This window comes from Burkholderiaceae bacterium (assembly GCA_024235995.1).
Taxonomy (GTDB): Bacteria; Pseudomonadota; Gammaproteobacteria; order Burkholderiales; family Burkholderiaceae_C; genus Ottowia.
In genome coordinates this window covers 722,624-836,050 of the sequence record JACKLI010000001.1, presented here as the reverse complement: position 1 = coordinate 836,050, position 113,427 = coordinate 722,624, and the positions used below count along the sequence as shown (strand labels likewise).

100 protein-coding genes, 1 pseudogene and 2 CRISPR repeat arrays (2 of these 103 only partly in view) are annotated in these 113,427 nt (G+C 69.4%); of the genes and pseudogenes, 39 read left to right on the top strand and 62 right to left on the bottom strand.

Annotated features, from left to right (window positions below; genetic code table 11):
- Positions 1-945, top strand: partial view of a type I glyceraldehyde-3-phosphate dehydrogenase gene (gene gap, locus H6927_04175; GenBank protein ID MCP5217287.1) — the 3' portion only. The gene continues 57 nt to the left of window position 1, outside the view; the window shows 945 of its 1,002 coding nt (coding positions 58-1,002); its start codon lies off the left edge, out of view; its stop codon occupies positions 943-945.
- A 66-nt stretch (positions 946-1,011) separates the two neighbouring features.
- On the opposite strand, the gene H6927_04170 is transcribed toward gap, so the two are convergent.
- The 5 genes from H6927_04170 to H6927_04150 all read right to left on the bottom strand — a co-directional run bounded on the left by H6927_04170 (position 1,012) and on the right by H6927_04150 (position 6,291).
- Positions 1,012-1,998, bottom strand: a complete 987-nt coding sequence (locus tag H6927_04170) for a tripartite tricarboxylate transporter substrate binding protein (GenBank protein MCP5217286.1) — start codon at positions 1,996-1,998, stop codon at positions 1,012-1,014.
- A 144-nt stretch (positions 1,999-2,142) separates the two neighbouring features.
- On the bottom strand, positions 2,143-2,322 hold the full coding sequence (locus tag H6927_04165) for a hypothetical protein (GenBank protein ID MCP5217285.1): 180 nt from the start codon (positions 2,320-2,322) through the stop codon (positions 2,143-2,145).
- A gap of 40 nt (positions 2,323-2,362) precedes the next feature.
- A complete protein-coding gene (locus tag H6927_04160; GenBank protein ID MCP5217284.1) occupies positions 2,363-3,583 on the bottom strand; it encodes an acyl-CoA dehydrogenase family protein in 1,221 nt (406 codons plus the stop codon).
- 10 nt (positions 3,584-3,593) lie between these two features.
- Positions 3,594-5,123: an AMP-binding protein gene (locus tag H6927_04155; protein MCP5217283.1), complete on the bottom strand. Its 1,530-nt coding sequence runs from the start codon at positions 5,121-5,123 to the stop codon at positions 3,594-3,596.
- A gap of 187 nt (positions 5,124-5,310) precedes the next feature.
- Positions 5,311-6,291: a LysR family transcriptional regulator gene (locus H6927_04150; GenBank protein MCP5217282.1), complete on the bottom strand. Its 981-nt coding sequence runs from the start codon at positions 6,289-6,291 to the stop codon at positions 5,311-5,313.
- Positions 6,292-6,336: 45 nt separating this feature from the next.
- Between H6927_04150 and H6927_04145 the strand changes: the two genes are divergently transcribed.
- From H6927_04145 to H6927_04130, 4 genes are all read left to right on the top strand, one after another.
- Positions 6,337-6,789, top strand: coding sequence for a DUF3717 domain-containing protein (locus H6927_04145; GenBank protein MCP5217281.1), 453 nt, complete (start codon positions 6,337-6,339; stop codon positions 6,787-6,789).
- Between the two features lie 45 nt (positions 6,790-6,834).
- A complete protein-coding gene (locus tag H6927_04140; protein MCP5217280.1) occupies positions 6,835-7,596 on the top strand; it encodes a hypothetical protein in 762 nt (253 codons plus the stop codon).
- A 356-nt stretch (positions 7,597-7,952) separates the two neighbouring features.
- On the top strand, positions 7,953-8,651 hold the full coding sequence (locus H6927_04135; GenBank protein ID MCP5217279.1) for a TerC family protein: 699 nt from the start codon (positions 7,953-7,955) through the stop codon (positions 8,649-8,651).
- 32 nt (positions 8,652-8,683) lie between these two features.
- Positions 8,684-9,025, top strand: coding sequence for a phage holin family protein (locus tag H6927_04130; protein ID MCP5217278.1), 342 nt, complete (start codon positions 8,684-8,686; stop codon positions 9,023-9,025).
- Between the two features lie 8 nt (positions 9,026-9,033).
- Here the strand turns inward: H6927_04130 and H6927_04125 are convergent, their stop codons facing one another.
- Positions 9,034-10,734 carry a M48 family metalloprotease gene (locus H6927_04125; protein MCP5217277.1) on the bottom strand — a complete coding sequence of 567 codons (1,701 nt, stop codon included), beginning with the start codon at positions 10,732-10,734 and terminating at the stop codon, positions 9,034-9,036.
- A 77-nt stretch (positions 10,735-10,811) separates the two neighbouring features.
- Between H6927_04125 and moaC the strand changes: the two genes are divergently transcribed.
- Positions 10,812-11,324 carry a cyclic pyranopterin monophosphate synthase MoaC gene (gene moaC, locus H6927_04120; GenBank protein MCP5217276.1) on the top strand — a complete coding sequence of 171 codons (513 nt, stop codon included), beginning with the start codon at positions 10,812-10,814 and terminating at the stop codon, positions 11,322-11,324.
- Positions 11,325-11,327: 3 nt separating this feature from the next.
- Here moaC and H6927_04115 read toward each other — a convergent pair whose 3' ends face one another.
- From H6927_04115 to sucC, 7 genes are all read right to left on the bottom strand, one after another.
- Positions 11,328-12,848, bottom strand: coding sequence for an O-antigen ligase C-terminal domain-containing protein (locus tag H6927_04115; GenBank protein MCP5217275.1), 1,521 nt, complete (start codon positions 12,846-12,848; stop codon positions 11,328-11,330).
- 56 nt (positions 12,849-12,904) lie between these two features.
- A complete protein-coding gene (locus H6927_04110; GenBank protein ID MCP5217274.1) occupies positions 12,905-14,872 on the bottom strand; it encodes an adenylate/guanylate cyclase domain-containing protein in 1,968 nt (655 codons plus the stop codon).
- A complete protein-coding gene (locus tag H6927_04105) occupies positions 14,873-15,502 on the bottom strand; it encodes an FHA domain-containing protein (protein ID MCP5217273.1) in 630 nt (209 codons plus the stop codon).
- Between the two features lie 197 nt (positions 15,503-15,699).
- Complete coding sequence (locus H6927_04100) at positions 15,700-16,509, bottom strand: Stp1/IreP family PP2C-type Ser/Thr phosphatase (GenBank protein ID MCP5217272.1); 810 nt, start codon at positions 16,507-16,509, stop codon at positions 15,700-15,702.
- A 21-nt stretch (positions 16,510-16,530) separates the two neighbouring features.
- Entirely contained in the window at positions 16,531-17,217 is a 687-nt protein-coding gene (locus H6927_04095; protein ID MCP5217271.1) for a TerC family protein, read from the bottom strand.
- Positions 17,218-17,375: 158 nt separating this feature from the next.
- The gene (gene sucD / locus H6927_04090; GenBank protein ID MCP5217270.1) at positions 17,376-18,269 is read right to left on the bottom strand and encodes a succinate--CoA ligase subunit alpha; all 894 of its coding nucleotides are present in this window, start codon (positions 18,267-18,269) and stop codon (positions 17,376-17,378) included.
- A 17-nt stretch (positions 18,270-18,286) separates the two neighbouring features.
- Positions 18,287-19,447 (bottom strand): ADP-forming succinate--CoA ligase subunit beta, encoded by a 1,161-nt coding sequence (gene sucC, locus H6927_04085; protein MCP5217269.1) that lies wholly within the window; start codon positions 19,445-19,447, stop codon positions 18,287-18,289.
- 185 nt (positions 19,448-19,632) lie between these two features.
- On the opposite strand from sucC, the gene argC reads away from it, so the two are divergent.
- Entirely contained in the window at positions 19,633-20,547 is a 915-nt protein-coding gene (gene argC / locus H6927_04080) for an N-acetyl-gamma-glutamyl-phosphate reductase (GenBank protein MCP5217268.1), read from the top strand.
- A 19-nt stretch (positions 20,548-20,566) separates the two neighbouring features.
- Here argC and H6927_04075 read toward each other — a convergent pair whose 3' ends face one another.
- From H6927_04075 to recA, 3 genes are all read right to left on the bottom strand, one after another.
- Entirely contained in the window at positions 20,567-21,142 is a 576-nt protein-coding gene (locus tag H6927_04075; protein MCP5217267.1) for a hypothetical protein, read from the bottom strand.
- A 152-nt stretch (positions 21,143-21,294) separates the two neighbouring features.
- The gene (recX, locus tag H6927_04070; protein ID MCP5217266.1) at positions 21,295-21,798 is read right to left on the bottom strand and encodes a recombination regulator RecX; all 504 of its coding nucleotides are present in this window, start codon (positions 21,796-21,798) and stop codon (positions 21,295-21,297) included.
- Entirely contained in the window at positions 21,779-22,843 is a 1,065-nt protein-coding gene (gene recA, locus H6927_04065) for a recombinase RecA (protein ID MCP5217265.1), read from the bottom strand. Before recA ends, recX begins: the two co-directional genes overlap by 20 nt.
- Before the next feature lie 141 nt (positions 22,844-22,984).
- On the opposite strand from recA, the gene H6927_04060 reads away from it, so the two are divergent.
- The 3 genes from H6927_04060 to H6927_04050 all read left to right on the top strand — a co-directional run bounded on the left by H6927_04060 (position 22,985) and on the right by H6927_04050 (position 25,719).
- Positions 22,985-23,464: a winged helix DNA-binding protein gene (locus tag H6927_04060; protein MCP5217264.1), complete on the top strand. Its 480-nt coding sequence runs from the start codon at positions 22,985-22,987 to the stop codon at positions 23,462-23,464.
- A 65-nt stretch (positions 23,465-23,529) separates the two neighbouring features.
- Positions 23,530-24,204, top strand: a complete 675-nt coding sequence (locus tag H6927_04055; GenBank protein MCP5217263.1) for a response regulator transcription factor — start codon at positions 23,530-23,532, stop codon at positions 24,202-24,204.
- 57 nt (positions 24,205-24,261) lie between these two features.
- A complete protein-coding gene (locus H6927_04050) occupies positions 24,262-25,719 on the top strand; it encodes a sensor histidine kinase N-terminal domain-containing protein (protein MCP5217262.1) in 1,458 nt (485 codons plus the stop codon).
- Here H6927_04050 and H6927_04045 read toward each other — a convergent pair.
- The 4 genes from H6927_04045 to H6927_04030 all read right to left on the bottom strand — a co-directional run bounded on the left by H6927_04045 (position 25,694) and on the right by H6927_04030 (position 28,473).
- Positions 25,694-26,356, bottom strand: a complete 663-nt coding sequence (locus tag H6927_04045; GenBank protein ID MCP5217261.1) for a glutathione S-transferase N-terminal domain-containing protein — start codon at positions 26,354-26,356, stop codon at positions 25,694-25,696. The two genes, H6927_04050 and H6927_04045, sit on opposite strands and share 26 nt — an antisense overlap.
- A gap of 67 nt (positions 26,357-26,423) precedes the next feature.
- Positions 26,424-27,122 (bottom strand): SPOR domain-containing protein, encoded by a 699-nt coding sequence (locus tag H6927_04040; protein MCP5217260.1) that lies wholly within the window; start codon positions 27,120-27,122, stop codon positions 26,424-26,426.
- Complete coding sequence (locus tag H6927_04035; GenBank protein ID MCP5217259.1) at positions 27,122-27,922, bottom strand: biotin--[acetyl-CoA-carboxylase] ligase; 801 nt, start codon at positions 27,920-27,922, stop codon at positions 27,122-27,124. Before H6927_04035 ends, H6927_04040 begins: the two co-directional genes overlap by 1 nt.
- Positions 27,919-28,473: an SET domain-containing protein-lysine N-methyltransferase gene (locus tag H6927_04030; protein ID MCP5217258.1), complete on the bottom strand. Its 555-nt coding sequence runs from the start codon at positions 28,471-28,473 to the stop codon at positions 27,919-27,921. Before H6927_04030 ends, H6927_04035 begins: the two co-directional genes overlap by 4 nt.
- A gap of 77 nt (positions 28,474-28,550) precedes the next feature.
- Here H6927_04030 and H6927_04025 point away from each other — a divergent pair, with 77 nt between their 5' ends.
- From H6927_04025 to H6927_04010, 4 genes are all read left to right on the top strand, one after another.
- Positions 28,551-31,478 (top strand): DNA topoisomerase III, encoded by a 2,928-nt coding sequence (locus H6927_04025; GenBank protein MCP5217257.1) that lies wholly within the window; start codon positions 28,551-28,553, stop codon positions 31,476-31,478.
- An 87-nt stretch (positions 31,479-31,565) separates the two neighbouring features.
- A complete protein-coding gene (locus H6927_04020) occupies positions 31,566-31,778 on the top strand; it encodes an addiction module protein (GenBank protein ID MCP5217256.1) in 213 nt (70 codons plus the stop codon).
- Entirely contained in the window at positions 31,775-32,074 is a 300-nt protein-coding gene (locus H6927_04015; protein ID MCP5217255.1) for a type II toxin-antitoxin system RelE/ParE family toxin, read from the top strand. Before H6927_04020 ends, H6927_04015 begins: the two co-directional genes overlap by 4 nt.
- 14 nt (positions 32,075-32,088) lie before the next feature.
- Positions 32,089-33,060 carry a patatin-like phospholipase family protein gene (locus tag H6927_04010; protein MCP5217254.1) on the top strand — a complete coding sequence of 324 codons (972 nt, stop codon included), beginning with the start codon at positions 32,089-32,091 and terminating at the stop codon, positions 33,058-33,060.
- Here the strand turns inward: H6927_04010 and H6927_04005 are convergent.
- The 6 genes from H6927_04005 to H6927_03980 all read right to left on the bottom strand — a co-directional run bounded on the left by H6927_04005 (position 33,052) and on the right by H6927_03980 (position 38,625).
- Positions 33,052-34,572, bottom strand: a complete 1,521-nt coding sequence (locus tag H6927_04005) for an MFS transporter (GenBank protein MCP5217253.1) — start codon at positions 34,570-34,572, stop codon at positions 33,052-33,054. The two genes, H6927_04010 and H6927_04005, sit on opposite strands and share 9 nt — an antisense overlap.
- Positions 34,569-35,420, bottom strand: a complete 852-nt coding sequence (locus H6927_04000; protein MCP5217252.1) for a uracil-DNA glycosylase — start codon at positions 35,418-35,420, stop codon at positions 34,569-34,571. The genes H6927_04005 and H6927_04000 overlap by 4 nt, the downstream gene beginning before the upstream one ends.
- A 14-nt stretch (positions 35,421-35,434) precedes the next feature.
- Positions 35,435-35,950, bottom strand: a complete 516-nt coding sequence (rimI, locus tag H6927_03995) for a ribosomal protein S18-alanine N-acetyltransferase (protein ID MCP5217251.1) — start codon at positions 35,948-35,950, stop codon at positions 35,435-35,437.
- A 15-nt stretch (positions 35,951-35,965) separates the two neighbouring features.
- Entirely contained in the window at positions 35,966-36,667 is a 702-nt protein-coding gene (tsaB, locus tag H6927_03990) for a tRNA (adenosine(37)-N6)-threonylcarbamoyltransferase complex dimerization subunit type 1 TsaB (protein ID MCP5217250.1), read from the bottom strand.
- Between the two features lie 282 nt (positions 36,668-36,949).
- Positions 36,950-37,411, bottom strand: a complete 462-nt coding sequence (locus H6927_03985; protein MCP5217249.1) for a hypothetical protein — start codon at positions 37,409-37,411, stop codon at positions 36,950-36,952.
- Positions 37,408-38,625: an MltA domain-containing protein gene (locus H6927_03980; GenBank protein MCP5217248.1), complete on the bottom strand. Its 1,218-nt coding sequence runs from the start codon at positions 38,623-38,625 to the stop codon at positions 37,408-37,410. The genes H6927_03985 and H6927_03980 overlap by 4 nt, the downstream gene beginning before the upstream one ends.
- Here H6927_03980 and H6927_03975 point away from each other — a divergent pair.
- The 5 genes from H6927_03975 (at position 38,558) to cobA (ending at position 43,615) form a co-directional block, all read left to right on the top strand.
- The gene (locus H6927_03975; protein ID MCP5217247.1) at positions 38,558-38,701 is read left to right on the top strand and encodes a hypothetical protein; all 144 of its coding nucleotides are present in this window, start codon (positions 38,558-38,560) and stop codon (positions 38,699-38,701) included. The two genes, H6927_03980 and H6927_03975, sit on opposite strands and share 68 nt — an antisense overlap.
- 320 nt (positions 38,702-39,021) lie before the next feature.
- A complete protein-coding gene (locus tag H6927_03970) occupies positions 39,022-41,499 on the top strand; it encodes an NAD(P)/FAD-dependent oxidoreductase (protein MCP5217246.1) in 2,478 nt (825 codons plus the stop codon).
- A gap of 59 nt (positions 41,500-41,558) precedes the next feature.
- Positions 41,559-41,945, top strand: a complete 387-nt coding sequence (gene nirD / locus H6927_03965) for a nitrite reductase small subunit NirD (protein MCP5217245.1) — start codon at positions 41,559-41,561, stop codon at positions 41,943-41,945.
- A gap of 40 nt (positions 41,946-41,985) precedes the next feature.
- A complete protein-coding gene (locus tag H6927_03960) occupies positions 41,986-42,798 on the top strand; it encodes a formate/nitrite transporter family protein (protein MCP5217244.1) in 813 nt (270 codons plus the stop codon).
- A gap of 13 nt (positions 42,799-42,811) precedes the next feature.
- Positions 42,812-43,615, top strand: a complete 804-nt coding sequence (gene cobA, locus H6927_03955) for a uroporphyrinogen-III C-methyltransferase (protein MCP5217243.1) — start codon at positions 42,812-42,814, stop codon at positions 43,613-43,615.
- Here cobA and H6927_03950 read toward each other — a convergent pair.
- The 5 genes from H6927_03950 to purE all read right to left on the bottom strand — a co-directional run bounded on the left by H6927_03950 (position 43,591) and on the right by purE (position 48,332).
- On the bottom strand, positions 43,591-44,661 hold the full coding sequence (locus H6927_03950) for a tartrate dehydrogenase (GenBank protein ID MCP5217242.1): 1,071 nt from the start codon (positions 44,659-44,661) through the stop codon (positions 43,591-43,593). The two genes, cobA and H6927_03950, sit on opposite strands and share 25 nt — an antisense overlap.
- Positions 44,662-44,668: 7 nt before the next feature.
- Positions 44,669-45,580 (bottom strand): GDSL family lipase, encoded by a 912-nt coding sequence (locus H6927_03945; protein ID MCP5217241.1) that lies wholly within the window; start codon positions 45,578-45,580, stop codon positions 44,669-44,671.
- Between the two features lie 69 nt (positions 45,581-45,649).
- Positions 45,650-46,642: a threonylcarbamoyl-AMP synthase gene (locus tag H6927_03940; GenBank protein MCP5217240.1), complete on the bottom strand. Its 993-nt coding sequence runs from the start codon at positions 46,640-46,642 to the stop codon at positions 45,650-45,652.
- Positions 46,642-47,835 carry a 5-(carboxyamino)imidazole ribonucleotide synthase gene (locus H6927_03935; GenBank protein ID MCP5217239.1) on the bottom strand — a complete coding sequence of 398 codons (1,194 nt, stop codon included), beginning with the start codon at positions 47,833-47,835 and terminating at the stop codon, positions 46,642-46,644. The genes H6927_03940 and H6927_03935 overlap by 1 nt, the downstream gene beginning before the upstream one ends.
- Positions 47,832-48,332: a 5-(carboxyamino)imidazole ribonucleotide mutase gene (gene purE / locus H6927_03930; protein ID MCP5217238.1), complete on the bottom strand. Its 501-nt coding sequence runs from the start codon at positions 48,330-48,332 to the stop codon at positions 47,832-47,834. The genes H6927_03935 and purE overlap by 4 nt, the downstream gene beginning before the upstream one ends.
- Positions 48,333-48,387: 55 nt before the next feature.
- On the opposite strand from purE, the gene trxA reads away from it, so the two are divergent.
- On the top strand, positions 48,388-49,344 hold the full coding sequence (trxA, locus tag H6927_03925) for a thioredoxin (GenBank protein MCP5217237.1): 957 nt from the start codon (positions 48,388-48,390) through the stop codon (positions 49,342-49,344).
- On the opposite strand, the gene rsmA is transcribed toward trxA, so the two are convergent.
- Genes rsmA through H6927_03910 form a run of 3 tightly spaced genes read right to left on the bottom strand, consistent with a single transcriptional unit; the run spans position 49,345 to position 53,925 of the window.
- Positions 49,345-50,106: a 16S rRNA (adenine(1518)-N(6)/adenine(1519)-N(6))-dimethyltransferase RsmA gene (gene rsmA / locus H6927_03920; protein MCP5217236.1), complete on the bottom strand. Its 762-nt coding sequence runs from the start codon at positions 50,104-50,106 to the stop codon at positions 49,345-49,347. It lies immediately after the preceding gene.
- On the bottom strand, positions 50,103-51,584 hold the full coding sequence (locus H6927_03915; protein ID MCP5217235.1) for a peptidylprolyl isomerase: 1,482 nt from the start codon (positions 51,582-51,584) through the stop codon (positions 50,103-50,105). The genes rsmA and H6927_03915 overlap by 4 nt, the downstream gene beginning before the upstream one ends.
- Positions 51,585-51,591: 7 nt before the next feature.
- Positions 51,592-53,925 (bottom strand): LPS-assembly protein LptD, encoded by a 2,334-nt coding sequence (locus tag H6927_03910; GenBank protein MCP5217234.1) that lies wholly within the window; start codon positions 53,923-53,925, stop codon positions 51,592-51,594.
- A 109-nt stretch (positions 53,926-54,034) separates the two neighbouring features.
- On the opposite strand from H6927_03910, the gene H6927_03905 reads away from it, so the two are divergent.
- Positions 54,035-55,126 carry a phosphotransferase gene (locus H6927_03905; GenBank protein MCP5217233.1) on the top strand — a complete coding sequence of 364 codons (1,092 nt, stop codon included), beginning with the start codon at positions 54,035-54,037 and terminating at the stop codon, positions 55,124-55,126.
- Between the two features lie 76 nt (positions 55,127-55,202).
- Here the strand turns inward: H6927_03905 and H6927_03900 are convergent, their stop codons facing one another.
- Positions 55,203-57,323 carry a cation-translocating P-type ATPase gene (locus H6927_03900; protein MCP5217232.1) on the bottom strand — a complete coding sequence of 707 codons (2,121 nt, stop codon included), beginning with the start codon at positions 57,321-57,323 and terminating at the stop codon, positions 55,203-55,205.
- Positions 57,324-57,425: 102 nt separating this feature from the next.
- Between H6927_03900 and cadR the strand changes: the two genes are divergently transcribed.
- Positions 57,426-57,881 carry a Cd(II)/Pb(II)-responsive transcriptional regulator gene (gene cadR, locus H6927_03895; GenBank protein MCP5217231.1) on the top strand — a complete coding sequence of 152 codons (456 nt, stop codon included), beginning with the start codon at positions 57,426-57,428 and terminating at the stop codon, positions 57,879-57,881.
- 80 nt (positions 57,882-57,961) lie between these two features.
- Positions 57,962-59,257, top strand: a complete 1,296-nt coding sequence (locus tag H6927_03890; GenBank protein MCP5217230.1) for a pyrimidine utilization transport protein G — start codon at positions 57,962-57,964, stop codon at positions 59,255-59,257.
- A gap of 58 nt (positions 59,258-59,315) precedes the next feature.
- Here the strand turns inward: H6927_03890 and H6927_03885 are convergent, their stop codons facing one another.
- The 6 genes from H6927_03885 to aroE form a co-directional block, all read right to left on the bottom strand.
- Positions 59,316-59,645, bottom strand: a complete 330-nt coding sequence (locus tag H6927_03885) for a DUF1850 domain-containing protein (GenBank protein ID MCP5217229.1) — start codon at positions 59,643-59,645, stop codon at positions 59,316-59,318.
- Positions 59,646-59,782: 137 nt separating this feature from the next.
- Positions 59,783-61,855, bottom strand: coding sequence for a TRAP transporter permease (locus H6927_03880; protein ID MCP5217228.1), 2,073 nt, complete (start codon positions 61,853-61,855; stop codon positions 59,783-59,785).
- Between the two features lie 108 nt (positions 61,856-61,963).
- The gene (locus tag H6927_03875) at positions 61,964-62,923 is read right to left on the bottom strand and encodes a TAXI family TRAP transporter solute-binding subunit (protein ID MCP5217227.1); all 960 of its coding nucleotides are present in this window, start codon (positions 62,921-62,923) and stop codon (positions 61,964-61,966) included.
- Between the two features lie 92 nt (positions 62,924-63,015).
- Positions 63,016-63,597, bottom strand: coding sequence for a cob(I)yrinic acid a,c-diamide adenosyltransferase (locus H6927_03870; protein MCP5217226.1), 582 nt, complete (start codon positions 63,595-63,597; stop codon positions 63,016-63,018).
- Between the two features lie 7 nt (positions 63,598-63,604).
- Complete coding sequence (gene aroQ / locus H6927_03865) at positions 63,605-64,054, bottom strand: type II 3-dehydroquinate dehydratase (protein ID MCP5217225.1); 450 nt, start codon at positions 64,052-64,054, stop codon at positions 63,605-63,607.
- A gap of 45 nt (positions 64,055-64,099) precedes the next feature.
- On the bottom strand, positions 64,100-64,933 hold the full coding sequence (gene aroE / locus H6927_03860) for a shikimate dehydrogenase (GenBank protein ID MCP5217224.1): 834 nt from the start codon (positions 64,931-64,933) through the stop codon (positions 64,100-64,102).
- 152 nt (positions 64,934-65,085) lie between these two features.
- Here aroE and H6927_03855 point away from each other — a divergent pair, with 152 nt between their 5' ends.
- From H6927_03855 to cas3f, 3 genes are all read left to right on the top strand, one after another.
- Positions 65,086-66,510 (top strand): FAD-binding protein, encoded by a 1,425-nt coding sequence (locus tag H6927_03855; GenBank protein MCP5217223.1) that lies wholly within the window; start codon positions 65,086-65,088, stop codon positions 66,508-66,510.
- A 62-nt stretch (positions 66,511-66,572) separates the two neighbouring features.
- On the top strand, positions 66,573-67,574 hold the full coding sequence (cas1f, locus tag H6927_03850) for a type I-F CRISPR-associated endonuclease Cas1 (protein MCP5217222.1): 1,002 nt from the start codon (positions 66,573-66,575) through the stop codon (positions 67,572-67,574).
- Positions 67,571-71,140 (top strand): type I-F CRISPR-associated helicase Cas3, encoded by a 3,570-nt coding sequence (gene cas3f, locus H6927_03845; GenBank protein ID MCP5217221.1) that lies wholly within the window; start codon positions 67,571-67,573, stop codon positions 71,138-71,140. Before cas1f ends, cas3f begins: the two co-directional genes overlap by 4 nt.
- Before the next feature lie 89 nt (positions 71,141-71,229).
- Here cas3f and H6927_03840 read toward each other — a convergent pair whose 3' ends face one another.
- Positions 71,230-71,514 carry a hypothetical protein gene (locus H6927_03840; protein ID MCP5217220.1) on the bottom strand — a complete coding sequence of 95 codons (285 nt, stop codon included), beginning with the start codon at positions 71,512-71,514 and terminating at the stop codon, positions 71,230-71,232.
- Here H6927_03840 and csy1 point away from each other — a divergent pair.
- From csy1 to H6927_03815, 5 genes are all read left to right on the top strand, one after another.
- Positions 71,513-72,919: a type I-F CRISPR-associated protein Csy1 gene (gene csy1 / locus H6927_03835; protein ID MCP5217219.1), complete on the top strand. Its 1,407-nt coding sequence runs from the start codon at positions 71,513-71,515 to the stop codon at positions 72,917-72,919. The two genes, H6927_03840 and csy1, sit on opposite strands and share 2 nt — an antisense overlap.
- The gene (gene csy2, locus H6927_03830; protein ID MCP5217218.1) at positions 72,916-74,004 is read left to right on the top strand and encodes a type I-F CRISPR-associated protein Csy2; all 1,089 of its coding nucleotides are present in this window, start codon (positions 72,916-72,918) and stop codon (positions 74,002-74,004) included. The genes csy1 and csy2 overlap by 4 nt, the downstream gene beginning before the upstream one ends.
- 56 nt (positions 74,005-74,060) lie before the next feature.
- Positions 74,061-75,086 carry a type I-F CRISPR-associated protein Csy3 gene (csy3, locus tag H6927_03825; protein MCP5217217.1) on the top strand — a complete coding sequence of 342 codons (1,026 nt, stop codon included), beginning with the start codon at positions 74,061-74,063 and terminating at the stop codon, positions 75,084-75,086.
- 5 nt (positions 75,087-75,091) lie between these two features.
- Entirely contained in the window at positions 75,092-75,667 is a 576-nt protein-coding gene (gene cas6f / locus H6927_03820) for a type I-F CRISPR-associated endoribonuclease Cas6/Csy4 (GenBank protein MCP5217216.1), read from the top strand.
- A 129-nt stretch (positions 75,668-75,796) separates the two neighbouring features.
- A CRISPR array of direct repeats spans positions 75,797-76,605; the repeat unit is 28 nt; unit sequence GTTCACTGCCGTGTAGGCAGCTCAGAAA.
- Positions 76,606-76,667: 62 nt separating this feature from the next.
- A protein-coding gene (locus tag H6927_03815) for an IS3 family transposase (protein MCP5217215.1) occupies positions 76,668-77,890 on the top strand; the annotation gives its coding sequence in 2 pieces (ribosomal slippage) (positions 76,668-76,935 and positions 76,935-77,890; 1,224 coding nt in all).
- A 69-nt stretch (positions 77,891-77,959) separates the two neighbouring features.
- Positions 77,960-84,416: a CRISPR direct-repeat array (repeat unit 28 nt; unit sequence GTTCACTGCCGTGTAGGCAGCTCAGAAA).
- Positions 84,417-84,468: 52 nt separating this feature from the next.
- Here H6927_03815 and H6927_03810 read toward each other — a convergent pair.
- From H6927_03810 to mnmG, 11 genes and pseudogenes are all read right to left on the bottom strand, one after another.
- Positions 84,469-84,915, bottom strand: a pseudogene (locus H6927_03810) (BON domain-containing protein).
- Positions 84,916-84,979: 64 nt separating this feature from the next.
- Positions 84,980-86,119, bottom strand: a complete 1,140-nt coding sequence (locus H6927_03805) for a peptidoglycan-binding protein (protein MCP5217214.1) — start codon at positions 86,117-86,119, stop codon at positions 84,980-84,982.
- A gap of 49 nt (positions 86,120-86,168) precedes the next feature.
- Positions 86,169-86,873, bottom strand: a complete 705-nt coding sequence (locus tag H6927_03800; protein ID MCP5217213.1) for a methyltransferase domain-containing protein — start codon at positions 86,871-86,873, stop codon at positions 86,169-86,171.
- Positions 86,874-86,983: 110 nt separating this feature from the next.
- Positions 86,984-87,814 (bottom strand): sterol desaturase family protein, encoded by an 831-nt coding sequence (locus H6927_03795; GenBank protein ID MCP5217212.1) that lies wholly within the window; start codon positions 87,812-87,814, stop codon positions 86,984-86,986.
- A gap of 40 nt (positions 87,815-87,854) precedes the next feature.
- A complete protein-coding gene (locus tag H6927_03790; protein ID MCP5217211.1) occupies positions 87,855-88,394 on the bottom strand; it encodes a midcut-by-XrtH protein in 540 nt (179 codons plus the stop codon).
- A gap of 152 nt (positions 88,395-88,546) precedes the next feature.
- Positions 88,547-89,584 carry a ParB/RepB/Spo0J family partition protein gene (locus tag H6927_03785; protein ID MCP5217210.1) on the bottom strand — a complete coding sequence of 346 codons (1,038 nt, stop codon included), beginning with the start codon at positions 89,582-89,584 and terminating at the stop codon, positions 88,547-88,549.
- A 27-nt stretch (positions 89,585-89,611) separates the two neighbouring features.
- The gene (locus H6927_03780; GenBank protein ID MCP5217209.1) at positions 89,612-90,175 is read right to left on the bottom strand and encodes a serine hydrolase family protein; all 564 of its coding nucleotides are present in this window, start codon (positions 90,173-90,175) and stop codon (positions 89,612-89,614) included.
- A 55-nt stretch (positions 90,176-90,230) separates the two neighbouring features.
- Entirely contained in the window at positions 90,231-91,016 is a 786-nt protein-coding gene (locus tag H6927_03775) for a ParA family protein (protein MCP5217208.1), read from the bottom strand.
- A gap of 7 nt (positions 91,017-91,023) precedes the next feature.
- Entirely contained in the window at positions 91,024-91,641 is a 618-nt protein-coding gene (locus H6927_03770) for a LysE family transporter (GenBank protein MCP5217207.1), read from the bottom strand.
- Between the two features lie 78 nt (positions 91,642-91,719).
- Positions 91,720-92,376, bottom strand: coding sequence for a 16S rRNA (guanine(527)-N(7))-methyltransferase RsmG (gene rsmG / locus H6927_03765; GenBank protein ID MCP5217206.1), 657 nt, complete (start codon positions 92,374-92,376; stop codon positions 91,720-91,722).
- A complete protein-coding gene (gene mnmG, locus H6927_03760; GenBank protein MCP5217205.1) occupies positions 92,373-94,340 on the bottom strand; it encodes a tRNA uridine-5-carboxymethylaminomethyl(34) synthesis enzyme MnmG in 1,968 nt (655 codons plus the stop codon). The genes rsmG and mnmG overlap by 4 nt, the downstream gene beginning before the upstream one ends.
- 245 nt (positions 94,341-94,585) lie before the next feature.
- On the opposite strand from mnmG, the gene H6927_03755 reads away from it, so the two are divergent.
- Both H6927_03755 and gstA read left to right on the top strand, forming a co-directional pair.
- Positions 94,586-95,899, top strand: a complete 1,314-nt coding sequence (locus H6927_03755) for a Glu/Leu/Phe/Val dehydrogenase (protein ID MCP5217204.1) — start codon at positions 94,586-94,588, stop codon at positions 95,897-95,899.
- 111 nt (positions 95,900-96,010) lie between these two features.
- Positions 96,011-96,616, top strand: coding sequence for a glutathione transferase GstA (gene gstA, locus H6927_03750; protein ID MCP5217203.1), 606 nt, complete (start codon positions 96,011-96,013; stop codon positions 96,614-96,616).
- 25 nt (positions 96,617-96,641) lie between these two features.
- On the opposite strand, the gene H6927_03745 is transcribed toward gstA, so the two are convergent.
- The 5 genes from H6927_03745 to H6927_03725 are packed head-to-tail and all read right to left on the bottom strand — an operon-like array spanning position 96,642 to position 102,594.
- Positions 96,642-97,781 (bottom strand): CoA transferase, encoded by a 1,140-nt coding sequence (locus tag H6927_03745; GenBank protein ID MCP5217202.1) that lies wholly within the window; start codon positions 97,779-97,781, stop codon positions 96,642-96,644.
- Positions 97,782-97,801: 20 nt separating this feature from the next.
- Entirely contained in the window at positions 97,802-98,938 is a 1,137-nt protein-coding gene (locus H6927_03740) for an acyl-CoA dehydrogenase family protein (GenBank protein MCP5217201.1), read from the bottom strand.
- A gap of 15 nt (positions 98,939-98,953) precedes the next feature.
- Positions 98,954-100,132 (bottom strand): acetyl-CoA C-acyltransferase, encoded by a 1,179-nt coding sequence (locus tag H6927_03735; protein ID MCP5217200.1) that lies wholly within the window; start codon positions 100,130-100,132, stop codon positions 98,954-98,956.
- A gap of 13 nt (positions 100,133-100,145) precedes the next feature.
- Positions 100,146-100,913 carry a 3-hydroxyacyl-CoA dehydrogenase gene (locus tag H6927_03730; GenBank protein ID MCP5217199.1) on the bottom strand — a complete coding sequence of 256 codons (768 nt, stop codon included), beginning with the start codon at positions 100,911-100,913 and terminating at the stop codon, positions 100,146-100,148.
- Positions 100,914-100,926: 13 nt separating this feature from the next.
- Positions 100,927-102,594 carry an AMP-binding protein gene (locus H6927_03725; GenBank protein MCP5217198.1) on the bottom strand — a complete coding sequence of 556 codons (1,668 nt, stop codon included), beginning with the start codon at positions 102,592-102,594 and terminating at the stop codon, positions 100,927-100,929.
- 130 nt (positions 102,595-102,724) lie between these two features.
- On the opposite strand from H6927_03725, the gene H6927_03720 reads away from it, so the two are divergent.
- Complete coding sequence (locus tag H6927_03720) at positions 102,725-103,768, top strand: AraC family transcriptional regulator (GenBank protein MCP5217197.1); 1,044 nt, start codon at positions 102,725-102,727, stop codon at positions 103,766-103,768.
- Here the strand turns inward: H6927_03720 and H6927_03715 are convergent.
- The gene (locus H6927_03715; GenBank protein MCP5217196.1) at positions 103,765-104,979 is read right to left on the bottom strand and encodes a YbfB/YjiJ family MFS transporter; all 1,215 of its coding nucleotides are present in this window, start codon (positions 104,977-104,979) and stop codon (positions 103,765-103,767) included. The genes H6927_03720 and H6927_03715 overlap by 4 nt on opposite strands.
- Positions 104,980-105,076: 97 nt before the next feature.
- On the opposite strand from H6927_03715, the gene H6927_03710 reads away from it, so the two are divergent.
- A complete protein-coding gene (locus H6927_03710) occupies positions 105,077-106,204 on the top strand; it encodes an alkene reductase (GenBank protein ID MCP5217195.1) in 1,128 nt (375 codons plus the stop codon).
- Between the two features lie 6 nt (positions 106,205-106,210).
- On the opposite strand, the gene H6927_03705 is transcribed toward H6927_03710, so the two are convergent.
- From H6927_03705 to H6927_03695, 3 genes are read right to left on the bottom strand one after another with little or no spacing between them, the layout of a single operon-like run.
- Positions 106,211-107,527, bottom strand: coding sequence for a cytochrome c (locus H6927_03705; protein ID MCP5217194.1), 1,317 nt, complete (start codon positions 107,525-107,527; stop codon positions 106,211-106,213).
- Between the two features lie 16 nt (positions 107,528-107,543).
- Entirely contained in the window at positions 107,544-109,310 is a 1,767-nt protein-coding gene (locus H6927_03700; protein ID MCP5217193.1) for a GMC family oxidoreductase, read from the bottom strand.
- Between the two features lie 2 nt (positions 109,311-109,312).
- A complete protein-coding gene (locus H6927_03695; protein ID MCP5217192.1) occupies positions 109,313-109,972 on the bottom strand; it encodes a gluconate 2-dehydrogenase subunit 3 family protein in 660 nt (219 codons plus the stop codon).
- Between the two features lie 500 nt (positions 109,973-110,472).
- On the opposite strand from H6927_03695, the gene H6927_03690 reads away from it, so the two are divergent.
- The 4 genes in view from H6927_03690 to H6927_03675 are tightly spaced (at most 28 nt apart) and all read left to right on the top strand, a layout consistent with a single transcriptional unit that may run on beyond the window.
- A complete protein-coding gene (locus tag H6927_03690; GenBank protein ID MCP5217191.1) occupies positions 110,473-111,021 on the top strand; it encodes a spore coat protein U domain-containing protein in 549 nt (182 codons plus the stop codon).
- A gap of 22 nt (positions 111,022-111,043) precedes the next feature.
- Positions 111,044-111,397: a hypothetical protein gene (locus tag H6927_03685; protein ID MCP5217190.1), complete on the top strand. Its 354-nt coding sequence runs from the start codon at positions 111,044-111,046 to the stop codon at positions 111,395-111,397.
- A 28-nt stretch (positions 111,398-111,425) separates the two neighbouring features.
- Positions 111,426-112,154, top strand: coding sequence for a molecular chaperone (locus H6927_03680; protein MCP5217189.1), 729 nt, complete (start codon positions 111,426-111,428; stop codon positions 112,152-112,154).
- A protein-coding gene (locus H6927_03675) for a fimbrial biogenesis outer membrane usher protein (GenBank protein MCP5217188.1) crosses the window boundary here: on the top strand, positions 112,108-113,427 show its 5' portion. Its footprint extends 1,062 nt past the window's final position; the window shows 1,320 of its 2,382 coding nt (coding positions 1-1,320); its start codon is at positions 112,108-112,110; the stop codon falls past the right edge of the window. The genes H6927_03680 and H6927_03675 overlap by 47 nt, the downstream gene beginning before the upstream one ends.

The window sequence follows — 113,427 nt, the reverse complement described above, 5'->3', positions numbered from 1 at the left end:
GCCGCGGTGGCGCACCACAAGGACATCCAGGTCGTCGCCATCAACGACCTGCTGGAGCCCGACTACCTGGCCTACATGCTCAAGTACGACAGCGTGCACGGCCGGTTCGACGGCGAGGTCAAGGTCGAAGGCAACACCCTGGTGGTCAACGGCCAGAAGATCCGCCTGACGGCCGAGAAGGACCCCGCCAACCTGAAGTGGGGCGAGGTGGGCGCCGACGTGGTGATCGAATCCACCGGCCTGTTCCTGACCCAGGAAGCCGCCGAGAAGCACCTGGCCGCCGGCGCCAAGAAGGTGATGATGAGCGCGCCCAGCAAGGACGACACGCCCATGTTCGTGTTCGGCGTCAACGACGAGACCTACGCCGGCCAGGCCATCATCAGCAACGCCAGCTGCACCACCAACTGCCTGGCCCCGGTGGCCAAGGTGCTGGACGACAAGTGGGGCATCAAGCGCGGCCTGATGACCACCGTGCACGCCGCCACCGCCACGCAGAAGACCGTGGACGGCCCCAGCAACAAGGACTGGCGCGGCGGCCGCGGCATCCTGGAAAACATCATCCCCAGCAGCACCGGCGCCGCCAAGGCGGTGGGCAAGGTGCTGCCGCAGCTCAACGGCAAGCTGACGGGCATGTCCTTCCGCGTGCCGACCTCCGACGTGTCGGTGGTGGACCTGACGGTGGAGCTGAACAAGCCCGCCAGCTACGCCGAGATCTGCGCCGAGATGAAGGCGCAAAGCGAAGGCAGGCTCAAGGGCATCCTGGGCTACACCGAGGACAAGGTGGTGGCCACCGACTTCCGCCACGACCCGCGCAGCTCCATCTTCGACGCCGAGGCCGGCATCGCCATGGACAGCACCTTCGTCAAGCTGGTGAGCTGGTACGACAACGAGTGGGGCTACTCCAACCGCTGCCTGGACATGGTGCGGGTGATGGCGGGCAAGTAAACCGCTGGCTCCCTGCACGAACAAGCGCGCCCCGGGGCGCGCTTTTTTCGTTCAATCGGGCGGCGCTCAGAGCGGCTCCAGCCCCACGCGCTTCATCATCGCCTCGGTGGTCTTCATTTCCTGCTCGATGCTGGCCACGAAGCCGGCGGTGTCCATCACCTGAACCTGGCCGCCCTGCTGCTCCAGCCGGGTGACCAGTTGCGGGTTTTTCAGCGCCTGCACGAACGCATCGCCCATGCGCTGCACCACCGCGTCGGGCGTGCCGGCCGGCACCGACACCCCGCCCCAGGACGTCAGCTCGATGCCCTTGACACCCAGCTCGGCCAGCGTAGGCACCTGGGACAGGGCGGGGTTGCGCGCGTGGCCACTGACGGCCAGCGCACGCAGCTTGCCACCTTGCACAAAGGGATAGGCCACCGAGAAGATCGGCATGCCGAACGTCACCTGCTTGCCCAGCACGGCGTTGACGATCTCGGACGCGCCCTTGTAGGGCACGTTCAGCGCCTGCATGCCGGTGGCGGCCAACAATTGCTCCATGCCCAGGTGCGAGGGCGTGCCGATGCCGCCCGAGGCGTAGTCCACCTTGCCCGGCCTGGCCTTCAGGCGCGCCAGCAGATCATCCAGCGTCCTGATGTCCGAGTCGGCCGCCACCACCAGCGCCACTTCCGACTTGGTCACGCGGATCACGTGGCGAAAGTCCTTGAGCGCGTCGTAGCCGGGGTTCCTGAAGATGCGCATGTTGGACGCCATGGGCACCGCCGCGTAGAGCCAGGTGTAGCCATCGGCGGGCGCCTTGGCCACCAGGCGCGTGCCGATGTTGCCGCCCGCGCCGGGGCGGTTTTCGATCACGATGGGCTGGCCCAGGATGGGCTCGACCGCCTCGGCCAGGATGCGCGCGCTGGTGTCGGGCGCGGTGGCGGCCAGGTAGGGCACCAGCCACTTGATGGGCCGGTTGGGATAGGGTGCCTGCGCCCAGGCGGCGGGGGCAGCCAGCGGCAGGGTGGCGGCGGCCAGCGAGCGGCGCAGGAGTTGGCGGCGAGTCAGTTGGATCATGGGAAGTCTCCGGTGAAATCGTGGATCAAGGCACGGCTGCGGCCAGCCCAGCATGAAGACGGTCGGGTGCGGCAAGAACTTCAAATTTGATAGCTAATATGGCTTTGTTCATGCCGGCCAGAGGCAAAAATAACCAAAATCCCCTCACGGCCCGGCGGTGCCGACACGAACCGCCACGGCACGCGCCAGCGCCACCAGGCCACTGGCTTCGCGCAGCTCGCTGACGGGTGCCGCGCCCGGCGATGGTTCGACCACCTGGGCGCAGGCGCCCGTCGCCACGACTGCCAAGGCGGCGACGGTCCGTGCAAGCATGGAAGGGTTCATGGATAGGCTCCTGGACACCGGTGGTGGGCCTGCGCGCGGCTCACGGCCCGCCGCCCAGCAATTCCTTGGCGATGGTGTTGCGCTGGATCTCGCTGGTGCCGGTGAGCACGCGGTACATGCGCAGCACGCGGAACAGAAACTCCACGCGCCGGCCCTGCACGATGCCTTCGCCGCCGTGGATCTGCACCGCGCGGTCGGCCACGCGAAAGGCGGTCTCGGAGCAGAACAGCTTGGCCATCGAGCTCTCGGCGCGGCCGTCGGCGCCGGCGTCCAGCAGCCGGGCGGTGTGGATCATCAGCGCGCGCGCCGCCGCCAGCTCGGTGGCCATGTCGGCCAGCATGTGCTGGATGGCCTGGAACTGGCCGATGGCGCGGCCGAACTGGCGGCGCGTGAGGGCGTAGTCGCGCGCGTCGCGCAGCGCCACCTGTGCCAGGCCCACCATGGCCGGGCAGTGCAGCAGGCGGTTGACGGTGATGCGCCCCAGCGCCAGCGCCAGGCCGCGGCCGCGCTCGCCGATCAGGTTGGCGGCGGGCACGCGCGCACCCTCCAGGACGATGTCGCCGGTGGTCGTCTGGCCGGCCATGGTCTTGTAGCCGAACTCGCGCCGCACGCCGGGCGCGTTCAGGTCGACGAAAAAGGCCGAAATCTCGCGCGACCCGGGGTCGGCCGTGGGCTGCTCGGCGGTCGAGGCCATCAGCACCGCGCAGTCGGCGAAGGGCGAGCCGGAGATGAAGCGCTTGCGGCCGGTGAGCACCCAGTCGTCGCCGTCTTGCACCGCCCGGGTTTCGAGCGCGCCGGCGTCCGAGCCCGCGCCGGCCTCGGTCAGCGCAAAGCAGATCGCCTGGTCGGCCCGCGCCACCGGCAGAATGAAGTGCTGCAGCTGATGCGGCGTGGCAAAGCGCGCTAGCGCACCCACGCGCGGCGGGCCGCTCAGCTCGCCCAGCACGTGCGGGGCAAAGGGCGAGCCGGTGGCGTAGATCGCCTCCTTGACGAGTGCGTGGTCCAGCACCGACAGGCCCAGGCCGCCCAGCTTCTCGGGCAGCGTCATGCCGTAGAAGCCCCTTGCGTGCGAGCGCTTCCACACCTGCTGCAAGAGCTCGCGCGGGGCGCTTTTTTCCTGCCCGATGTCGTGCGCGCGCGCCAGCTCGGCCAGCTCGCCATGCAAAAACTCCTGCACGCGGCGCGCGATGTCGGCGGCGCGCTCAGAACCCTCGAACGGGCCCTTGAAAACCGGCGCCAAGGCCTGCGATTCTTGCGTCATCGTGGTCATGTCAATTCACCTTGCGATCGCGGCCAGCCCAGTACGGCGCCTGCACCGCCTTGCGCATGACCTTGCCGTTGGGGTTCTTGGGCAGTTCGCGCACGAACTCGATGTGGCGCGGGCGCTTGAAGCCGGCCAGGCGCTCGCCGCAGAAGGCGTCGAGCACGGCGGCATCCACGCCTTGCCCGGCCTTCAGCACCACCTGGGCGGCCACCGCCTCGCCCCACTTGTCGTCCGGCATGGCAAACACGCAGGCCTCCTGCACGGCAGCGTGCTGATACAGCACCGCCTCCACCTCGGAGGGATAGACGTTGAAGCCGCCGCTGATCACCATGTCCTTCTTGCGATCGACGATGTAGACGTAGCCCTCCTCGTCCATGCGCGCCAGATCGCCCGTGTGGTAGCGGCCGTCTTTCAGCACCTCGGCACTCAGCTCGGGCGCGCGCCAGTAGCCGGCAAACACGTCCTCGCCGCCCACCACGATCTCGCCGATCTCGCCGGTGACCACGGGCTGGCCGTCGTCGTCCAGGATCTGCACGTCGCATTCCAGCAGCGGCTGCCCGCACGAGGCCAGGCGCTCGGGGCATGCGGCGCGGGCATAGAGGTGGTCCTGGATGGTCAGCGCGCACACGCCCGAGGTCGTCTCGCCCGCGCCATAGCCTTGCGCCAGCACAGGGCCGAACACGTCCATGGCTTTCAGGATGCGCGCCGGCGCCATGGGCGCGGCGCCATAGCCCAGGCGGCGCAGGTCGGGCAGCGGGCGGTACTGGCCCTCCAGCTCGCCCAGCAGCATGTTGATCATGGTGGGCACCATGAAGGTGTGCGTCACGCGATCGGCCCGCATGTCGGCCAGAAAGCGCTGCGGCTCGAAGCGGTCGAACAGCCGGATCGTCATGCCGCTGCACAGCGCCGGCACCATCTGCATGCCCGAGGCGTGCGTGATGGGACCCACCAGGCCCAGGATGCCGCCCTCGCCCGTGGCGTCCGAGCGCAGCAGGAACTTGCGCAGCTGCGCCAGGCGGTTGCCAAAGGTCTGCATCGCTGCCTTGAGCACGCCCGAGGAGCCCGAGGTGTAGTGCAGCACCGCCAGCTCGCCGGCCGTCACCCTCACCGGCGTGAAGGCATCGCTGGCACGCGCCAGCGCGTCTTCGTAGCCTTGCTCGCCCGTGCCGTCGAGCAGCAGCAGGCGCGGCATCGGCCCCTCGATGTGCGGGCGGAAGGCCTCGGCGCGCGCCGCAGTGGTGACGATCACCGCGGCCTCGCTGTTGGCGGCAACGGCGCCCACCTCGGCGGACGACAGGCGCGCGTTGAACGGCGCCTTGACCAGGCCGGCCTTGTAGCAGGCCAGCTCGATCTCGACGATTTCCACGCAGTTGGGCAGGTAGACGCCCACGCGCTCGCCGCGTTCGAGGCCCAGGCCGAGCAGGGCATGGGCCAGGCGGTTGGAGCGCTGCTCCAGTTCGGCGTAGGTGACGCTGCGCGCGGGGCTCTTGACGGCAATGCGCCGGCGGTAGGCGCGGGCGGCCTTGGCCACCAGCATGCCGACGTTGGCCACCGGACGCGCGCCGCTGGCCGGGGGAATGGCTGGGGGGTTGATGGCGGTCTCCTGGTCGTGTTGGCGCGCCCCAGGGACGCATGCCGTCACTGTTCCAGAAAACCCGGCTCAGCAGGAAATACCGATTGTTGATTCAAGGCCATCAAAAACAATGATGGCCTGGCCAGTCTCGTCAGGTGTTGCCGCCCAGCCAGCGCGCATCCCAGGTGCCTTGCCTGATCAACGCCCGCGCCTCACCCGCCAGCGCCTCGAGCACCACCTGCGCCACCGTGCCCGGCGGCTTGTCGGCGGGCGTGGCCAGGAAATAGGTGCGCGCGAGCTCGGGGCGCACCACGCGCGCGGCCACCCAACCCGGCTTGCGCATGGGCGCATCGGGCAACGAGCAGGCCGGCGTGAAGGTGAAGCCCGCGCCGCTCAGATACAGCGAGCGCAACACGCGGGTGGAGTCTTGCTCGTGCACCACGTTGGGCACCACATCCAGCGCGGCCGCCGTTTCCTCCACCTGCCGGCGGATGGCCGAGCGGCGCGATTGCAGCACCAGCGGCAGGCCGATGGCCGAGGCAAAGGCAATGGTGGGGCGCGCCACAGTCCCGGCGCGCGCACGGGAGAGCTTGAGCAGCGGCGCCACGGCGCCATCCATGTCGTGGCCGCAAAAATACATGGCCTCGCGCACCAGCGGCCGGCAGCGCAGGCCGTCCACCGCGGGCGCATCCACCAGCACGCCGATGTCGGCGCGGCGCACCTGCATGGCCTGGCGCACTTGCAGGCTGAGATCGTCCAGCACGAACACGCGAATGCGCGGGTGCGTGTGCTTCAGGCGCATCAACAGCGGCCCGGTGAGCAGCGAGGCCAGCAGGAACGGCAGCGCCAGCGTGACCGAGCCCTCCGGTCCGGTGGGCAGGCGCCGCATGCGCTCGCGCAGCGCGTCGGCATCGCTCAGCAGGCGGCGCGCGTCCTCGTACAACTGCAGGCCGGCGGGCGTGGGCGTGACGCCGGCGTACGAGCGCTCGAACAGCTGCGCGCCCAGTTCGTCCTCCAGCTTCTTGATCTGCGCCGTCAGCGCCGGCTGGGCGATGAACAAGGAGCCCGCCGCGCGCGAGAGGCTGCCGGCCTCCAGCACGGCCGAGAAGTAGCGCAGGGTTCGCAGCTCCATGGGGCGATGGTACGTGCAGCGCGGCGGTTCGCCATACTCGGGGCCATGGACATGCTGCACATTGCCGACCTCGAGGCGGCCATCAACCACTGGCGCGAGCACGCGCCCGCGGGCGTCGATGCCGCGCTGGCGCCCGAGCTGGCGGCGCTGGCCGAGGTGTACGCGCGCATGGTCATCGAGCACCGCGACGAGCAGGACGCGGCGCACCTGCCCGCTGCCGCGCGCCGGGCCTGGCTCGACTGGTACGCCCGCACGCCCGACGCGCCCTGCATCGCCGTGTGCTCCACCGCCCAGGGCGACGCGGTGTGCAAGGGCTGCGGGCGCACCGAGGACGAGGTGCGCGACTGGCCGGCGCTGAGCCCCTGGGCCAAGCGCGCGGTGTGGCGGCGCATCACGCGCGAGGGCACGGCGCTGCGCTATACCCGTTACGTCGAACGCGCGCAGCAGCATGGGCATTCATTTCAAGGCCGTCCCGCAGACAAGCATCCGATGGGATAATTCCCTTCCAAAATCAATGCATTGAAACCATCGGTGGAGGTTTTCATGATGTCGCACGACCCCGCGCCCCAAGCCGTTTTCATTCGCCGCCGCACCGCCTTGGGCTTGGCGGCATCGGGCGTCACCGGGTTGGCCGCTCCGGCCTGGGGCCAACAGGTATCCGCCGACGGCATCCTCAGCGAGGGTTGCGCCATGCATTGGCGCGCGCGTGCGCGCATCAACTCCAGCCTGCCCGACAACTCGTTGAACGAATTCATGATTACGGTGCGCCCCACCAACAATCAACCCGGGATCATGGAGGTCCAGCACTGGTCGAGCGGCTCGACGCTGAACTGGCGCATTCCGATCGGGACCAGCTTTGCCGTGAAGAACGCGGTGGCCACCCTCACGCTGCCCACAGTGCCTGCGGGCACCACCATGGCCTTCGTGTCGGACAGCGCCCTGACCAGCTGGATCGTCAACCCACCCAGCCGCTTTTCCTGGGGCACGCTGTTCACCTGGGGCACGGTGGCGGCATCGGATGTGCATGACAACGGCAATGGCACCTGGACCATCGACCTGGGTGATCTGCCGGCCGGCGCGGGCCGCCTTTTCCAGCTGGTCATGACCATGCCCGTGGGCACCTCGACCGCGCAGGACTTCGACCTCGACATCGACGTGAAAGGCACGTATGGCTACGGCAGCCCCTCCAGCTGCCAACCCGCGCCGGTTCCCGCCAACCACCCCATGGCCCTGCTGGGACTGGGCGCGCTGTCGGCGCTCGCGGCCGGCTGGCATTTGCGCGGCAAGCGCTCGCAGGGCCGTTGAGGCCAGGCGTCGGATGCAAGCCGCCGCCTTGCCTGCATGACGCCGCCATGTTCTAATTGAGGTTGTTGAAGGGGAGTAGCTCCCCGCTTGCGGTTTTCAACCGCGACATCGCCGGCTCGTCAATACGAAGCCCGAGGCCTGTGGGCCTCGGCGTCTTCCGGGCTCGCGGGCCCATGGCACGCACCTCGGCGTGCGCCCCTGGGCCGAGCAAGACCTTCGACCCACACCCCCCTGCCGGGGCCGTGTTCGGTCGAAAGCGCGGCGGTCTTGCCTGGTTTCAAGCATCCACCTGTCTGCCTTGCGCCACCACGCTCCGGTTGGGCTGCCCGCCCCTTTTGCAACCGGAGTTTCTTGCCATGGAATTCATGTCCGCCCCCTGGTGGTCCGCCCTGCTGGCCATCGTCCTGATCGACCTGGTGCTGGCCGGCGACAACGCCATCGTCATCGCCCTGGCCGCGCGCAGCCTGCCCAAGTCCGTGCAAACCAAGGCCATCGTGTGGGGCACCGTGGGCGCCATCGGCGTGCGCACGCTGATGACGCTGGTCGTGGTGTGGCTGCTGAAGATTCCGGGCCTGATGCTGGTCGGCGGCCTGGGCCTGCTGTGGATCGCCTACAAGCTGGTGGCCGACACGGGCGCGGAGAGCGAGGAGCACGGCCCGGCCGCCAGCACCTTCTGGGGCGCGATGAAGACCATCGTCATCGCCGACGCGCTGATGGGCATCGACAACGTGCTGGGCGTGGCCGGCGCGGCGCACGGCGCGATGGATCTGGTGGTCATCGGCCTGCTCATCAGCGTGCCGATCGTGGTGTTCGGCTCCACCCTGGTGCTCAAGCTGGTCGAGCGCTTCCCGATCATCATCCAGCTCGGCGCGGCCGTGCTGGCCTACACTGCCGCCTCGATGATCACCGGCGAGCCACTGCTGGCCGACTGGTTCGGCACCCGCGAAGCGCCCGAGCAGGCGCTGCGCTGGGCCGTGGCGGCGCTGGCCATCGTGGGCGTGCTGGGCGCCGCGCGCTGGGCCACGCGTCGCCCGCGCGAGGACGGCGCGGCTTGATCCGGCTGCGCCCACTGCGTTAAGCTGGGCGCATGATCCTGATCCTGAAATGGCTGCTGTCGGCCTGCGCGCTGCTGCTGATCGCCTACCTCTATGGCGGCGTGCAGGTGGCCAGCTTCGGCTCGGCGCTGCTGGCGGCGCTGGTGATCGGCCTGCTCAACGCCGTGCTGCGGCCGGTGCTGGTGGTGCTGACCATTCCGGTCACGCTGCTTACGCTGGGGCTGTTTTTGTTCGTCATCAACGCGCTGATGTTCTGGGCCGCGTCAGGGCTGCTGTCGGGCTTTCACGTCAACGGCTTCGGCGCGGCGCTGCTGGGCTCGCTGATGTATTCGGCGCTGGGCATGCTGATCGACCGGGCCCTGGGCGGCCGCTGATCAGCTGATCAACGGCGCTGCTTTTCCTCGTCCAGCCGTTGCTGCCGCAGCAGCGCCTGGGCCTCGCGCATGCGGGCATCGACGATGCTGGCCTCGATCAGCGCCGCGCCGTCGCCCGGGTGCTGGCGCGAATAGTCCTGCGCGGCGCGCCAGCGGTCGACGGCGCCGGCGTAGTCCCGCTGCGCCAGCGCGGCCTCGCCCTCGGCGCGCAGCGAGCGCAGCATCTGGCCCTGGGCTGCGTCGGCCTGGGCCAGCGCCTGCCAGGCGCCGGCGTCGTACGCATGGTCGGCGACCCAGGTGCGCAGCTGGGACGCCGCCTCGCCCGCCTGGCCGGTGCGCAGCAGCGCCTGCGTGCGCAGCAGCAGCACGGCGCGGCCGGATTGGCTCAGGCCCCCACGCTCCCCCGCTTCGCGAGGTGCGCTGCCCCCCGAGGGGGCGCTCGCCGCCTTGGGGCGGCCCGGCGGCGGCTCGGGTGCGCCGCCGGGCTCGGGGAGCGGGTTGGCCGTGGCCGCCACGGTGGACAACAGCTGCAGCGTCCGGGGCGCCTGGTCGGCGCGCAGCGCCAGCTCGGCCTGCAGCAGATGCACCTGGCGCAGCGCGCGCGGGTGCTCGGCCATGAGCGAGGCGAGCTGCTCGGCCAGCGCCTGCGCCTGGGGCAGCTCGCGCAGCTCGGCGCGGGCCAGCGCGGCGGCGTAGAGCGCGCCGGCGCGCTGCGCCAGCGGCTGGCGGGCAAAGCCGGGCTGCGCGGGCTCGCCGGCCCAGGCGCGCAGCACGTCGACGCCGGGACGCGAGAGCACCCGCGCGCGGGCGGCGACGAGCACCGTCTCCCAGTCCGTTGCTTCCGGCGCCAGGTGCAGGCTTTGCACGCGCTGCTGCATGTCGGCGATGCGCTGGGTGGTGAGCGGGTGGCTGCGCAGGTAGGGCCAGTCGCCGTTGTCGTCCACGCGCGAGGCAGCCTGCAGCTTCTGGAACATGCTGACGAAGCCCTGGGGCGCAAAGCCGGCCTGGCTCATGACGGCGTAGCCCACGCGGTCGGCCTCGCGCTCCATGTCGCGCGAGAAGTTGAGCTGCTGCTGGGCGATGGCGGCCTGCCCGCCCACGGCCAGCGCGGCGCCGGCCTGCGGGTTCTTGCTGGCGGCGATGGCGCCCGCGACCATGGCGGCAACCAGCAGCGGCATCTGGCGGCTTTGCTGGCCCAGCAGGCGGGCGATGTGGCGCTGGGTGACGTGGCTCATCTCGTGGCCCAGCACCGAGGCCAGTTCGTCGCGCGAACGCACCACGCCCACCAGCCCGAGGTTCAGCCCGAAGTAGCCGCCGGGCAGGGCAAAGGCGTTGATGCTGCGGTCGCGCCCCAGGAAGACCTGCCAGGCGAAGCGCTCGTCCAGCTCGGGCGGCAGCTCGCCGCGCGCGCGGGCGCCCGCCAGCAGCGCACGCCAGATGCCGTCGACGTACTCGCCGATGACCGGGTCGTCGATATGGTCCGGGTCGCGGTACAGCTCGCGGGCAATGGCGTCGCCCAGCTTGCGCTCTTCCAGCGGCGTCATCTCGCCGGCCTCGCCCAGCGAAGGCAGGGCACCGCCGGCCGCGCCGCCCTGGGCTGCGGCCGGCAGCGCGCCCAGCAGCAAGGCCCCCGCCGACACGGCGGCCAGCGCGGCGCGCCGGGCCAGGCGCGCGGCACGCTGGGTGGGTGGATAAAAAAGCGGGCTCATCGGGCAGCAGGGCGCGGGCGCTGCCCCTATGATGCCCCATCCGCCCGCGTGTTCCCGGGCCTTTGTGACCGACTGCCATGCCCGATTCCGCCGCCTCGCCCCTCACCCACTTCGACGCCCAGGGCCAGGCCCACATGGTGGACGTGGGCGCCAAGCCGGCCACGCACCGGGTGGCGGTGGCCAGCGGGCGCATCGAGATGCAGCCGGCCACGCTGGCGCTGATCGAAGCGGGCACGGCCAAGAAGGGCGACGTGCTGGGCGTGGCGCGCATCGCCGGCATCATGGCGGCCAAGAAGACGAGCGAGCTGATCCCGCTGTGCCACCCGCTGGCCCTGTCGCGTGTTGCTATTGATTTCGAAGCTGATGGAGCATATTCAAAGCCGGCCGCAGCCGTTTTCTGCACTGCAACGGTGGAAACGACCGGACCCACCGGCGTGGAGATGGAGGCGCTCACCGCCGTGCAGGTGGCGCTGCTGACGATCTACGACATGTGCAAGGCTGTCGACCGCGGCATGACCATCACCGGCGTGCGCCTGCTGGAAAAGCGCGGCGGCAAGTCGGGGCACTACCGGGCCGACGGCCAGCCGTAGCGCTCAAGGGCTGGCGCCGCTCGCCGCCGGCTGCGGGCGCTGCGCGCCCTCCAGCAGTCGGGCGTTGCCCCGCGTCCAGGTGAGGTAGTCGGCCGGAAAGGCGGCGCGAAAGCGCGCCATGTGCGCCAGCGCCACGTCGTCGCGGCCCAGCAGGCTGGCGGCTTCGATCAGGCGGGTGATGACGCGCGGCTCGGGCGAGTAATGCAGGCTCTGGTCGGCGGCGGCCAGCATCCAGGCGGCGTCGGCGCGCGTGACGGGCTGGGTGGTCACCTCGGCAAAGCGCACGGCGCCGGCAAACAGCCACGAGCGCCGCGCGGCCGCCATGGGGTCCTCGCGCCACCATGACGCGCGCTGCTCGGCCGGCAGGTAGACCTGGCTGACGCGCCAGTAGTCCCAGTCCACATAGGCGGTGGCGGCCAGCAGCAGCGCGGCGGCGCCCAGGCGCAGGCCTGCGGCGCGCCCGCGCCCGGCCGGCATGGGCGCCGCCGCGCGCGTGCGCCACAGCAACCAGGCGCTGATGAGCGCGGCCATCTGGAACGGCCCGTACCACAGCGGATACTCGACCAGGCTGTGCAGCCCGATCACCAGCAGCACGCCCCAGGCCAACTGCCGCGCCGGGTCGGGCTCGCGCCAGGGCGCGCCGCGCCACAGCAGCCACGCCAGCGCAGCGCACACCGCCAGCGCGATCGGCACGCCCAATGTCACCGCCAGGTGCAGCGGCAGGTTGTGCGCGTTGTCCAGGATGACGCAAAAGCGCACGCCGTCGTACCGGGTCATGTAGTGCGCCCAGGCGAGCTCGCCCCAGCCCCAGCCCGCCCACGGCTTGAGGGCGATCAGGTGCAGCACGTTGCGCCACAGCGTCAGGCGGCTGGCGCACGGTCTGTCACCCTCGCTCAGGCGCTCGACCATGTCCCGTCCGATCGCGACGCCGTCCCACTGCGCCAGCAGGGGCAAAACCAGGGCCGCCACGGCATACAGCAGCGCGGCCAGCCCGACACGCCGCCACACCTGCCGCGCCCCCCGCCCCCACCACGCGACCAAGGCCCCGGCCGCCAGCAGCTCGACCAGGCCGATGCGCGACACCGTGGCCGCCAGGGCGACGAGCAACGGCGCGCCCAGCCACGTCGCCCATCGCTCGCCCACGCGGCCACGCTGCTCGAGCATGCGCAGGGCAAGCAGGCCGATCATCAGCAGCGTGGCCAGCTGGTTGGGCTGGCGCAGGTTGCCGAACGCGCGCGCGTTCCCGCTGCCGTTGACCCACGGGTACAGCGGCCCCTCCAGGCTGAAGTACTGCAACAGCCCGATGACGGCACTGAGCAGCGCCGCCACGAACCAGCCCACGGCCACCGCGTCGGCGACCCGGTCTTTGTCCGGGCCCGCCGGCCACAAGGCCAGCAGCAGTGCGGCGCAGGCCATGGACGCCAGGTACGGCTGCACGCCCGCCGTCGGGCCCGAGGTGAAGGGCCACAGCCAGGGCAGGGCCAGCAGCGCGACGAAGCCCAGGCGGCGGATGGACACGGACATGCGCGCGATTGTGCCCAAGGCGTCGGGCAGCCCGGCCGGGGCCGAGAAGTGGGGAATCAGTGGTCCCGCTGCGGCGTCGCGTCGCCGGCGGGACCATGCACGGTGTAGACGAGCTCCGCCTGGCGCCGCCCGCGCACGCGCACGCGGTCGAGCTCCTGCCAGACGAAGTCGCCAGCGCCGGCCTGCTCCATCGTTGCCTGGCTGGCCACCACGTCCACACCGTAGCCGGCGGCCAGCCCCTCCAGGCGCGAGGCCAGGTTGACCGCATCGCCAATCACCGTGTAGGTGCGCCGCAGCGCCGTGCCCATGTTGCCCACCGCGACCGGGCCGGTGCCCAGGCCGATGCCGACCGCCAGCGCGCCATGCCCGGCCGCCGCGCGCTCGGCGTTGAAGGCCTGGATCGCCGCGCGGATGTCCAGCGCCGCCTCGACGGCCTGCCGCGCATGCCGTGGGTTGGCCACCGGCGCGCCCCAGAACGCCATCACGCAGTCGCCCATGTACTTGTCGATGGTGCCCTGGTGGCGCGCGATGACGCCGCTCAGGCGCTCCAGCAGCTCGCGCAGCAGCGCCTGCAGCTCGGCCGGCGGCAGGGTCTCGGCCAGGCTGGTGAAGCCGTTCAGGTCGCAGAACATGATCGTCAGCTCCTCGGTGCGCGCCTGCATGTCGTAGCGCCGGGGATCGCGCTGCATCTGGCGCACCAGCTCGGGCGGCACGTAGCTGGAAAACTGCACGGCCAGCCGATGGCGCGCGCGGCGCTCCACCCCAAAGCCCAGCGCCAGATTCACCACCAGGGTCGCCACGACCAGCATCAGCGGGCCGGCCAGCGGCAGCAGCAGGTGCGCGCCACGGTACAGCACGCTGTCCAGCGCCAGCAGGGCCAGCACGGCGCCGCCACCCAGGGCCAGCGCCCCGCCCAGGCCCAGCCGGGGCAGCACGGCGATGAACAGCACGCCCAGCAGCAGGAGCACGGCCAGCTCATAGGTCGCCGCCCACGGCGGCCGATGCACCAGCCGCCCCTCCAGAGCGCCGGCGATCAGGTTGGCGTGCACCTCCACCCCCGGAAAGGCCTCGCCCGCCGGGGTCGCGCGCACGTCCATCAGGCCCGGTGCGGTAAAGCCCAGCAGCACGTAGCGCCCGCGCAGGCTGCCGGCCGGCAACCGTCCGGACAGCACGTCGGCGGCCGACAGGTACTGGAACGAGCCTCCTCGCATCCCGCCCGCACCCCGGTAGGGCACCGGCACCGTGCCGCGCGCGTCGAGGTGGATCAGCAGCGACTGCGTGGCACCCTGCAAGCGGACCGTGCGCCCGCCTGCCTCGTCCGTGCCCAGACCCAGCGCCGCGCCGCCCAGGCCCAGGCGCAGCATGGCCAGACTCATGGATTCGTACAGCGCGCCGTCGAATCCGGCCACCAGCGGCACCGAACGCACCACACCGTCGGAGTCGGTGACGGCATTGAAGAAGCCGCCCGCGGCGGCGGCGTGGGTCAGCACCGCCAGGTTGGCGCCGTAGCCGCTCCAGTGCAGCAGTCGGGGCCAGGGCGTCTGACCCGCCAGCGGCGCCGGCAACTGACCGGTACGCCGCGCGTCGCGCTCGCTGCTGAAGTAGTAGCCCAGCACCACGGGAGCACCCGCCAGCGCCCGGGCCAGCTCGTCGTCGGGCGCCGGATCGCCACCCGAGGCCGGCCCGCTCAAGCCGGCCTCAGGCTCGGCAAACAGCGCGTCGAGGCCCAGCACCGCGGCCTGCTGGCGCCCGGTCAGCTCGCGCACCAGCTGCGCGATGCGCGCACGCGACCACGGCCAGCGCCCCAGCCGCTGCAGGCTGGCTTCGTCCACGTCGACGATGACGACCCGCGTGTCGCGCGTGCGCGGCATGCTCAGGCCGAGCCGCAGATCCGCCAGCTGGGCGTCCAGCCAGCCGCGCCCCGGCGCAGGCAACCCGCTGAGGGACTGCGCCAGCGCCAGCAGCAGCAGGGCGATGCAGGCCCAGGTGCGCCAGGGGTGGCGCTGCGCGGGGGCGGAAGGCAATCAGGCGTCCAGGTATTCGAGCCGCACGGCCCCCATGACGATCTGGTCGCGATTTTGCAGGGCGATGGGGCCGCCATCGACCGACACGCCATTGACGCTGGGAATGTGCGCGCCCTCCACATGGGCCAGCTCGAAACCATGCGCGCTGCGGCGAATGGCGGCGACCGCAAACCCGCGCCGGCCGATGGTGGTGACCGGTTTGGTCAGCCACAGCTCGCGCCCCCGCGCGGCACCGGTGAGCACACGCACCCGTGCACCCCGGCCGGCCGGCGGCACGGGCAGAGAGGCCAGGTCGCTTTCCAGGCCCTCGACCTCGGCCGCCGGTGCACCGGCGACGGTGCCCGCGTGGACCTGGTAGCGCACGGCGCAGCGTCCGATTTCAATCACGTCGCCGTCGGCCAGGGTCTGCTTGCGCACCGCGCGCCCGTTGACGAAGGTGCCGTTGGTGCTGCCCAGATCCTCCAGCACGGCGGTGTCGCCCACCATCTGGATGAGGGCGTGCTCGCCGCTGACGGCGAGATTGTCGATCACGACGTCGTTGTAGGGACGCCGGCCGATGGTGGACCGGTCCTTGGTCAGCAGCGCTTCCTTGACGACGACACCGTCGATCGAGATGATCAACTTGGGCATGGGCACACTCCCTGTGGCACGGCGAGGCCGGTGGCGCATGCGGGCGGTGGCGCTACGGCACCGGCGCCTGACATCCAGCGGCCTTCAAGCGCCCGCCCACTGGCTCCCGTCCATTGCATCCGGTCCACACGCCGCTCCCGGCCTCACTTCATTTTTTCGGATTACAGGAACATACCGCCAATCGGGTCGTTTTATAGCTATTTTTTCCACCATTTTCCGGTGATTCCTGACTTTTTTATCACTTGCTCCACGTGAATCAGGATGACCGAGACGTTGTCACGCCCACCCGCGGACTTGGCCGCGTCGATCAGCCGCTGCGCCTGCGTGGGCAGCGCAGCGGCGTCGGCCAGGACGGCAGCGATCATCCAGTCGGGCACCATCTCGGTCAGGCCGTCCGAGCACAGCAACAGGGTGTCGCCCGTGCGCAGCGCATGCTGGCTGGTTTCCAGCAGCACCGTGTCCTCCACCCCCAGCGCCCGCGTCACCCAGCTGCGATAGCCCGAGACGGCCGCCTGCTGAGGCGTGATGAGGCCGGCGTCGAGCTGCTCCTGCAGCAGCGAATGGTCGCGCGTGAGCTGCGCCAGCACGCCGTCGCGCCAGTGGTAGGCGCGCGAGTCGCCGACATGGCCCACCAGCACCTGGTCCTCGCGCAGCACGGCCAGCACCACCGTGGTGCCCATGCCGGCGCAGTCCGCGCGGGTGTTGGCGGTCTCGAAGATCCGGCGATTGGCCTGGTCGGTGCTGTCCTCCATGGCGCGCAGCACATCCTGCGCGCTGGCGTCGGTGCCCGCCTCGTCCAGCCAGGCGGCCAGTGCCTCGCCGATGAGCTCAACCGCCATCGCGCTGGCCACCTCGCCCGCGTTGTAGCCTCCCATGCCGTCGGCCAGCACGGCGACGCCGCGCGCCGCATCCACGCGCACGGCGTCCTCGTTGTTGGCGCGCACGCAGCCCACGTCGGTCAGGGCCACGAATGCCAGGTGGGCCAGCGGGGCGGCGCTGAAGGTCATGGCGGGTTCGTTCGCACCCTCTTAGGCCTCGGCGGTGAGCTGCCCGCGCCGCGCCAGCCAGCGCCCCACCAGCACCACGAACAGCGCGCCCATCGCGGCGGCCCCGTAGTGCAGCCACGGATGGCCCTCCAAGGTGCCGATCAGCGTGGTGTCGCCCACGATGGTTTCGCCCGCCACCCAGCCGATCAGCGCGGCGCCCAGCACCACGATGAACGGAAAGCGCTCCATCAGTTTGATCATCAGCGTGCTGCCGAAGATCACCAGCGGAATGCTGATGGCCAGGCCCAGGATCAGCAGCACCATGTTGCCATGCGCCGCCGCGGCGACGGCGATCACGTTGTCCAGGCTCATCACCAGGTCGGCGATCAGGATGGTGCGAACGGCGGCCATCAGGCTGCCGAACTCCTTGTGCTGGCCCTCGCCCTCGTCGTCGTCGCTCAGCAATTGCACGCCGATCCACAGCAGCAGCAGGCCGCCCAAGATTTGCAGATAAGGCAGGGTCATCAGCTCGGCCGCCACCACCGTGAGCAGAATGCGCAGCACCACGGCGGCACCAGCACCCCAGAACACGGCCTTTTTCTGCTGCGCCGGCGGCAAGGAGCGCGCCGCCAGGGCGATCACCACGGCGTTGTCGCCCGACAGCACGATGTTGATCCAGACGATCTTGACCAGGCCGATCCAGAAGTCGGGGGTAAGCAGAAGCTCCATGTCATGTCTCCGGGCGCGCGCCGATCACCAGCGCGAAAAAAAGCCTGCGCAGGTCAACCGTCTGGCAGGCATGGGCGCGCTTGTCGCTGGCCAGTCTAACGCAAGCACGCCCCGAATGCGTGCGTGAAACTGCGTAGTCCGAGCCTTGCGGCCAGCGATCAGATGAGCGCCTTGAGCAGCTTGCCCATCTCCGACGGGTTGCGCGTGACGTGGAAGCCGCATTCTTCCATGATGGCCAGCTTGGCGTCGGCCGTGTCGGCGCCGCCGGAGATCAGCGCGCCGGCGTGGCCCATGCGCTTGCCCGGAGGGGCCGTGACGCCAGCGATGAAGCCGACCACGGGCTTCTTCATGTTCGCCTTGCACCACTGAGCCGCCTCGGCCTCGTCGGGGCCGCCGATCTCGCCGATCATGATCACGGCGTCGGTGTCCGGGTCTTCGTTGAAGGCGCGCATCACGTCGATGTGCTTGAGGCCATTGATCGGATCGCCGCCGATGCCCACGGCCGACGACTGGCCGATGCCCAGCTCGGTGAGCTGCGCCACGGCCTCATAGGTCAGCGTGCCGGAGCGGGAGACAACGCCGACGCGGCCCTTCTTGTGGATATGGCCGGGCATGATGCCGATCTTGATCTCGTCGGGCGTGATCAGGCCCGGGCAGTTGGGGCCCAGCAGCAGGGTCTTCTTGCCGCCGGCGGCCTCCTTGGCCTTCATCTTGTTGCGCACTTCGAGCATGTCGCGCACCGGAATGCCCTCGGTGATGCAGATCGCCAGGTCCAGGTCGGCCTCCACGGCCTCCCAGATGGCGGCAGCCGCGCCTGCCGGCGGCACGTAGATCACGGACACGGTGGCGCCGGTCTGCTTGGCAGCCTCTTTGACCGAAGCGTAGATCGGGATGTTGAAGATCGACTCGCCCGCCTTCTTGGGGTTCACGCCGGCCACGAAGCAGGCCTTGCCGTTGGCGTATTCCTGGCACTTCTCGGTGTGGAACTGGCCGGTCTTGCCCGTGATGCCCTGGGTGATGACGCGCGTGTTCTTGTTGATGTAGATCGACATGGTGTGTGCTCCTGGGCTTAGCGGACGGCGGCGACGATCTTGGTGGCCGCCTCGGCCATGGTGTCGGCGCTGATGATGGGCAGGCCGCTCTCGGCCAGCATCTTCTTGCCCAGTTCCTCGTTCGTGCCCTTCATGCGCACGACCAGCGGCACGGAAAGCTGAACCGCCTTGCTGGCCGTGATCACGCCGGTGGCGATGGTGTCGCACTTCATGATGCCGCCGAAGATGTTGACCAGGATGCCCTTGACCTTGGGATTCTTGAGCATGATCTTGAAGGCCTCGGTGACCTTCTCGGGCGTGGCGCCGCCACCCACGTCCAGGAAGTTGGCCGGCTCGCCGCCGAACAGCTTGATGGTGTCCATGGTGGCCATGGCCAGGCCGGCGCCGTTGACCAGGCAGCCGATGTTGCCGTCCAGGCTGATGTAGGCCAGGTCGAACTTGCTGGCCTGCACCTCGGCCGGGTCTTCCTCGTCCAGGTCGCGCAGGGCCACGATCTCGGGGTGGCGGAACAGTGCGTTGCTATCGAAATTGAACTTGGCGTCCAGGGCGATGATGTTGCCCTTGCCGTCGCGGTTGAGCGGGTTGATCTCGACTAGGCTGGCGTCGGTGTCCATGTAGCACTTGTAGACTTTCTGGCACACGTCCACGAACTGCGCCACCGAGCCGGCCGGCATGCCCACGCCGCGCGCCAGCTCCTCGCCCTGCGCGGCGGTCACGCCCACGAGCGGGTCGACGAACACCTTGACGATCTTCTCGGGCGTGCTGTGCGCCACTTCCTCGATGTCCATGCCGCCTTCGCTGGAGGCGATGAAGGCCACCTTCTGCGTCGCGCGATCGGTCACCACCGACAGGTAGTATTCCTTCTGAATGTCCGCGCCCTCTTCGATGTACAGGCGCCGCACCTTCTGGCCCTCGGGCCCGGTCTGGTGCGTGACCAGCTGCATGCCCAGGATCTGGCCGGCCAGTTCCTTGACCTGATCGATGCTCTTGGCCAGCTTGACGCCGCCGCCCTTGCCGCGCCCGCCAGCGTGGATCTGGGCCTTGACCACCCACACGGGGCCACCCAGCTTCTGCGCCGCCTCGACGGCTTCCTGAACGGTGAACGCGGGAATCCCGCGGGGAACGGGCACGCCAAATTGACGCAGGATCTCCTTGCCCTGGTACTCGTGGATTTTCATGAGGCTCTCTCGGAGTGGGAACGGAAACGCCCGGGCCGCCGGTCCAGCAGGGCTGGCGCCACCCGCGTGCGTGCTGCAACGTGATGCGCCCGTGAATGTATCATGCTGCGGTGCATCAATCACGGCAGGTCGGGTATCGGGCCCGCCGCGCAGGATGCCTTTTCCTTCGCACGAGGACAGCGCGCATGGCTCGGATTTTCATCGACGGCGAGGCCGGCACCACCGGCCTGCAGATCCGCGAACGGCTGCAGGACATGGCCGGCGTGACCGTGGTCAGCATCGACCCGGCACGCCGCAAGGACCCGGCGGCCAAGCGCGAGCTCATGGCCGCGGTGGACCTGGTCATCCTGTGCCTGCACGACGACGCGGCGCGCGAGTCGGTGGCCATGATCGACACGCTGCCGGGCAAGAAGCCCCGCATCATCGACGCCAGCACGGCGCACCGCGTGGCCGAAGGCTGGGTGTTCGGCTTTGCCGAGCTGGCGCCCGGCCAACGCGCCGCCGTGCAGGCCGCCGAGCGCGTGGCCAACCCAGGCTGCTACGCCACCGGCGCCATCGCGCTGCTGCGCCCGCTGGTGGACGCCGGCGTGCTGCCGCCCGACTATCCCGTGACCCTGCCCTCAGTGAGCGGCTACACCGGCGGCGGGCGCACCATGATCGAGGCCTACGAGGCCGGCCACGCGCCCGCCTACGAACTGTACGCGCTGGGCCTGAAGCACAAGCACCTGCCCGAGATCATGAAGTACGGGCGCCTCACGCGCCGGCCGATCTTCATCCCGGCCGTGGGCAACTTCGACCAGGGCATGCTGGTGGAGCTGCCGCTGCACCTGGACCTGCTGCCCGGCCGCCCCGGCGCCGGGCGGCTGCACGATATCTACGCCGCCCACTACGCCGGCAGCGAGTGGGTGCGCGTGGAGCCGGCGCACGAGTCCGGCAAGCTGGATGCGGTGGCGCTGAAGAACAGCGACCGGCTGGAAATCCGCGTCTTCGGCAATCAGGATGCCGGCCACGCGGTGGCGGTGGCGCGGCTGGACAACCTGGGCAAGGGCGCCAGCGGCGCCGCGGTGCAGAACCTGCGGCTGATGCTGGGCCTGGACTGAGCCCGGCCCTGCTGCTGGTTCAGTTCAATGCCCGCTGTTCCAGCGGCTGCAGCAGAAGCGCCGCGGCGTCGGCAAACTCTATCGCCGGCGCGCTGCCGACACGCGCCAGGATGGCTTCCAGCAGCGGGTTGAGCAAGGGCAGCAGCTCACTCACGGACGTCGCCCGCTCCACGCGGCGCCGGTAGGGCGCGCCCGCGTCGCCCAGATGCCGCTCGATGGACTGCTGCATGTATTGCGCCAGCGCGTCGCGCACGCGGGCCTCGCCGCGCGCGGACACCGGCGCGGAGCGGGTGGACAGGTCCTGCGGCACGCTGGCGGGCAAATCCTGCGGGCTGCCGCCGAGCTCGGGCATGGGCGCCGAGGACTCGGCGCCGGGCGTCTCATCCGGGGGCTTGGGATAAATGTAGCCCGACGCCGTCAGCCAGCGCAGGCCGCCCGTGGTGATGGCGTTCTTGCCCACGGTGGACAGCAGATCGGTGCGGGTGCGTCTGCCATCGACCATGCGCAGCAGATCGTGCAGCTCGCGCAGCAAGGCTGGGCGCTCGGCGGCGCATTCGCGCTGCCCTTTGGGGCTCAAGGCGTAGACGATATCCATGGTTGTGCTCTCCCTAACCGGCCGCTGGGGCCGCCGCCTGCTTCAAATCAATCGCCGCAGGCAGGCTGAAATTGGAAAGCAAAGCAGTCCATACCGTCAACGGCAGCGGCGCGATGTTTGTCACGCAAACCGCAAGCACGTTTGCACACAATTCAGCAGGAGTCGCCTTCGTCCGCCCCCGCTTTCAAGACTTTCTGCGCCACGTCGGTGCCAAAGCCCCGCGCCGCCAGGAAGCGCAACTGTCGCGCCCGCTCGGCCGCATCCCGCGGCGGCTGGCCGAAGCGCTTGCGCCAGACCTCCCGGGCGCGCGCCAGCTCGGTGTCGCGCAGCTCGCCGGCGGCAGAGCGGATCAGGTCCTCGGGCACGCCCTTGGCGCGCAGCTCCTGCAGCACGCGCGCGTTGCCCAGGCGGGGCGCGCGGCGGTGCAGCAGCGATTCGGCCACGCGCGCCTCATCGATGAAGCCCTTGGCCGCCAGCTCGTCGAGCACGCGCTCCACGGCGCCAGGCTCGTCTTCATCGGTGACGAAGCGCGCCAGCTTGGCCGCCAGCTCGGCGCGCGAATGCTCGCGCGCGGCCAGGTGGCGCAGCGCGCGCGCCTTCAGGGAAGGTCGCCGGCCCGAATCATCCACCCCGAACTCACGCCTCGTCCGCCTCATCCGCCTCGGCGGCGTCGACCGCCGCTGCCGGCCGCAGGGCGATGCCCAGCGACTCGCGCACCTTGTTCTCGATTTCGCGTGCCAGATCCGGGTTCTCACGCAGGAACTCGCGTGCGTTGTCGCGGCCCTGACCGATCTTCTCGCCGTTGTAGGCGTACCAGGCGCCACTCTTGTCGAGCACCTTGGCGGTCACGCCCATGTCGATGATCTCGCCCTCGCGCGAGATGCCTTCGCCGAACAGGATGTCGAACTCGGCGGTCTTGAAGGGCGGGCTGACCTTGTTCTTGACCACCTTGACCTTGGTCTCGTTGCCGATGGCGTTGTCGCCCTTCTTAATGGTGCCGATGCGGCGGATGTCCAGGCGCACGCTGGCGTAGAACTTGAGCGCGTTGCCGCCGGTGGTGGTCTCGGGGCTGCCGAACATCACGCCGATCTTCATGCGGATCTGGTTGATGAAGATGACCGTGCAGTTGGTCTTCTTGATGGTGGCCGTCAGCTTGCGCAGCGCCTGGCTCATCAGGCGCGCCTGCAGACCGGGCAGGCTGTCGCCCATCTCGCCCTCGATCTCGGCCTTGGGCACCAGGGCCGCCACCGAGTCGATCACCACCAGGTCGATGGCGCCCGAGCGCACCAGGCTGTCGACGATCTCCAGCGCCTGCTCGCCGGTGTCGGGCTGGCTGATCAGCATGTCGGTCAGGTTGACGCCCAGCTTTTGCGCATAGGCCGTGTCCAGCGCGTGCTCGGCGTCGATGAAGGCGCAGGTGCCGCCGAGCTTTTGCATCTCGGCGATGACCTGCAGCGTGAGCGTGGTCTTGCCCGAGCTTTCGGGGCCGTAGATCTCGATCACGCGCCCGCGCGGCAGGCCGCCCACGCCCAGGGCGATGTCCAGGCCCAGCGAGCCGGTGGAGACGACCTGGATGTCCTCGATCGCCTCGCCCTCGCCCAGGCGCATGATGGTGCCCTTGCCGAACTGCTTTTCAATCTGGGCCAGCGCGGCCTGCAGGGCCTTGGCTTTTTCGGTCTTGTCGGCAACGGCCATGTCCATGATGTTCTCCTTGCGATTCGGTGGGTTGGTGCATTCGGCCCCATGGATGAGCGCGGCAGCTGGATGCATGAACAGGACTGTACAGGAATACATTGAATCAGGTAAACCTGTTTTTAAGTCAGTTTGCCTTACCATTGGCCGATGAACGATGAAAGCGTGGACGACCGCTGGCGCCAGACCCACCTGGGGCGCTTGCTGGGGCATGCCATGCGGCGTTTCGACGCGCGCGTGCTGACGCTGATGGCGGCCAGCGAGCGCGCCCCGCTGGCGCTGTCCAACCTGGCGGCGCGCGACAAGGTGGGGGCGGCGATCGTGCACGTCACGCGCCACCTGCCGCTGGCCGGCGCGCGCCTGACCGAACTGGCCGCCTGGGCCGGCATGAGCAAGCAGTCCATGGGCGATCTGGTGGACCAGTGCGAGGCCTGGGGCCTGGTCGCGCGCGAGCGCGATGCGCGCGACGCGCGCGCCCGGCGCATCGTCTTCACCGCCGCCGGACTGGACTGGCTGGCCGCCTTCCAGGCCGCCGTGACGCAGGCCGAGGCCGAGTTCCGCGTCGCCGTAGGCGCCGAGGTGGCCACGGTGGTGGCGCTGGGGCTGGACGCCTACGCCAGCGGGCCTTGATGGCAGGGCGCGCAACTAGAATTTCCTTCCGAGCGTCCGCCGCGGCGCAACCACCGGAGACTCCCATGCGCATCCTCATTGCCGAAGACGACCAGGTGCTGGCCGATGGACTGATGCGCAGCCTGCGCGGTGCCGGCGCGGCGGTCGACCACGTGGCCAGCGGCGCCGAGGCCGACACCGCCCTGCTGGCCAACACCGAGTTCGACCTGCTGATCCTGGACCTGGGCCTGCCCCGGCTGCACGGCCTGGAGGTGCTGCGCCGCCTGCGCGCGCGCGGGCAGACGCTGCCGGTGCTGATCCTGACGGCCGCCGACGGCGTGGACGAGCGCGTCAAGGGGCTGGACCTGGGCGCCGACGACTACATGGCCAAGCCGTTCGCGCTGTCCGAGCTGGAGGCGCGCGTGCGCGCGCTCACGCGCCGCGGCATGGGCGCGGCCAGCAGCGTGATCCACCACGGCCCGCTGGAGTACGACCAGACCGGCCGCGTGGCCCACATCGACGGCCGGCTGATCGATTTGTCGGCGCGCGAGCTGGGCCTGCTGGAGGTGCTGCTGCAGCGCTCGGGCCGGCTGGTCAGCAAGGAGCAGCTGGTCGAGCGCCTGTGCGAGTGGGGCGAGGAAGTCAGCCACAACGCCATCGAGGTCTACATCCACCGCCTGCGCAAGAAGATCGAGCAGGGGCCGATCCGCATCGCCACGGTGCGCGGGCTGGGCTACTGCCTCGAAAAAATCCAAGCCTGATCGGCCTGCAGCCAGCATCCCATCTGCGCAAACAGCTATTCATTCAGAAGCATTGGCGTGAAACTCTTTCAGCGCACCCAGCGCTCGCTGTTCGGCGAGATCCTGGACTGGATGCTCACCCCGCTGCTGCTGCTGTGGCCCATCAGCCTGGCGCTGACCTGGCTGGTGGCGCAAAACCTGGCCAACAAGCCCTTCGACCGCGCCCTGGTCGACAACGCCCAGGCGCTGGCCCAGTACCTGCGCGTCGAGCCCGACCACCGCCTGCACTTCGGCCTGCCGCAGTCGGCCGGCGAGCTGCTGCGCGTCGACGATGCCGACAGCGTCTACTACCAGGTTCTGGGGCCGGGCGGCGCCTTCGTCTCCGGCGCACGCGCCCTGCCGCCGCCGCCCGACCCGCCGGCGGGCGACATGGGCGCCACGGCCGCCGAGCCGCGGCTGCGCGACGCCGAATACCAGGGCGTGCCGGTGCGCGTGGCCGCGCTGTGGGTGCCGCTGGAGGGCCTGCCCGGCCCGGCCCTGGTGCAGGTGGCCGAGACGCGCGAGAAGCGCAGCGTGCTGGCCGCCGAGATCATCAAGGGCGTGATGCTGCCGCAGTTCGCCATCCTGCCGCTGGCGGTGCTGCTGGTGTGGCTGGCGCTGGTGCGCGGCATCCGGCCGCTGTCGGAGCTGGAGCGGCGCATCCGCGGGCGCCGCCCGGACGACCTGTCGCCGCTGGACGAGCACGCCGTGCCGCAGGAGGTGGGCCCGCTGGTGGCCTCGGTCAACGACCTGCTGACGCGCCTGAAGGACTCGATCGCCATGCAAAAGCGCTTCCTGGCCGACGCGGCGCACCAGCTCAAGACCCCGCTGGCGGGGCTGCGCATGCAGGCCGACCTGGCGCAGCGCCAGGGCGCCAGCGAGGCCGATCTCAAGCTCTCGCTGCAGCAGATCGGCCGCGCCAGCATGCGCGCCACGCACACCGTCAACCAGCTGCTGTCGCTGGCGCGCGCCGAGGGCAGCAGCGCGGCGCTGACCCGCCAGCGCTGCGACCTGGCGCTGATCACGCAGGAGGTGGTGCGCGAGGCGGTGCCGCGCGCGCTGCGCCAGCGCATCGACCTGGGCTACGACGGCCCCGAGCCGGGGCAGGACGCCACCTGCCTGCCGGGCAACCCCACGCTGCTGCCCGAGCTGGTGCGCAACCTGGTGGACAACGCGATCAAGTACACGCCCTCGACGCCCGAACGCCCCGGCGTGGTGACGGCGCGGGTGCACGGCACGCATGCGGCGGGCACGCTGGTGCTGCAGGTCGAGGACAACGGCCCGGGCATCCCGGCGGCCGAGCGCGCACACGTGCTGCAGCCCTTCTACCGCGTGCTGGGCAGCCAGGTCGATGGCTCGGGCCTGGGCCTGCCCATCGTCGAGGAGATCGCCCGCCAGCACCAGGCCGGCATCGAGATCGACGACGCCCACCCGGGCCAGACGCCCCCGGGCACCTGCTTTACCGTGCGCTTCAGGCCGCCGGGCGATACAGGCTGAGCTGCAGCTTTTCGCGCTCCATGGCGCGCGCCACCGCCGGCACCTGGGCGGTGCGCTGCGCGTGCGCCCACAGGGTGGGCGTGTCCTCGGGGTTGATGCCGGCGATGGTGCCCCAGCGCAGCAGGGTCAGCGCGTAGGTGTCCAGCGGGCCGCAGTGCGCGCCGCCCAGCCAGTCCTCGCCCGCCGCGTGCGCGGCCCGCACGCGCTGCTGCAGCTCGTCCAGCAGCACCGGGTACTGCGCGCGCGCGTGCGCCTTGATGGCCTGCTGCGCCGCCGCGTCGTCGGTGAACTTCTGCGGCATGAAGATGTGGGTGAAGGTGGGGTGCACCGTGTTGTTCATCCACGCCAGCGCCTCGACGAAACGCGCGCGCGCCAGCGGGTCCTTGGGGATGAAGGCGTTTTCGGGAAACTGGCTGTCGATCCAGGCCACGATGGCCAGGATCTGCGTGATCGCCTGCCCGTCGACCACCAGCGTGGGCACCTGCCCGCGCGGATTGACGGCCAGGTATTCGGGGCTGCGCTGCTCGTTCTTGTGCAGCTTGACGGCCACCGGCTCGAACGTGGCGCCGGCCAGCTCGAGCATGGTGTGCGGCACGAACGAGCAGGCGCCCGAGGCGTAGTAGAGCTTGAGGGTCATCGCGGTCTCCAGAAAATGTCGTGTCGTCCTGAGCATAGCGTGTCGCCGCGCCCCTTCATCCACCCCCTCAATCGCATGGATGCAGCGGCTTGCCCGCCAGCGCCGGGCCCAGGGCCAGCACCTGGGCGCGCAGCGCGGCGTCGGCCTGCGGCAGGCGCAGCTGGTAGGCCACGCCGTCGCGCCGCTCGGTCACCACGCGCGCGGTGCGCACGCCCTTGCGGCCCAGATCGCCCAGCGCGCGCTGGGCCGCCTCTTCGGTGGAATAGCGCCCCAGGGCCACGCCGGGCTCGAAGCCCGCGCCGGGGAGATCGGTGTCCACCCCCAGCGCGCGCAGCTCGGCACGCTTGGCGCGCACCGCGTCCGCGTCGGCCAGCCGGCCGATGTAAACCATCCAGCGGCTGGGCAGCGCCGTGCCGTCCAGGCGCCAGCTGCCGGCCGGCAAACCCGCGACCGCGCTGCGCAGCGCACCCACCTGCTGCTCGTCGAAGGGGCCGGCCTGCAGGCAGGCGACGGCCACGGGTGGCGCAGGCGCAGGGTCGGGCGCCGCGGCCGGTGTCGGCGCGGGCGCCGAGGCCGCCCCGCCGGCGTCCGGCGGCGGGCCGGGGCGCGCGGGCGCGTCCTCGGCCAGGGGATGCAGCCGCAGCGCCTGGGGGTGCAGCGGCGGCGCCGGGCGCTGCGCCTGGGCGGCGCCATCGGCCCCGCTGCGCGACCAGGCCCACAGGCCGGCGTTGGCCAGCAGCAGCGCCAGCACGACGGCGCGCAGCATCAGGGCCCGTCCTCCACCGGCGGGGGAGCCGCCGGCCGCACGCTGACCTCGGCGCTGCTGACCTCGCGCCGGCCGTGCGCCGTGTCCACCTGCAGGGCGCCGTCGGGGCCCACGCCGCGGGCCACGCCCTCGGTGCCGTCGGACAGGCGCACCGGGCGGCGCGCCAGCACGTCGCGCACGTTGAAGCGCGGCGCCAGCGGCGCGAAGCCCGCCTGCTCGAAGCGCTGCACGGCCTGCACCAGCGGCGCCAGGATGCGCGCCAGCGCCGCCGGCGCGTCCACGCCGGGCAGCAGCTCCTGCAGCGCCGCCGGCGGGGTCGAAAAGCCCTCGCCCGGCCGCGGCGCGATGTTCAGGCCCACGCCGATCACCACCTGGCGCGTGGCCTGCGCGGGGGCGACGGCGGTTTCCACCAGGATGCCGGCCAGCTTGCGGTCCTGCCACCACAGGTCGTTGGGCCACTTCAGGCCGATGGCCGGGTGCAGGGCCTCGGCCACCGCCAGGCCGACGGCCAGCGACAGGCCCGACCAGTCGCGCGGCGCCAGCGGCAGGCCGAGCGAAAACGACAGCGTCGCCCCCGGCGCCCCGCCTTGCCAGGGCCGGCCCAGGCGGCCGCGCCCGGCGCTTTGCTGCTCGGCCACCAGCAGCACCGGCATGGCGGCGCCGGCACGCGCGCGGCGCATCAGCTCGGTGTTGGTCGAATCGATGCGGGCGCACACCTCCACCGTCGCGCCGGGCAATGCCGCCGCCAGCGTGGCGCGCAGATCGGCCACCGGCCAAATGAGCGCCAGCGGCTCGCTCATGCCTTCTTGCGCGTTCTGGATTGGGCCTTGGCCTTCGCCTTGCGTGGCACGCCCTCGGCCGTTTCGAGGTCGCTGGACAGCAGGGTGCCGCGGCAGTTGCGGCTGCCGCAGCGGCAGGGGTAGTCGGCCTTGAGCTCGGGCGTGAGCGGCTCGTCGATCACCAGGCCGTAGTCGTAGTTCAGCTCCTCGCCGGCCTTGATGGCGCGCCGCGCCTTGATGAAGATGCGCCCGCCGTCCTCGTCGGCCACGCAGTTGGGCGCGCAGCTGTGGTTGATCCAGCGCGAGGCGTTGCCGCCATGCAGCGCGTCGATCACGCGGTCCTCGTCGATGTGGAAGTAGAAGGTGTGGTTGGGGTCGCTGGGGTCGTGCGGGTGGCGGCGCTGCGCCTCGTCCCAGCTGACGATCTCGCCCACGTATTCGATGATGCGCGTGCCGCGCGGGATGTCCACCAGCGCGAACACGCCCTTGCCGTGCACGCCCGAGCGGCGTACCTGGATGCGGCGGCCCACGCTGGATTTGGCCGGAGACGGAGCGGGGGATTGGTGGACCACGGGAAATTTGCTATGTTGAATTCATGCATGTGCGTGCGCAGGCGCGCGCGTGAGAGCATCGAATTCTAAAGAGCCCCATGAAGACCCTGATCATTGCTGAAAAACCCTCGGTCGCGCAGGACATCGTGCGCGCCCTCACGCCCGTGGCGGGCAAGTTCGACAAGCACGACGAGCATTTCGAGAGCGACACCTACGTGGTCACCAGTGCGGTCGGCCACTTGGTCGAAATCCAGGCGCCCGAGCAGTACGACGTGAAACGCGGCAAGTGGAGCTTTGCCCACCTGCCGGTGATCCCGCCGCACTTCGACCTGAAACCCGTGGACAAGACCAAGACGCGCCTGAACGCGGTGGTCAAGCAGGCGCGGCGCAAGGACGTGACGCGCCTGATCAACGCCTGCGACGCCGGGCGCGAGGGCGAGCTGATCTTTCGCCTGATCGAGCAGTATGCCGGCGGCGCCAAACCATTGGACAAGCCGGTGCAGCGCCTGTGGCTGCAGAGCATGACGCCGCAGGCCATCCGCGACGGTTTCGAGCACCTGCGCAGCGACGCGCAGATGCGCGGCCTGCACGACGCGGCGCGCAGCCGCAGCGAGGCCGACTGGCTGGTGGGCATCAACGGCACGCGCGCCATGACGGCCTTCAACTCGCAGGGCGGGGGCTTCTTCCTGACCACCGTGGGCCGGGTGCAGACGCCCACGCTGGCGGTGGTGGTCGAGCGCGAGGAGCAGATCCGCCGCCACGTGGCGCGCAATTACTGGGAGGTGCACGCCACCTTTGCCGCCGAGGCCGGCAGCTACGTCGGCAAGTGGTTCGACCCGGCCTGGAAGAAAAACCCCGACGACGCCGAACTGCGCGCCGACCGCCTGTGGCAGGCCGCGCAGGCGCAGGCCATCGCCGCCGCCGTGCAGGGCCAGCGCTGCAGCGTGAGCGAGGAGAGCAAGCCCAGCACCCAGGCCAGCCCGCTGCTGTACGACCTGACCAGCCTGCAGCGCGAGGCCAACGGACGCTTCGGCTTTTCGGCCAAGACCACGCTGGCGCTGGCGCAAAGCCTGTACGAAAAGCACAAGGCGCTGACCTACCCCCGCACCGACTCGCGCCACCTGCCCGAGGACTATCTGGCCGTGGCGCGCCAGACCTTCGAGATGCTGGCCGGCGGCCACCAGAGCCATCTGGCCCCGCACGCGCGCAAGGCACTGCAGGACGGCTACGTGCGGCCCAGCAAGCGCATCTTCGACAACAGCAAGGTGTCGGACCACTTCGCCATCATCCCCACGCTGCAGGAGCCCGGCAGCCTGTCGGAGGCCGAGCGCAAGCTGTACGACCTGGTGGTGCGCCGCTTCATGGCGGTGTTCTACCCGAGCGCCGAATACCAGGTGACGACCCGCATCACCACGGCCCATCACGAGGGCACGGACTACAAATTTCAGAGCAATGGCAAGGTGCTGGTCAAGCCCGGCTGGCTGGCCATCTATGGCAAGGAGGCCGACGACGAGGTCGAGAAGAAGGAAGGCGAAAGCAGCAAGTCGCTGGTCGCGGTGCGCCCCGGTGAAATGGTGCAGCACGAGTCCACCGAGATCAAGGCGCTGCAGACGCGCCCGCCCGCCCGCTACAGCGAAGCCACGCTGCTGGGCGCCATGGAAGGCGCGGGCAAGACCATCGACGACGATGAACTGCGCGAGGCCATGCAGGAGAAGGGCCTGGGCACGCCGGCCACGCGCGCGGCCATCATCGAAGGGCTGATCAGCGAGAAATACCTGCTGCGCGAAGGCCGCGAGCTGATCCCCACGGCCAAGGCCTTCCAGCTGATGACGCTGCTGCGCGGGCTGGAGGTGGAAGAACTCAGCAAGCCCGAGCTGACCGGCGAATGGGAATACAAGCTGGCGCAGATGGAAAAAGGCCAGCTCAGTCGCGAGGCCTTCATGCGCGAGATCGCCGCCATGACCGAGCGCATCGTGCGCAAGGCCAAGGAGTTCAACCGCGACAGCGTGCCGGGCGACTACGCCACCTTGCACACGCCCTGCCCGCACTGCGGCGGCGTGGTGCGCGAAAACTACCGCCGCTATGCGTGCACCGGCGCGGATGGCCAAAGCGAAGGCTGCGGCTTTTCCTTCACCAAAACGCCGGGCGGGCGCACCTTCACCATCGACGAGGCCGAGCAGTTTCTGCGCGAGCGCCGCATCGGCCCGCTGGAGGGTTTTCGCAGCAAGGCCGGCTGGCCCTTCACGGCCGAGCTGGCGCTGGTCCGCGACGAGGAAAACAACAACTTCAAGCTCGAATTCGATTTTGGCGAAGAAGCGCGCGCGGCGCAGACCGGCGAGATCGTCGATCTCTCGCACGAGCCCAGCCTGGGCGCCTGCCCCAAGTGCGGCGGCCCGGTCAAGGCCTTCGGCAAGAGCTATGTGTGCGAGCGCAGCGTGCCCACGGCGCAGCAGCCCACGCCCAGCTGCGACTTCAAGAGCGGCCAGGTGATCCTGCAGCAGGCCATCGCCCCTGAGCAGATGGGCAAGCTGCTGGCCAGCGGCCAGACCGACGTGCTGGAAGGCTTTGTCAGCGCCCGCACGCGCCGCCCCTTCAAGGCGCGCCTGGCCTGGAACGCCGAGGAGGGCAAAGTGGGCTTTGCCTTCGAGCCGCGCGAGGGCGCGCGCAAGTACCCGCCGCGCAAGACGGCAAGCGTTGCTACCAAAACAAGAGCTACTGGCGCAGCCCCTACCCGGGCCACCGCCAAGAAAGCCGTTGCCAAGAAAGCCCCGGCCGCCAAAACCGCCAAGGCCCCGCGCGCCGGCACGCTGCAGCCCAGCGCGGCGCTGGCCGCCGCCATCGGCCCCGGCCCCTTCGGCCGCGGCGAGGTGATGAAAAAACTGTGGGACTACATCAAGGCCCACAAGCTGCAAGACCCGCAGGACAAGCGCACCATCCGCGCCGACGCCACGCTGCGTCCCATCTTCGGCGCCGACAGCGTGGGCATGTTCAAGCTGGCCGGCATCGTGGGCGGGCATCTGAGCTGAAACAGGCCGCATCATGGGGGAACGATGGCTGTTGACCGCGATCCGACGGATTCGCGACAATCGATGCCATCGACGGACTTGGCAACCATGAACATTGCAGAGCTGCGCACCCTTCCCATAGAGCAACGGCTTCATCTGGTCGAAGACCTGTGGGACAGCATTGCCGTGGATCAGGGCGCCCTGGCGTTGACCGACGAGCTGCGCGAGGAACTCGATCGCCGGCTGGACGCCTACGAGCAAGACCTTGAGCCCGGGCGCCCTGCCACGGCGGTGCTGGCCGACCTGCGCAGGCGTTTGTGACGCTGGAGCTTTTTGTTCGGCCCGACGCCGAGCAAGACCTCGAGCACGCCGCGGCCTGGTATGAGCAGCAAAGGCCCGGACTGGGCGATGAATTCCTCGATGAAGTGCTGCGAACCTTCCAGAGCATTGCCGAGTTTCCCGCCCTGTATCCCGTGGTTCACCGGTCAACCCGCCGCGCGTTGACCCGGCGTTTTCCATTTGGCGTGTATTACCGGGTCGACAGCGAAAGGGCCGTGGTCGTCGCCGTCATGCATGGCAGCCGCAGTCCGTCCCGGTGGCAACGCCGAGCCCTGTAAAAAATCGCTCCCGCATGACCCAGCCATCCATCCGCCCCCGCATCGGCTTGGCCCTGGGCAGCGGTTCGGCGCGGGGCTGGGCGCACGTCGGGGTGCTGCAGGCGCTGCTGAGCGCGGGCATCGTGCCCGACGTGGTGTGCGGCGCCTCGGTGGGCGCCATCGTGGGCGCGGCCTATGCCACCGGCCAGCTCGAGCGTTTCGAGGCCTGGGTGCGCGGCATGGACCGGCGCGCGGTGATGTCCTACATGGACTTCAACCTGGGCGGCGGCATGCTCAAGGGCCAGCGGCTGGCGGCCTACATGCGCGAGCATTTCGACGCCCAGCCGATCGAGGCGCTGGCCACGCGCTTTGCCGCCGTGGCGACGGCGCTGCACACGGGCGAGGAGGTGTGGCTGCGCAGCGGCTCGGTGAGCGACGCGGTGCGCGCCTCGTTTGCGCTGCCGGGCCTGTTCACGCCGGTGTGGCGCGATCAGCGCCTGCTGGTCGACGGCGGGCTGGTCAACCCGGTACCTGTGTCGCTGGCGCGCGCGCTGGGCGCCGACGTGGTGATCGCGGTGGACCTGAACCACGACAAGCTGGGGCGCTACTTTCGCGGCGCGCCGCCGGCCGCGCCCGAACCCGACGCGCCGCCCGATGCCGGCGGCGGCTGGGTGCAGTCGCTGCAGCAGGGGCTGGGCGCGCTGTGGCCGCTGGGCAAGGAAGGGGCGGACGAGCCGGACGCGCCCGGGGAGCCGCCGCTGCCGTCGCTGCTGAGCGTGGTGTCCAGCAGCATCCAGGTGATGCAGGTGCGCATCACGCGCAGCCGCATGGCGGGCGACCCGCCCGAGGCGGTGATTGCCCCGCGCCTGGCGCACCTGGGCCTGCTGGACTTCCATCGCGCGGCCGAGGCCATCGACGCCGGCCAGGCCGCCACGCAGGAGGTGCTGCCGCTGCTGGCGCAGCTGGGCCTGGCCGCCCCGCCCGCGCCGAACCCGCCCTCAGCCTGAGCGCGGCGCAGCGCCGTCCATGGCAAAGCGCCGCGGCACCGCCAGCAGCACCAGCGCCATGAAGACGGCGGCCACGGCCATGCCGACGTACAGATCGCTGGTAGCGGCCGCCAGCGCGGCCTTCAGCCAGTCCCGCACCGCCGCCGGCGCGGCGCCGCCCTGCAGCAGCGCCAGCACCGAGTCGACGCCCGCCAGCCCCTGGCCGCGCAGTGCCTGCGGCGCCTGCGCCAGCCGCTGGCCCACGGCGTGGTTGAACACGGCGCCGAACACCGCCGCCCCCAGGCTTTGCCCCAGGTAGCGCGCAAACATGTTGCCGCCGGTGACCACGCCGCGCTGCTGCCAGCCCACCACCGACTGCGCGCCCACCAGCAGCGCGGTGGACAGCAGGCCGAAGCCCGCGCCCAGCACCAGCTGGTCCAGCACCACGGCCCACACCGGCTGCGGCTGCGGGAGGGCGCGAAAGCCCAGCGCCGCCGCCAGCGCCAGCGCGGCGCCCAGCAGCGCCGTGTCGCGATAGCCGATGCGCAGGTACAGCCGCGCCGACAGCGCCGAGGCCACGGGCCAGCCCAGGCTCAGGCTGGCCAGCACCAGGCCGGCGGCGATGGCGCCCAGGCCCTGCACCGACTGCAGCAGGGTGGGCAGGTAGATGCTGGGCGCCATCATGGCCAGGCCCATGGCGATCATCACCAGGTTGGAGCCGGCCAGCGCGCGGTCGCGCCACAGCCAGCCGGGCATCACCGGCTCGGCCGCGCGCCCCTCCACCCACACCAGCGCCGCCAGCGCCAGCGCGGCGGCGGCCAGCAACGCCAGCGAGGGCGCCGAGCCCCAGGCCCAGGCCTGCCCGCCCTCCAGCAGCGCCACGATCAGCGCGCCCAGCGCCAGCAGCACCAGGGCCGCGCCGGCCCAGTCGATGCGCGGGCGACGCGGCTGGCGCCGCTCGTGCAGAAAGCGCCCGATCAGGCCCAGCGCCAGCACGCCGATCGGCAGGTTGACCAGGAAGATCCAGTGCCAGCTGGCGTACTGGGCAAACGCGCCGCCCAGCAGCGGCCCGGCAATGGCCGCCATGCCCCACATGCTGGACAGCCAGCCCTGCACCGCGCCGCGCTCGTGCACCTCGTACAGATCGCCCGCCAGGGTATTGACGGTGGCCATCACCGCGCCCGCGCCCAGGCCCTGCAGGCCGCGGAACACGATCAGCGCGTGCATGCTCCAGGCCAGCGAGCAGGCCGCCGAGCCGGCCAGGAAGATCAGGGCGCCGCCGACCAGCACCGGCTTGCGGCCCAGCAGGTCGGCCAGCTTGCCGTAGATGGGGATGGTCACGGTCTGCGCCAGCACGTAGATCGAGAACACCCAGCTCACCAGGGCCAGGCCGCCCAGGTCGCCCACGATCTGCGGGATGGCGGTGGCCACGATGTTGGTGTCCATGGCGGCCAGCAGCATCATGGCCATCAGGCCGGCCAGCACCCAGTGGCGCCGGGGCGCGGCGGGGGCCGGTGCCGCGGCGGCGGTCATGGCGCCGCGGCGGCGTCCGCCCCCTGCTGTGCGGTGGCCAGCGCCAGGCACAGGTCCTGCCAGGCCTTGGCTTTTTCGGGCAGGGCGCGCAGCAGGTAGGCCGGGTGGTAGCTGACGATGACGGGCACGCCTTGGTATTGGTGCACGCGCCCGCGCAGGCGGCCGATGGGCTCGGTGGTGTTCAGCAGCGACTGCACCGCGAAGCGCCCCAGGGCCAGGATGATGCGCGGGCGCACCAGCGCCACCTGGCGGCGCAGGTAGGGCTCGCACTGCGCCACCTCCTCGGGCAGCGGGTTGCGATTGCCCGGCGGGCGGCATTTGATGACGTTGGCGATGTAGACCCCGCGTTTCAAGCCATTTGGGCCACTGGCCCCCGTCGAATCAGCCCCATCAGCTATCGATTCAATAGTATCGCCGGCCTGGCGCGACAGGCCGATGGCCGCCAGCATGTTGTCCAGCAGCTTGCCGGCCGCGCCGACGAAGGGCTCGCCCAGGCGGTCCTCGGTCTCGCCCGGCGCCTCGCCCACCACCATCCAGCCGGCGGTGCGGCTGCCCACGCCGAACACCGCCTGCGTGCGGCCGGCGCACAGGCCGCAGGCGCGGCAGCCGGCCACGGCGGCCTGCAGCGCGTCCCAGTCCATGGCCTCGACACCGGCGGGGCGGGAGCTGGGCGCCAAGTCGCCCGCGGGCGGCGCGATGCGGGCGCGCGCGGGCGGTGCCGGCGCGGCCGAGGGCGTGGGCGCCACCGCCTGGTCGGACGGCGCTTCTTCGCTCACGGCCGCAGGCGCCTTGGGCTGGGGCGCCCACAGTCGCACGCCCATCTCGGCCAACATCGCACGCTGGCGCATATCCAGATCCAGCGTCATGGCGCCTCTCCCTCGCTCAGGCGCAGGTTCATCACCACCGCATCCTCGCGCTGACCACGGCCGGCGGGGTAGTAGGCCTTGCGCAGGCCGACCTGGGCGAAGCCGTGCTGGCGGTAGACGTGCTGGGCGCGCCGGTTGCTGGCGCGCACCTCCAGCCACAGCCACTCGGCCTGGTGCCAGCGCGACCACAGCGCCAGCGCATCAAGCATGGCGCGCGCCCAGCCCTGGTGCTGATACGCCGGCGCCACGGTGATGTTGAGCAAATGCACCTCGCGGTAGCCCGCCATGGCGACGAAGTAGCCCGCCAGCGCGTCGCCGACCAGCAGGCACTGCGCCAGGTAGCCGGCCGCCACGCTGTCGCTGAAGTTGCCGCGCGACCAGGGGTGGCTGTAGACGGCCTGCTCGATGGCGTGCACCGCGTCCAGGTGCGCGGCCGACAGGGGCGCGAAGCGCGCCGCCCCCGGCGGCTGGGGCAGCGCGTCAGGGGCGGGCGGACGGGGCAGGGCGCTCATGGCCAATCGTCGGCGTCAGCGCGCGACCGCTGCGGCGCGTTCCGCTGTAGTTTGCGCCACCTTGTCGCGCACGTACAGCGGCAGCGCCTGCTCGGCCGGCAGCGCTCGGCCGGCGGCCAGCAGGGCCGGCGCCAGGTCCAGCAGGGCGCGCGCGCTGGGCGCGGCGGCGTGCCGCGGCAAGGCTTGCAGCGCGGCCGGCAGGCGCGCGCCGTAGGCGGCGAAGGCGTTGCCGGCCAGCACCCAGGGCGCCGCCGGCCCGGCCGTCAGGGCCAGGGCCTCGGGCGCGCCCACGCTGGCCTCGCCCAGCGCCGACCAGCCGCCGCCGGCCGTCCACGCCCAGGGCTGGGCGTAGACCTGGTCCATGCGCGCGTCCAGCAGCGCCAGCACCTGCGTGCCGCCGTGGGCGGCGCGCGCGTCCTCGGCCACCGCCAGCAGGGTGTCGACGGGCAGCACCGGCACGGCGGCGCCCAGGGCCAGCCCCTGCGCCACGGCGCAGGCGGTGCGCAGGCCGGTGAACGAGCCCGGCCCGCGCCCGAAAGCGATGGCGTCCAGCGCAGCCAGCTCGAGGCCCGCCTCGGCCAGCAGGCGCAGCGCGGTGGGGATCAGCGTGCCCGAGGCCTGCGCGCCGCCGGCGCCCGCGTGCAGCCACTGCCGCGCGCCGCGCTGCACGCCGATGGACAGCTGCTCGGTGCTGGTGTCGAAGGCCAGGAGGTTCATCGGCCCTATTTTCGCCGTTAGGGCCTGTTAACGCCATGAAAGGGGTCGCGAAGCTCATGACAGCCCGCCCATCAAGGCGCGCGACGCCGTGCGTGCGTCGGCACGTACAAGAAGCGCAACGCCGAGGGGCGGGCTGTCATGAGCTTCCCTACGGGTTGCCTCGCCAAGGGGCCGTCTGCGGCGTTGCCCGCGCTCGCAAGGCGCAAGCCTTGCCGCGCACGGGCGCCTGGCATCCAGCCCCTTGGCGAGGCAACGCGACCCCTTTCATGGCGTGAACAGGCCCTAACCCGGCCCCACGTTGCCGTCGCCGGTGCGGATGTTGGTCTGCACCGGCGCGTCGGGGTCGAACGGCGGCGGGTTGCGCGGGCCCGGGCGGGGCGCGGCGCGCACCGGCACGGCCGGCTGGCCGGCGGGCACCACGCGGGTGCAGGTGACGGCCTCGGGGATATTGGCATAGCTCAGGCGCGCCAGGCGCTGCTCCAGCCCCAGGCCGAAGTCGGCGGTGAGGGTGGCGTCGCCATAGATCAGCTCGTCGTCGCGCTGGTGGGGCAGGCGCTCGAGCACGGCATGGCCGCGCTGGCCGTCGAGCGTGGCCATGTCCTCGTACAAACGCGCCTCGAAGCGCAGGCCCTCGGGGCATTGGTAGGCCAGGCGCGGCGCGTCGCGGATCGCCGCGCAGCCGGACAGCGCGGCGGCCATCAACCAGATCGAAGGGCCGCGCAGCGACGCAGGGGGAGGCGTCATTTCGGCCATAGGGCCCACAGCTTCAAGGGCTGCTTCATGCGGCCCGCGAAGTCGCCCGCCTCGGCGCCCCAGCCGGCAAAGTAGTCGGCGCGCACGGCGCCGCGGATGGCGCTGCCGGTGTCCTGCGCCAGCACCAGGCGCTGCAGGCTGGCCACCGGGCCGCTGGAGACCAGCCACACCGGCGTGCCGTAGGGGATGCTCTGCGGGTCGACGGCGATCGAGCGCCCGGGCGTGAGCGCCACGCCCTGCGCGCCCCGGGGGCCGAACTGCTCGTCCAGCGCGCTCAGCGCCTGCTCGCGAAAGAACACCACGCGCGGGTTGCTCCACAGGAAATCCTGCAGGCGCTCGGGGTGCGCGGCCAGCCAGGCCTTGATGCCAGGCCAGGTGGCGTCCTGGATGGCGCCCTGGCCCAGCAGCCAGCCGCCGGGGCTGCGGTAGGGCTGGTTGTTGGTGCCGGCAAAGGCCAGGCGCACCAGGCGCTGGCTGCCGTCGGCCTCGGTCACGCGCAGGCGGCCCGAGCCCTGGATCTGCAGGATCATGGCGTCCACCGGGTCGGCCAGCCAGGCGATCTCGCTGCCGGCCAGCTGCGCGCGCACCTCGGGGCGGGTGTCGATGTCGCGCCGCGTGTACCAGGGCTGGCGCGCATTCAGGCCGGGGGGCGAGGCGAAGACGGGCACCTGGTAGGCGCCGCCGGGCTGGCGCGCGGCCTGGTACACGGGCTCGAAATAGCTGGTCAGCAGGCCGGCGTCGGCGCCGCCGCCCACAGGCTCCACGCGGTAGGGCTGCAGGCGCAGGCGCATCCACTGGCGCTGCTCCTCGGGCGTGGCCAGCGACAGGCGGCGCACCTCGCTGCACAGCGCCCGGAAGGGCTCGGGCGGGCGCTCGCAGCTCTTGATCCAGGCGTTCCAGGCCTCGTAGGTAGCGTCCTGGTCGAACCCCGGCAGGTCGGCCCAGCGCACCGGCACCCAGCGGCTGCCCGGGCGCTGCAGCGCGGGGCCGGTGGGCAGGCTGTCGGGCACGTTGGCCAGCGGGGGCAGCGGTGACTCGGCGCCGGCCGGGGGGGCCGTGGGCGCCGGCGGCTTAACGGCGCAGCTGGCCAGCGTTCCTACAATGGCAGCCCATGCAAGAACTCGAAGTCCCCTGGCCATGACCCTGCTGATTCTCGAGGCGCTGGGCGCGCTGCTGCTGTTTGTGCTGATGGTGTGGTGGACCATGTTTTCGGGGCGCAAGAAGGGCGAGCTGCCGCCCAAGGAGCCGCCCGCCGACAACCGGGGCGACGACCCGAAGTGAACTGAGACCCGGCGCGCGCCATTATGGTTCCAACGGCAGGCCCGGCCACGCAGCCTGCACCGATCGACATCGCTGCCTGTCCCCGTCCGCACCGCAATGGTGCATCTGCCTGCTGCCAAGGCAATCCCGGGGGACATCGCCATCAATCCTGATTTCATAGCGCCATGCCCTGATGTGGTGGACGCCATGGGCCCACTCATCAAAAAATCATCGCCCCATCCCGAGTCTGGCACGGTAGTTGCTGTGCTCTGTGTGTGACCGCTGCATGCGCAGTGGATCGGCGGTTTTTGAGGCTGGGCGTACAGCCCCGGGAGATGATGGTGACGCAATCCAGACTGGTGATGGTGGGCAACGGCATGGCGGGTGTGCGCGCGCTGGAAGAGCTGCTGAAGATCGCGCCCGATCGGTACGACATCACGGTGTTCGGCGCCGAGCCGCACCCCAACTACAACCGCATCCTGCTGTCGCCCGTGCTGGCGGGCGAGCAGACGCTGCAAAACATCGTGCTCAACGACTGGGGCTGGTACCAGGAGCACGGCATCAGGCTGCACGCGGGCTGCACGGTGACGGCGGTGGATCGCCGCCACCGCATCGTGCGCGGCGAGACCACCGACGGCCAGGTCATCGAAGCAGGCTACGACCGGCTGGTGCTGGCCACGGGCTCGCGGCCCTTCATCCTGCCGATCGAGGGCACTGGGCTGCAGGGCGTGCTGGCCTATCGCGACATGGCCGACACCCAGGCCATGATCGACGCCGCCGCGCGCTTTCGCCAGGCCGTGGTCATCGGCGGCGGCCTGCTGGGCCTGGAGGCCGCCAACGGCCTGATGAAGCGCGGCATGGACGTCACCGTGGTGCACGCCGGCGCCTGGTTGATGGAGCGCCAGCTCGACGCCGTGGCCGGCCAGCTGCTGCAGCAGTCGCTGGCCGCGCGCGGCATGCGCTTCTTGATGCAGGCGCAAACGCAGGCGCTGCTGGGTGAGCCGGACGGCGGGGCGGCCGCTCGCGTGCGTGCGGTGCGCTTTGCCGACGGCAGCGAGGTGCCGGCCCAGCTGGTGGTGATGGCCGTGGGCATTCGCCCCAACACGGCATTGGCCGAGGCCATGCGCCTGCATGTGGATCGGGGCATCGTGGTCAGCGACACGCTGCAGACCGTCACCGATGCGCGCATCTACGCCGTGGGCGAGTGCGCGGCGCACCGCGGCGTGGCCTACGGCCTGGTGGCGCCCCTGTTCGAGCAGGGCAAGGTGCTGGCCAACCACCTGGCCGAGCTGGGCATCGGGCAATACCAGGGCTCGCAGACCTCAACCAAGCTGAAGGTGACGGGGATCGACCTGTTCTCGGCGGGTAACTTTCAGGGGGGCGCGGGCACGGAGGAAATCGTGCTCAGCGACCCTCGTGCCGAAGGCGGCGGCGTGTACAAGAAGCTGGTGCTCAAGAACGACCGGCTGGTGGGCGCCTGCCTGTATGGCGACACGGTGGACGGCAGTTGGTACTTCAAGCTGCTGCGCGACGGGCGCAGCGTGGCCGACCTGCGCAACCGGTTGCTGTTTGGCCAGTCCAACATGGGCGACGGCGGCCATCAGGGCCAGAACAAGGCCACCACCCTGGCCGACGACGACGAGGTTTGCGGCTGCAACGGCGTGACCAAGGGCCAGATCTGCAAGGCAATCAAGGACAAGGGCCTGTTCACGCTGGAGGAGGTGCGCCGGCACACCAAGGCCAGCGCCAGTTGCGGCTCGTGCACCGGCCTGGTCGAGCAGATCCTGATGGCCACCGCCGGCGGCGACTATTCGGCCACGCCCAAGACCAAGCCCTTGTGCGCCTGCACCGACCACGGCCACCAAGCCGTGCGCGACGCCATCGCCACGCACCGGTTGCTGACGGTGGCTGCGGTGTTCGCGTTCATGGAATGGAAGACCCCCAACGGCTGCGCCAGCTGCCGCCCGGCCATCAACTACTACCTGATCAGCACCTGGCCGAAACTGGCCCGCAACGACCCGCAAAGCCGCCTGGTCAACGAGCGCGGCCACGCCAACATCCAGAAGGACGGCACCTACAGCGTCGTGCCACGCATGTGGGGCGGCGAGACTTCGGCCGCCGAGCTGCGCCGCATCGCCGACGTGGTGGACAAGTACCGAATCCCGACGGTGAAGGTGACGGGTGGCCAGCGCATCGACCTGCTGGGCGTGAAGAAGGAAGACCTCGTCAACGTCTGGCGCGACATCGGCATGCCCAGCGGCCACGCCTACGCCAAGGCGCTGCGCACCGTCAAGACCTGCGTGGGCAACCAGTGGTGCCGCATGGGCACGCAAGACAGCACGCAGCTGGGCAAGGACCTGGAGCGCGCCCTGGTCGGCATGGATACGCCGCACAAGGCCAAGTTCGCCGTCAGCGGCTGCCCGCGCAACTGTGCCGAGAGCGGCATCAAGGACGTGGGCATCGTCGGCGTGGACTCGGGCTGGGAGATGTACATCGCCGGCAACGGCGGCATCAAGACCGAGGTGGCGCAGTTCTTCACCAAGCTGCGCACCGCCCAGGAGGTGCTGGAGTACACGGGTGCCTTCATGCAGCTGTACCGCCTGGAAGGCTGGTACCTGGAGCGCACCGTGCATTACGTGGGCCGCGTGGGCCTGGACCACGTGAAAAAGCGCATCCTGGACGACGCCGAAGGCCGCCGGGCGCTGTGGCAGCAGTTGCAGGACGCGCTGGCCGACGTGGCCGACCCCTGGTTCGATCCCGAACCGGCGGCGGTGGACCGGCGCCAGTTCATCCCGATCACACCCATCGCCCCTGGTTGAAGCCAAATCAGCCTGCAGCCCTTATCTCATAACCGCCACAAGCTCCTTTAAATATAGCAATGACCACCTGGACCGCCATCTGCTCCCTCCACGACATCCCCGTGCTCGGCGCGCGCCGCGTGCGCCGAGCACGCGGCATGGACGTGGCTGTCTTTCGCACCGGCGCGGACGAGGTGCATGCCCTGCTCGACCGCTGCCCGCACCAAGGCGGCCCGCTGTCACAGGGCCTGGTGTTCGGCGCCCACGTGGCCTGCCCGCTGCACAACTGGAGCATCGGCCTGGCCGACGGCCGGGCCGCCGCGCCCGATGAAGGCTGCACGCCGAGCTTTCGCGTCCGGCTGGAGCACGGGCAGGTGTACCTCGACGCCGACGAACTGGCCGGCCACGCCATCGACCAGGCACCCCCGCTGTCCGGGCCCTGCCGGCACCACACCGCCCCGGCCTGAATCACCACCCCCTGAAAACCCCTTCACAGGAGAGCACCCCATGGCCTATCTCGCGCCGTCCGAATTTGTCACGCTGATGGTGGACACCGGTGAATCCAAGATCCGCATGTCCATGCGCGACACCCTGATCCGCGCCTACATGGCCGGCGCCATCCTGGCGCTGGCGGCGGTGTTTGCCGTCAGCGCCTCGGTCACCAGCGGCTCGGCGCTGATCGGCGCGCTGCTGTTTCCGGTGGGCGTGTGCATGCTCTACCTGCTGGGCTTTGACCTGCTGACCGGGGTCTTCATGCTCACGCCCCTGGCCTGGCTGGACAAACGCCCAGGGGTCACGGTGCAAGGCATTCTGCGCAACTGGGGCCTGGTGTTCGTCGGCAACTTCCTGGGCGCACTCACCGTGGCCGCCATGATGGCCTTCATCTTCACCTACGGCTTTTCCGTCGCACCCAACGAGATCGGGCAGAAGATCGGCCACATCGGCGAAGCCCGCACGCTCGGCTACGCCAAATACGGACTGATGGGCTGGCTCACCATCTTCCTGCGCGGCGTGCTGTGCAACTGGATGGTGTCCACTGGCGTGGTCGGTGCCATGATTTCCACCACCGTCAGCGGCAAGGTGATTGCCATGTGGATGCCGATCATGCTGTTTTACGCCATGGGTTTCGAGCATTCGGTGGTCAACATGTTCCTTTTTCCCTCGGGCCTGATGATGGGAGGCCAGTTCTCGATCCTGGACTATTTTCTGTGGAACGAGATCCCCGTGGTGCTGGGCAACCTGCTGGGCGGCATCGCCTTCACGGGCCTGACGCTCTACACCACCCACGCGCGCACTGCACCCAAACGCAAGCTGGCCTGAGCAGGGTGAATCCATGACCCTCCCTGTCCCCCGCCCACAACCCGGCAGTTGCACCCTGGTTGGCGCCGGCCCGGGTGACCCGCAGTTGCTCACGCTCCAGGCGCTGAAGGCCATCCAGGCGGCCACCCTGCTGCTGATCGATGACCTGGTGAGCGAGGCCGTCGTGGCCCTGGCCCCGGCAGGCGCGCGCACCGTGCCGGTGGGCAAGCGCGGCGGCGGCCTCAGCACGCCCCAGGCCTTCATCGAAAAGCTGATGATCAAGGCCGTGCACAGGGGCGAGCACGTGGTGCGCCTGAAGGGCGGCGACCCCTTCATCTTCGGCCGCGGGGGCGAGGAGGTGGAGCACCTGCGCGCAGCGGGCATCGCCGTGCGGGTGGTCAACGGCATCACCGCCGGCCTGGCCGGCATGACGCTGCTGGGCGCGCCGCTGACGCACCGCCAGCACGCCCACGGCGTGCTGTTTGTCACCGGCCACGCCAAGCCCGGCGATGCGGACATCGACTGGCGGCAGCTGGCCGCCACGGCGCGGGATGCGCGCCTGACACTCGTCATCTACATGGGCATGGCCGGCTGCGCCCGCATCCAGCAGCAATTGCTGACCGGCCTGCCCGCGCACACACCGGCGGTGGTGATCCAGCACGCCAGCCTGCCGCAGCAGCGCCACGCGCTCACCAGCCTGGGTGAACTGCACGCCACCGTGCGCCGCGAGGGGCTGGCCAGCCCCTCGGTGATCGTGATCGGCGACGTGGTACGCGGCGTGGCGGCCGCCTTACCGGACAGCGCCCTGGCGCCTCAGATCAGCGCCGCGATGGCCTGACCCATCTCGGCGGTGCTGGCGGTGCCGCCCAGATCGCGCGTGCGCGGGCCCTGGCGCAGCACGGTCTCGATGGCGCGCACGATGGCGTCGTGCGCCGCTGATTCGCCCAGAAACTGCAGCATCAGCGCGGCCGACCAGATCATGGCCACCGGGTTGGCGATGCCCTGACCGAAGATGTCGGGCGCCGAGCCGTGCACCGGCTCGAACAGGCTGGGAAACGTGCGCTCGGGGTTGAGGTTGGCCGAAGGCGCCAGGCCGATGGTGCCGGTGCAGGCCGGGCCCAGGTCGGAGAGGATGTCGCCGAACAGGTTGCTGGCCACCACCACGTCGAAGCGTTCGGGCTGCAGCACGAAGCGGGCGCTGAGGATGTCGATGTGGTGCTTTTGCACGGCCACCTGCGGGTAGCGCGCGGCCATGGCGTCGGCGCGGCCGTCCCACCAGGGCATGCTGATGGCGATGCCGTTGCTCTTGGTGGCCACGTCCAGCTTGCGGCGCGGGCGCGCGGCGGCCTGCTCGAAGGCGAACTTGAGCACGCGGTCGGTGCCGAAGGCGCTCATCACCGTCTCCTGCACCACGATCTCGCGCTCGGTGCCGGCGTACATCACGCCGCCCAGGTTGGTGTATTCGCCCTCGGTGTTCTCGCGCACCACCAGGAAGTCGATGTCGCCGGCCTTCTTGCCAGCCAGCGGGCAGGGCACGCCCTCGAACAGGCGCACCGGGCGCAGGTTGATGTACTGGTCGAACTCGCGCCGGAACTTCAGCAGGCTGCCCCACAGCGACACGTGGTCGGGCGCGATGGCCGGCCAGCCGACGGCGCCAAACAGCAGCGCGTCCATGCCCTGCAGCTGCGCCTTCCAGTCGTCCGGCATCATCTGGCCGGTCCTGGCGTACCAGTCGCAACTGGCCCAGGCGATGGGCGTCAGCTCCAGCGCCACGCCGAAGCGCCGCTGCACGGCCTGCAGCACGCGCAGGGCCTCGGGCATGACCTCCTGGCCGATGCCGTCGCCCGGGATGACGGCAATGCGGTGCGTGCGCGTGGTGCTCATGGTCGGATCACCAGCGGTTCTTGAAGCGCGTGTAGGCGTTCTCGAGGTAGCCCTCGTTGGTGAACAGCCGCAGCATGGCAGGCGTGAAGTACAGGCCGTCGGCAAACAGCCAGCGGGTGTAGTCGGCGCCGGCCACCAGGGTGGCGGGGGTGCAGGTGCTGGCGTCGGGCGTGGTACACACCGGGTCGCTGTTGTTGTCGACCGGGTAGCTCTCGGGCTTGTTGTAGATCAGGTTGAAGAACAGCGCCGGATCGAAGTACAGCACGGTGGCGCCCATGTCGACGATCTGGGTCAGCAGGCGGTCGTTGAAGGCCACCGACATGCGCGTGGCGTCATTGGCGATGTTGCGGTTGCGCGCCCAGGGCGTGATGCCCAGGTTGTAGACCCCGCTGACCACCACGTGCGTGGCGCCGGCGGCCACCACGCGGCGCACCTGATCGGCCAGCGCGCGGGCGGCGGTGTCGATGGCGGTGTCGGTCGCCGCCGAGATGCCGGTGGCGGCCACGGCGTCGACGATGTCGCTCATGCCGCCGTTGACGAACACCACGTCGTTGGGCCCCAGCGCGGTGCGCGCCAGCAGGGTGTCGATCTGCGCGGTGACGCTGGGAGCATTGGTGCCGCTGGTGGTGTCGGCCAGGGCCACGCGGGCGTTGCCCTGAGCGTAGCCGAAGCCGCCGGCCGAGGCAGGTGCCACCGTGAGGTTGTAGTAGGAGGCCAGCTGCTGCAGCCAGTTGTAGGTACCGTCGTTGACGGTGTAGCGGTGGCCGTTCTGGCCCACGTCGGCAAAGCCGTCGCCCACGCTGATGAAGCGCTCGGGCTTCAGGTCAGACACCACCGAGCCCGACCCGCAGGAAGCCAGCAGGGCGGTGGCGGCAACCAGCAGGCCGCCGGCGGCGCGGCGAATCCACAAGGAAGGCATGGGGTGAGCTCCAGAGACGACAAAAGTGCAAGTTTAACGAGGGCGCGGCCGGCCGCTGCGCGGGCAGGGTCAGCCCGCCGCGGTGGCGCGCTGCAGGCGGTCGCGCACGCCGTCCCAGGCGGCATCGGGCGGCGGCGTCTCGACCCAGATCAGGCGCGCCTGCGCGTCGTCGAAGCCGCGCAGCACGGCAAACAGCTGCTGCGCGGCGGCGCCGGCGTCGTCGGGCATGCGGCGCAGCAGCAGGTGCGCGCTGGGCGAGGCCAGCGGCGCGCGCGCCCACACGGCGATGTGGCGCGCGTCGGCGCCCAGCAACTGCAGCGCGGTGCGCAGCTCGGCCGCGCTCATCAGGCGCACGCGCGCGCGCGGCGCGTAGTGCGCGGCCAGCGTGCCCGAGGCCTTGGGGTCGGGCGCGCCCAGCTCGTCGCGGGTGCGCAGGCGCTGGCCGGCAGCGCGCTCGATGTCGGCGCGCGCCAGTTGCCCGGGCCGCAGCAGCACCGGCGCGCCGCGCGTGCAGTCGACGATGGTGGACTCGATGCCGACCGCGCAGGGGCCGCCGTCGAGCACCAGCAGTTCGTCGCCAAACTCGGCCGCCACGTGCGGCGCCGTGGTGGGGCTGACGCGGCCGAAGCGGTTGGCGCTGGGCGCCGCCAGGCCATGCACGCCGCGCGCCGCGCAGGCCGCCAGCAGCGCCTGCGCCACCGGGTGCGCCGGGCAGCGCAGGCCCACCGTGGGCTGGCCGCCGGCCGCCGCGCCGGCCACGCCCGGCTGGCGCGGCAGGATGAGGGTGAGCGGGCCGGGCCAGCAGGTGTCGATCAGGCGCTGGGCGAACGGCGGCACGGCGGCGGCAAAGCGCGGCACCTCGGCGGCGGCACCCACGTGCACGATCAGCGGGTGGTCGGACGGCCGGCCCTTGATGGCATAGATCTGGCTCACCGCCGCTTCGTTATCGGCATCGGCGGCCAGGCCGTACACGGTCTCGGTCGGCAGGCCGATGAGCTGGCCCGCGGCCAGGGCGTCGGCGGCGCGGGCGATCGATTCGGGCTGCTGGCCGTCGAGGATCATCACCAGGCCTCGATGCCCAGCAGCGCCGCCGCGCGCAGGGCCTGCTGGCGCACGCCGGCGGCGTCAGGGCCGATGAAGGTCAGGTGCCCCATCTTGCGGCCGGGCCGCGCCTGGGCCTTGCCATACAGGTGCAGGCGCGCGCCGGGCAGCGCCAGGACCTCGGCCCAGGGCGGCTGGCGCGGGGCGCCGGCGGCGTCGAACCACAGCTCGCCCAGCAGGTTGAGCATGACGGCGGCGCTGTGCTGGCGCGGCGCGGGCAGGGGCAGGCCGGCCAGGGTGCGCACCTGCAGGTCGAACTGCGACAGATCGCAGGCGTCCACCGTGTAGTGGCCGCTGTTGTGCGGGCGCGGCGCCATCTCGTTGACGACCAGGGTGCCGTCCTGCAGCACGAAGTATTCGACGCACAGCACGCCCACGTAGCCCAGCTCGTTGACTATGTTTTTGGTAGCTGCTTGCGCTTGTTCGATCAGGGCTTCAGGCAGATTTTGCTCAAAAACCTCGGTCACGGCCAGGATGCCGCCGCGGTGCAGGTTGCGCTGCACCGGCAGGCTGACCACCGTGCCGTCGGCGCCGCGCGCGACGATCACCGAGCACTCCAGGGCCAGCGGCAGCCGCTGCTCCAGCACGCAGGCCACGCCGCCCATGCGCTGCCAGGCATCGGCCAGCTCGGCGCGCGTGGCCACGCGGGCCTGGCCCTTGCCGTCGTAGCCCAGGCGCGCCGACTTGAGGATGCCGGGCAGCAGGGCGTCGGGCACGGCGGCCAGGTCGGCCTCGGACTCGATCACCGCGTGCGGCGCCGGCGCCACGCCGCTGGCCGCCGCGCAGCGGGCGAAGTGCGCCTTCTCGCGGATGCGGTCCTGCGCGATGGCCACGCAGTCGGCCGGCGGCGACACGGCGCGCGTGCGCGCCAGCTCGGCCAGCGCCTCGGCGGGCACGTTCTCGAACTCGGTGGTGATGGCGTGGGCGCGCGCGGCCAGCTCGCGCAGGGCGTTGGCGTCGCGGTAGTCGGCCTGGATGAAGCGGTGGCTGACGCGCCCGGCGGGGCTGGCGCGGTCGGGGTCGAGCACCACCGTCTCGTAGCCGAGGGCCTGCGCCGCATGCACGAACATGCGTCCCAGCTGGCCGCCCCCCAGCACGCCCAGCGTGGCCGGGCGGCCATCGGCCCCCAGCCCTGGCAAGATCGGCCCGCTCATCGCGGCTCTGCCGGCGGCAGCGTCATGGCCCGCGCCGCCGCGGTCTGCTCGGCCCGAAAGGCGTGCAGCCGCTCGCGCAGCGCCGCGTCGTACGCCGCCAGCAGCGCCACCGCAAACAGCGCCGCGTTGGCCGCGCCGGCCGTGCCGATGGCAAACGTCGCCACCGGCACGCCCTTGGGCATCTGCACGATGGAGTGCAGCGAATCCACGCCCTGCAGGTGGCGCGAGGCCACCGGCACGCCCAGCACCGGCACCACGGTCTTGGCCGCCAGCATGCCGGGCAGGTGCGCCGCGCCGCCGGCGCCGGCGATGATGGCGCGCAGGCCGCGCGGCTCGGCCGCTTCGGCGTAGGCGAACAGGTCGTCCGGCATGCGGTGGGCCGACACCACGCGCGCCTCGTGCGCCACGCCGAACTGCTGCAGGATGTGCACGGCGTGCTGCATGGTGTCCCAGTCGCTGCTGGAACCCATCACCACGCCGATGAGAGGAGATGTCATGGGTATTGCACAATGGCCGGTTGCATAGCCCGATTTTGCCCGCACATTCCTGACCATGATCGACGTCACCGTACAAAACTTCGAAACCGAGGTGATCGCCGCCTCGATGCAAACCCCCGTGCTGGTGGACTTCTGGGCGCCCTGGTGCGGCCCGTGCAAGACGCTGGGGCCCATCCTGGAGCAGCTGGAAAGCGAATACGCCGGGCGCTTCAAGCTGGTCAAGATCGACTCCGACCAGGAGCAGCAGCTGGCCGGGGCCTTCGGCATCCGCTCCATCCCCACCTGCATCCTGCTCAAGGGCGGCCAGCCGGTGGACGGCTTCATGGGCGCGCTGCCGGCCGGCCAGGTGCGGCAGTTCCTGGACAAGCACGTGCCCAGCGAGGACGCGCTGGTGGCCGAGGCCCAGGCCGACGAGGCCGACGAATTGCTCGAGGCGGGCGACACCCAGGCCGCGCTGGCCAAGCTGGCCGACGCGCTGGCGCACGACCCGGCCAACGACGACGCGCGCTTCGACTACGCGCGCCTCTTGATCGCCACCGGCGGCCTGGACGAAGCCGCCGCCACCTTGCAGGAGCCGCTGGCGCGCGAGCCGCGCCCGCTACGCTTCGACGCGCTGGACCGCTGGCTGCAGGCGGTGCGCTTCGTGCACCAGGACGAGCGCGGCAACTGGCCTATCGAGCAGTTCGACGCGGCCATCGCCCAGAACAAGCGCGACTTCGACACCCGCTTCGCCAAGGCCCAGGCCCTGCTGGCCGAGGGCCAGTGGACGGCCAGCATGGACGAGCTGCTGGAGATCATCCTGCGCGACAAGAAGTGGAACGACGAGGCCGCGCGCAAGACCTACGTCGCCATCCTGGAGCTGCTCACCCCGCCGCCGCAAAAACCCGGCGCCGGCGCCGATGGCAAGAGCGCCGGCGGCATCGAGCTGACCGGCAAGGCCGCGCAGCAGCAGGACCCGCAGGCCGAGCTGCTGTCGAGCTACCGGCGCAAGCTGTCGATGGCTCTGAACTGATCACACCAGCGCCAAAGCCAGCGCCAGGTACTCGTCCACCGGCACCTCCTCGGCGCGCCGCCGCACGTCGAATGCGCCGCCAAACGAGCGCGCATCCAGCCACTGGCCCAGGGTGTGGCGCAACAGCTTGCGCCGCTGGCTGAAGGCGACCTGCACCAGCTCGGACAGCAGGGCCGGGTCGATCGGCGCGAAGTCGGCGCGCGGCAGCATGCGCACCACGGCGCTCATCACGCGCGGCGGTGGCTCGAACGCTTCGGGCGGCACCGTCAGCACGTTTTCCATCGCGTAGCGCCACTGCAGCATGACCGACAGGCGCCCATAGTCGGCGGTGGCCGGCTGCGCCACCATGCGGTCGATGACTTCCTTTTGCAGCATGAAGTGCTGGTCTTCGATGCAGCCGGCAAAGGGCAGCAGGTGAAACAGGATGGGGCTGGAGATGTTGTAGGGCAGGTTGCCAACGACTCTGATTTTGCTAGCTGCCAGCGCTTGTTTCACCTGGGCAAAATCGACTTTCAACACATCGGATTCGATGACCGAGAGCTGCGGGTGCGCACGCAGGCGCGCGGCCAGGTCGCGGTCCAGCTCGATCACCGTCAGGCGCCCCAGCCGCTCGGCCAGCGGCTGGGTCAACGCCGCCAGGCCGGGGCCGATCTCGACCACGGCCTGCCCCGGCCGCGGGTCGATCGCGCGGACGATGGCGTCGATGACGGCCGGGTCGGCCAGAAAGTGCTGGCCGAAGCGCTTGCGGGGGATGTGTTTCACCGGGGGGGATCGCGCAACTCGACGTAGGCGCGCCCGCGCACCTCCTGGGACCAGGTGTCGAAGGCTTCCTCGGCTTTCTTCTCGCGCAGCACGTTGCGCGCCAGCTGGCGCTGCTGCGCGCTGGTGAGCACCTGCTCGCGCCGGCCCTCGACCTGCACCAGCTGCACGCCGGCGGGGGTGACGACCGGATCGCCGATCTGGCCGGCGTCCAGGTTGCCGACCACGCGTTCGAGTTGGGGCACGAACTGGCCGGGCGGCACCCAGCCCAGGTCGCCCCCGGCGGCGGCGGCATCGTCCTGCGAGTACTGGCGCGCCAGCTGCTCGAAGCTGGCCTGGCCGGACTCGACGCGGCGCTTGAAGTCGGCCAGGCGCTCGCGGGCCACCTGCAGGCTTTGGGCGGGGCCGACCTTGAGCGTGATGCCGCGCACGTGGGTGAGCGGGATCTTGACCTCGGGCAGCTCGCGGTTGACCTTGCGCTCCAGCACCTTCAGCACGTGAAAGCCGGCCGGCGAGCGCACCGGCCCGACGATGCCGCCCACGGGCGCGCCCTGGGTGCTCTTGACGAACAGCTCGGGGTATTTGTCCAGCGGGTGCAGGCCCAGCACGCCGCCGTCGCGGCCGCGGTTGTTGGCGTCGGAGTATTCGGCCGCCAGCTTGGCGAAGTCCTCGCCCGCGCGCGCCTTCTCGGCCGCCTCATCCGCGCGCTTTTGCAGCCTGGCGACGTCGTCGGCGCTGGCGTGCTCGGGCACCTCGACCAGGATCATGGCCAGGTTGAGCTCGGGCACCGCCGTGCGCGCGCCGGTCTGCTCGCGGATGTAGGCGTCGACGTCGGCGTCGCTCACGCGGATGCGCGGCTCGATCTCGCGCTCGCGCAGGCGCGACAGCAGCACCTGGTTGCGCACGTCGGCCTGGAAGTCCTTGACCGAGATGCCCTCCTGCTCGATGCGCTGGTGCAGTTCGGGCACGGTGGCCAGGTGGTTCTGGCGGGCAATGGACAGCTCGGCCTGCGCCAGGGTGGCGTCGTCCACGCTCAAACCCAGTTCGCGCGCGTACTGCAGCTGGGCGCGCTCGGAGATCAGGCGCTCGAGCATCTGCTGGCGCAGGCTGGCGGCGGGCGGCGGCACCATGCCGCGCTCGCCCATCTCGCGCAGGGCCCGCGCCACGCGCGCGCGCACCTCGTTGTTGGTGATGGGCTCGGTGTTGACCACGGCGACGATGTAGTCGGCCGGGCTGGGGGCCGCCGGGGCGGATGCCGCTGCAGCGGGCACGGCGGCCGCAGCAGCTGCCGGCGCGGCCGCCGCCCCGGCGGGCGTCTTGGCCTTGGGTTTGGGCTGGACGGCCGCCGCCTTGGCCTTGGCCGGCTTGCCGGACCGTTGGGCCGCGCGCTTGCCGTCGGCGGCGGAGGACTGGGCCTGCGCCGGCGCGGCCAGGCCCGCCAGCACGGCCACGGCGGCCCAGGCCAGGAGGTGTCGATGCAGGAGGGGCTTATTCATAGTCGGTGAACCGGCTCGGTGAAGTGGTTTCCTGGCGCAGCAGTTGATAGTGGGGAATGCTGTTGCGCAGGCTGCGCAGCGGGCTCGATCCCAGACGCGAGAGGCCGACCAGCTCCAGCTGGAACATGATGCGCTTGGTCGACGAGGTCAGCGAGCTGTTGACCTTCTCCAGCACCACGCGGCCGATCCAGCAGCCCGCATCGTATTCGAAGCCCAGCAGCCCCTCGATCAGGCGGCGGTCGTTCATGCTGTAGTTCAAGCGCCCGACGCTGTACCAGCGCCCGCTGCAGCTGCCGCCGCCCTGGCGCGTGGTGCCCAGTTCGCCGCGCCCGCCCGGGCCGCCGCCCAGGGGCCACTGCCAGCCCACGTCGACCGACTCGTTGGCCAGGTCGCGCTGCAGGCGGTAGGCCGCGCTGAGGGTGCGGAACGGGCCCGGCGAATAGCGCGCCTGCACCGTGGTGCGCGTGGAGCGGTTGGTCTCGCGGTTGTACTGCACCACCGAGTCGAAGGCCCAGTGCGGGTCCCAGGTGATGCCGGCGCCCAGCATCAGGTCCGACAGGCCCTTGTCCGACGGCGCGCCGCCGGGCAGCACCACCTGCTGCGGGGTGAAGCGGTAGCGTTGCGCCACCGACAGGCGCAGCGCCTCGGCGCCGGTCTGCGGGTCGAGCAGCCGGCTGGTCAGGCCGGCGGTGATGAGGTTGTTGTCGACGATGCGGTCGTTGCCGGCAAAGATGTTGTCGGCCCAGATGGTGGCGAAGTTGAAGTCGTACAGGCCGCTGTCGTAGTTGGGCAGCCCATTCTGGTCGCGGTACGGCGTGTAGACGTACTTCAGGCGCGGCTCCAGCGTCTGCGTGAAGGCGCGGCCGAAGTAGCGGGCGTCGCGCTCGAACACCAGGCCGCTGTCCAGGCTGAGCGTGGGCAGCACGCGGCCCGCCGCGGTGCGGCCGTCGGCCAGCGGACGGTCGAACTGGTAATGGCTGGCGTGCAGCTGCACCTTGGGCGTGAAGAAGCCCCAGGGCCGCAGCACCGGGCGCGACAGCTGGGCATGCACGAACTCGCGGTCGGCGTTGGGCTGCCCGGTCCAGAACGAGTCGGCGCGAAAGCGCGTCGCATCGAGGTCGACCGAATAGTCCAGCCCGCCGTCGTTCATGCGGCCCCAGCGCGCACTCAGCTGCGGCAGGCGGTCGTACGGCGGCACGATGGGCGCCGTCACGTCCTGCAGCGTCTGCCACTTGAGCGCGCGCAGGTTGACCGACCAGTCGCCGCGCCCCCACGACAGCCCGCCGTCGCTGGCCAGCAGGCGCGTGGTCAGCGGCATGCCGCGGCCGTTGAAGTCGCGCCAGTAGTCGTTGTCGCTCACGCGGTTGAGGTTGAGCGCCAGGCCCAGGCTGCCGACGCTGGACAGGCCCGTCTCGTAGGTGCCGCTGTGCCGCGTGAACAGGCCCCAGCGCGTGCGCTGGCGCAGGCGGTCGCCCGGCATCAGGTTGCCGGCCGCGCTGCCCTGGTAGTTGTTCTCGAGGTAGCGGAACTCGCCGCCCAGCTCCACCCCGCGGCGCGACATCACGGTGGGCGTGAAGGTGGCGTCGCGGTTGGGCGCGATGTTCCAGTACCAGGGCACGGACAGCAGCAGGCCGCTGGTGCTGTCCAGCCCCATGGTGGGCGGCAGCCAGCCCGACTGGCGCGCGTCGCTGAGCGGAAAGCGCAGCGAAGGCACCGGCAGGATGGGCACGCCCTTGAAGTCCAGCACCGCGCCTTCGGCCTGGCCCACGTCGTCCTCGCGGTCCAGCGTCAGCTTGTCGGCGCGCAGGATCCAGTCGGGCACCCAGTCGGGCCCGGGCCGCACGCAGGTGGTGTAGTTGGCCTCGGTCAGCGTGGCGCGGTCGCGGTCCTGGAAGTCGATGCGCGCGGCGTCGCCGTGCGCGTCGTTGACCAGCAGGCGGTACGTGGGCTGCAGCAGAAAGCCCTCGAAGGCATCGACCTGCAACTGCCCCTCGCGCGCGGTGTAGCGGTCGCCCTTGGAGTTGACCCGCACGTGGCCGATGGCCGTCGCCACGTCCGTGCCCTGGTCGAAGCCGAGCGTGTCGCCCCACACCGCCAGGCCCGGGCGGCGCAGCTCGGCATGGCCTTGCACCGTGGTCTCCAGGTCGGCGCGGCCGGTGATCTCGTCGCCCGACACGAAGATCGCCGAGGGCTGGCCCGGCGGCAGCTTCTCGGCCAGCATGGGCGTGGCGCGCAGCCGCAGCGGCGCCTCGTCCGGCTGCGCGGCGGGCTGCGCCAGCGCCACCCCAGCCAGGCACGCCAGCGCCGCGGCCACCACCGGCCGCACAAGCGGGGGTGGCCGGCGCGGACCATCGAAGCCACGGGAAGAAGAGCGGTCAGGCACGGGCAGCAAGCAGACGGCGCGCCGTCCAGGCGCGCCCTAGAATCGATTATCCATGAGCCCCGCCGCGCCCACCCCGCCATCCGCCGCCCCGTCGTGGGCCGATCCGGCCCGCCAGCAGGCCTTCGAGCGCTGGCTCGACACCCAGGCCGGCGTGCACGGCCTGCGCCCGGACAGCCTGCACATCGCCTCGGCCGACGCGAGCTTTCGGCGCTACCTACGCATCGGCGCGGCCGACGGCGGCACGCGCATCATCATGGACGCCCCGCCAGCGCACGAGAACTGCGCCCCCTTCGTGCGGGTGGCGCAGCTCATGCACGACGCGGGCCTGAACGCGCCGAAGGTGCTGGCCTGGGACGAGGCGCAGGGCTTCATGCTGCTGACCGACCTGGGCGCGCGCACCATGATGGAGGCCATCGACCGCGAGCGGCCCGAAGCAAATCGCCCGCTGTACCAGCAGGCGCTGGACGCCCTGCTGACCTGGCAACAAGCCTCGCGCCCGGGCGTGCTGCCGCCTTATGACACGGCCCTGCTGCAACGCGAGTTGCAATTGTTTCCGGATTGGTACCTCACGCGCCACCGCGGCGTGGCCGTCGATGGCGCGCTGCGCGAGACGCTGGCCAAGGCCTTCGATCTGATCGTGACACGCAACCTGGCGGCGCCGCTGGTTTACGTGCACCGCGACTTCATGCCGCGCAACCTGATGGTGGGCGCCGATGGCGGCCCGCTCGGGGTGCTGGACTTTCAGGACGCCGTGCACGGCCCCATCACCTACGACATCGCCAGCCTGATGCGCGACGCCTTCCTGAGCTGGGACGAGGACTTCGTGCTCGACATCACCATCCGCTACTGGGAGCGCGCCAGGAAGCTGGGCCTGATGGACTTCGAGGACTGGCACAGCGACTTCGGCAGCTTCTGGCGCGCGGTGGAATGGATGGGCCTGCAGCGCCACCTGAAGGTGGCCGGCATCTTTGCCCGCCTGACGCTGCGCGACGGCAAGCCCAAGTACCTGCAGGATGCGCCGCGCTTCATCGCCTACATCCGCCACACGGCCGGGCGCTACCGCGAGCTGACGCCGCTGCTCAGGCTGGTGGACCGCATCGAGGGCACCGAGGCCCCCAGCGGCTGGGCCTTCGGGCGGGTTTGACCGACCGTCCCGATTCCGAATCAAACAAGGCTCTGGCCAGCACCCACCAAGCGCCAGCAGCTATTGAATCGATAGTTCAGCGACGCAACAGCCGCAGGCCGTTGGCCACCACCAGCAGGCTGGCGCCCATGTCGGCGAACACCGCCATCCACATGGTGGCGCCGCCGGCCAGCGCCAGCACCAGGAACACCGCCTTGATGCCCAGCGCCAGCGCGATGTTCTGCCACAGCACGCCGTGCACGCGGCGCGACAGGCGCAGCAGCTCGGGCAGGCGGCGCAGGTCGTCGTTCATCACCACCACGTCGGCCGCCTCCATGGCGATGTCGGTGCCGGCGCCGCCCATGGCCACGCCCAGGTCCGCGCTGGCCAGCGCCGGCGCGTCGTTGATGCCGTCGCCCACCATGGCCGTCGGGCCGTGGGCGGCCCGCAGCGCCGCGATGCGCGCCAGCTTGTCCTGCGGCAGCAGGCCGCCCACGGCCTGGCCCACGCCCACCGCCCGTCCCACCGCCTGCGCGGCGGCGGGCTGGTCGCCCGACAGCATGACCGTGGCCACGCCCATGGCCTTCAGCTCGGCCAGCGCCTCGCGGGCGTGGCCCTTCACCGTGTCGGCCACCGCCAGCAGGGCCAGCACCTCGCCGTCGCGCACCAGCAGGGACACGCTGCGCCCCTGCGCCTGGTGCGGCGCCAGGCGCGCGGCCAGGGCGTTGCTGTCCAGACCCAGCGCCTGCGCGGCGCGCCAGCCGATCAGGCGCAGGTTCTGGCCGTCGATGTGTGCGCTCACGCCGCTGCCGGGCTCGTCGGCCAAGCCGGCGGCCGCGCCCGGCGGCACGCCTTGCGCGGCCAGGCCGGCGGCAATGGCACGCGACACCGGGTGGCTGGAGCCGGCGGCCAGCGTGGCGGCCCAGCGCGGCCACTCGGCCGGCGGCGCGGCGGCCAGTGCCTCGCTGGCCACCAGCGCGGGCCTGCCCAGCGTCAGCGTGCCGGTCTTGTCCAGCGCCACGGCCTTCATCAGGCGTGCCCGCTCCAGGTGCACGCCGCCCTTGATCAGCACGCCGCGCCGCGCCGCCTGCGCCAGCGCGCTGACCAGGGTGACCGGCGTGGCGATCACCAGCGCGCAGGGGCAGGCGATCACCAGCAGCACCAGCGCCTTGTAGACGGCGTCATGCCAGGCCCAGCCCACCAGCCACGGCCCGAGCAGCGCCACCGCCAACGCCAGCACGAACACCACCGGCGTGTAGACGGCGGCGAAGCGGTCGACGAAGGCCTGCGTGGGCGCGCGGCTGGCCTGCGCCTGCTCCACCGCGTGGATGATGCGCGCCAGCTGCGTGTCGCGCGCGGCGGCCGTCACGCGCAGCACCAGCAGGCCCGTCTGGTTCAGCGTGCCGGCGTACACCGCGTCGCCCGCGCCCTTGTCCACCGGCAGGCTCTCGCCGGTGACGGGCGCCTCGTCGATGGCGCTGCGCCCCTCCAGCACCACGCCGTCCAGCGCCAGCCGCGCGCCGGGCTTGACGCGCACCCGCGCGCCCACCGCCACCTGCGTGGCGGGCACGGTGCGCCACGCGCCGTCGGCGCCCAGCAGCTCCACCTCGCCGGGCGCCATGCGCAGCAGGTCGCCGATGGCCCCGCGCGCGCGATCCACGGCGCGCGCCTCCAGGTGCTCGGCCAGGGCGTACAAGGCCATCACCATCGCGGCCTCGGGCCACTGGCCGATCAGCAGCGCGCCGGTGACGGCCACCGTCATCAAGGCGCTGATGTTCAGCCGCCCGCGCCGCAGCGCCCGCAGCCCCTTCCCGTAGGTGGCCAGGCCCGACAAGGCCACCGCCAGCACCGCCAGGCCCAGCCCGGCCGGGGCCCAGGCCGCGGGCGCCAAGGCGTGCGTCAGCTCGGCCGCCGCCGCCAGCACCAGCGCGGCCACGATGCGCGGCAGGCCGGGCGCGAGCAGCGCGCGGCCCCAGTCGATGGCGCCCGGACGGCGCCCGTGCTCGTGGTCATGCGCGTGCCCGTGCGCGCAGGCCCCGGCCGCGCCGTCCGCCGGCGCAAAGCCCGCCGCGCGCAGGCTGGCTTCGACCGCGGGCAGGCTGCCCGGCGCGGCCTCGACGTGCAGCTCGCGCGTGCCCAAATAAAAGCGCAGCCCGCGCAGGCCCTGGACATCACGCAGCGCGTGGCGAATCTCGGCTTCCTCGGCCGCGCAGTCCATGTTGGGGATGCGGTAGACCCGCTGGTCGATGGTGGCGGTGGTGCTCATGCCGACATTGGAAACCCTTGAGCAACTCCAGGGTCAAGGGCTTACCATGGACGCATGAAGATCAGCGAACTGGCCCAGGCGACCGACACCCCGGCCGACACCATCCGCTACTACGAGCGCGCGGGCCTGCTGCCCGTGCCGGCACGCACCGGCAACAACTACCGCCACTACGACGCCGGCCACGCCGAGCGCCTGGCCTTCATCCGCCAGGCGCGCGGGCTGGACATGTCGCTGGACGAGATTCGCGTGCTGCTGCGCTGGCAGGCCGAGCCCGGCGCCGACTGCGGGGCGGTCAATGCGCTGGTGGACGAGCACATCCGCCACATCGCCACCCGCATCCGCGAGCTGCGCGCGCTGGAGCGCCAGCTGAAGGCGCTGCGGGCGCGCTGCCAGCAGGCCAGCGACACCGCGCACTGCGGCATCCTGGCCGGCCTGAGCCACGCGGACGCGCCGCCGCCGGGCGCGGCGCCGCCCCACCGGCACATCGACGGGCCGCACGGCCGGCGCTGAAAGCGCCTGCGCGAGCGCCCTAAAGCGCTCGTTCCTCCACTACCATTCGGGGCACCAACCACCCCCAAGGAGCGGAGACGATGAGCCTGTTCAACTGGCAGGAAAAACCGGTCGCGGCACTGGCCAACGAGGGGGTGATCGCCCCCGACGAGCGCCTGCCCTGGCCGCAGACCACGGCCATGGGCGTGCAGCACGTGGTGGCGATGTTCGGCTCCACCGTGCTGGCGCCCATCCTGATGGGGTTCGACCCCAACCTGGCGATCTTCATGAGCGGCATCGGCACGCTCATCTTCTACTTCGTCACCGGCGGCAAGGTGCCCAGCTACCTGGGCTCGTCCTTTGCCTTCATCGGCGTGGTGATCGCCGCCACGGCCTATGCGGGCAAGGGGCCCAACCTCAACATTCCGGTCGCGCTGGGCGCCATCATCGTGTGCGGGGCGATCTACGCGCTGATCGGCGTGGTGGTGCAGGCCATCGGCACGGCCTGGATCGAGCGCCTGATGCCGCCCGTGGTGACCGGCGCGGTGGTGGCGGTGATCGGCCTGAACCTGGCCTCGATCCCGGTCAAGAACATGGCCGCCAGCGGCTTCGACAGCTGGATGCAGGCCGTCACCTTCGTCTGCGTGGCGCTGGTGGCGGTGTTCACGCGCGGCATGGTGCAGCGCCTGCTGATTTTGGTGGGGCTGGCGATCGCCACCGCCATCTACCTGGTGCTGACCAACGGCATGGGCCTGGGCAAGCCGATGGACTTCTCGGGCATCGCCAGCGCGGCATGGGTCGGCTGGCCGAAGTTCCAGGCGCCGGTGTTCGACAGCGCGGCCATCCTGCTGATCGCCCCCGTGGCGCTGATCCTGGTGGCCGAGAACCTGGGCCACATCAAGGCCGTGAGCGCCATGACCGGGCGCAACCTGGACCCGTACCTGGGCCGCGCCTTCATCGGCGACGGCATCGCCACCATGGTCTCGGGCAGCGCCGGCGGCACCGGCGTGACCACCTACGCCGAGAACATCGGCGTGATGGCGGCCACGCGCATCTACTCCACGGCGGTGTTCATCGTGGCGGCCATCGTGGCGCTGGTGCTGGGCTTTTCGCCCAAGTTCGGCGCGCTGATCCAGGCCATCCCGCTGCCGGTGATGGGCGGCGTGTCGATCGTGGTGTTCGGCCTGATCGCCATCGCCGGCGCGCGCATCTGGGTGGACAACAAGGTGGACTTCTCCGACCCGGCCAACCTCTTGATCGCCGCGCTCACGCTGATCCTGGGCACGGGCGACTTCACGCTCAAGTTCGGCGGCTTTGCCCTGGGCGGCATCGGCACCGCCACCTTTGGCGCGGTGGGGCTGGCGGCCTTGCTGCTGCGGCGCAAGCCCCGCGGTTGAACGTCAAATCGGCCTGTAGCCCGCATCAAACAATCCAAGATAGCTATCAACAATATAGCTATCGGTGGCCCACCCGCTCGCAGGCCCACAGCAGCGTGATGCCGCCGTCGGAGGGCAGCCACGCGCCCATCGGCCGGCACGGCTGGCCGGCCGGGCACAGCTCGAAGTCGGCCGTGTAGGGCGAGCGGGTGAGCCGCAGCGCGCCCTGCGGCTGGTCGGCCGGCACGTACTCGTACCAGGCGCCGCGGCGCACCGCGTCGGGCGGCGGCTCCATGCCGGCGCCGGTGCCCTGGATGCGCGCCAGCGCCAGGCGCAGCCGGGGCCGGCCGGCGCCGTCGCGCTGCACCCGGTAGTCCTCCTCCCAGCGGATTTTCTCGATCGAGTGCATCCACGCCAGGGTGAAGCGCGCCTGCGGCACGAAGCGCACGCGCGCGTCGCGGGCGGCCGGCAGCGCGCCCCCCGCATCGGCGCCCGGCGGCAGGCCGGCGGCCAGCGCCAGGCACACGCCCAAGACGGCGGCAATGCTCACGCCGGCGCGGCCGCGCGCACCTGGCGGGTGCGCCACACGTGCCACAGGGCGAAGGCGGCGGTGGCGGCAAAGCCGATTTCGTCCGTCCACGGCACGGCCGCCACCAGGAAGCACGCCGCCAGCAGGCAGTACAGGCGCTCGGCCCAGTTCAGCGGCGTCAGCAGGTAGCCGATGGCCGCCGCGCCCCACAGGCCGATGGCCACCAACGCCTTGGCCACCACGTAAGCCGTCGCGCCCCAGCTGTCGCCCAGCAGCAGCAGCTCGGGCGAATACACCATCATGTAGGGCGTGATGAAGCCGGCAATGGCGATGCGCATGGCGTGCAGGCCGATCTTCAGGCCCGACTCGCGCGCGATCGGCGCGGCGGCGAAGGCGGCCAGCGCCACCGGCGGCGTCAGGTCGGCCATGATGCCGAAATAGAACACGAACATGTGCGAGACGATCAGCGGCACGCCCAGCTCCAGCAGGATGGGCGCGGCCAGCGAGCTGGTGATGATGTAGTTGGGAATGGTGGGAATGCCCATGCCCAGCACCAGGCAGGTCAGCATGGTCAGCACCAGCGCCAGCAGCAGGTTGTCGCGCCCCAGGGCGATGACGTAGCCGCCCATCTCGGCCGCCACGCCGGTGAGGTTGATGATGCCGATGATGACGCCCACCAGCGCGCAGGCAATGGCCACCGGCAGCGCGTGGTGGGCGCCGTCCACCAGCGCCTGCACCGCCAGCCGGCGCGCGTCCTGACCCTTGTGCATGGCGAAGGTGATGGCCGCCAGCAGCGCCACCAGCACGAAGAAGATGCCGACGCCGAACTTGAAGAAGCCCGCCGTGGCCACGCCCAGCAGCACCCAGAACAGCACCCGCAGCGCCGTGCTGCCCACGCCCTGCATGCAGGCCGCGCCGAAGATCAGGATCGCCGTCAGCCCCAGCCCCACGGTGCCCGAAAACAGCGGCGTGTAGCCCGAGAACAGCAGCACCACCAGCCCGATCAGCGGCAGCAGCAAAAACCACTGGCGCCGGATGGCCAGCCAGGGGTCGGGGCACTCGTCCTTGGGCAGGCCCAGCAGGCTCTTGCGCCCGGCCTCCAGGTGCACCATCCAGAACGCGGTGATGTAGTAGAGGATGGCCGGAATGGCCGCCGCCTTGCACACGTCCACGTAGGGGATGTTCAGCGTCTCGGCCATGATGAAGGCCACCGCCCCCATCACCGGCGGCATGATCTGCCCGCCCATGCTGGAGGTGGCCTCCACCCCGCCGGCAAAGGCGCTGGAGTAGCCGAAGCGCTTCATCAGCGGGATGGTGAACTGCCCCGTGGTGACCACGTTGGCCACGCCCGAGCCGTTGATGGTGCCCATCAGGCCCGAGCTGATGACGGCCACCTTGGCCGGCCCGCCGCGCGTGTGGCCCACCGTGCCCATGGCGAAGTCGGTGAACAGCTGGATCATGCCCGCCTGCTCCAGGAAGGCACCGAACAGGATGAACAGGAAGATGTAGCTCGAGGACACGTAGGTCGGCGTGCCGTACAGGCCCTCGGTGCCGAAGGACAGCGTGCCGATGATCTGGTCCAGCCCGTAGCCGCGGTGCTGGAAGGCCGCCGGCAGGTGCTGCCCCCACAGCCCGTAGGCCAGGAACAGCCCGCAGATGATGGGCAGCGCCCAGCCCATGGTGCGGCGCGCGGCCTCGAACACCAGCACCAGCAGCACCACGCCCACCACCCAGTCGGCGTCGGTCAGCGAGCCGGCGCGCTGCACCAGGTCGGCCTCGAACACCCATTGGTAGATGCCGGTGGCCAGGCCGGCCAGGCCCAGCAGCCACGCCAGGGGCTTGAAGCCCGGGCGGGCCCCGTGCTGCTTGCTGAAGCCCGGCTCGATCAGGAACACCATCAGGAGCACGAAGCCCACGTGCACCGCCCGCACCACCTGGCTGGAGAGGGGGCTGAAGGCGGCCGTGATGACCTGGAAGCTGGAAAACACCAGCGCCACCCAGAACACGGCGCTGCGCCAGGCCAGTTTGTCGTGCGTGGGGGCGGGGGGAGCGTCGAGCGGCGTGTGGCTGACGGCGGCGGCATCGGTCATGGCGGGCTTTCGATCGCGCGGGTTGCAGGCAAAGGGCGCGACCATCAAAAAACCGGCGCCTCGCAGCGCCGGTTCCCGATGGCCGTCACCCCATGGACATGGGCCGTCTTACTTCAGGATGCCGGCCTCGCGGAAGTAGCGCTCGGCGCCCGGGTGCAGCGGAATGGGCATGCCCGTCAGCGCGTTCTGCAGCTTGATCGCCTTGGCGGCGTTGTGCGCGGCGTACAGGGTGTCCAGGTTGCCGTACATGGCCTTGGCCATCTGGTAGACCAGCTCGTCGGGCACCTTGGACTGCGTGACCAGGAAGTTGGGGATGGCCACCGTGGGCACCGCCTCGGTCTGGCCGGTGTAGGTGTTGGCCGGAATCTCGGTGGCCACGTAGGCCGGGCTGCCGATCTTGGCCACCACCTCCTTGGGCACGGCCACCACGCGGATCTTGACCGAGCTGGCCAGATCGCGGATCGAGGCCACGCCCAGGCCGGCCGACTGCAGGGTGGCGTCGAGCTGGCGGTTCTTGATCAGCTCCACCGACTCGCCGAACGGCAGGTACTCGACCTTGGCCAGGTCCTTGTACGACAGGCCGGCGGCCTTGAAGATGGCGCGCGCGTTCAGCTCGGTGCCCGACTTGGCCGCGCCCACCGACACGCGCTTGCCCTTCAGGTCGGCCAGGGTCTTGATGCCCGAGTCCTCGCTGGCGACGATCTGGATGTAGTTGTTGTAGGTGGCCGAGAAGCCGCGCAGGTTCTTCAGCGGCTCCTTGAAGCCCGCCTCGGCGTCGCCGGCCCAGGCGTCGGCCACCGCGTCGCCGAGCGAAAACGCCAGCTCGCCGCGCCCCGCCTGCAGCAGGTTGAGGTTTTCGGCCGAGGCCTTGGTGACCTGCGCCGTGGCGCGCGCGTCCGGGACGGCCTTGGCGAAGATCTGCGCCAGCGACACGCCCAGCGGGTAGTACACGCCGCTTTGCCCGCCCGTCAGCACGTTGATGAATTGCGGCTTCTGGGCCAGGGCGGCGCCGCCCAGTGCCAGCAGGCCGGCCATCAGGCCGGCCGCGAGGGTGGTTTTCAAACGCATCTCGTCTTGCTCCTCTTTTGCGTATGGCAACAAAGGAAACCATGGTAAGGGACGATACGCGCCCCGGACACCCGGGATTCACCCCATGCGCGTCACCCGCCGTGCTGCGTGCGATCCAGCTTGTCGCTCTTCCAGTAGACCTCGTCCTGCAGCTCGTGCCCGCTGGCGTCGCGGTTGAACACGCGCGCCAGCACGAACATCAAATCCGACAGGCGGTTGAGGTAGCGGCGCGGCGCGGCGCGCACGTCCTCCTGCTGGCCCAGCGCCACCACCGCGCGCTCGGCGCGGCGCGCCACGGTGCGGCACACGTGCGCCTGCGCGGCCGCGCGCGTGCCATTGGGCAGGATGAACTCCTGCAGCCGCGGCAGCGTGGCGTTGTACTTGTCCAGCGCGGCGTCCAGCTCGGCCAGCGCCTCGTCCTTGAGCAGCTCGAAGCCCGGGATCGACAGCTCGCCGCCCAGGTTGAACAGCTGCTGCTGGATGCTGGTGAGCAGGGCGCGAACGTCGGCCGGCATGGGCTCGCACAGCAGCACGCCGATGTGGCTGTTGAGCTCGTCCACGTCGCCCATGGCGTGCGGGCGCGCGCTGGCCTTGGACACGCGGGTGTTGTTGCCCAGGCCGGTGGTGCCGTCGTCGCCCGTGCGGGTGGCGATCTGTGTCAGGCGTTTGCCCATGGTGTTCTCACTTTTTGATAGCTTGCTGCGCTTGTCCGACCAGGGCGCGCAGCCCCAAAAGGTATGAATCGACGCCAAAGCCGCAGACCTGGCCGGCGGCGATCGGCGCGATGAAGGAGCGGTGGCGAAACGGCTCGCGCGCGTGGATGTTGGACATGTGCACCTCGACGATGGGGCACTTGAGGATGGCCAGCGCGTCGCGGATGGCGATGCTGGTGTGCGTCCACGCGCCGGCGTTGATGAGCACGCCGTCGGCCGCGTCGCGGTGCGCCTGGTGGATGCGCTCGCACAGCGCGCCCTCGTGGTTGGTCTGGAAGCACTCCACGCCGACGCCCAGCTCCTGCGCCAGCGCGCGCAGCCCGGCGTCGATGTCGGCCAGCGTGGCCGTGCCGTACTGCGCCGGATCGCGCTGGCCGAACATGTTGAGGTTGACGCCGTGCAGGACGAGGAGCTTCATGTCCGCCATTATGGAGAACGCTGCCAGCAGGGATATGTGTGTGCGTCAGGCCAGCGGTACCGCCAGCCGCGCCAGCACCGCGCGCGTGTCGGGCCGCACGCCGCGCCACAGCGCGAAGGACTCGGCCGCCTGCTCCACCAGCATGCCCAGGCCGTCGGCCACGCGCGCGCAGCCGGCCGACTGGGCCAGCGCCAGGAACGGCGTCAGCCCCTTGCCGTAGACCATGTCGTAGGCCAGCGCGCCGGGCGCGAAGGCGCTGGCCGGCACGGCCGGCGCCTGCCCGCTCAGGCTGGCCGAGGTGGCGTTGACGACGACGTCGAAGGCGCCGGCCAGCGCGTCCAGCCCGCAGCCGGCCAGCGCCACGCCGCCCAGGTGCGGCGCCAGCTCGTGCGCCAGCGCGCGCGCCTTGTCGGCCGTGCGGTTGGCCACGAGGATGCGCGCCGCGCCCGCCCGCGCGAGGGGCAGCACCACGCCGCGCGTGGCGCCGCCCGCACCCAGCAGCAGCACCCGCCGGCCGCGCAGCGGCGTGCCCAGGTTGTGCTCGATGTCGCGCACCAGGCCCAGGCCGTCGGTGTTGTGCGCCCGCGCGTGCGCGCCCTCGAACACCAGCGTGTTGGCCGCGCCCGCCAGGCGCGCGTCCACGCTGGCCTCGTCGGCCAGTTGCAGCGCCGCCAGCTTGAAGGGCAGGGTCACGTTCAGCCCGCGCCCGCCGGCAGCGCGAAAGGCCTGCACGGCGCGCGCAAAGCCGTCCGGCGCGGCGCCACCGTCGATCGCCTCGTACGTCATGTCCTGCCCCGTGGCCTGCGCGAACAGGCCATGGATCAGGGGCGACTTGCTGTGGGCGATGGGGTGGCCGATGACGGCGTAGCGGTCGGGCATGGGGCAATGGTAGCGGGCCGCCCGCGGCAGGCTTGGCGCATCGGCCACTCAGGAGGGCCCGCGCCATGCGCAGAGCGGCTGGCCGCCATCCACGTGGGCACCACGGTGCGGCACCCGGCGCCGTACACTGCCCGCACACTGCAGGAGCCCCGATGAACGCCCCCACCCAGCCCACCCACGTTCTGCCCCAGGTCCATCAGCGCCCCGTGCCGCCGGCGCTGATCGAGGCGCTCAAGACGCGCTTTGGCGCCCAGTTCTCCGACGCCCTGGCGGTGCGCGAGCAGCACGGGCGCGACGAGTCGGCCTTCACCACCGTGCCGCCGCCGGCCGCCGTGGTGTTTGCCGAAAGCACAGCCGACGTGCAGGACGCCGTGCGGCTGTGCGCGCAACACAGAGTGCCGGTGATTCCCTACGGCGTCGGCTCCTCGCTGGAGGGCCATTTGCTGGCCGTGCAGGGCGGCGTCAGCCTCGATGTCAGCCGCATGAACAAGGTGCTGAGCGTCAACGCCGAGGACCTGACGGTGACCGTGCAGCCCGGCGTCACGCGCGAGCAGCTCAACGCCGAGATCAGAAGCACCGGCCTGTTCTTTCCGATCGACCCCGGCGCCAACGCCAGCCTGGGTGGCATGTGCGCCACGCGCGCCAGCGGCACCAACGCCGTGCGCTACGGCACCATGCGCGAGAACGTGCTGGCGCTGCAGGTCGTCACCGCCGCGGGCGAGGCCATCCGCACCGGCACGCGCGCCAAGAAAAGCAGCGCCGGCTACGACCTGACGCGCCTGTTCGTCGGCAGCGAAGGCACGCTGGGCGTCATCACCGAGGCCACGCTGCGCGTGTACCCGCTGCCCGAGGCGGTGGCGGCGGCGATCTGCTCGTTCGGCAGCATCGGCGACGCGGTCGACACCGTGATCCAGATCATCCAGCTGGGCGTGCCCATCGCCCGCGTCGAGCTGCTGGACGGGCACACCGTGCGCATCGTCAACCGGCACAGCAAGCTCGCGCTGCGCGAGGGGCCCATGCTGCTGATGGAGTTCCACGGCTCGCCCGCCGGCGTGAAGGAGCAGACCGAGACCGTGCAGGCCATCGCGGCCGAGCACGGCGGCGCCGGCTTCGAATGGGCAGACACGCCCGAGGAGCGCTCGCGCCTGTGGACGGCGCGGCACAACGCCTACTTCGCCGGCGTGCAAAGCCGCCCCGGCTGCCGCTGCATCACCACCGACGTGTGCGTGCCCATCTCGCGCCTGGCCGACGCGCTGCTGGACAGCGTGCGGGAAGCCGACGACAGCCACATCCCCTACTTCCTGGTCGGCCACGTGGGCGACGGCAACTTCCACGTGGGCTACCTGATCGACCCCGACGACGACGCCGAGCGCGCGTGCGCCGAGCAGCTCAACCGCCAGGTCGTCGCGCGCGCCCTGGCGCTGGGCGGCACCTGCAGCGGCGAGCACGGCGTGGGCCTGCACAAGATGGACTTCCTGCTGGACGAGGCCGGCGCCGGCGCGGTGGACCTGATGCGCACCATCAAGCGCGCGCTGGATCCGCTGGACATCATGAATCCGGGGAAGGTGTTCAATTGAACTGAACCGGGCCTCCGGCCCTGCGTGACCCCACACTTCCTCAACAGCGGCCAGGACCCAACATGCAAGAGCTCCATGGCTCAGAGCTCAAAACCATCCTGCACTCCAAGCGGGCCAACCTTTACTACCTGGAGCACTGCCGCGTGCTCGTCAACGGTGGCCGCGTCGAGTACGTGACGGACGCCGGCAAGAAAAGCCTGTACTGGAACATCCCCATCGCCAACACCACCAGCATCCTGCTGGGCACGGGCACTTCCATCACCCAGGCCGCGATGCGCGAGCTGGCCAAGGCTGGGGTGCTGGTGGGTTTTTGCGGCGGCGGTGGCACGCCCCTGTTCAGCGCCAACGAAGTCGATGTGGAAGTGGCCTGGCTCACGCCGCAGAGCGAATACCGCCCCACGGAGTACCTGCAGGCCTGGGTCAAGTTCTGGTTTGATGATGAACTGCGCCTGCACGCCGCCAAGCAGTTGCAGGCCGGGCGCCTGCAGAAGTTGCTGGCCGAATGGCGCTCCCGCGCCTTGCGCGAAGCCGGCTTTGCAGTCGATGCAGAACGCTTGCAGACCTTGGTGCAGCAGTACACCGTGCGCATTGCCCAGGCGCCGGATGTGACGGTGCTGCTGACCGATGAGGCACAGCTGACCAAATCCTTGTTCAAACTGGCCGTGGATGCCGTGGGCTACGGCGAGTTCACGCGTGCCAAGCGCGGCACGGGCACGGACGCCGCCAACCGGTTTTTGGACCATGGCAACTACCTGGCCTACGGCCTGGGCGCGACGGCCACCTGGGTGCTCGGCTTGCCGCATGGCCTGGCGGTGCTGCACGGCAAGACGCGCCGGGGCGGGCTGGTGTTCGATGCGGCCGATCTGGTCAAGGACGCCGTGATCCTGCCGCAAGCGTTTTTGTCAGCCATGCGGGGCGAGGATGAGCAGCAGTTCCGCCGCCAATGCATCGAGGCGCTGACACGCAGCGAAGCGCTGGACTTCATCATCGACAGCCTCAAGCACATCGCCACCACGACGGCACAGCTCTTGGCGCAAAACCCATCCCAAGAGCCGCACGCATGAACGTGCTTTTCGTCTCCCAGTGCAGCAAACGTGCGCTGACCGAAACACGCCGCATCCTGGACCAGTTTGCCGAGCGCCGGGGCGAGCGTACCTGGCAAACACCCATCACTCAGGCCGGGCTGGACACCGTGCGCAAGCTGCTGCGCCAGAGCGCGCGCAAGAACACGGCGGTGGCCTGCCACTGGATACGTGGGCGCGACCACAGCGAACTGCTGTGGGTGGTGGGCGACGGGCGCCAGTTCAATACCGAAGGGGCCGTCCCGACCAATACCACGGCGAGCAATGTGCTGCGGGCGGGCGACGAAAGCACCTGGCACCATCTGCCCCTGATGACGGCGCTGGCCGCGCTGGCGGCCCTGCTGCACGACCTGGGCAAGGCCACGCGGGCATTCCAGGATCGCCTGAGAAACCCCGGCCTGCGCGAGCGCAACCACTACCGGCACGAATGGGTGTCGGTGCGACTGTTCCAGGCGTTCGTGGGCGGGGACGACGATGCCCGCTGGCTGCAAAGGCTGGCGGACTGCGCTGAAGCGGACACCGATACCAAGGCGTTTGAAGCGTTGTGGCTGGGCCATGCCGGCGGACGGTTGCTGCGCGATGGGCTGGACGAGCCTCAGGCAAACAGCACACTTCCTTTTGCTGCCCTCAAAAATGCCCCTCTGGCCCAAGCCGTGGCGTGGCTGGTGTTTACGCACCACCGTCTGCCATGCATGCCGGTGGAACACGCCAAAGGCCTGGGTGACGAAGACATCGAGGACGGCAGAACCGCATACCGCCGCTTTGGGGCACGCCCCGGCTTCCTGAACACCAGCGATCTGGACGATGTGTTGCTGCGCATCAGTGCCGACTGGAATGAACCCCGAGACCGGGTGGATCACGCCACCTTGCAGGCGCACTGGAACTTTGAGCCGCATGGCCTGCCCGTGGTCACATCCACCTGGCGCAAACAGGCCGCCCGCTACGCACGCAAGCTGTTGGAGCTGTCTCGACTCCCTGCCGAGCCACCGGTGCTGCACGATCCGTTTGCCATGCATGTCGCGCGCCTGTGCCTGATGCTGGCTGACCACCACTACTCCAGCATCACCGACGACATCCGGCGTGCCCCGTACCGCAACAAAGGCTACCCGCTGCATGCCAACACGCGCAGCAGCTCCTACACAAACGATAGCTGCCAGCGCTTGATGGACAAGGGCAAAGGCCCTATTTTCAATCAAACCCTGGACGAACACCTGCTGGGCGTTCAGGCCCACGCCACGCTGGTGGCGCGGTCGCTGCCCAGCCTGGCGCACAGCCTGCCCGCGCTCAAAAACCACAAGCCGCTCAAAAAGCGCAGCGCAGATGCCGGTTTTGCCTGGCAAGACAAGGCCGCCGACCTGGCTGCCGGCGTGCGCCTCCAGGCAGCGGCACAGGGCGCCTTCATCGTCAACATGGCCTCCACCGGCTGTGGCAAGACCTTGGGCAACGCCCGCATCATGAACGCGCTGGCCGACCCCGCCACGGGCATGCGCTGTGCCTTCGCCATCGGGCTACGCACGCTCACGCTGCAGACGGGGCGCGTCTTCCAGAACGACCTGTTGCTGAGCGATGAGCAGCTTGCCATCCAGGTCGGCGGCGCAGCCAGCCGGGCCTTGTTCGAATACTGGGAGACGCAGGCCGAAGCCAGTGGCTCGGCGTCCGCACAGGCCCTGGTGTTCGACCCGCGCCTGCCCCGTGCGGGCGAGGCCGCCACAGACACGCCGCAGGCCGAAGCGGATGGCGGCCTGCTGTATGAAGGCAATGACCAGCACCCCTTGCTGCAAAGACTGACCGACGACGTGCAGGTGCGCCGTCTGCTGGCGGCTCCGCTGCTGGTCTGCACCGTGGATCACCTCACCCCCGCCACCGAAAGCCTGCGCGGCGGCCGCCAGATCGCGCCCATGCTGCGCCTGCTGACGGGCGACCTGGTGCTGGACGAGCCCGACGACTTCGACATGGCCGACCTGCCCGCCCTCACCCGGCTGGTGCATTGGGCGGGCCTGCTGGGCAGCCGCGTGCTGCTGTCGTCGGCCACCTTGCCGCCCGCGCTGGTGGAGGGGCTGTTTCTGGCCTACCGCGCCGGGCGCGCCGTGTACCAGCAGCACCGCAGCGAGCGGCCCGGCGAGCCGGTGAACATCTGCTGCCTGTGGATCGATGAGTTTCACCAGACCACGCAGGACTGTGCTGGCGGTGCCGCGTTCCGTGAAGCCCATGCCCAGTACGTGCACAAGCGCGTGGCCAAGCTGAAGCAGGCCGAGGTTCGGCGCCTGGCGCAGATTGCACAGCTGCCAGACAGCTGGCACAACCTGAAAGAGCCCGAGCGGCGCAACGACTTTGCCCGTCTGGTGCTGGAGCAGGCCTGGCAACTGCACCAGCAGCCCCACAACCACCGCATCGACCCCGCCAGCGGCAAGTGCGTGAGCCTGGGCCTGATCCGCATGGCCAACATCGCGCCTTTGTTCGACGTGGCGCTGGCCATGTACGCTCTGGGCGCCCCGGCCCCTGGCGTACGCATCCACCTGTGCGTGTACCACTCGCAGTTCCCGCTGCTGCTGCGCTCGGCCATCGAGCGGCAGCTCGACAACCTGCTCAACCGCCGGGGTGCCCAAGATGGCCATGACCCCGCACTGCAGCGCCCGGCCCTGCGCGCGTGCATCGATGCGCACCCCGAGCACCACCACCTGTTCATCGTGCTGGGCAGCCCGGTGACGGAAGTGGGCCGCGACCACGACTACGACTGGGCCGTGGTCGAGCCCTCGTCCATGCGCTCGCTCATCCAGCTTGCCGGGCGCGTGCGGCGGCACCGGCCGGGCGCCGTCGATGGAGTGAACATGGCGGTGCTGGACAGCAACCTGCGGCATTACCACGAGAAACCGAACCAACCTGCGTATTGCAGACCCGGTTTCGAGACGGCGCACGCGCCGTTTCTGCTCAAGTCCCACCACCTGCGCGACCTGCTGGCGCGAGAGACAGGCGAAGCACCTGCATGGGCCGTCGATGCGCGGCCGCGCATTGCCTTACCGCCTGACACACTGCGCCCCAGCCGCCGCTGGACCGATCTGGAACACGCCCGCATGCACGACAGCCTGCTGCCGAAGCCGCAGGGCACATCCACCCCCACCTACGCCGCGTGCCTGCACTGGCACGAGCCCCTGCCTGAAGCACCCCGGTCACTATGGCTCACCGGCCTGTTGCCACAGATCCAGCGCTTTCGCTACGACCCGCAACGGCGTGACGACGTGGCCTTGCTTCCCGACGAGGAAGAAGAAACGCTGCGGCTGCACCGGGTGCAAGACGGAAACCGGCGGGGCGACAAACTCTATGTGCCGGTGCACCAAAGCCAGTGCCACCCGGTGCCCGAAGCACGACTGGCATCCCCCAGCGTGTCATCCTGGCCGCAGGTGGACCTGATGGAGGAATTGGTTGCGCTGGCGCAAGCGCAGGGGCTGTCCCTGCAGGCATGCGCAGAACGCTATGCCACCGCCAGCCTGCCTGAATGCCAGGCGGGTTGGCGGTGGGATGAGCGCTTGGGCTTTACAAAGAAAGCTTGAGCTGCCTGTTCGGCAGAAGACTAGGGCCACGCAGGTTAGGTGACTTTTCTAAGCTGTCTTGCGACAGGCTCTTGATTGTCTGCCATCTCTCAACTATGATCCACCTCAACAGAAAATTTTCTTTTGCTTCGCAAATAAGTTGACTGGTTAAAAACTTCAAATTTAAGAAAAACCGTGGTGCAAGTACCAGTTGCACCACGGTTGATTTCAGCAACGTGCTCTGACGCACCAAACAAGAAAGTGAGGTCACAGTGGGTAGCGCCCACGCCCTGAGAAGAGCCTTGTCGGCTACCTAGCCGTTTTTCACATCCCCGGTTGGCCTTGTGCTGACCGGGGAATTCTAACTTCCAACCCTTTTGGAAAGGTATTCCCATGTCTGAAGCCCCTTCAACAGGTGGCAAGGCAGGCTACCGAGCGGCCATCAGCGCCTTCTTGCAAGAGCGACTGCAAGCCAAGCTCGACAAGCTCAAGCCTGACGATCCCCAACGCGACGAGGTGATTGCTTCATTCGCCCATGATGTGTGGCTGGCCAACGCTGCCAAGCGCGTGGAGCAAATCCAGGCTGTCACCCACTCCCTCAAACCCATCCACCCCGATGCACGGGGCACCAACCTTTATGTGGAGCCCACTAACCTGCCTCCGCTGGCCGAGCTGGGCAGCCATGCGCTGGGCGGGCGCTTTGTGGGCGATGTGGTGGGCAACGCCGCCGCGCTGGATGTGTACAAGCTGCTCAAGCTGGAGGTGAACGGGCGCAGCCTGCTCACCGCCCTGCTGGCGCAGGATGCCGATGCCCTGGCTGCGCTGCATACGGACCCCACGCAAGCCCAGGCGCTGCGCGGTGCCTTCGTATCGCTGACCCAGCCCCGCGCCGAAGGGCCCAGCAGCCACACGCTGGCCAAGCAGCTGTACTGGCTGACGGGCAGCGATGCCTGTGATGACGGCCACTACGTCCTGCTGGCCCCGCTGTACGCCACATCGCTGGCCCATGCCGTGCATGCCCAGGTGCAGGAAGACCGCTTTGGCGAAGCCAACAAGGCCGCCCGCCAGGCCCGGCGCGAGCGCAAGGCGCACAGCGGTGTGTTCCACGACTACCCCGGCCTCGCCGTGCAGAACATGGGCGGGACCAAGCCACAGAACATCAGCCAGCTCAACAGCGAGCGGCGGGGCATGAACTACCTGCTCTCGTCCCTGCCGCCGCAGTGGCAGGCGAGCGCTGTGCGATTGCCGGTGCATGCAGAGTCGGTGTTCGACCGGCTGTTCATCGCCCGCCCCGAGGTGCGCCGCGCCGTGCGTACGTTGCGGAAGTTTCTGGAGTCCGACCCCGAACCCAACCTGGCCACACGTGAGCGCCGCGAGGCCATGGTGGACACGTTGTTGGACGAGCTGGTCGCGCTGGCGGCCGAACTGCAGCAGTTGCTGCCGCCGGGGTGGAGCTGCGATGACGAACGGTTTGAAAAACTCGACGACAACCAAAAGCTCTGGCTAGACCCCTTGCGTGTAGAACGGCCCGAAGAACGTGAGTTTGCAGAGCGCTGGCTCCAAATGGACTGGCCGGCAGAAATCGGCAAAGCATTCGCCAACTGGCTCAACAAACAGCTGCGCGACAAGTTGCCGGTGGGCGATGCCGAAGCGCGCGAGTGGAAAAAGGAGCTGCTGACCGATGAGGACGGCTTCAAACAGCAGCTGCGCGAACTGCGCGACAAGCTGGATGCGCCGCACCACATCCCCATCCGCAAAACGCATGCGGAGTTGGTGGCACTGCGGGAGGAGCACCCATGAACCGACTGCAACCCCAAGCCATCCTCGTCCTGCCCCACCTGCGGATCCAGAACGCCAATGCCATTGCCAGCCCGCTCACGCACGGCTTCCCGTCCATCACGGCCTTTACCGGCCTGATGTGGGCGCTGGAGCGCAAGCTGGCGCAAGCCGGTGTGCCGCTGCAACTGCACGGTGTGGGCGTGGTGTGCCACCACCACCAGGAGCAGGTGATGCAGGGCTATGTTCGCAGCTTCAACCTCACGCGCAACCCTGTAGACAAAGACGGCAGCACCGCCGCCATCGTGGAAGAAGGCCGCATGCACCTGCAGATCACGCTGGTGCTGACCGTGTCTGAAAAACGCACGCCTGGCACACCGGCTGCGCTGGTGCAAGGCCATCAGGCGCCCATGGACGACTGGGCCACGCAGGCCGGCCACATCCTGGCTGACATGCGCGTGGCAGGAGGCAGCGTATTGCCCTCGCGCCCCGTGCCTGGCAAGCGCGTGCGCCCGTGGATGGCCATCATGCCCGAAGACCCCGAGGCTGCCGCCATCGAGTTCCGGAAGTGGCGCCGGCAGTGGCTACCCGGCTTTGCCCTGGTGGGGCGCGATGACCTGCTGGGCCAACGCCTGCAGGATCTGCGCACCACACGGCCAGACGCCACGCTGCTGGACGCCTGGTTGCATGCGGCCCGTTTCAACCATGAGCCCGTCGCCTCCGACAGCGGAGCCCACGCACCTGACGGGCATGTGAAGTGGGAAGACCCACAGCGCCCCAAAGGGAGCGGCTGGGTGGTGCCCATCCCCGTTGGCTATGCAGCGCTCGCGCCCCAGGCGCATGCGGCGGGCAGCGTGCGCAATGCGCGCGATGCCACGGTGCCGCTGCGGTTTGTGGAGTCGGTCTATTCGCTGGGCGAATGGATCAGCCCGCACCGCCTGACGGGTTTGGGCCAACTGCTGTGGCATGCCGAAACCGACGAGGCCAAGGGCCTGCACCGATGCCGCAATGGTTATCAGCCTCCGCAGGCGGACGCCGACCGCTCCATCGGCGCCCAAGGCGGCACGCTGGATGAATGGGACGACGCCGAGGCCTATGCATACACCTGAGCCAGCGGCCCCTCATTCGCATTCAACACCCACCCAATTTTTGAAGGATTGACACCATGACCGACAAACTCACCACCGCTTCCGTCCTGGCCTTTGAACGCAAGCTGGACCCTTCCGACGCCGTGTTCCACGCCGGCCGCTGGGAAGACCGCGCCCAATCACACGCCTGGCAGCCCGTCACCATCAAGCCGAAGTCGGTGCGCGGCACCATCAGCAACCGGCTCAAGGCCAAGGAGCAGGATCCCGCCAAACTCGACGCCGCCATCGAAAATCCCAACCTGCAGACCGTGGACGTAGCCGCTTTGCCGGCTCAGGCCGACACGCTCAAGGTGCAGTTCACCCTGCGCGTGCTGGGCGGCGCGGGCACGCCATCGGCCTGCAACAGCGCGGCTTACCAAGCCAAGTTGCTGGCCACGGTGCAGGGCTATGTGCAGCAGCACGGCTTCGGCGAACTGGCCCGGCGCTATGCGGCCAACCTGGCCAATGGCCGCTTTTTGTGGCGCAACCGCGTGGGGGCCGAACAGGTGGAAGTGACCGTGGAGCAGATGCAGGACGGCCAGGCCGCAAAAACCTGGTCTTTTGATGCCCTGACGCTCAATACACGGGCGGTAGGCGCTATCAATACCAAAGCAGAAGGGCTGGAGGAATTGGGCCAGGCCATTGCGGCCGGGCTGGCCGGGACGGCCCATGTGCTGCTGCGGGTGACGGCCTTTGTGCGCCAAGGCGCGGGGCAAGAGGTGTTTCCGTCGCAAGAGCTGATCCTGGACAAAGGCAGCGCGGGCAAGAGCAAGACGCTGTATGACGTGAACGGCGTCGCCGCCCTCCACTCGCAGAAGATCGGCAATGCCATCCGCACCATCGACACCTGGTACGAAGGTGCCGAAGAACTCGGCCCCATCGCGGTGGAGCCCTACGGCTCCGTCACCACCCAGGGCAAGGCCTACCGCCAGCCCAAGCAAAAAATGGACTTCTACACCTTGCTGGACAACTGGCTGCTGAAAGACCAGATGCCCCCCGTGGAGCAGCAGCACTTTGTGATGGCGGTGCTCATCCGTGGCGGCGTGTTTGGCGATGCGAGCTGATAGCCATGACCACGCACTACATCGACATCACCCTGCTGCCCGACCCCGAGTTCAGCCACGCCCACCTGCTGAGCGCGCTGGTCGCCAAGCTGCACCGGGCTCTGGTGCAGGGGAAGCACACAGATATCGGCGTAAGCTACCCGCAGCACATCAGCCGACCCCTGACCCGGCGCACCCTGGGCGCAGTGCTTCGCCTGCATGGCACGCCCGATGTGCTGGGGCGCTTGATGGAACAGGATTGGCTCAAAGGCATGCGAGACCACACACAGGTCAGCGCGCTACGTCCCGTGCCTGCCGACGCGCAACACCGCACGGTGCGCCGACGCCAGTTTAAAACCAACGCCGATCGCCTGCGCCGCCGCCGGATGCAACGTAAGGGCGAAACTGCCGAACAGGCTGCAGCCGCAATTCCTCTCACTGTGGAACGTCGACCTGAACTGCCATTTGTGCAACTGCGCAGCAGCAGCACCGGCCAACCGTTTTGCCTGTGCGTGGAACACGGCCCCCTGCTGTCGCAACCCGCACCGGGCCCCTTCAACGCCTACGGCTTGGGACACGAAGCCACCGTGCCTTGGTTTTGACCTTTTTTCACAGGGCTCGGGCAAAGCCTTGCGAATCAGGCACTTATGGGACACCCTAGAAACAAGGGTGTTCCAGCTTGTAGGGCATTTGCTCTTTAAAAATCAACAGGTTGTAAAGATTAACTTTCAGTTCACTGCCGTGTAGGCAGCTCAGAAAAAGATGGCCGGTCTGAGCCCCGACTTCTACAAGTTCACTGCCGTGTAGGCAGCTCAGAAAGTCACTCAAAGCGTCGAGAACTTCCCCTTCCCGTTCACTGCCGTGTAGGCAGCTCAGAAATGACCCCGCCCGCGTCCTGATCGCAGGCAACTGTTCACTGCCGTGTAGGCAGCTCAGAAACTGACCCGCTGATTGGCCAACCTCTGCGGCCATGTTCACTGCCGTGTAGGCAGCTCAGAAATGTCACGCGGCTCAGGTTTACGCCCTCCGAGAGTTCACTGCCGTGTAGGCAGCTCAGAAATACAACGTTGGCATTCGAGCGGCGCAGCAGTCGTTCACTGCCGTGTAGGCAGCTCAGAAAAACTCAAAACGCTGCGCCGTGCGGTTGACGGAGTTCACTGCCGTGTAGGCAGCTCAGAAAGTGGACTTCAGCGGTGACCGGCTGGCCTTGGCGTTCACTGCCGTGTAGGCAGCTCAGAAAAGGCGGCGTCCGGAACGATGGACAACATGGGCGTTCACTGCCGTGTAGGCAGCTCAGAAAGATGGCGAGCTGCTGCTGGTGGATGGTCAACAGTTCACTGCCGTGTAGGCAGCTCAGAAAATCAAGCGCAGGAAGCAGATTTGGGAGGCATTGTTCACTGCCGTGTAGGCAGCTCAGAAATGCGCTACGAAGCGGCCTACCCGCTGCTCGACGTTCACTGCCGTGTAGGCAGCTCAGAAAGACAGCGTTTACAAGCAGATCAAAGCGCTCGAGTTCACTGCCGTGTAGGCAGCTCAGAAAATGTGACGTGGAGTTGACCCGAATCCGTGGACACATCATTCTTTGTGTTCAAGGAGTCGCAAATGTCCAAAGTACGACCGCCGTACCCGGCGGAATTCCGCCAGCAGATGGTCGAGCTGGTTCGAGCCGGCCGCGCACCCGCGCAGCTCTCGCGCGAGTTCGGCGTCACCGCCCAATCCATCACCAACTGGGTCGGCCAGGCTGCCATTGACGAGGGCAAGCCTTTGCCCGGCAAGGAAGGCCTGACCACTGCCGAGCGGGAAGAGCTGGTGCGCTTGCGCCGGCAGTTGCGCCAGGTCCAGACGGAGCGCGACATCTTGGCAAAGGCTACGGCCTGGTTTGCGGGTCGCAGCGATGCGACTTCAACGAAGTCTTCGGACTCGTGATGGCAAACCAGGCCGACCTCCCTGTTCGCACCATGTGCCGCGTGCTCGGCGTCTCCGCCAGCGGTTTCTATGCCTGGCGTGAGCGAGCTCCTTCACAACGCAGCATTGCCAATGCCGTGATGACCGAGCGTATCCGCCAGATTCACAAGGAATCCTACGAGTCCTACGGCATGCCCAGGGTGCGCTTCGAGCTCATCGAACAAGGCGTGTGCATCAGCCGCCAACGTGTGGCGCGTCTCATGCGAGCGGCCGGCATTCAAGGCATCAGCAAGCGACGAGGGTTCACCGTGACCACCCATCGCGACAAGCGCCAGACGCCGGCCCGTGACCTGGTCAACCGGCGTTTCCATGCCAGTGGCCCGAACCAGCTGTGGGTAGCGGACATGACCTACGTGCCTACCTGGATGGGGTTCCTCTACCTGGCCGTGGTCATCGACGTCTGGAGTCGCCGCGTCGTGGGTTGGGCCATGGGCGAGCGCATGACTGCAGACCTCGTGCTCGCAGCGTTGAACATGGCGCTGGAGCAGCGCAAAGCCAAGGGCGTCATTCACCACTCGGACCAAGGAAGCCAGTACACCAGCCTGGCCTTTGGTGAACGGTGCAGACAGATGAGCGTGCGCCCTTCGATGGGAACGGTAGGGGATGCCTACGACAACGCCATGGCTGAGAGCTTCTTCGCCAGCCTGGAGGGCGAGCTCATCGAGCGCAACAGCTTCCAGAGCAAGGCGCAGGCCCGCATGGCGGTCTTCACCTGGATTGAAGGCTGGTACAACCCCCGGCGCCGTCACAGCGGCCTGGGCTACCTCTCACCCCTGAACTTTGAAAGGAACAACGAAGCCCTGTTTGATGTTGTCGAAGATGCCGTCGTGCATATCGAGACAACACCCGAAACGGTTTGAGAATCAAACCAATACCCGTCCACGAAAGTGGGTCAACTCCAGACGTAAGGCGGCGCAATGTCCTGCGGCGTTCACTGCCGTGTAGGCAGCTCAGAAAATGTCATCCAAGGAAGAGCTTGCCGTGATGGAGTTCACTGCCGTGTAGGCAGCTCAGAAAAAATTGCTGCAGCTCCAGCGTGGACTTGCGAAGTTCACTGCCGTGTAGGCAGCTCAGAAAGTGTTGTCCATGGCGAGCTGGCGGCTGATCTTGTTCACTGCCGTGTAGGCAGCTCAGAAAAAGGAAGAAGCCGCGCGGGTGGATGGCATCGCGTTCACTGCCGTGTAGGCAGCTCAGAAATCTCGGCCGCGTCGTTCATTGGCGGCACTTACGTTCACTGCCGTGTAGGCAGCTCAGAAAATTCGCAAGTCCACGCTGGAGCTGCAGCAATTGTTCACTGCCGTGTAGGCAGCTCAGAAAGACGCGCCAGCAGACGATTCAGTTCATCAACCGTTCACTGCCGTGTAGGCAGCTCAGAAAAATGCGTTCATCGCCGCCATCGTGCGCGAGGGGTTCACTGCCGTGTAGGCAGCTCAGAAATCTAAGCGTTTCCACACGCAGCGCCTGTTTCACGTTCACTGCCGTGTAGGCAGCTCAGAAATCTTTCAGCGACAGCTTCACGTCTTCGTCGCCGTTCACTGCCGTGTAGGCAGCTCAGAAAATCAACATGGACATTGGCAAGCTGGGCACGGTGTTCACTGCCGTGTAGGCAGCTCAGAAATTCCGCACTGCCGGCCGCGTCAGCATCAATACGTTCACTGCCGTGTAGGCAGCTCAGAAATTGGCGGACATGCCCATTCCATCCAGCGTGCCGTTCACTGCCGTGTAGGCAGCTCAGAAAAAGCTCCGGCGTTATGCACCGTGGGCAGGCCCGTTCACTGCCGTGTAGGCAGCTCAGAAATTCGGTTGCTCGGGCACGTAGGCGGCGAGGTCGTTCACTGCCGTGTAGGCAGCTCAGAAATGACGTAGTGGCGCAGGCGCGGCCGGCGCTGAGTTCACTGCCGTGTAGGCAGCTCAGAAAACGTTGCGCGGGCCGAAGTAGTAGCACCAGTAGTTCACTGCCGTGTAGGCAGCTCAGAAAGCTTTGGGTGCGGCATGGGGGCAATTGAACCATGTTCACTGCCGTGTAGGCAGCTCAGAAAATCAGCGCCTTGGAGAACCGCGACAGCAGCCGGTTCACTGCCGTGTAGGCAGCTCAGAAAAGAATCACAAAACCATGTGATTTTGTCTGGTATGTTCACTGCCGTGTAGGCAGCTCAGAAATGCAGGGCATCCTCGATGGCGCGCTCGAAACTGGTTCACTGCCGTGTAGGCAGCTCAGAAAACGGTGGATCATCACAGCCTGGTGACGGCCAAGTTCACTGCCGTGTAGGCAGCTCAGAAATTCGAGAATTTTCATGCGGCCTCCATTTCGGCGTTCACTGCCGTGTAGGCAGCTCAGAAATCCATCCACGGACAAGGCTGCGAATCGGCCCCGTTCACTGCCGTGTAGGCAGCTCAGAAATGATCGCACCCGCACCGCCGCCCACATCAGCAGTTCACTGCCGTGTAGGCAGCTCAGAAAGTCCCGCGACGCCGAGGTCGGCGAGTACCCGGGTTCACTGCCGTGTAGGCAGCTCAGAAATGGACACCTGGGCGCAGGTGACGCCCGGAGGCGTTCACTGCCGTGTAGGCAGCTCAGAAACGTCGTAGCGGGCGTGGGTGGTGAAGATGAGGTGTTCACTGCCGTGTAGGCAGCTCAGAAAATCCGCCGGCTCGGTGTCGCCGGTGTTGACCACGTTCACTGCCGTGTAGGCAGCTCAGAAAGGCCAGTGGTGGCTGTCCAGCGACAACCCCAAGTTCACTGCCGTGTAGGCAGCTCAGAAAACACAGATGGACGCCGGCCGCCGCGCCGGCAAGTTCACTGCCGTGTAGGCAGCTCAGAAATTGAGGGTGGCGCGACCGGCGGCGTCGGCCTCGTTCACTGCCGTGTAGGCAGCTCAGAAAGCGGTGCGCGGCGCTTTCCAGCAGTCCATCGCGTTCACTGCCGTGTAGGCAGCTCAGAAATGAAAGACGGCCAGGACGTGCAGAACCGGCGCGTTCACTGCCGTGTAGGCAGCTCAGAAACGATCACCCGGCGGTTGTCGGTCTGGTGGATCGTTCACTGCCGTGTAGGCAGCTCAGAAAAGCAGGCTGATGGCGCTGGCGCTGGTGTTGGTGTTCACTGCCGTGTAGGCAGCTCAGAAAACGCCGCAGGACACGTGGGCCTTCACGCTGGCGTTCACTGCCGTGTAGGCAGCTCAGAAACTCTGATGACGGCTCACAAGCTGTACAAAGAAGTTCACTGCCGTGTAGGCAGCTCAGAAAAACGCAGGGCGCGGGACGCACGGCTTTGGCGAGTTCACTGCCGTGTAGGCAGCTCAGAAAAAGCGTGCCCACGCCGCTGTTCGAAATCAAGGGTTCACTGCCGTGTAGGCAGCTCAGAAAGACGTCGAGCTGCAAAAGAGCGCCACGCACGTGTTCACTGCCGTGTAGGCAGCTCAGAAAGAGGACTACAGCACGGACGACAAGGGCAAGCTGTTCACTGCCGTGTAGGCAGCTCAGAAAACAGCGGTGCAGCCGGTGTAGTCGTCGGCCGAGTTCACTGCCGTGTAGGCAGCTCAGAAATTGTCGCATGATCCAGGAGAGCTCTTCGACAAGTTCACTGCCGTGTAGGCAGCTCAGAAACGCAAGACGCCTCGGTTATCGTCGCGCTGGAAGTTCACTGCCGTGTAGGCAGCTCAGAAATTTAGCAGCCGTTGGCAGTCGTCGCGATCCAGGTTCACTGCCGTGTAGGCAGCTCAGAAAGTCAAGGTCATGGGCGTGGCCGCCTCCGCTGCGTTCACTGCCGTGTAGGCAGCTCAGAAAAGCGACCCAGGAATGACCAGCGTGTTGACCAGGTTCACTGCCGTGTAGGCAGCTCAGAAATTGGCCAGCGGGGTTGAGTGACATGAGCGTGAGTTCACTGCCGTGTAGGCAGCTCAGAAAAGCTGGATCGCCCGCGCTGGACTTGATTTCGCGTTCACTGCCGTGTAGGCAGCTCAGAAAAGGTCGGCGATGGCGATCAGGTCGCGCCAGGGCGTTCACTGCCGTGTAGGCAGCTCAGAAAACTGCGCGCCGTTGCGCAGTACATCGAGCATCGTTCACTGCCGTGTAGGCAGCTCAGAAATTTGCCGCGGTGGACGCCTCCAGCGCTGCGGCGTTCACTGCCGTGTAGGCAGCTCAGAAAGATGGAGCGCCAGGCTTTGCGCATGGCCTTGGGTTCACTGCCGTGTAGGCAGCTCAGAAAACCGTCGATGCCGACGGCGACAACTTCGGATCGTTCACTGCCGTGTAGGCAGCTCAGAAATGGCCGCCGGCGCTGGACGCACGTTCGGCGCGGTTCACTGCCGTGTAGGCAGCTCAGAAATTCACGCCCTCGCACATCACCGCGATCCAGCTGTTCACTGCCGTGTAGGCAGCTCAGAAATTTTGCGGGCTTGATCATGTGAGCGGCGGTGCGTTCACTGCCGTGTAGGCAGCTCAGAAATTTGAAAAAGTCATCTGCTCTTGCTCTTGCTCGTTCACTGCCGTGTAGGCAGCTCAGAAATTCGTCGATATTGCGCGGCAGGCCGACGATCCGTTCACTGCCGTGTAGGCAGCTCAGAAAAGCTTCAGCAAAAAGATCGGCGGCCCCAACGAGTTCACTGCCGTGTAGGCTGCTCAGAAAATCGCGTAGCGTCCGACGATGCCGACCACACCGTTCACTGCCGTGTAGGCAGCTCAGAAATTGGCACCATCAGCGCTCTTGAGAACCGGGACGTTCACTGCCGTGTAGGCAGCTCAGAAAATCATCGCCGCCGGGCAGCGCCCGACCGAGGTGTTCACTGCCGTGTAGGCAGCTCAGAAAACCGTCAGCCGGATCAAGAACGAGCGGCTGGGGTTCACTGCCGTGTAGGCAGCTCAGAAAGTGCAGGTGCTGGTGCCGTGCGACGAGCCCAAGTTCACTGCCGTGTAGGCAGCTCAGAAATGGTCGGATGGCAGCAGATCGTCGGCAAAGCCGTTCACTGCCGTGTAGGCAGCTCAGAAAACCGAGCTGGCCGCCGTCAAGGTCGAGCCCGTGTTCACTGCCGTGTAGGCAGCTCAGAAAATGCACGCGCTGGTGCTGCACGGACGCACGCGGTTCACTGCCGTGTAGGCAGCTCAGAAAGGCGGCATCGTGCGCCTGACCGCGGCCCTGATGTTCACTGCCGTGTAGGCAGCTCAGAAATGCTGGCCGAGCTGCGCGAGACCAAGGAGATCGTTCACTGCCGTGTAGGCAGCTCAGAAAGATCCCGGCCTGCTGGCCGAGCTGCGCGAGACGTTCACTGCCGTGTAGGCAGCTCAGAAAATGGACCTGCTGCGCGACACCGTGGACATGAGGTTCACTGCCGTGTAGGCAGCTCAGAAATTGGACGCCGACGCGGTGGTGGCCATGGACTGGTTCACTGCCGTGTAGGCAGCTCAGAAAACGGCCGCGCCATTGGCAAACAGCTTGACGTTGTTCACTGCCGTGTAGGCAGCTCAGAAAGACCTGGCACAGAAAATCACCGGCGCCCAGGCGTTCACTGCCGTGTAGGCAGCTCAGAAAAGGATCAGGAGCACGGTCACCGCGAAGATCCTGTTCACTGCCGTGTAGGCAGCTCAGAAAAAGCCACGGCGCACCCGAGGCAATCGACCTCGGTTCACTGCCGTGTAGGCAGCTCAGAAAACCGCCGCGAACCCATGAAGTTGCCCCATCATGTTCACTGCCGTGTAGGCAGCTCAGAAATGGAAATGTTCGGCGACGGTGCCTGGCATGTGGTTCACTGCCGTGTAGGCAGCTCAGAAAAACTGCGCGTTGAAATCCAGCCCGTCCAATGCGTTCACTGCCGTGTAGGCAGCTCAGAAAAGTAGCCGCCGGCCAGCATGGCCAGGCCCAGCGTTCACTGCCGTGTAGGCAGCTCAGAAAAGCGCGCCGGTGTCGGGCGCGGCGCCCTCCACGTTCACTGCCGTGTAGGCAGCTCAGAAAGTGCCGAGCAACTGATCGAACTTTGCCAGCGCGTTCACTGCCGTGTAGGCAGCTCAGAAAAGGTCATGAGCGGCTGGCCGGCGTGCACCAAGGTTCACTGCCGTGTAGGCAGCTCAGAAAACCCAGGCCAGCGCCGACGCGCGCACTGCGGCGTTCACTGCCGTGTAGGCAGCTCAGAAAAACGACACCACTGACTTCCCCTGAGTGCCACGGTTCACTGCCGTGTAGGCAGCTCAGAAATCAACCTCGACGTAGCGCGCACGCACCTGCGCGTTCACTGCCGTGTAGGCAGCTCAGAAATACCAGCTCGTGGAGTCCGGAGCCGCGCAGGCGTTCACTGCCGTGTAGGCAGCTCAGAAAATTGGGCGGAAACGCCGCCGTGCTGACCGTCCGTTCACTGCCGTGTAGGCAGCTCAGAAATGTTGCTTGTCTCGATCGAGCGACGCAAGCGTGTTCACTGCCGTGTAGGCAGCTCAGAAAAAGCGCCGGATGATCACGTGACCCGCCGGTTAGTTCACTGCCGTGTAGGCAGCTCAGAAATCGGTCGGGCGCTTGAAATCGAGCGTGTGCTCGTTCACTGCCGTGTAGGCAGCTCAGAAAGTCCCAGGTGCGCGCCAGGATTTGGTAGCGCCGTTCACTGCCGTGTAGGCAGCTCAGAAAAGCACCGTCGGCAGCGCCAGCTACAGCACAGCGTTCACTGCCGTGTAGGCAGCTCAGAAAATATAGGCTCCAAGGTCCTCTCCGTCGTAGGTGTTCACTGCCGTGTAGGCAGCTCAGAAATGCGAAGAGCTGCGCCCCGATGTGGCGTGGCAGTTCACTGCCGTGTAGGCAGCTCAGAAACTGCTGGACGATGTTCAGTGTTTCTGCCTGTTCGTTCACTGCCGTGTAGGCAGCTCAGAAATCGGATGGAAAGCCAGGTAGCTTGACGAGCACGTTCACTGCCGTGTAGGCAGCTCAGAAATGGTTCCTGCTGCGGCGCAAATCGGGCGACAGGTTCACTGCCGTGTAGGCAGCTCAGAAAAAGGACGCCACACCATGCCCATTTATCGAATCGTTCACTGCCGTGTAGGCAGCTCAGAAATTCCGTCACGGCGCCTGATCGCCCCGGTTCACTGTTCACTGCCGTGTAGGCAGCTCAGAAACCAAGAAATCGGCTGTGGGTGCGTGCAGAAATGTTCACTGCCGTGTAGGCAGCTCAGAAACACACCATGCCGGATGGCAGGGCGATGGCGCCGTTTACTGCCGTGTAGGCAGCTCAGAAAATCCGCACCGCCGATGCCCAGTCGCAGTCCGAGTTCACTGCCGTGTAGGCAGCTCGGAAATTCACGCCACGGATAAGCCACGAGCCCATGGCGTTCACTGCCGTGTAGGCAGCTCAGAAAGCGCACGGCAAAAAAAGTTCAGGCAAACGCACGTTCACTGCCGTATAGGCAGATCGATGTTTTTCTTTTCATCGTGCCCCCCGTTGGGCACTGGCGCCCGGGTCTTACCCAGCACATACAACTGGTTGACGACCCCCATCACGTCGTCGACCAGGCCCACCGACTGCACCAGCAAGCGGCCCTGCTCCACCGACCGCACGCAGCCTTTGAGCGTGACGATGCGGCGCTGGCCCAGCACCCACACGCTGGTGTCGGCAAAGCGCGGATCGTACTGGATGTACTTTTGCACGCGCGGGACGATCTCGGCGTCGTACTGGTACGAATTGGGCAGGCGGCAGCGCCCCGAGGTATAGCAACTGGTGCCGTGCTGGGTGCGCTCGTGCTGCTGTTCGCGCACGTCCTGTTCGGTATAGAGCGGCCCCTCGGGTACGGGGCAGTGGGCGATGGCCGCCGTGGCCTGCACGAAGGGGTCGTCGAAGGCGTTGGTGCGGGCCGAGGTCGCCGGCCCGTCGGCGTGGGCCGCGGTCGCCAGGCACAGGGCCAGGAGGAGCCAGCGCATGGTGCTCGCCCGTCGGCAGTGGCCTGCGGCAAGAGGGATGGGGATGGGGCCCTGCCCCACCCGCTCACTTGCCCGCCAGCACGTCCTGCGTGGCGGCGTCCAGCCGGCCGCTGGGCTGCAGGCCGTTGTCGCGCTGGAAGGCGCGCAGCGCCGCGGCGGTGCGCGGGCCGGCGCTGCCGTCGGGGGTGCCCACGTTGTAGCCCAGCTCGTTCAGGCGCGCCTGCGCCTCGCGCATGGACAGGGCCTTGCCGCCCTGGCCGGGGATGGAGGTGCGCGAGGGGCCGGCGCCGCCATCCACGCCCAGGCGGCCGCCGCCGCCCAGGCCCTGGCCTTGCACCGACTGGGCCTTGTAGTTGCGCAGCGCGACGACCATCTGGTTGTAGGCGTCCATGAAGGCAGCCGAGATGACCTTGCCCTGCGGCGTGTTCTGGTAGCCGCCCAGGCCGGCGCCGGCGCCGCCGCCAAACAGCGCGCCCATGCCGCCGAAGTCGGTCTTGGAGGCGCTGCCCTCGGAGGCCGCCACCTGCACGCCCGAGCGGTTGTCCACCAGGGTCAGCATGACGCTGGCCTCGCGCGTCTTGGTGCCGGCGGCCACGGCGCCCAGCACGGCCCCGGCGCCGCCAAAGAACCCGCCCAGCGCGCCGCCGACGCCGCCGGTGTTGCCTTCGCTGAAGATGATCTCGGGCGACATGCCGTAGTCGGAGGCGACCATCTGGCCGCCGCCCATCTGGCTGCCCTGGCGCATCTGGCCGGACTGCATCAGCTGGCGCTCGCGGTTCATGGCGTTCATGCCGGCGGCGCCACGCTCGACGACGACGAAGCAGTTGGATTGCTGGACCATCAGGCGCAGCAGGTTGGAGGTGGGCGGCAGGTGGTACTGGCCGGTCAGGATGGTGTACCAGCCGGCGGACTGGTTCTCGACCAGCGAAACCGTGCCCAGGGGCGAGGCGCAGCGCTCGAGCGCGCTGTTGGCGTTGGCGGCGCCCGCGCCGGCGGCGCTGCCGGTGGCCACGGTCTTGGCGTCCGCGCTGCCCATCTTCAGGTCGGTGGTTTCGCAGCCGGCCAGGGCCAGGGCGGCCAGGATGGCGGCGGTGCTCAGTGCGGTGCGCTTGATCGTCAACACGGGGAAATCCTCCAGGTTCGAGATTGTTGGGATGGGAACTGGTTTGCCGGGCGCTGCAGGGCGCGAAAAGCGGGCGCCCATGATATCTGCATGGGTTTGCGGAAGATAGTGCGGCTTACGCTCTAGTCCATCACGCCGACAGCGCATGCCCCAGCACGTCCACCCGCGCCGGCGGCAGGTTGGCCAGCACGCGCTCGCGGCGCTGGCACACCAAGCCGGCCTGCTGCCAGGGCGAGGGGCCGTGCAGCGCGTAGGTGAACTGCAGCAGCCGCCCGCCAGGCGCCAGCACCTGGGCGCCGGCATGCAGGATGCGCTGGCGAACGGGCGTGGGGATGGACAGCAGCGGCAAGCCGGAGACGATGTGCTGCACGCGCACCGGCGCGGCGGGGCCGTCCAGCTGCGCCAACAGCGCCGGCAGCTCGGCCGCGTCGCCGTGCAGCACGTGGATGGCCGGAAAGCGCTGGCGCAGGTGGGCCGCCAGGCGGTCGGACTGCTCGACCACGGCCAGGCGCTCGGGCGGCACGCCGTGCGCCAGCAGTGCGGCGGTGATGACGCCCGTGCCGCCCCCCAGCTCCACCACCCAGCCGCCGGCCGCCAGGTCGACCTGCGCGGCCATGCGCGCGGCCAGGTGCGGCGAGCTGGCGCAGATGGCGCCCACGGCCAGGGGCTGGGCCATCAGCTCGCGCAGGAAAAGCGAGCGCGGCGAACGCGACACCGCGCGCCGCATGCGCACCACGCCCGCGCGGGCCTTGCGCACGGCGCTGACCGGGCGCACCGCCAAGGCGCGGGCCAGGGCGACCATTTCAAGCGGTGGAGGAACGCGGCTGCGGGGCATGGTGTGGGGCGACAGGACGCCGCGGGTCGGCGAGCGCGCAGCTTACACCGTTGCGGTGCCCGCCCGCCATCGAATGGGGCCCGCCCCGGGGCCGCACATGCAAGCGACTGTCACGCTCCGTCCCGGGCGGCGCGGGGCCGGGCCGGTTCGGGCGCCGACCTTGCCGGCGCGCCGAACGGCGCACGCAGCAGGGCCGCCAGCGACTGGTTGCGCTCGTCGCGCCCGCGCTCCAGCCCCATGGTGAGCTGGCGCCCGCCGTCGACCGGCACGGGGCTCGCGCTGCGAAACAGATGGTCGAACAGCGGCAGCACCGTGGCGTAGTTGCTGTCGGTCTGCGGCTGATACGCACTGTGGTGCACGCGGTGGTAGGCGGGGGTCACGACCAGCCCGCGCAGGCCGCGATCCAGCCAGGCCGGCAGGCGCAGGTTGCCGTGCGACAGCGTGGAGACGGCCAGCGCCACCAAGCTGTAGGCCAGCACCGCCAGCACGGGCGGCGCCAGGGCGACCAGCAGCGGCAGGGTGACGAGCGCGGTGAACAGGCTCTCCAGCGGGTGGTGGCGATGGGTGGTGGTGGCGTCCAGCTCGACGTCGCTGTGGTGCACCGCATGCAGGCGCCACAGCCAGGGCACGCCGTGCGACAGGCGGTGCAGCGCGTAGGCCAGAGCCTCCATCAACAAAAAAGTAAGCGCCCACTGCGTCCAGACGGGCACACCCCAGTGCGCCAGCAGCCCGCCGCGGCTCGGCTGAACCCCCAGCGCCCCCGCCACGGCCCAGAACAGCAGCGGCGTGGCCACGGTGGTGCCCATGGCCAGCACCGACAGCCCCAGGTTGCGCGCCCAGCGCCGCAGCGGCGCGGCGGCGGCATGCAGGGGCGCCAGCGGCTCCAGAAAAAGAACCGCCGCCATGCACAGCACGGCGGCGCCGAGGTAGAGCTGGATCATTCAAGACACGCTGCGCCAGGGGACGTGCGCAGCAGCCCCGTCACTCCGGCATTTCCAGCATGACGTAGCACGTGGCGCCAGCCTGCACGACCACGCCTATATCGCACCGGGGCGTCTCGTCGGGGTTACCCCAGCTCAGAGACTCAGACGTGAGACGCATGCCCGTGATCTTTTGTGCAACCCCGGACGTATTCATCACGGGCACCGCCACGTTCGTGTCGGTCACTTCCACCGTGCCGCCGCCGGCCTGGTCCATGCTGAGCGTGGCAACCCCCTTGGCCTGAACCGATTGCACCCAGTGGCCGCCGATCAGGCCCCCGGCCAACAGGCCGCCGCCCAGCAGCAGATGCGTCAGCAGGCGCCCGTTGACTCGCCCGCGCAGGGCGCGGTAGGCCACCACCGCCACCAGCAGCGCCAGCAGCAGCAGGGACCATTCGCCCAGGGTGGGCACCGAGCTTGCTGCCGACAGCGGGCCGTAGTCGATGATCCCGGTGGGAGTGCCGGCCCAGACGCTGGGTGCGAGGCCCCAGGTGGCCAGCGCGCCGGCTGCCGCCAGCCCCCTGCGCAAGAAATGTCGCATCATGGTTCACCTTCCTCTTTATCGTTGTCGAAACGCCGACATTTTGGGCAGCAGTGTTGCTTAAACGCAATAGGCCAAACAGCCATTGGAGGCACCCGGATTGCGCCTTGTCTTGTGGCAGCAACACAGCACCCGCGCCGGGCAAACCGCCCTCAGCTCCCGCGCAGGCGCTCGATCAGACCGTTCAGCTCGTCCAGCGAGGCGAACTGGATCGCCAGCTCGCCCGCCTGGGCGCCAGCGCCGCCGCGGCGGCCGGCCTTGCGCACGCGCACCTCGACCTGGGCCAGCAGCAGGTCGGACAGCTCCTCCTCCACCCGGCGCACGTCGCCCGACTTGTCGGCCGGCTGCGCGCGCTTGCGCGGGGCGGTGAGGTTGAACTCGGCCGACAGCTTGCGCGCCAGCGCCTCGGCCTGGCGCACGTTGAGCTTGCGTGCGGCCACCTGGTTGGCGGCGGTGATCTGCGCCGCGCCGTCGAGCGCGAGCAGCGCGCGCGCGTGGCCCATGTCCAGGTCGCCCGCCATCAGCATGGTCTGCACCGGCTCGGCCAGGTTGAGCAGGCGCAGCAGGTTGCTGGCGGCGCTGCGGCTCTTGCCCACGGCCTGCGCGGCCTGCTCGTGCGTCAGGCCGAACTCCTGCACCAGGCGGCGGATGCCCTGGGCCTCCTCCAGCGGGTTGAGGTCTTCGCGCTGGATGTTCTCGATCAGCGCCATGGCGGCGGCGGCCTCGTCGGGCACCTCGCGCACCAGGGCGGGCACCTCGCTCAGGCCGGCCAGGCGGGCGGCGCGAAAGCGGCGCTCGCCGGCGATGATTTCGTAGTCCACTCCTAAATTTGGAGCGTTTCGCGCTTGTTCATTGCGGGCCAGCGGTTGATTTAACTCGCCGATTGCAGCACCAGCCGTCGCAGGGGAGGGCCCCTGCGACTCGTCATAACGGCGCAGCCGACCTGGTTCGCCGCGAAGGCGGCGAACCAGGATCGGCTGCATGATGCCCTGCGCCTTGATGCTCTCGGCCAGCTCGTAGAGCGCGCCCTCGTCCATGCGGGTGCGCGGCTGGTACATGCCGGGCGCAAGCTGGTCGAGTGCCAGCATCATGGGGGTGCCGGCGGGCGTGGTGGCGTCCGAGGCCTGGGTGGCGGGGCCCAGCAGCGCGTCCAGGCCGCGGCCCAGGCCCTTGGGTTTCTTGGTCACCATGGTGAATGCTCCGATGGAAAGGCTCGTTCAGGGGGTGCCGGGCGATGCGGCCAGCGCGCGCAGGGCGTGCAGCCCCTCGGGCCAGTCGCCCAGGCCGGAGTCGGCGTTGAGGTGGCCGCGTGCGCCCAGGTCGTGCCAGGCGGCGCCCCAGTCCTGCGCCAGCTGCCGGGCGTAGCCCAGGTTGGCGTAGGGGTCGTCGCTGCTGGCCATGACCAGGCAGGGAAAGGGCAGGCGCTGGCGCGCGGGCGGCGCCCAGCCGGGGATTTGCTGGCGCAGGTCGGCGCGCTCGATCTCGGGCGGCGCCGCCAGCAGGGCGCCGGCCACACGGGCCGTCTCGCGCGAGTGCGCCGCCCACCAGGCCAGCAGCAGGCAGCCCAGGCTGTGCGCGGCCAGCAGCACGGGGGCTGGCTGCGCCAGCAGCACCTCCTGCAGCCGCGCCGTCCAGTCACCGCGCAGCGGGCGCTGCCAGTCGTGCTGCTCCACGCGCGTGCAGCCGTGCAGCACCTCCCAGCGGCTTTGCCAGTGGCCGGGGCCGCTGCCCAACCAGCCGGGCAGCGTCAGCACGTGGGGAGACGCCTGGTCATCTATCATTTTGATAGCTGTTGACGCTTGACCCACGCGGGCAAGATGGCCATTGGACCCTGAATCATGCCCTAAGGCCACGCGCCACCAGCTCCTCGGCAAAGGCGACGAAGGCCTTGCTGCCCTTGGCGGCGGGGTCGAACACCACGCCGGGCAGGCCGTAGCTGGGCGCTTCGGCCAGGCGCACGTTGCGCGGGATGATGGCGTCGAACACCTTGTCGCCGTAGTGCGCCTTGAGCTGGTCGCTGACCTGCTGCTGCAGCGTGATGCGGGCGTCGAACATCATGCGCAGCAGGCCAATCAGGCGCAGGTCGCGGTTGAGGTTGGCGTGCACCTGGCGGATGGTGTTGGTCAGATCGGCCAGGCCCTCGAGCGCGAAGTACTCGCACTGCATGGGCACGATCACGCCCTGCGCGGCGCACAGGCCGTTGAGCGTGAGCATGCTCAGGGACGGCGGGCAGTCGATCAGCACGAAGTCGTAGTCAGCGCTTACTTGCGCCAGCGCCTCCTTCAGGCGGCGCTCGCGGCGCTCCTCGCCCACCAGCTCCACCTCGGCGCCGGCCAGCTCGCGGTTGGCGCCCAGCACGGCGTAGCCGGCGCCGGCCTCCTTCAGCCTGTCGGGCACCACGGCGGCCTCGGCGATGGTGGCGGATTCGAGCAGCACGTCGTACACCGACAGCGCCATGGCGCGCTTGTCCACCCCCGAGCCCATGGTGGCGTTGCCCTGCGGGTCCAGGTCGACCAGCAGCACGCGCTGGCCGATGTGCGCCAGCGCGGCCGCCAGGTTGACCGTGGTGGTGGTCTTGCCGACGCCGCCCTTCTGGTTGGCAATGCAAAAGATTTGAGCCATCGGGGGTTCAGTGCGAGGTGACCAGCTTGACGCCGAAGCCGATCAGGAACACGCTGGCCAGCCTGCGCAGCAGGCTGCTCAGGCGGGCGCTGGCGCGCAGGCGCTCGGCGAAGCGGTGCACCAGCAGCGACTCGACGACGCCGTACAGCAGCGTCAGCACGGCGGCGGTGACCGCCAGGGCGGCGAAGGTCACCATGCCCTGCTGGCGTACCGGATCGATGAACAGCGGCAGAAAGGCGACGTAGAACACGATCGCCTTGGGATTGAACAGGGTGATCAAAAATGCCTGGCGAAAGTGCCGCCGCGTGGGGGGCGCCGCCACCGCCGCGCCCTCGTCCGGACGCATGCGCCACATGCGCACGCCCAGCCAGGCCAGATAGATGGCGCCCACCCATTGCAGGGCCGAGAAGGCCATCGGGTAGGCGTGCAGCAGCGCCGCCACGCCGCCCAGGGCGCAGCCGATCAGAACCTGGTCACCCACCATGACCCCCAGCGTGGCGGCCAGGCCGCCACGCATGCCGTCCTGGGTGGCGCCGGTGGCAATCACCAGGTTGCCGGGGCCGGGGATCATCAGGAACAGCCAGAACGCGGCAACAAAGGCGGCGTAGTCGGTGATGCCAAACATGCTTGGGTTTTCTCGGAGATGGGTGTCGAGTTTACGGGACTTTGCTGCCAGGCCGAATGCGATCTCGCCCCGTCGGTTTCACGTGGAACACGTCGGCCGCATCCACACCAGGCAACGCTCGGCATCCAGGCCGGGCACCTGAAGCTGTTCCACGTGAAACACCTCGGCCCACGCCGGCAGGGCCGCGATCTCGTCGTCGGGGCGTTTGCCCTTCATGGCCAGCCAGACGCCCTGCTCCGCCAGCGCGCCGCGCGACCAGGTGACGAAGTCGGCCAGCGAGGCGAAGGCGCGCGAGGCGACGACGTCGAAGGGCTCGTGCACCGACTCGACACGGGCATGCCGCCCCGCCAGATTGCCCAGGCCCAACTGGCCCGCCGCCTGTTGCACGAAGGCCGCCTTCTTGGCCACCGCATCCACGCAGGTCACGGTCACCTCGGGGCAGCACGCAGCGATGACGACGCCCGGCAGCCCGCCGCCGCTGCCCACGTCCAGCAGGCGCGCCGGCCGGCCCTGGGTGTGGCGGCGCAGCGGCGCCACCACGGCCAGGCTGTCCAGCAGGTGGTGCGTCAGCATCTGCGCCGGGTCGCGCAGCGCCGTCAGGTTGTAGACGCGGTTCCACTTGGCCAGCAGGTCCAGGTAGGCCAGCAGCCGAGCCTGCATCGCATCGTCCAGCGACAGGCCGAGTGCCGACGCGCCGGCGCGCAGCTGCGCCAGTCGGTTATCCGGCTCGATCATGCCGCGCGCTCATCCATCGGGGCCGACTGCAGGCCACCTTTCTTCTTTAAGTGGATCAGCAGCAGGGACACGGCAGCCGGCGTGACGCCGGAGATGCGCCCGGCCTGCCCCAGGGTCTCGGGCCGGTGCTTTTGCAGCTTTTGCCGCACCTCGATCGACAGCGCGCCCACCTGCATGTAGTCCAGGTCGGCCGGCAGCCGCAGCGCCTCGTGGTGCGCGGCGCGTTCCACCTCGTCGCGCTGGCGGTCGATGTAGCCGGCGTACTTGGCGGCAATCTCCACCTGCTCGATGACGTCGTCCAGCGCATCGCCCAGTGTTTCACGTGAAACATCGCTCGCGGCGTAGCGGCCACCGTCCAGACTCATCAGCGCCGCATGGCTCACGCCCGGCCGGCGCAGCAGGTCGAACAGATTGTGCTCGTGCTCGATGGCCTTGCCCAGCACGCGTTCGGACTCATCGGCCGGCAGAATCTGCGGATTGACCCAGACCGACTTCAGGCGCTCGGTTTCACGTGAAACCGCGTCGCGCTTGCGGTTAAAGGCGTCCCAGCGCGCGTCATCCACCAGCCCCAGGCGCCGCCCCGTTTCGGTCAGGCGCATGTCGGCGTTGTCCTCGCGCAGCTGCAGCCGATATTCGGCGCGGCTGGTGAACATGCGGTAGGGCTCGGTCACGCCCTTGGTGATCAGGTCGTCCACCAGCACGCCCAGGTAGGCCTCGTCGCGGCGCGGCAGCCAGGCCTCCTCGCCCCGGCACAGCAGCGCGGCGTTGATGCCGGCAAACAGCCCCTGGGCGGCGGCCTCTTCGTAGCCGGTGGTGCCGTTGATCTGGCCGGCAAAGAACAGGCCGGCGATCTGCCGCGTCTCGAAGCTGCTCTTGAGCGCCCGCGGGTCGAAGTAGTCGTACTCGATGGCGTAGCCCGGCCGCAGGATGTGCGCATTCTCCAGCCCCGCGATGCTGCGCACCAGCTGGTACTGGATGTCGAACGGCAGGCTGGTCGAGATGCCGTTGGGATAGACCTCGTGCGTATCCAGCCCCTCGGGCTCCAGAAAGATCTGGTGGCTGTCCTTGCCGGCAAAGCGGTTGATCTTGTCTTCCACGCTGGGGCAATAGCGCGGCCCCACCCCCTCGATCTTGCCGGTGAACATGGGGCTGCGGTCAAAACCCGAGCGGATGATGGCGTGCGTGCGCTCGTTGGTGTGCGTCACCCAGCACGGCAGCTGGCGCGGGTGCATGTCCGCCCGGCCCATGAAGCTGAACACCGGCATCCGCGCGTTCTGCCCGCCGGGCATGCCGTCGCCGGGCTGCGCCTCGCAACGGCTGAAGTCGATCGTGCGGCCGTCCAGGCGCGGCGGCGTGCCGGTCTTCAGGCGCCCTTGCGGCAGCTTGAGCTCCTTCAGGCGCGCCGACAGGCTGACGGCAGGCGGGTCGCCCGCGCGGCCGGCCTGGTAGTTGTCCAGCCCGACGTGGATGCGCCCGTCCAGGAAGGTGCCGGCCGTCAGCACCACCGCCCGCGCCCTGAAGGCAATGCCCACCTGCGTGACGGCGCCCACCACGCGGTCGCCCTCCAGCAGCAGGTCGTCGACGGCCTGCTGGAACAGCACCAGATTGGGCTGGTTCTCCAGCCGGCGGCGGATGGCGGCCTTGTACAGCACGCGGTCGGCCTGCGCGCGCGTAGCGCGCACGGCGGGGCCCTTGCTGCCGTTGAGAATGCGGAACTGGATGCCCGCCTGATCGGTGGCCAGCGCCATCGCGCCGCCCAGCGCGTCGACCTCGCGCACCAGGTGACCCTTGCCGATGCCGCCGATGCTGGGGTTGCAGCTCATCTGCCCCAGCGTCTCGATGTTGTGCGTCAGCAGCAACGTGCGCGCGCCCATGCGGGCAGCGGCCAGCGCCGCCTCGGTGCCGGCGTGGCCGCCACCGACGACGATGACATCAAAGGGTTCGGGGTGAACATAGGCCGTCACGGCAGAAGCTCCAGCAGCGCCCGGCCATCGCGACGCGGGCAAAGTGCTTATTTTATGAGCAAATCGACTTTCGCCGTTGTTCGATGCCCGCAAGCAGCTATTGTTTTAATAGTACCAATCTCACGGTTTTGCCCCCGCCGCGATCCCCGCCAATGAGGTCAGGGCCCTCGGCTGGGCGACAATGCCCCCATCGCCCGCTGGCATCGCCAGCCGCGCGATGGATTCAAACCCAAGGAGACCCACCCATGGCCATTGCCCAGCCCGCAGCGCCCGCGACCATCACGCACGCCCTGCCGTCCTACCTCGACCCCAACCACCTCGGCCCCTGGGGCATCTACCTACAGCAGATCGACCGCGTCACGCCCTACCTGGGCCACCTGGCGCGCTGGGTCGAGACGCTCAAGCGCCCCAAGCGCGCGCTGATCGTGGACGTGCCGATCGAGCTGGACAACGGCACCATCGCCCACTTCGAGGGCTACCGCGTGCAGCACAACACCAGCCGCGGCCCCGGCAAGGGCGGCGTGCGCTTTCACCAGGACGTGACGCTGTCCGAGGTGATGGCCCTGTCGGCCTGGATGTCGATCAAGAACGCCGCTGTCAACGTGCCCTACGGCGGCGCCAAGGGCGGCATCCGCGTCGATCCGCGCAAACTGTCGCAGAAAGAGCTGGAGCGCCTGACCCGCCGCTACACCAGCGAGATCGGCATCATCATCGGCCCGTCCAAGGACATCCCCGCGCCCGACGTCAACACCAACGAGAAGGTGATGGCCTGGATGATGGACACCTACTCCATGAACGTGGGCGCCACCGCCACCGGCGTGGTCACCGGCAAGCCGGTGGACATGGGCGGCTCGCTGGGCCGGCGCGAGGCCACCGGGCGCGGCGTGTTCACCGTGGCCTGCGAGGCGGCCAAGCAGATCGGCCTGCCCATCGAGGGCGCGCGCGTGGCCGTGCAGGGCTTCGGCAACGTGGGCGGCATCGCCGGCAAGCTGTTTGCCGAGGCCGGCGCGCTGGTGGTCGCGGTGCAGGACCACACCGGCGGCGTGGCCAACGACAAGGGCCTGGCCGTGCCCAAGCTGCTCGAGCACGTGGCCAAGACCGGCGGCGTGGCCGGCTTCAAGGGCGGCGAGGCCATCACCAGCGCCGCCGACTTCTGGGCCTGCAAGTGCGACATCATGGTGCCCGCCGCGCTGGAAGGCCAGGTCACCAAGGCCAACGCCGGCAAGATCAAGGCCAAGATGCTGATCGAAGGCGCCAACGGCCCCACCACCCCCGAGGCCGACGACATCCTGCACGACAAGGGCGTGCTGGTGGTGCCCGACGTCATCGCCAACGCCGGCGGCGTGACGGTGAGCTACTTCGAGTGGGTGCAGGACTTTTCCAGCTTCTTCTGGGACGAGGACGAGATCAACCGGCGCCTGGTCGGCATCATGAAGCACGCCTTCGACGCCGTGTGGCAGACCGCGCAGGAGCACCAGGTGAGCCTGCGCACCGCCGCCTACATCGTGGCCTGCACGCGCATCCTCAACGCCCGCGATCTGCGCGGCTTGTACCCCTGAGCGGTGCCGCGCGGCGCGGCAAAAAAACCCGCTTTCTGCTACGCTGCGCCCGCCCCGGCGGCCACTCCAACGGTCGCCGGGCCCGTGTTCCCAACTGCCCTTCGAATCCCCATGAAGCTCTACTACTCCGCGGGCGCCTGCTCGCTGTCGCCCCACATCGTGCTGGAAGAAGCCGGCCTGCCGTACGAGGCCATCTCCGCCCCCACCAAGACCAAGCAACTACCCGACGGCAGCGACTACCGCAAGGTCAACCCGCTGGGCTACGTGCCCTACCTGGTGCTGGACGACGGCACCGGCCTGCGCGAAGGCCCGGCGATCGTGCAGTACATCGCCGACCAGGCACCCCACAGCAAGCTGGCCCCGCCCAACGGCACGCTGGCGCGCTATCAATTGCAGAGCTGGCTCAACTTCATCGGCACCGAGGTGCACAAGGGTTTCTCGCCCCTGTTCAACCCCGCCATGCCGGCCGAGGCCAAGAAGATCAGCGCCGAGCGCCTGCAAGACCGCCTGAAGTGGGTCGACGGCGAGCTGGCCGGCAAGACCTGGCTGATGGGCGCGGACTTCACCGTCGCCGACGCCTACCTGTTCGTGGTCACCAACTGGGCCAAACCGATGCAGATCGACCTCACGCCCTACGCCAACCTGCTGGCCTGGCGCGAGCGTGTGGCCGCCCGCCCGGCCGTGCAGCGTGCGATGAAAGCCGAAGGGCTGATCTGAGACTTGCGGGCCGTCCGCCCGCGCGTCACACCGCGCCGCTGGCCTTGAGTGCGTCGATCTCACGCGCTGAGAAACCCCAGCTACTCAGGATTTCGTCGCCATGCTCGCCCGGTTGGGCGGGCGGGCGCTGGATTTCTGGCGCGGTGCGCGAGAACCGCGGCGCCGGCGCCGGCTGAACGACGCCCGCGTGCTCCACGAAGGTCTGTCGGGCGACGTTGTGCGGGTGCCGCGGCGCCTCGTCCAGATCGAGCACCGGCGCCACGCAAGCGTCGGTGCCCTCCAGCAGCTCGCACCACTGCGCGCGCGTGCGGGTGCGCAAGGTGTCGGCCAGCCGTTTGTGCAGGCGCGGCCACGAGGCCGGGTCCCAACGCTCCGCGAATTCGTCGGCGGGCAGGTCCAGCTTGGCGACCAGCAGGTCGTGGAACGGCGGCTCGATCGGCCCCAGCGCCAGCCACTTGCCGTCGGCGCACTCGTAGGTGCCGTAGAACGGCGCGCCGCCATCCAGCAGGTTGGCCTCGCGTTCGTTCTTCCAGTGGCCCATGGCCTTGAAGCTGTATTGCATGGCCATCAGCAGTGCCGCGCCATCGGTCATCGCCGCATCGACCACCTGGCCGCGCCCGGACTTGCCGGCCTCCAGCAGCGCGCAGACTATGCCGAAGGCCACGAACATGGCCCCGCCGCCGAAGTCGCCCACCAGATTGAGCGGCGCCACGGGCTTGCCCGCCGTGCCGATGGCGTGCAGGGCGCCGGTCAGGGCGATGTAGTTGATGTCGTGGCCGGCGGCCTGGGCCAGCGGGCCGCTTTGGCCCCAGCCGGTGATGCGGCCGTAGACCAGCTTGGGGTTGCGCTGCAGGCAGGGCTCGGGGCCCAGGCCCAGGCGCTCCATCACGCCGGGGCGAAAGCCCTCAAGGATGGCGTCCGCCTCGCCCACCAGCCGCAGCACGGCGGCCACCGCCTCGGGCTTCTTCAAGTCCAGCGCCAGCGAGCGCCGCCCGCGGTTGAGAAAGCCGCCGTTCTTGAGCACGTCGAACGCGCTGGCGTCGCTGCGGCCCTTGCGGTCGATGCGGATCACCTCGGCGCCCATGTCGGCCAGCAGCATGGCGGCGAACGGCGCCGGGCCGATGCCCGCCATCTCGATGATCTTGAACCCGGCCAATGGCCCCATGGCGTGCTCCTCTTTTTGAATCAACCGGCGATGACGGCCCGGGCGATCACCAGGCGCTGGATGTCGGATGCGCCTTCGTAGATCTGGCTCACGCGCACGTCGCGGTAGATGCGCTCGACGGGGAAGTCGCTCACGTAGCCGTAGCCGCCGTGGATCTGGATGGCGTCCGAGCATACGCGTTCGGCCATTTCCGAGGCGAACAGCTTGGCCATCGACGCTTCCTTCAGGCAGGGCCGGCTGGCGTCCTTGAGAGTCGCTGCGTGCAGCACGAGCTGGCGCGCGGCCTCGATCTGCGTGGCCATGTTGGCCAGCCGAAAGGCCACTGCCTGGTGCTCCACGATGGGCACGCCGAAGGCTTCGCGCTCGCGGGCGTACTTCAGCGCCGCCTCCAGCGCGGCGCGCGCCATGCCCACCGACTGCGCGGCGATGCCGATGCGCCCGGCTTCGAGGTTCGAGAGAGCAATCTTGTAGCCCTCGCCCTCCTTGCCCAGCAGATGATCGGCCGGGATGCGGCAGTCCTCGAACAGGATCTGCGCCGTGTCCGAGGCGTGCTGGCCCATCTTGTCCTCGATGCGCGCCACCTTGTAGCCCGGGTTGTCGGTGGGCACCAGGAAGGCCGAGATGCCCTTCTTGCCCGCCTGCTTGTCGGTCACGGCAAACACGATCGCCAGCTGAGCGTTCTTGCCGGTGGTGATGAACTGCTTGACGCCGTTCAGCACCCAGGCGTCGCCCTCGCGCACGGCGGTGGTGCGGATGGCGGAGGCGTCCGAGCCCACGTGCGGCTCGGTCAGGCAGAAGCACCCCAGCCATTCGCCGCTGGCCAGGCGCGTCAGGTACTTGTCCTTCTGCGTATCGCTGCCGTAGTTCATGGTGATGCCGCAGGCCAGCGAGTTCTGCACGCTGACGATGCTGGACGTGGCGCCGTCACCGACCGCGACCTCCTCGATGGCGAGGGCCAGCGACACATAGTCCAACTCGGCGCCGCCCCAACGCTCGGGCACGACCATGCCCAGCACGCCCAGCTCGCCCAGCTCCTTCAGCGCCTGCTGGGGGAAGCTGTGCTGCTTGTCCCACTCGGCGGCAAAGGGCGCCAGGCGCTCGGCTGCGAACTGGCGCAGCGAGTCGCGGATCATTTCCTGTTCTTGCGTGAAGATCATTCTTAATGCTCCCGTTTACAGGACTTCGAGCGCCACGGCCGTGGCCTCGCCGCCGCCGATGCACAGGCTGGCGATGCCGCGCTTGCCGCCGCGCTGGCGCAGCGCGTGGATCAGCGTGACGATGATGCGCGCGCCGGTGGCGCCGATCGGGTGGCCCAGAGCGCAGGCGCCGCCGTTGACGTTCACCTTGTCATGCGGCAGGCCCAGCGCGTCCATGGCCAGCAGCGTGACGACCGCGAACGCCTCGTTGATCTCGAACAGGTCCACGTCGCCCACGCCCCAGCCGGTCTTGGCCAGCACGTTGCGGATCGCGGTGGCCGGCGCGGTGGTGAATTCGCCCGGCGCCTGCGCGTGGCTGGCATGGGCGTGGATGCGCGCCAGCGGCGCCAGGCCACGGCGCTTGGCTTCCGACTGGCGCATCAGCACCAGCGCGGCGGCGCCGTCGGAGATCGACGAGGCATTGGCCGGCGTCACCGTGCCGTCCTTGCGAAAGGCGGCCTTCAGTTGCGGGATCTTGGCGGCGTCGCACTTGCCCGGCGTTTCGTCGTCGGCCAGCACCACCTCGCCCTTGCGGCCGGTGATTTTCACCGGGGCGATTTCGGCGCGGAACGCACCACTAGTCACCGCGTGCTGGGCGCGGCGCACCGATTCGACGGCGTAGGCGTCCTGGCGCTCGCGCCCGATGCCGTGCTCCTGCGCCGACAGATCGGCGTAGTAGCCCATCAGCTTGCCCTCGTAGGCGTCTTCCAGCCCGTCGAGGAACATGTGGTCGAAGATCTGGTCGTGGCCCAGGCGGTAGCCCTGGCGCGCCTTGGGCAGCACGTAGGGCGCGTTGGTCATCGACTCCATGCCGCCGGCCAGGCCCACCTTGCAGGTGCCGGCCAGCAGCAGGTCGTGCACCAGCATGGTGGCCTTCATGCCCGAGCCGCACATCTTGGTCAGGGTGGTAGACGGCACCGCGGGCGACAGGCCCGCGCCCAGCACCGCCTGGCGTGCCGGGGCTTGCTTCAGGCCGGCGTACAGGCAGCAGCCCAGGATGGCTTCGTCGATGTCGGCGGCGTGGCTGCCGATGTCGGCCAGCACGCCGGCAATGGCGGCGCTGCCCAGCTGCGGGGCGGTGACGGGGGCGAACTGCCCCTGGAAGGCGCCGATGGGGGTGCGGCGCGCGGCCACGATGACGATGGGATCGGTCATGAAATGCTCCTTTTTATTTGGCGCCCATGCGGATGGCGCCGTCGATGCGAATGACTTCGCCGTTCAGGTAGGGGTTGTCGACGATGTGGCGCACCAGGCCGGCGAATTCGGCCGGCTTGCCCAGGCGCGAGGGGAAGGGCACCATCTTGCCGAGCGAGTCCTGCACCTCCTGCGGCATGCCCAGCAGCATGGGCGTTTCCATGATGCCGGGGGCGATGGTCATGACGCGGATGCCGAAGCGGCTCAGTTCGCGCGCGACCGGCAGCGCCATGGCCACGACGCCGCCCTTGGATGCGGCGTAGGCAGCCTGGCCGACCTGGCCGTCGAAGGCCGCCACCGATGCGGTGTTGACGATCACGCCGCGCTCGCCGTCGGCGCTCGGCGCGTTGGCCGACATGGCATCGGCCGCCAGCCGCAGCATGTTGAAGGGGCCCACCAGGTTCACCTGGATGGCCTTGGCAAAGCTCGCCAGGCGATGCGGCCCTTCCTTGCCCAGCACCTTTTCGGCCGGCGCGATGCCGGCGCAGTTGACCAGGCCGTGCAGCGCGCCGAAGCTGTCGCACGCCAGATTCACGGCGGCGCGCGCGCTGGCCTCGTCGGCCACGTCGGTGGCGGCAAAGCGCACCTTGGCGCCCAGCTCGGCGGCCAGGGCCTTGCCGGCGGCTTCATTCAAGTCGGCGATGACGACGTTGCCGCCGGCGTTTGCCAGCATGCGCACGGTGGCCGCGCCCAGGCCGGAGGCGCCGCCGGTGACCAGGAAAGTGTGGTTTTCAATCATCATGGTGACGTGCTCCTTATTGGTTGCCGGCCGCGGCGGCCTGCTGGCGCAGCAGAAAGCGCTGGATCTTGCCGCTGGGGGTCTTGGGCAGTTCGGTGACGAACTCGATCTCGCGCGGGAAGGCGTGCGCGGCCAGGCGGCGCTTGACCATCAGCTGCAACTCGTCGGCCAGCGCAGCCGACGCTTCATAGCCCGCGCGCAGCACCACGAAGGCCTTGACGATCTCGGTGCGCTCGGGGTCGGGCTTGCCGATGACGGCGGTCTCGGCCACGGCCGGGTGCTCGATCAGGCAGCTCTCGACGTCGAACGGCCCGATGCGATAGCCCGACGAGGTGATGATGTCGTCGCCGCGGCCGACGAAGGCGATGCTGCCGTCGGCGGCCATCTCCACGGTGTCGCCGGTGAGGTAGTACTTGCCGACGAAGGCCGAGGTCTTCTGCTGCCAGTAGCCCGGGAAGTAGTACAGCGGCGAGTTGTCGCGGTCCACCGCCAGCGTGCCCTGCGTGCCCACGGGCAGCTCGTGGCCTTCGTCATCGACCACCACCAGGCGGTAGCCGGGCACCGGCAGGCCGGCGCTGCCCAGGCGCACCGCGTGCGTCAGGCCGTGGAAGTTGCACAGCACCATGCCGATCTCGGTCTGGCCGTAGTGGTCGCTGATGGGGCAGTCCAGCTTGTCGCGGAACCAGCGGATGACTTCGGGGTTCAGCGGCTCGCCGGCGCTGCTGACCACGCGCAGCCGGCCGCGCAGGCGTTGCACCACCTCGTCGCCGGCGCCGATCAGCAGGCGGTAGGCGGTGGGCGAACCCGCCAGGTTGTCGATGCCGTACTTCTCGATCACGTGGCAGGTGCTGTCCACCGTGAAGTGGCCGTCGTAGAAGGTGGTGGCCTGGCCGAGCAGCAAGGGCCCAATGGCGGAGAAATACAGCCCGTAGGCCCAGCCTGGATCGGCAATGTTCCAGTAGTTGTCGCCGGGGCGCAGGTCCACCGCGTAGCGCATGTACATATAGATCGCCATCAGCGCCCGGTGCGGCACGGCCACGCCCTTGGCCAGGCCGGTGGTGCCGGAGGTGAACAGCATCATGCAGGCGTCGTCGCCGGTGCGCAGCACGGGCGTGAAGGCGTTGCTGTGGCGGTCGATCTCGGCCTGGAAGTCGAAGTCGCCGGCGCGGGTGGCGGCCCCGGCGCTGGCCACGGTGACGACCGGCGGGCAGCCCTTCACGTCGTCGAGCTTGGGGCGGTTGGCGCTGTCGGTGACGATCAGCCTGGCCTCGCTGGAGTTGACGCGGTGCTCGATCGACTTGGCGCCGAAGGCCGTGAACAGCGGCTGGTACACCGCGCCGGCGCGCCAGACGCCCAGGATGACCACCAGCAGCTCGGGCGTGCGCGGCAGCAGGCCGGCCACGCGGTCGCCCGGCTTGACGCCCTGGCTGACCAGGAAGTTGGCAAAACGCGAGGACAGCTCGCGCAGTTGCTCGAAGGTGTAGCTGGCGCTGCGGCCGTCCTGCGCCTCCCAGTTCAGTGCCACGCGGCCGGCTTCAGCGTGGCGGTCGCAGCACTCGATGGCGGCGTTGATGCCGTTCTTGAAGTCGCCGGAAAAGGTCTTGGCGACGTCCTCCAGGCGGAAGTGGGCGACGAAGTCCTGATACGTGGGCAGGGTACTGCTTTCGGTGGCGTGGGCGGCCATGGTCATCTCCGTTGTGAAATGGGGGGCAGGGGGTGCGGGGAGTCTAGGAATCGGGCCGCTCTTTTCCTACGCCCAAATCGGTCAAAATGAGTGACGGCTTTTGCCACACCGGCGCCGGCCGGCAGAACCAATGAACAAGGGGACGATCTCGATCAGCTTCGTTGCCGAGGCCCTGGCCGAGGCGAAGCGCCGTGGACTGGACGTGGCGGCGCTGACAGCGCGCGCGGGCTTCAGCGCCGAGCTGCTGGGCATGCCGCTGGCCCGGGTGTCGCCGCAGCAGTACGGGGCGCTGTGGCACGTGCTGGCCGCCGAGCTGGGCGACGAGTTCTTCGGCATGGACGCGCACCCCATGCGCCCGGGCGGCTTCGCCATCCTCACCCACGCCGTGCTCGATGCCCGGGACCTGCACCACGCGCTGGAGCGGGCGCTGCGCTTCTTCTCGCTGGTGCTGGACGACGTGTCGGGCCAGCTGAACGTGCACGGCGGCCAGGCCGCGCTGACCCTGATCGACCGGGGCCCGCCCGCGCGGCTGTTTGCCCACGGCACGCTGTTCGTCATCCTGCACGGCCTGGCGTGCTGGCTGGTCGGGCGGCGCCTGCCGATCGTGGCGACGTCCTTCTGCCAACCGGCGCCCGAGCATGCCGCCGAATACCGCCTGATCTTCGGCCAGGCGCTGCGCTTCGAGCAGCCAGCCAGCCGCCTGGTGCTGGACGCGGCCCATCTCGACCTGCCGCTGGTGCGCGACCGCAAGGCGGCGCAGGCCTTTTTGCGCGAGGCGCCGGCCAACTTCCTGCTCAAGTACCGCTGCCGCAACGGCCCCACCGCCCTGGTGCGCGGGCACCTGTGCCGCGTGCCGCCGGCGGACTGGCCCGACTTCGAGGTGCTGGCCGCCTCGCTGCACACCACCGCCTCCACCCTGCGGCGCCACCTGGAGCAGGAAGGCCAGACCTACCAGAGCATCAAGGACGACCTGCGCCGCGACCTGGCGGTCGACTACCTGTGCAACTCCCCGTCCAGCGTGGCCGACATCGCGCACGCCCTGGGGTTTGCCGAACACAGCGCCTTCCACCGCGCGTTCCGCAAATGGACCGGGGCCAGCCCGGGCGAATACCGCCACCAGGGGGCAGCCAGCGCGGCGCGCGCCTACGCCGGCCGCGCACTGCATTCAAGCTAGCGCAAGGGCTTTTGCCGCCACGCCACCAGCGCCCCCAGCCACAGCGCGCCCGCCGAGTACAGCAGGCCGCGCGTCAGCCCGCCGGGGCCGTCAGCAATCCAGCCCACCACGGTAGGCCCGACGATCTGGCCGAAGGCAAACACGATGGTGAAGGCGCTGATGCCCGCGGCCCACTGCCCGCTGGCCAGGTTGTGGCGCACGAAGGCGGTGGTGGACGCCACCAGCGACAAGAACACCGCGCCAAACAGCAGGCCCGAGGCCAGCACCACCGGCCAGGCGCCGGTCAGCGCCGGGGCCACGGTGGCCACGCCCAGCAGGGCGTTCAGCAGCGCCAGCGCGCCGCCGCCCCGGGCGCGGTCCAGCAGCCGCGCCCAGATGCGCGCCGACGCCACCACCGCCAGCCCCAGCAGGGTGTAGAACAGCGTCACCGCGCCGGCGCTGGCGCCCTGCTCGCGCAGCAGGGCGATCACGAAGGTCATGTAGCCGATGTAGCCCACGCCAAACAGCGTGTAGCCGGCCAGCGCCCAGCCCATCGGCCGCCAGCGGGGTTTTGCAGCCCAATCGGCCTCTGGCCCCGATGGAACATGCGCAATCAGCTCCTGTTTTTGTAGTATTTTGGCGGGCCAGCGCAGCACCGCCGTGGCCGCCAGGCACGCCAGCGCCATGCCCCACCAGGCCCAGGCCCAGCCGTGGGGCACGCGGCGCGCCGCATCCAGCAGCAGCGGCACGCCCAGCGCCGCCAGCGCAATGCCCCAGCCCACCCCGCCGTAGTACAGGCCCAGCAGCAGGCCCGCCTGCCCCGGCTGGCGCGTGCCCAGCCGCGCGGCCAGCAGCCCGCCGGCGATGAACACGAAGGCGCTGGCCACCCCGGCCAGCAGGCGCTGCAGCAGCAGCGGCGCGGCGGCGACGAAAAAGCCCGACAGCGCCATGAACACGCTGGCCAGCACCGCCCCCCACAGCAGCATGCGGGCGGCATCCAGGCGGCGCAGCAGCCAGGGCGTGGCCAGCGCGCCCAGCAGGTAGCCGGCGGCGTTGACGGTGTTCATCGCGCCGGCCAGGGTGTAGCTCCAGGCCAGGTCGTCCTTCATCACCGGCAGCAGCAGGCCGTAGGCAAAGCGCGTGATGCCCAGCGACACGGCGGCCCCCAGCGACAGCGCCAGGGCCAGGAGGACGGGTGCGGGGCCGGCGGGCGCGGCGGGCGGTGCGGTCATCGGGCCATTGTGGCGCAGCCCCGCGCGGGACCGGGCCAGCCATCCCTCGTCCGTCGCACAATGGCCCCTGCCATTTTTGTCACCCGAGAGCCCGACGATGTCCCACCCGCTGTTTTCCTCCCTGCGCCTGGGCGCGCTCACCGTGCCCAGCCGCGTCGTCATGGCGCCGCTCACGCGCAACCGCGCGCCCGGCGCCGTGCCCACGGCGATGATGGCCGAGTACTACCGCCAGCGCGCCGACCCCTGGCGCGGCGCCGGCCTGATCGTGAGCGAGGGCACGGCCATCAGCCCGCAGGGCCAGGGCTACGCCGACGTGCCCGGCCTGTACGACAGCGCGCAGCTCGACGGCTGGCAGCAGGTGACGAAGGCCGTGCACGCCGCCGGCGGCCGCATCTTCTGCCAGCTGTGGCACGTGGGGCGCGTGTCGCACCCGCTGCTGCAGCCAGGCCACCAGCCGCCTGTGGCGCCCTCGGCCATCCGCGCCAACACCAAGACCTACGTGATCGACGGCGAAGGCCAGGGCGGCTTCACGCCCACCAGCGAGCCGCGCGCGCTGCACCGGCACGAGATTCCCCTGCTGGTGCACGACTTCGCCGCCGCCGCGCGCAACGCCGTGCAGTCGGCCGGCTTCGACGGCGTGGAAATCCACGGCGCCAACGGCTACCTGCTGGACCAGTTCCTGAAGACCGGCGCCAACCGGCGCGAGGACGACTACGGCGGCGCCATCGCCAACCGCGCGCGCCTGATGCTGGAAGTCGCCCGCGCCGTGGCCGACGCGGTGGGCGCCGAGCGCACGGGCCTGCGCGTGTCGCCCGTCACGCCCGCCAACGACATCGTCGACGCCGACCCGCAGCCGCTGTTCCAGCACCTGATGCGCGAGCTGGCCCCGCTGCCGCTGGCCTACGTCCACGTCATCGAGGGCGCCACCGGCGGCCCGCGCGAGGTCGAAGGCCGCCCCTTCGACTACGCCGCCATGAAGGCCGCCTACCGCCAGGCCGGCGGCCAGGGCGCGTGGATGGTCAACAACGGCTACGACGGCGCGCTGGCGCGCGCGGCCATCGAATCGGGCCACGCCGACCTGGTGGCCTTCGGCAAGCCCTTCATCAGCATGCCCGACTGGACCGAGCGCCTGCGCCGCAACCTGCCCGCCGTGGCACCCGAGCGCGCCACGCTGTATGGCGGCGGCGCGCATGGCTACATCGACTACCCGCCGCTGGAGGATTGAAGCGGTTCAACGCGCCGTCGCCGCGCGCACCTGGGCCACCTGGGCAGCTGTTACCGCCGGCGCGTTGTTGGACCAGCCCTGGCGCACGAAGCTGGCCAGCGCCGCCACCTCGTCGTCCTTCAGGCGCCAGCCGAAGTCGGGCATGGCCAGGCGCGCGGGCCGCAGCTGGGTGGAGGGCATGGCCGCGCCGTTCAGGATCACGGCGATCAGGCCGCCGGCGTCCTGGGCGGTGACCAGGGCGTTGCCGTCCAGCTGCGGAAACACCGCCTTGGCGCCCTTGCCGCTGGTGAAGTGGCAGGCGCTGCAGTTGTCCAGGTACAGGCGCGCGCCCAGCTCCAGCTGGGGCGAGGCGCCGTCCAGCGTCTGGGTGGTGGCCGCGGCGCTGGCGCGCAGCGCCGTCAGGCCGTTAACCGGGCGGTCCTGGCGGATGGCCTTGAGGTAGGCCACGACGGCGTCCAGGTCGTCCTTGGGCAGGTACTGCAGCGAGTGGTCGACGGCCAGCGCCATCTCGCCCGTCACGCCCGTGGTGTCGCTGCGGCCGGTGGCCAGCAGGGCCGCCAGCTGCACCGCGCTCCAGCGCTGCGCGTCGCTGTCCTTGGCGCGCAGGTCGGGCACCGGCCAGCCGTTCAGCACCGTGCCGGTCAGGAAGTCGCCCGAGCGCGCGTCGTAGCCTTTTTCGGCAAACGTCAAGCTGTTGCGCGGCGTGTGGCAGGAGCCGCAGTGCGCCAGGCCTTCGACCAGGTAGGCGCCGCGATCGAGCCGGGCGTCGCCCATGTGCGGCTCGAAGCCCGCCTGGGGCAGGGCCACCCAGTTCCAGACCCGGATGCCCCAGCGCTGGTTGAACGGAAAGCTCAGCGCGGTGGCCGGCGCCTGGGTGGGCACCGGGGCCACCTCGTGCATCAGGTAGGCGTACAGGGCGCGCACGTCCGGCTCGCTCATCTTGCGGTAGCTGGGGTAGGGCATGGCCGGGTACAGCGGCGTGCCGTCCCTGCGCACGCCATCGACCAGCGCGGCGCGAAACTCGTCCAGCGTGTAGCTGCCGATGCCGCTGTCCTTGTCGGGCGTGATGTTGGTCGAGTAGATGGTGCCGTAGGGCGAGGCAATGGCCAGGCCGCCCGCGTAGGGCTGGCCCTTGGGCGCCGTGTGGCAGGCCATGCAGTCGGCCGCCACGGCCACCGCCCGGCCGGCGCCCGGCGGCGGCTGGTAGTCGGCCGGCAGCACCTGCGCCGGCGCGGTGCGCTGCGGCGGCACGTACATCAGGCCCAGAACCACCGCGATGCCGATCACGATCAGCACGCCGACGATGCGAAGCAGCGCTTTCATGGTGGGCTCCTTGCACTCAGACCAGCGGACGCGGGTTCTTCAGATAGTCCTGCCGGATCGCCCGCGCCGACCAGTACGCCAGCGCGCCGACGGTGCCGGTGGGGTTGTATTGCAGGTTCTGCGGGAAGGCGCTGGAGCCCATCACGAACACGTTGTGCACGTCCCAGCTCTGCAGGTAGCGGTTGAGCGCGCTGCGGCCGGGATCGGTGCCCATGATGGCGCCGCCGACGTTGTGTGTGGTCTGGTAGGGCCGCACGTCGTAGTGCGCGCCCTCGCTCTTGTAGCCCGAGCCCCAGTGCGTGGGGTTCATCGACTTGGCGATGGCCTCGATCTTGCCGCGCATGAACTGCGTCATGCGGATGTCGTTGGGCTTCCAGTCGAAGGTCATGCGCAGCATGGGCTGGCCGTGGCGGTTGCGGTAGGTCGGGTCCAGATCGAGGTAGCAATCGCGGTAGGCCATGTTCGAGCCGTGGCTGCCGATGCTCATCGCATGGCCGTACCAGTCCTTGATGCCCTGCTTCCAGCCCGCGCCCCAGCCGGGGGTGCCGGGCGGCAGCGGCATGGAGGCGATCGGCCGGCCGTTGAACTGGCCGCTGCTGATGTAGCTGCCGCCGATGAAGCCCTCGCGGCCGAAGTCGATCTGGTTGACGGCGTAGTCGTCGATCACGATCGCGCTGGAGCCGGCGCCCACGAACGGGTTGAAGTGCACGTCCTTGAAGAACAGCGAGGTGCCGCCCGTCATCTGGTAGGCGTAGTTGCGGCCCACCACGCCCTCGCCGGTCTCGGCCACGTAGGGCTTGCCGATGCCCGACAGCAGCAGCAGGTGCACGTTGTAGAACTGGTAGGCGGCCAGGATGACCAGGTCGGCCGGCTGGAACACCTCCTCGCCTTTCTCGTCGACGTAGGTCACGCCGGTGGCGGTCTTCCTGTCGGCCGCCAGCTCCACCCGGATGACCTCGGCGCGCGTGCGGTAGCTGAAGTTGGGCTTGTGCTTGAGCGCGCCCAGGATGCAGGTCTGCGGCGACGACTTGGAGTAGTTGATGCAGCCGAAGCGTTCGCAAAAGCCGCAGAAGTTGCACGGTCCCAGCTGCATGCCGTACTCGTTGGTGTAGGCGTCCGACAGGTTGGCCGAAGGCAGCGGAAACGGGTGGTAGCCCATGGCCTTGGCCGCCTCGCCGAACATCTTGCCGTTGAGCAGCGTGGGCAGCGGCGGCAGCGGGTAGGCGCGCTTGCGCGGCCCCTCGAACGGGTTGCCGCCGGCCTGCGTCTGGCCGCCGATGTTGCCCGCCCGGCCGGAGATGCCGCACACGTACTCGAAGCGGTCGAAGTGCGGCTCCAGCTCGTCGTAGCTGACGCCCCAGTCCTCGATCGTCATGCCCTCGTCGATCGTCTTGGCGCCGAACTTCTCGGTCACGTACGAGCGCAGGCGCAGCTCCTCGGGCAGCGCGCGCCAGGTGTGGCCGTTCCAGTGCACGCCCGCCCCGCCCACGCCGTTGCCCGGCAGAAAGCTGCCCAGCACGCGGTAGGGCAGCGCCGTCTCCTGCAGCGAGCGGCGCACCGTCAGCGTCGAGTGCGCCGGCGCCTCCATCAGCTTGAGCCGGACGCCGTACTTCAGCTCGTCGATCATCTTGGGGTAGGCGAAATCGGGCACCGTGTCGCGGTCCTCGCCGCGCTCCAGCGCCAGCACGTTCAGCCCGGCCTCGGCCAGCTCCATCGCCAGGATCGAGCCGGTCCAGCCCAGGCCCACGATCACCGCATCGGTTTTTTTCTCCTGCCGTGCCATGGTCAACCCCTTGCCCCGGAAATGGCCACCGGCCCCAGCGGGTACGGCTTGCCCTGGTCGTTGGCCCATTCCAGGTACGCCCCGCGCGCGCCCGGAAAGCCGATGTGCTTCCAGCCCACCATCTGGTGGTTGCCGCCGTACATCGGGTCGGCCAGAAAACCTTCCTTGGTGTTTTGCAGCAAGAAGGCGAAGAAGTCGCGCAGCTCGGCCTTCAGGCCCAGCTTGCCGGCCTGCAGCGTCTTGAGCACCTCGTCCTGCGCCGCCTCGTCCAGCGCGGCGAAGGCCTTGCCCTTGTTCTGCGTGCACCAGCCGTCCACCGCCGCGATCGCCCCACGGTAGATCTGCGCCGGCGTCAGCGGCGACTGAAAACCCCGCTGCGGGTTCGCGTCGGCCTCGTGCGGGCCGCCCATGAACCAGTCCGCCGCGCTGCCGAAATCGCCCGCCAGCTGCCGGTCGATGAACACCGGCACCTGCGCCTCGATGGCGCCCGGCCCGTCGCCCGCCGAGGGGATCAGGCGCGCGCACGCCGCGCGCACGAAGGCCCATTCATTCGCGTTGAGGTACACCGGCTTGTACTCGTCCAGCAGGGCCTTGGCCGCCTGCGTGGCCGACGGGCCGCCGGCCAGCAGCACCGCCCCGCTGCCCATCGCCGCCTTCAGCATGAAGCGCCGGTTGGGCCGGCTCTCCGGTGGCTTCAGTTCGTGCCAGGTCGTGGGTGGCTGCCGGTCGTCGCTCATCACGCTCTCCTTCGCGTTGCGAAAGTTCAGGCGAGTTCACGATATCACGGTGCCTGCCCGCTTGTAAAACGGCGTCGGGTCGCCTCGGCAACTGGGTAGGCGGCCGCCCCCTCGAGCCAGATCGACCCACAGCACCACCTGGCGCCTATGTAGAACCTTGGCATTGATACAACAGCCTGTGCCATCGCACAGTGTGAACTTGTTCACACACCAATTTGACTTTTCAAGAGCCGCCGTTTCACCCTGACGACAGTGTGTGATTTCGCACAGTTTTCAAGCTTCAAAAACTTGTCTGCCATGGGTACTCACTTCTAAGATTCGCGCCCACTGCAATGACTACTTTTCGATTCATAGTCGTTGCTCCACCCGACTCATTGACCCTGCCCTTCAACCCCCGCGGCATGCCGCACGAAAGTCGACACATCATGAACAAGCAACTCCTCGCCAAGCTGGCCATCATTGCCCTGGGCGCCACCCTCGGCGCCGCGCAGGCCGACACCGTGACGCCCGCCCCGACCTTCCTGGTCAAGATGACGATCACCAAGACCTGCAAGGTCACCACCGCGCCCACGGACATCGACCTGGGCAGCGTCGCCGCCAGCAGCACCGCCGTGAGCCAGACCGGCAGCAACACCTTCAAGGTCAACTGCTCCAGGCTCACCCCCTTCCACATCGGCCTGGCACCCTCCGTCGCCAACGGCGGCGACAGCAATGGCAACGGCAAAATGGCCAGCGTTGCCAACAGCGCCACCAACACCGACAAGGTGCCGTACACGCTGTACCAGGACAGCGGCTACGCCACCGCCTGGGGCAACACCGCCACCCCCACCGCGGACGGCAACGGCAAGGGCGGCACCGGTGCCGGCATGGCGGTTGCGAATGCGATCATGTTCACCGCTTACGCCAAGGCCACCAACTCCGATTACGCGCCGGACGACTACAAGGACACCGTGACGGTCAACGTCAACTACTGATCGCGAACGCCCACGCCCGCCCATGCGCCCGCAAGCCATCGCCCAGGCCGCTGCCGTGCTGGCCTGCTGCGCCGGCGCCGGCGCAGCCCCGGCCGGGCAAGGCAGCCCGGGCTTTGCGGTGCGCCTGCAGGTGCTGTCCACCTGCCGCGTGTCGGCGCCGCCCCACCCGGGCGTCCCGGCGGCGAGCGACCGGGCGCTGCGGGTCCACTGCTCGCGCCAGACACCGTTCATCGCCCGCCTGCCCGCGCCGGCCAGTACGGGCGTGGCGGCCACGGGCCGCGGCATGGACCAGGTCAGCGCCGTCCTGCCTGCCGGCGAGGCGGCGGCGGGCGATGCCGGCGCGGCCCAGGTCACCGCCGTCCACGTGGACTATTGATCCGGTTCTTTTTTTCTCCAAGCCCATCATGCGCCGACTTCTTTCCTGCGCCCTGGCGGCCGCCGCCCTGCTGGCGACTGCCCCGGTCCTGGCCAGCGGCCTGCAGGTGTCGCCCGTGTCCATCGCGGTGCCGGCTACGCAGAATGCCGAAGGCCTGTGGCTGAGCAACACCGGCGACACCTCGGTGCGCGCCCAGGTGCGCGTGTACCGCTGGACGCAGGAGGGCGACGCCGACCATCTGGCGCCCACCAAGGAGCTGCTGGCCAGCCCGCCCATGATCGAACTGGCCGTGGGCGAGCGCCAGCTGATCCGCGCCGTCCGCCTGGGCGCGCCGCCCACCGACAGCGCCGAGACCGCCTACCGCCTGATCATCGACGAGCTGCCCAGCGAAGAGCCCGGGCGCAAGGGCCTGCAATACGTGCTGCGCTACTCGGTGCCGGTGTTCGTGCAGCCCGCCGGCGCGCCGGCCAGCGAGCCCCAGCTGCAATGGGCCCTGCGGCGTGAGGGCGACAAGATCTGGCTGGAGGTCGGCAACAGCGGCGGCACGCACGCGCAACTGGCCGACCTGACCTACGTCGATCCCGCCGGCCAGCGCACCCCCGTGGCGCCCGGCCTGCTGGGCTACGCGCTGCCCGGCGCGCACATGCGCTGGGCCATCAAGCCGCCAGCCGCGGTGCTGGCCGGCGGCGGCCAGTGGGAAGCAATGATCAATGGCAAGACCGAGCAAAGCATCCCGCTGGCCGTGCGCCCTCGCTGAGCTGCTGCTGGCGTCCGCCCTGCTGGTGGGCGCCGCCGCGCACGCCACCGGCGCACCCACCGGCGCGGACGAGGCCAGCCTGGCCGGCGCCAGCGGGCAGGACGTGTACCTGGATGTCACGCTCAACGGCAGCGCGCGCGGCCTGGTGCATTTCGGCGAGCGCGCGCGCGCGCTGTGGGCCTCGGCCGCCAGCCTGCGCCAGCTCGGCTTCGTGCTGCCCGCCGGCACCGGCGATCCGGTGGCGCTGGCCCAGCTGCCCGGCCTGCAGGTGCAGTACGACCGTGCCCAGCAGCGCGTGACGCTGACGGCGCCGCTGGCCCTGCTCAAGCTGCCCGAAACCACGCTGGCCGTGCCCGGCATCGCGCCGCACGGCATCACCCGCTCGCCCGGCCTGCTGCTCAACTACGACCTGTACGGCACCCACACCAGCGGCGCCGGCACCTCGCTCAGCGCCTACACCGAACTGCGCGCCTTCAACGCCTGGGGCGTGCTCAGCAGCACCGCCATCACCCGCAGCCAGCCCAGCAGCGACAGCGCCGCCGCCACGCCGCGCCAGACCGTGCGCCTGGACACCAGCTGGAGCCGCTCCTGGCCCGAGCAACTGATCACCGTGCGCGTGGGCGACACGCAGACCAGCGCCCTGGCCTGGACGCGCGCCACGCGCATCGGCGGCCTGCAGATCGGCAGCAACTTCGCGCTGCAGCCCTACCTGTCCACCACGCCCGCGCCCACGCTGCTGGGCTCGGCCGTGCTGCCCTCGCAGCTGGACCTGTATGTCAACGGCATGCGCCAGTACAACGGCCAGGTGCCGGCCGGGCCATTCCAGCTGAACACCCTGCCCAGCATCAGCGGCGCAGGCACCGCCCAGGTGGTGCTGACCGATGCCTTCGGGCGCAGCACCACGCTCAATTTTTCGCTCTACGGCACGCGCCAGCTGCTCAAGGCCGGCCTGACCAGTTGGTCGGCCGAGCTGGGCTGGGTGCGCCAGAACTACGGCCTGGCCTCCAACGACTACGCGCGCCACCCGGTGCTCAGCGGCACCTGGCGCCGCGGCCTGAGCGACAGCCTGACCGTCGAGGCGCACGGCGAGGCCACCCGTGGCCTGACCAACCTGGGCGGCGGCGCGGCCTGGCTGCTGGGCAACGCCGGCGTGGTCAGCGGCGCGCTGGCGGCCTCCAGCGGCGCGGGCCAGCACGGCGCGCAGCTCAACCTGGGCTACAACTGGAACAACGAGCGCTTCAACGTCGGCTTCACCGGCACGCGCGCCCAGGGC

Excerpts from the sequence above, each read along its gene's own strand:
- sucD (MCP5217270.1), bottom strand. The coding sequence starts at position 18,269 with ATGTCGATCTACATCAACAAGAACACGCGCGTCATCACCCAGGGCATC.
- csy1 (MCP5217219.1), top strand. The coding sequence starts at position 71,513 with ATGTCTGAAGCCCCTTCAACAGGTGGCAAGGCAGGCTACCGAGCGGCC.
- H6927_03710 (MCP5217195.1), top strand. The coding sequence starts at position 105,077 with ATGTCCCACCCGCTGTTTTCCTCCCTGCGCCTGGGCGCGCTCACCGTG.
- H6927_03885 (MCP5217229.1), bottom strand. The coding sequence starts at position 59,645 with ATGCACTCGATCGAGAAAATCCGCTGGGAGGAGGACTACCGGGTGCAG.
- H6927_03715 (MCP5217196.1), bottom strand. The coding sequence starts at position 104,979 with ATGACCGCACCGCCCGCCGCGCCCGCCGGCCCCGCACCCGTCCTCCTG.
- H6927_04155 (MCP5217283.1), bottom strand. The coding sequence starts at position 5,123 with ATGCTGGTGGCCAAGGCCGCCCGCGCCTACCGCCGGCGCATTGCCGTC.
- H6927_04055 (MCP5217263.1), top strand. The coding sequence starts at position 23,530 with ATGCGCATCCTCATTGCCGAAGACGACCAGGTGCTGGCCGATGGACTG.
- H6927_03685 (MCP5217190.1), top strand. The coding sequence starts at position 111,044 with ATGCGCCCGCAAGCCATCGCCCAGGCCGCTGCCGTGCTGGCCTGCTGC.
- H6927_04035 (MCP5217259.1), bottom strand. The coding sequence starts at position 27,922 with ATGAGCGAGCCGCTGGCGCTCATTTGGCCGGTGGCCGATCTGCGCGCC.
- H6927_04145 (MCP5217281.1), top strand. The coding sequence starts at position 6,337 with ATGGACATGCTGCACATTGCCGACCTCGAGGCGGCCATCAACCACTGG.
- H6927_03720 (MCP5217197.1), top strand. The coding sequence starts at position 102,725 with ATGAACAAGGGGACGATCTCGATCAGCTTCGTTGCCGAGGCCCTGGCC.
- aroE (MCP5217224.1), bottom strand. The coding sequence starts at position 64,933 with ATGCCCGACCGCTACGCCGTCATCGGCCACCCCATCGCCCACAGCAAG.
- H6927_03950 (MCP5217242.1), bottom strand. The coding sequence starts at position 44,661 with ATGAGCACCACGCGCACGCACCGCATTGCCGTCATCCCGGGCGACGGC.
- cas3f (MCP5217221.1), top strand. The coding sequence starts at position 67,571 with ATGAACGTGCTTTTCGTCTCCCAGTGCAGCAAACGTGCGCTGACCGAA.
- H6927_03840 (MCP5217220.1), bottom strand. The coding sequence starts at position 71,514 with ATGGGAATACCTTTCCAAAAGGGTTGGAAGTTAGAATTCCCCGGTCAG.
- H6927_03800 (MCP5217213.1), bottom strand. The coding sequence starts at position 86,873 with ATGCCCCGCAGCCGCGTTCCTCCACCGCTTGAAATGGTCGCCCTGGCC.
- H6927_03855 (MCP5217223.1), top strand. The coding sequence starts at position 65,086 with ATGAACGCCCCCACCCAGCCCACCCACGTTCTGCCCCAGGTCCATCAG.
- H6927_04075 (MCP5217267.1), bottom strand. The coding sequence starts at position 21,142 with ATGGATATCGTCTACGCCTTGAGCCCCAAAGGGCAGCGCGAATGCGCC.
- H6927_03785 (MCP5217210.1), bottom strand. The coding sequence starts at position 89,584 with ATGGTGACCAAGAAACCCAAGGGCCTGGGCCGCGGCCTGGACGCGCTG.
- H6927_04045 (MCP5217261.1), bottom strand. The coding sequence starts at position 26,356 with ATGACCCTCAAGCTCTACTACGCCTCGGGCGCCTGCTCGTTCGTGCCG.
- H6927_04165 (MCP5217285.1), bottom strand. The coding sequence starts at position 2,322 with ATGAACCCTTCCATGCTTGCACGGACCGTCGCCGCCTTGGCAGTCGTG.
- H6927_03690 (MCP5217191.1), top strand. The coding sequence starts at position 110,473 with ATGAACAAGCAACTCCTCGCCAAGCTGGCCATCATTGCCCTGGGCGCC.
- H6927_04095 (MCP5217271.1), bottom strand. The coding sequence starts at position 17,217 with ATGGAGCTTCTGCTTACCCCCGACTTCTGGATCGGCCTGGTCAAGATC.
- argC (MCP5217268.1), top strand. The coding sequence starts at position 19,633 with ATGGCTCGGATTTTCATCGACGGCGAGGCCGGCACCACCGGCCTGCAG.
- H6927_04125 (MCP5217277.1), bottom strand. The coding sequence starts at position 10,734 with ATGAGCCCGCTTTTTTATCCACCCACCCAGCGTGCCGCGCGCCTGGCC.
- H6927_03780 (MCP5217209.1), bottom strand. The coding sequence starts at position 90,175 with ATGATAGATGACCAGGCGTCTCCCCACGTGCTGACGCTGCCCGGCTGG.
- rimI (MCP5217251.1), bottom strand. The coding sequence starts at position 35,950 with ATGAGCGCCCTGCCCCGTCCGCCCGCCCCTGACGCGCTGCCCCAGCCG.
- H6927_04160 (MCP5217284.1), bottom strand. The coding sequence starts at position 3,583 with ATGACGCAAGAATCGCAGGCCTTGGCGCCGGTTTTCAAGGGCCCGTTC.
- recX (MCP5217266.1), bottom strand. The coding sequence starts at position 21,798 with ATGAGGCGGACGAGGCGTGAGTTCGGGGTGGATGATTCGGGCCGGCGA.
- H6927_03960 (MCP5217244.1), top strand. The coding sequence starts at position 41,986 with ATGGCCTATCTCGCGCCGTCCGAATTTGTCACGCTGATGGTGGACACC.
- H6927_04005 (MCP5217253.1), bottom strand. The coding sequence starts at position 34,572 with ATGACCGCCGCCGCGGCACCGGCCCCCGCCGCGCCCCGGCGCCACTGG.
- H6927_03870 (MCP5217226.1), bottom strand. The coding sequence starts at position 63,597 with ATGGGCAAACGCCTGACACAGATCGCCACCCGCACGGGCGACGACGGC.
- csy2 (MCP5217218.1), top strand. The coding sequence starts at position 72,916 with ATGAACCGACTGCAACCCCAAGCCATCCTCGTCCTGCCCCACCTGCGG.
- H6927_03890 (MCP5217230.1), top strand. The coding sequence starts at position 57,962 with ATGAGCCTGTTCAACTGGCAGGAAAAACCGGTCGCGGCACTGGCCAAC.
- gstA (MCP5217203.1), top strand. The coding sequence starts at position 96,011 with ATGAAGCTCTACTACTCCGCGGGCGCCTGCTCGCTGTCGCCCCACATC.
- H6927_03735 (MCP5217200.1), bottom strand. The coding sequence starts at position 100,132 with ATGACCGATCCCATCGTCATCGTGGCCGCGCGCCGCACCCCCATCGGC.
- H6927_03980 (MCP5217248.1), bottom strand. The coding sequence starts at position 38,625 with ATGGTCCACCACACCATCAGCACAAACAGCAGCAGCGCGCCCAGCGCC.
- H6927_04105 (MCP5217273.1), bottom strand. The coding sequence starts at position 15,502 with ATGCCCAAGTTGATCATCTCGATCGACGGTGTCGTCGTCAAGGAAGCG.
- H6927_03945 (MCP5217241.1), bottom strand. The coding sequence starts at position 45,580 with ATGCCTTCCTTGTGGATTCGCCGCGCCGCCGGCGGCCTGCTGGTTGCC.
- H6927_03730 (MCP5217199.1), bottom strand. The coding sequence starts at position 100,913 with ATGATGATTGAAAACCACACTTTCCTGGTCACCGGCGGCGCCTCCGGC.
- H6927_04060 (MCP5217264.1), top strand. The coding sequence starts at position 22,985 with ATGAACGATGAAAGCGTGGACGACCGCTGGCGCCAGACCCACCTGGGG.
- aroQ (MCP5217225.1), bottom strand. The coding sequence starts at position 64,054 with ATGAAGCTCCTCGTCCTGCACGGCGTCAACCTCAACATGTTCGGCCAG.
- H6927_04170 (MCP5217286.1), bottom strand. The coding sequence starts at position 1,998 with ATGATCCAACTGACTCGCCGCCAACTCCTGCGCCGCTCGCTGGCCGCC.
- tsaB (MCP5217250.1), bottom strand. The coding sequence starts at position 36,667 with ATGAACCTCCTGGCCTTCGACACCAGCACCGAGCAGCTGTCCATCGGC.
- H6927_04020 (MCP5217256.1), top strand. The coding sequence starts at position 31,566 with ATGAACATTGCAGAGCTGCGCACCCTTCCCATAGAGCAACGGCTTCAT.
- H6927_04100 (MCP5217272.1), bottom strand. The coding sequence starts at position 16,509 with ATGACCTTCAGCGCCGCCCCGCTGGCCCACCTGGCATTCGTGGCCCTG.
- H6927_03935 (MCP5217239.1), bottom strand. The coding sequence starts at position 47,835 with ATGAGCGGGCCGATCTTGCCAGGGCTGGGGGCCGATGGCCGCCCGGCC.
- H6927_04040 (MCP5217260.1), bottom strand. The coding sequence starts at position 27,122 with ATGCTGCGCGCCGTCGTGCTGGCGCTGCTGCTGGCCAACGCCGGCCTG.
- cadR (MCP5217231.1), top strand. The coding sequence starts at position 57,426 with ATGAAGATCAGCGAACTGGCCCAGGCGACCGACACCCCGGCCGACACC.
- H6927_04150 (MCP5217282.1), bottom strand. The coding sequence starts at position 6,291 with ATGGAGCTGCGAACCCTGCGCTACTTCTCGGCCGTGCTGGAGGCCGGC.
- H6927_03755 (MCP5217204.1), top strand. The coding sequence starts at position 94,586 with ATGGCCATTGCCCAGCCCGCAGCGCCCGCGACCATCACGCACGCCCTG.
- cas1f (MCP5217222.1), top strand. The coding sequence starts at position 66,573 with ATGCAAGAGCTCCATGGCTCAGAGCTCAAAACCATCCTGCACTCCAAG.
- H6927_03790 (MCP5217211.1), bottom strand. The coding sequence starts at position 88,394 with ATGCGACATTTCTTGCGCAGGGGGCTGGCGGCAGCCGGCGCGCTGGCC.
- H6927_03745 (MCP5217202.1), bottom strand. The coding sequence starts at position 97,781 with ATGGGGCCATTGGCCGGGTTCAAGATCATCGAGATGGCGGGCATCGGC.
- H6927_03705 (MCP5217194.1), bottom strand. The coding sequence starts at position 107,527 with ATGAAAGCGCTGCTTCGCATCGTCGGCGTGCTGATCGTGATCGGCATC.
- H6927_03770 (MCP5217207.1), bottom strand. The coding sequence starts at position 91,641 with ATGTTTGGCATCACCGACTACGCCGCCTTTGTTGCCGCGTTCTGGCTG.
- H6927_03795 (MCP5217212.1), bottom strand. The coding sequence starts at position 87,814 with ATGATCCAGCTCTACCTCGGCGCCGCCGTGCTGTGCATGGCGGCGGTT.
- cobA (MCP5217243.1), top strand. The coding sequence starts at position 42,812 with ATGACCCTCCCTGTCCCCCGCCCACAACCCGGCAGTTGCACCCTGGTT.
- cas6f (MCP5217216.1), top strand. The coding sequence starts at position 75,092 with ATGACCACGCACTACATCGACATCACCCTGCTGCCCGACCCCGAGTTC.
- recA (MCP5217265.1), bottom strand. The coding sequence starts at position 22,843 with ATGGACATGGCCGTTGCCGACAAGACCGAAAAAGCCAAGGCCCTGCAG.
- H6927_03875 (MCP5217227.1), bottom strand. The coding sequence starts at position 62,923 with ATGCGTTTGAAAACCACCCTCGCGGCCGGCCTGATGGCCGGCCTGCTG.
- H6927_04115 (MCP5217275.1), bottom strand. The coding sequence starts at position 12,848 with ATGTCCGTGTCCATCCGCCGCCTGGGCTTCGTCGCGCTGCTGGCCCTG.
- csy3 (MCP5217217.1), top strand. The coding sequence starts at position 74,061 with ATGACCGACAAACTCACCACCGCTTCCGTCCTGGCCTTTGAACGCAAG.
- H6927_03905 (MCP5217233.1), top strand. The coding sequence starts at position 54,035 with ATGAGCCCCGCCGCGCCCACCCCGCCATCCGCCGCCCCGTCGTGGGCC.
- H6927_03695 (MCP5217192.1), bottom strand. The coding sequence starts at position 109,972 with ATGCTGAAGGCGGCGATGGGCAGCGGGGCGGTGCTGCTGGCCGGCGGC.
- H6927_04025 (MCP5217257.1), top strand. The coding sequence starts at position 28,551 with ATGAAGACCCTGATCATTGCTGAAAAACCCTCGGTCGCGCAGGACATC.
- purE (MCP5217238.1), bottom strand. The coding sequence starts at position 48,332 with ATGACATCTCCTCTCATCGGCGTGGTGATGGGTTCCAGCAGCGACTGG.
- H6927_03900 (MCP5217232.1), bottom strand. The coding sequence starts at position 57,323 with ATGGACTGCGCGGCCGAGGAAGCCGAGATTCGCCACGCGCTGCGTGAT.
- H6927_04010 (MCP5217254.1), top strand. The coding sequence starts at position 32,089 with ATGACCCAGCCATCCATCCGCCCCCGCATCGGCTTGGCCCTGGGCAGC.
- moaC (MCP5217276.1), top strand. The coding sequence starts at position 10,812 with ATGCCCGATTCCGCCGCCTCGCCCCTCACCCACTTCGACGCCCAGGGC.
- H6927_03805 (MCP5217214.1), bottom strand. The coding sequence starts at position 86,119 with ATGGGCGCCCGCTTTTCGCGCCCTGCAGCGCCCGGCAAACCAGTTCCC.
- H6927_03975 (MCP5217247.1), top strand. The coding sequence starts at position 38,558 with ATGACCCTGCTGATTCTCGAGGCGCTGGGCGCGCTGCTGCTGTTTGTG.
- H6927_04140 (MCP5217280.1), top strand. The coding sequence starts at position 6,835 with ATGATGTCGCACGACCCCGCGCCCCAAGCCGTTTTCATTCGCCGCCGC.
- H6927_04135 (MCP5217279.1), top strand. The coding sequence starts at position 7,953 with ATGGAATTCATGTCCGCCCCCTGGTGGTCCGCCCTGCTGGCCATCGTC.
- H6927_03775 (MCP5217208.1), bottom strand. The coding sequence starts at position 91,016 with ATGGCTCAAATCTTTTGCATTGCCAACCAGAAGGGCGGCGTCGGCAAG.
- rsmG (MCP5217206.1), bottom strand. The coding sequence starts at position 92,376 with ATGATCGAGCCGGATAACCGACTGGCGCAGCTGCGCGCCGGCGCGTCG.
- H6927_03725 (MCP5217198.1), bottom strand. The coding sequence starts at position 102,594 with ATGGCCGCCCACGCCACCGAAAGCAGTACCCTGCCCACGTATCAGGAC.
- H6927_03940 (MCP5217240.1), bottom strand. The coding sequence starts at position 46,642 with ATGATCCTCGACGGCCAGCAGCCCGAATCGATCGCCCGCGCCGCCGAC.
- H6927_03985 (MCP5217249.1), bottom strand. The coding sequence starts at position 37,411 with ATGACGCCTCCCCCTGCGTCGCTGCGCGGCCCTTCGATCTGGTTGATG.
- H6927_03700 (MCP5217193.1), bottom strand. The coding sequence starts at position 109,310 with ATGGCACGGCAGGAGAAAAAAACCGATGCGGTGATCGTGGGCCTGGGC.
- nirD (MCP5217245.1), top strand. The coding sequence starts at position 41,559 with ATGACCACCTGGACCGCCATCTGCTCCCTCCACGACATCCCCGTGCTC.
- H6927_03680 (MCP5217189.1), top strand. The coding sequence starts at position 111,426 with ATGCGCCGACTTCTTTCCTGCGCCCTGGCGGCCGCCGCCCTGCTGGCG.
- H6927_04000 (MCP5217252.1), bottom strand. The coding sequence starts at position 35,420 with ATGCGCCAGCGTGCGATGTTGGCCGAGATGGGCGTGCGACTGTGGGCG.
- H6927_03880 (MCP5217228.1), bottom strand. The coding sequence starts at position 61,855 with ATGACCGATGCCGCCGCCGTCAGCCACACGCCGCTCGACGCTCCCCCC.
- H6927_04130 (MCP5217278.1), top strand. The coding sequence starts at position 8,684 with ATGATCCTGATCCTGAAATGGCTGCTGTCGGCCTGCGCGCTGCTGCTG.
- H6927_03740 (MCP5217201.1), bottom strand. The coding sequence starts at position 98,938 with ATGATCTTCACGCAAGAACAGGAAATGATCCGCGACTCGCTGCGCCAG.
- sucC (MCP5217269.1), bottom strand. The coding sequence starts at position 19,447 with ATGAAAATCCACGAGTACCAGGGCAAGGAGATCCTGCGTCAATTTGGC.
- trxA (MCP5217237.1), top strand. The coding sequence starts at position 48,388 with ATGATCGACGTCACCGTACAAAACTTCGAAACCGAGGTGATCGCCGCC.